Genomic DNA, 115,343 nt, shown 5'->3' on the forward strand with positions numbered 1-115,343 from the left:
TCGTGGGCGAGTACGGGGCCCCGTACGGCGGAGACGGCCAACGGGCCGGTGACGGTGCGCAGCCGGCGCGGCTGTGCGACGCCGGTGCCGGTGCCGGGGTCGCCGGGGTCTGGGTGCTGCATGGTGCGAGGGCCTTCCTGTGTCGTGCGTGTTCGCGGCGGCGAGTCCGCGGAGTTGCCCACCTATCCCTTGATCGGCGTGAACAGATCCAGCCAGTAGAGGATGTTCAGCAGCACGCCGCCGACGATGACCGCGGCGGGCGCCGCCGCCATCCGCACCACGGGGCGGCCCATCGACTCGTTCAGCAGATACAGCCCGCCGACGATGAGGATGCCGAGGCCCCCTCCCATGACGTTGGCCGCCATCAGCGAACCGAACAGGATCGCGAGCCCCAGCGCGTCGCCGATCGCGCTGCGCAGGTGCTCGGAGGAGTCACGCACGCTCGGCAGCTTCCCGAGGACCCGGCCGATGGCCGAGAGTGCCAGTACCTCGACGGCGAAGACCGCCGCGCCGACGACGGCGGCGAGGAACGGGTTCGGCATCAGGTAGCCGATGGGGTAGACGAAGGTGAAGCCCGCGATGCCGTACGCGCCGGAGGCGAGCGCGGTCGTCGCGATGAGCGGTACGAAGCCGAACGCCCGGTAGAAGTCCACCTGGGCGGCTTCCGAGTAGTCGCCCTTGGCGATCAGGAAGCTCGTCGCCTCGCCGCCGCCGAACACATGCGCCTGGGCCAGTACACAGACGCCGGCCCCGAGCAGCATGAACAGCGGCAGATAGCGGCGCAGCCGCAGCGCGCTCGCGCTGAAGAGGGAGGCCATCGGATCGTCCGCGTCGTTCGCGCCGTCCGCCGCCCCGTTCTTCCCCGACGCCTTCGCCGCCTTCTCATCTGAGAGCAACTCGCTGGCCGCCACCGCCTCCGCCGCGACAGCCTTCGCGGCCTCCGCCCGCTCCAACTTCCGCTGCGTCAGGTCCTTCTTGACCGCGAAGCCGATGAGCGTCAGGACGCCGACGGCCATCGCGATGGAGCCGGGGAAGACATCCGGCCAGACTTTCATCGTCATCACGACGAGCGCCAGCTCCACGACCGCGGCCACCCCGCCCCGTAGCCGCCCGAACTGCTTGGTGATGGCGAGCACCGGAAAGAGCGTGAAGAGGAACAGGATCGGCGTCGACATCTGCTGGAGCGCGGTGAGGAAGTCGACGGGCAGGTCGTGCGCGAGGCTGTTGGCCCCGTTGAGGCCGAACACGACCACGGCGCCCCACGCCCCGCCGAGCAGCGGCGCGATCCACTTCTTGGGCGACAGGATGCCCAGGATGTCGGTGGGTAGGAAGACCAGCCACGGGTTGAGCACACCGGTGGACAGTGCCATCGGGGCGCCGAGACCGAAGATGAAGCCGGCGGAGAGACCGAAGGACACGGCGGTGGTGGCGTTCCGCGTGGACCGCCCCTGTATGAAGTCGAGCATGAAGGGCCGCACGCCGTCGTTGAAGACGGCCAGTGCCATATGGGAGATGAACGCGGTCAGCGCACACAGCGCTATCACCGTCAGTTGCTGTGCCAGCGAGAAGTCGAGGTCTGTCGAGCTCGCTGCGAGGACGCTGTTCACGGGATTTCACTCCTCAGTGCCCGGCGGGGGCCTGGCCCGGCGCGGGGTCTTACGAGGTCTGTCGAGCCCTTGCGGGTTCGTACGGGGCCGTCAGCCGCGCGCGGCGATGGCGCGGGCCATGAGTGGGGCGATCACGTCGATCTGGTCGATGGCGAAGCCGAAGACCTTCTTGCCTTCCGCCAGCAGGGCGTTCACCTCGTCCTCCGTGGGAACGGAGCGGCCGAAGGTGTGGCAGGCGGGCTTGCCGAGCAGTCCGACCAGTACGCCGAGGGAGGCGCCGGCGCCGGTGTGACAGGTGCCGAGGTAGTAGTCGGCCTGGCCGCCGCGGAGCTTCATCGCGGCGTCCATGTCGTTGGAGGCCACGATCTCGATGCCGTCGAGGCCGAGCTTCTTGACGGTGTCCGTGACCTCGGCCTTGCCGACGCCACCGGTGAGGATCTTCGTCATGGCTGGTTCCTTCTCATGTCTCGTGCCGTGGGGGCGAGTTCCGGTCGAGCAGGGCGAGATGCAGTCCGAGGAAGTTGATCTCGGAGTCGGGAAGAGGCGCGCCGAGTTCCGAGGCCGCGCGTGCGGAGACGGCGCGCGCCCGTGCCACCGCGTCCGGGTGTCCCGCGAGCTCTGCGGCGATCTCGGAGTCGGTGGGGAATGCCTCGATCGACTCGCCGTTGAGCAGCCTGGTAAGAGCCATCATGAGATGGCTGGTGAGCGTGCCGGCTGTCTCTTCGGTCACAGTGCGGCCCTCGGCGGCCAGGGCGTCCAGCTCGGCCGTCACGAACGCGGCGGCTTCGGGCCGGACTTGGCCGCCCTCGCGGAACAGTTGGATGCGCAGAGCGAGCTGGTCGTCCATGGTGGTCCCTTCTCCTTCGATACGACAGTAACCAGGATTTTGGATTTTGAGCAGAGGCTCGACTTCCTCTTTTTCTCCCGATGTGGCGCCTGGCACGCCCCGACGGGGCGGGGGCGGGCGGGGTTGGTCAGTACGACGGGGCGCGCTCACCCCGCAGCACCTCGGCCTGGTAGTCGGTGATGAGTGACAGGTCGAGGGAGTCGCGAACGGCCCCGAGTGCCTTCGCCCCCTCGGTCCTCCCGATGATCGCGGCGCTCGAGTTGCGCAGTGACAGGTCGCGGGTCACCTCGTCGCCCAGCGGCAGTACGTGCACGCCGGCGCCGAGTCGGTCCTGCACCTCGTCGAGATTCCACAGCGTCGCGTCGACGTGGTCGTGCGCGAACAGATCGCGCAGTTGCATGTACGACGCCTCGACCCACCGGATGTCGGAGCGTCCGGCGAACACGCGCTCCGCGAGCATCCGCTGGTCCTCGGAGGCGTGGTCGACGGCGACGCGCAGCCCGTCGGTCTCCAGGGTCGCGCCCTGCCGCAGCAGCAGCCCGTGGGCCCCGACGTACGTCGCGGGTCCGAGGTCCGCGACGAGCTCGACGGGGCGCTCCTCGATCAGCCGGTCCGCGGCGAAGCGCGAGAGGACCACCAGGTCGACCTTGCCCTCGACCAGGGCGGTGGTGCGGGCTCCGGCGCCGCGCATGAAAGTGATCGCGAAGGGCGCCCCGGCCTGCTCGAACGCGGCGCGCAGTCCGGTGGCCAGACCCTCGTAACGGTGCGAGTACGGCAGCGGCATCGCCGCCAGGAGCGTGCCGAGCCCCGAGAGTCGCCAGAGGACCGAACGGTCGGAGTCGACGAGGAACGTACCGAGGTGACCGCGCGCCGTCGTACGGATCGCGCCCGCCGTCTCCAGGAGCTGGAGCGCGGCCTGAACGGTGCCGTTCCCGACGCCCAGCTCTTCGGCGAAGTCACGCACACGGGGCAGGCGGGTGTCCGGCTCGTGGTTGAGCAGCAGGGCGGCGAGCTGCTGGGCGGCGAGGCCGTTGCGGGTCAGGAAGCGTTCGTCGAAGCCGGTCACAGAAGGGACAGTAACCAGGATTCTGGATACTGACAAGAGTGTTCTGGCCGGTGTCTCCCGTGGCTATCGCTCAGCAGATCGCCACCGACCTCGGTACGGAGGCCGCCTCGCCGGACTGCTCACAGAACTACCGGCGCCGCCGCGGTGTTCGGCGGCGGCGTCGCGCGTCGTACTCAAGCCTGTCGTGCGATCAGCGCGCGGTACGCGTCAGGGCGTGCGCGCGATCAGGTAACGGAACACGTTCGGCATCCATACGGTGCCGTCGCGACGTACATGCGGGTGGAGCGCCTCCGTTATCTCCTTCTCCACCTGAGACTGATCCGTCGCCCGCACCGCCTCGTCGAACGCGCCGGTCGACAGCAGCCCGCGCAGCGCGCTCTCCATCCCCGCGTAGCCGAACGGGCAGGACACGCGCCCCGAACCGTCGGGCTTCAGTCCGGCCCGCGCCGCCACATCCTCCAGGTCGTCCCTGAGCGGCGGACGGTAGCCGCCCCCTTTGCGCAGCCGCTCCGTCAGGCGCCCGGCGACCCGCAGGACGCCGGACGTCGCGCAGCGCTCCGGCGGGCCCCAGCCGGCGACGACCACGGGAGTGCCACGGCCCGCCATGGGCACCGCCTCCGCGAGTGCGGGTCCGAGCCCGTCCGAATCGTCGCCGACGACGCCGATGGGCTGGAACGCCGTGATCACGTCGTAGATGGGGCGCTCAGCCTCCAGGACGGCGGTCGCGCCGCCCGTCAGTACGCGCGCCTGGCTCCGGCCGCCGTACGCCCTCGACGGGCCGGCCACGGATCTTCCCGGCGCTGCGGAGCCTCCGAGCGCCGCGGACGGGTTCGCGTGCGCCGCCACGGGGCGCTCGTCGGGGACGAGCCGCTCACGGGCCAGCGCGACGCGCTCCTGGTCGGCGTCCACGCCGGTGACTTCGGCGCCCCGGGCGGTGGCGATCAGCAGCGCCAGCCCCGAGCCGCAGCCGAGGCCCAGCAGCCGTGTGCCGGGGCCGACCTCCAAACGCTCGTACACCGCCTCGTAAAGAGGCACCAGCATGCGTTCCTGGATCTCGGCCCAGTCGCGGGCGCGACCGCCCGCCTCCTTGGAAGGGTCTGACGAGGCGGCATTCACCTGCTGCTGGCCGTGCTCGACGAGCGTACGAGTCATGGATAGCGCCCCAATCCGGCGAGAGGTCCTGGTGCCCTGATTGACAGCCCCCGTGTACGTGCGCGCCTTCATCCCCCGTATGCCAGGGAACTCCGCATCTGTGCCCGCGTCCAGTGGTTCGCGGGCAATGCTTGTGCACTCCGGTGGTGCGCCCCGGCGCACAGATAATCGCTCTCACCGGACGTCGTCTTCCTACGGTGCGAGCCTGCTCCGAATCGCCCCCGGTCGCGCCCCGTGGGGGTGTCGGCGCGGGGTCTTCCTGAGGCGCGCGGAGCCCGTACGGGCAAGGCGGAACAGGCGTATGAGGACCGTGGGCGGGCATCCGTCGAGCTTGAGCCGAAAGGGTGAGGGCGCGGGGTCGGGATCGGCCAACTCCCCACCACCCGTGCCGGTATCGGACGAATCCGCTCGACCTGCCCCGACCGGGGCCGATGCCGCGGATCGCTGGGGCGCCCGTTACTGTCGTTCTTGTGGGCCCCGCGCGGTTGCGCAGGCCGGAGCGACGAGCCCATCGGCGTGGCAGCCGGGGAGCGATCGCGAACCGTGTCTCGATCGGGTGTACGTATTTCTCGTACACGTACAGACGTAGGCGCTACTACGTACCGCCTTGGGGCGAGAAGCGAGCCTTCTCCGCAGATCTACGCACCCGCCCTCGTCAGGACGCATCAATGGCAACTGACGGGTACGTGCAAAATATTTGGGATGCCCCGGAATGGAACCCGGGAGGGCCCCGGCTCGTTGTTCACGACGTGAGCACGACACCACCTGTTCTCGCCGCAGAGCTGGCGCAGGCGTGGGCCGAGATTCAGCGGCACCACACCGAGCTGCCGGATCTTGCCGCGCCCGAGTCCCTGATCGGAGAATCGTCGTCCGCCTGCGGCGCCGAGCTCTCCTTCGAGCGACTGCTTCACGAGGCAGTCCATGGCATCGCCGCCGCCCGAGGTGTCCGCGACACCTCCCGAGCGGGCCGCTACCACAACCGCCGATTCCTCGCGATCGCCGAGGAGTTGGGCCTGGACCATTCCGAGGAGCCGCATCCCAGCAGCGGTTTCTCCCTGGTATCGCTCAACCCCGAGGCGAGACGGCGCTATCGGCCGACGATCGAACGGCTCCAGCGCGCCCTCGCGGCGCACACGGTCGCGACGACGTCCGACACCGAGCGCAGCTTCCGCGGTCCCGCCGCGCGGCACGGCTCGTCGGGCGGCGGGGTGCGAGTGAAGGCTGTCTGCGACTGCGGGCGCAACGTGCGCGTGGTCCCGTCGGTCCTGGCCCAGGCCCCGATCGTCTGCGGCGGCTGTGGCAAGCCGTTCCGTATTCCGGAAGCGGTCGCCGCTGCCGGCTGAGCACCTACGTCGCCCGCCCGCCCGGCCGCGGCGGCCGAGTCCTCGGCCGCCCGCACGCACCGGAGCCGCCCCGTTCAGGAGCGGGCAGCTCCGGTCGGGCGGGGCGCGGCGCGCCCGAGGCGTGTGGCACAATGACCAGCTGTACTCGACAGTCGCACAGGACCCCTCTCTCCTCCGGCTGACGCGTCCATCGGGCACACGAGTACCGCAACCCCACGCGGCATGCCGATGTGCCCAACCACGTCAAGATCCAGGAGAGACCACTTCCGTGGCAGTCAAGATCAAGCTGAAGCGTCTGGGCAAGATCCGTTCGCCTCACTACCGCATCATCGTCGCCGACTCCCGCACCCGCCGTGACGGCCGGGCCATCGAGGAGATCGGCCTGTACCACCCGGTGCAGAACCCGTCGCGCATCGAGGTCGACTCGGATCGCGCGCGTTACTGGCTGTCCGTCGGCGCCCAGCCGACCGAGCCGGTCCTCGCGATCCTCAAGCTCACGGGCGACTGGCAGGCGCACAAGGGCCTGCCCGCGCCGGCGCCGCTGCTCCAGCCGGAGCCGAAGGCCGACAAGCGTGCCCTCTTCGAGTCCCTCGCCAAGGACGGCGACGAGCCCAAGGGTGACGCCATCACCCCCAAGGCGAAGAAGGCCGACAAGAAGGCGGACGACGACGCCGCTGCTTCGGCGCCCGCCGCTGAGCCGACCGAGGCCTGAGCATGCTCGAGGAGGCTCTCGAGCACCTCGTGAAGGGCATCGTCGACAACCCGGACGATGTGCAGGTCGCCTCACGCACCCTGCGCCGTGGCCGTGTGCTCGAGGTACGGGTCCATCCCGACGACCTCGGCAAGGTGATCGGCCGCAACGGCCGCACCGCACGCGCCCTGCGCACCGTCGTGGGCGCGATCGGCGGCCGTGGCATCCGAGTCGATCTCGTCGACGTGGATCAGGTCCGCTGACAGAGTTGTGAACCGGCACGGGCCGGGGAGGGCCATGGCCCTCCCCGGTCTTTGTCGTCTTCGCGGTGCGGACGCGGCACGCCGCGGCGTCGCGGCGCCGGGGCTCGCTCCGTCGCCGTGCCGCGGAAACCACGGCAGCAGTCGTAGAAGACAGAAGTTGGAGAACAGGGGCGTGTGCAAGTGCAGTTGGTAGTCGCGCGGATCGGCCGTGCCCACGGCATCAAGGGCGAGGTCACCGTCGAGGTACGTACGGACGAGCCCGAGCTGCGGCTCGGCCCCGGAGCCGTACTGGCCACCGAACCGGCCTCCGCGGGCCCCCTGACGATCGAGACCGGCCGGGTGCACAGCGGCAGGCTGCTGCTGCGCTTCGCCGGGGTGAGCGACCGTACGGGCGCGGAGGCCCTGCGCAACACCCTGCTCATCGCCGAGGTGGACCCGCGGGACATGCCGGAGGACCCGGACGAGTACTACGACCACCAGCTCATGGACCTGGACGTCGTCCTGGCGGACGGGACCGAGGTCGGGCGGATCACCGAGATCACACACCTTCCGTCGCAGGACCTGTTCATCGTGGAGCGGCCCGACGGCACGGAAGTCATGATCCCCTTCGTCGAGGAGATCGTGACCGAGATCGATCTCGCCGAGCAGAAGGCCGTGATCGACCCGCCGCCCGGCCTCATCGACAACAACGCTGTCGTCGCCGGTAACACCGACGGTGATGCCGACGTCGGCGCAGACGGTGGGGGCGACGACGGCGCGGGCAAGGGCGATCCGTCATGACTTACGCCCCCACCCTGCGGGCGGACGTGATCACGATCTTCCCGGAGTACCTCGAACCGCTGAACGTCTCCCTCGTCGGCAAGGCACGCGCGCGTGGCCGCCTCGACGTCCATGTCCACGATCTGCGCGCCTGGACGTACGACCGGCACAACACGGTCGACGACACCCCGTACGGGGGCGGCCCGGGGATGGTCATGAAGACCGACCCCTGGGGCGACGCCCTCGATCAGACGATCGCGGACGGCTACGAGGCGGGTGCGCACCGCCCCGTCCTGGTCGTTCCCACGCCCAGCGGCCGCCCCTTCACCCAGGAACTCGCCGTCGAGCTTTCCGAGCGGCCGTGGCTGCTCTTCGCCCCGGCCAGGTACGAGGGCATCGACCGCCGCGTCGTCGACGAGTACACGACGCGGATGCCGGTGTACGAGGTGTCCATCGGCGACTACGTCCTGGCGGGCGGCGAGGCGGCGGTACTGGTCGTCATGGAGGCCGTGGCGCGGCTGCTGCCCGGCGTCCTGGGCAACGCGGAGTCCCATCGCGACGACTCGTTCGCCCCCGGCGCGATGGCCGACCTGCTGGAAGGACCGGTGTTCACGAAGCCCCCGGAGTGGCGCGGGCGAGCTGTTCCGGACATTCTCCTCAGCGGTCATCACAGCAAGGTCGCGAGGTGGCGGCGGGACGAGGCTCTGCGTCGTACGGCCCTCAACAGGCCCGACATGATCGAGCGTTGTGACGCGGCGGCCTTCGACAAGAAGGACCGCGAGATGCTGTCCATCATGGGCTGGGCGCCGGAGCCCGGTGGCCGATTTTGGCGCAGGCCCGAGGCCGTGGAAGAATGAGCCGCTGCCGTACGTCCGGTGCGCGCCCCTGCCACAGGGGGAACGACGCCCACCCGACGCGAACGGCGCTCCGAACTTTCCTTTCGACATTCCGTTGATGACCTGTGGCATCAGCGAGGAAGCAGACCATCATGGCTCACCTGCTCGACACCGTCGACGCGGCGTCGCTCCGCAGCGACCTCCCCGCTTTCCGTCCCGGCGACACCGTGAACGTCCACGTACGTGTCATCGAGGGCAACCGCTCCCGTATCCAGCAGTTCAAGGGTGTCGTCATCCGCCGGCAGGGCTCGGGTGTCCGTGAGACCTTCACGGTCCGCAAGGTCTCCTTCTCCGTCGGCGTCGAGCGCACCTTCCCGGTGCACAGCCCGATCTTCGAGAAGATCGAGCTCGTGAGCCGTGGTGACGTACGTCGCGCCAAGCTCTACTACCTCCGTGAGCTGCGCGGCAAGGCTGCGAAGATCAAGGAGAAGCGCGACAACTGAGCCGAGGCTCGAACTCGCGCACGGTTCCACAGGACGGCCGGATAAGCTCTGGGCCCGATGGACACCGAACCACAGCACATGGAGCGCGGCCCTTCTTCCACACCCGCCACAGGGGAGGAAGAGGGGTCGCGCTCCGTGCGTACGCGGGGTCTCCCGGGATTTCTGCGTGCCCTGTCGTGGCGCCGGGCCGCGGTGCTCGGCGTACTGGGCACGGCTTCTCTCCTGCTGTTCAGCGCCTTCGTCGTGCAGCCCTTCCTGATCCCCAGCGGCTCCATGGAGCCGGGCCTCCAGGTCGGGGACAGGGTGCTTGTCAACAAGTTGGCGTACCGTTTCGGTACCGAGCCGCGGCGCGGTGATGTGGTCGTCTTCGACGGCACCGGGTCGTTCGTCCAGGAGCCGGCGCGGGAGAACCCCGTCACGGGGCTGGCGCACGGGGCGGCCTCGGCCCTCGGTCTCGCCGAGCCCGCCGAGACCGATTTCGTGAAGCGCGTGATCGGCGTGGGGGGCGACCGGGTGGTCTGCTGCGACGAGGGGGGCAAGGTCGAGGTGAACGGCCGGGCGATCGACGAGCGGTACCTCTACTTCGGCGACGCGCCGTCGAGCGTGCCCTTCGACATCGTCGTACCCTCTGGCACCCTCTGGGTGATGGGCGACCACCGAAGCAACTCCCGCGACTCACGTGACCACTTGGGCGAGCCCGGGGGTGGCACGGTGCCCGTCGACAAGGTCATCGGGCGCGTGGACTGGATCGGCTGGCCGGCGGGCCGGTGGGACTCGCTGGAGGGCACCGACGCCTTCAGGGACGTACGAGGCCCGGACGGCGCCCATGGGTAACCGAGGACGGCCCGGGGGCCACCGGTCCGACACCCGGCTGCCGACAGGCACCAGACCCACCACAGGACGCGCCCTGCCGGGGCGCGCGGAGCGGCGCAGGCTCGCCCGCAGGGTGAAACGGCGCCGTCGCCGCTCCGCGATGACGGAGATCCCGCTCCTGATCACCGTGGCGCTGCTGATCGCCCTCGTGCTCAAGACCTTCCTCGTCCAGGCCTTCGTGATCCCCTCCGGCTCGATGGAGCAGACGATCCGGATCGACGACCGGGTGCTGGTGGACAAGCTGACGCCCTGGTTCGGCTCCCGCCCCCAGCGCGGCGACGTCGTCGTGTTCAAGGACCCTGGCGGGTGGCTCCAGGAGGAGACCACGCCGCCCCCGGACGACCCTGTCGTCATCAAGCAGGTCAAGCAGGCCCTCACCTTCATCGGACTGCTGCCGTCCGCCGACGAGCAGGACCTGATCAAGCGTGTCGTCGCCGTGGGCGGCGACACCGTGAAGTGCTGCGACCAGGACGGGCGCGTCGTCGTCAACGGCGTACCGCTGACGGAGCCGTATCTGAATCCCGGCAACCCCCCGTCGAAGCTCGACTTCGAGGTGAAGGTGCCGAAGGGGCGGATCTTCGTGATGGGCGACCACCGGTCGAACTCGGCCGACTCGCGCTTCCACCTCGACGAGGAGTTCCGGGGCACCGTCTCGGAGGAAGGGGTCGTGGGACGGGCCGTCGTCATTGCCTGGCCGCTGGGCCACTGGCGGCGGCTGGAGGAGCCGGACACGTACGCCTCCGTACCGGACCCGCGCGCCGCACCGACCACCGCGCTCGGCCCGTCGAATAGTGTGTCCTCTCAGGATCCGAACGGAATGATCCTGCTCCCGACCCCTGCGGAACTCCCGCTCGTTATGGGAGTAGTGGGCCTGCTCCGTCTCCGGAGCGGGCAGTTGTACGGAGTGAGGAGTGGACGTGGGGGATTTGGCCGTCGGCGCACGATCCGGACACGGTGAGCCCGAGGACAGGCCCGAGCAGCTTGCCGAGCCTCCCCTCGGTCCTGCCGGTTCCGCCGCGGAGACCCCATCCGCAGGCGCGTCCGCAGACATGCGGGACCAGATGATGGAGCAGCCGGACGGCGACCCCGGTGACGACGGGGCCACGGGCGTGAAGAAGCAGCGCTCCTTCTGGAAGGAACTGCCTCTGCTGATCGGTATCGCGCTGCTGCTCGCGCTGCTGATCAAGACCTTCCTGGTGCAGGCGTTCTCGATCCCCTCGGACTCGATGCAGGACACCCTGCAGCGTGGTGACCGTGTGCTCGTGGACAAGCTCACTCCGTGGTTCGGCGCGGAGCCCGAGCGCGGCGAGGTCGTGGTCTTCCACGACCCGGGCGGCTGGCTCGACAGCACGCAGGCCCCTGAGCCGAACGTGGCGCAGAAGTTCCTCAGCTTCATCGGTCTCATGCCGTCGTCCGAGGAGAAGGACCTCATCAAGAGGGTCATCGCGGTCGGCGGCGACACGGTGGAGTGCAAGAAGGGCGGCAGCGTCCAGGTCAACGGGAAGTCGCTCGACGAGAAGTCGTACATCTTCCCTGGGAACACGGCCTGTGACGACGAGCCCTTCGGGCCGATCACGGTGCCCGACGGCCGGATCTGGGTGATGGGCGACCACCGGCAGAATTCGCTCGACTCCCGCTACCACCAAGAGCTGCCCGGTCACGGCACCGTATCCACCGACGAGGTCGTCGGCCGCGCGATCGTCATCGCCTGGCCGCTCAACCGGCTGTCGACGCTGCCCGTGCCCGACACCTTCGACCAGTCGGGCCTCAGCGCGGCGTCCGCGGTGGCGACGGGGGCTCCGGCCGTGCTCGGTGTGGCCGGCGCCGTACCGCTGGTGTTCTGGCGCAGGCGTAGGCTGACCCGCGGCCGTACCGCCGGGTAGGGTGCCGTCCCAGATCGCCGATCCGGCGGCGGTGATTCTCCGGGACGGGGGACGGCTGGGATGAGCGGAACAGGACGTACGAACGGCGGCCACGGCGGCCTCGGCAATCTGCTGTCGGGGCTGGCCGTGGCCGTCGGCTGTGTGCTCTTCCTCGGCGGCTTCGTCTGGGGAGCGGTGGAGTACCAGCCGTACACCGTGCCGACCGACTCGATGGATCCGACGGTGCAGGCCGGTGACCGGGTCCTGGCGCAGCGGATATCCGGCGACGACGTGCGACGGGGCGATGTCGTGGTCTTCAACGACGCGCAGTGGGGCGACATGCCGATGGTGAAGCGGGTCGTCGGCGTCGGGGGCGACAAGGTCGCCTGTTGCGACGCCGAGGGGCGCCTCACTGTCAATGGGAAAGCGATCGACGAACCGTACGTACAGAAGATGCCGGGCGGACTCGCGTCGACCACCGGCTTCGGGGCGACTGTCCCGAAGGGACAGCTGTTCCTTCTCGGCGACGAACGCAGCGGGTCGCTGGACTCACGGGTGCACCTTCAGGACCAGGGGCAGGGGTCGGTGCCGAGGTCGACGGTGACGGCGCGGATCGACGCCGTGGCGTGGCCGCTGGGCAGCCTGATCGAGCGCCCGGACGGCTTCGCGGCGCTGCCCGGCGGGGTCTCGAAGCCGGGGCCGGTGATGCTGGTGGTGGGCTCGGCGCTCCTCGGGGCGCTGCTGATCCTGGGCGGCGCGGCCTACGGGCCTGTCGTACGGAGGCTGGGCAGGCCGTGGCGTACGGGGCCGACGGGGCGGACCGATGGAGGAGTGTCGACCGGTGTCCGGTGACGGCTTCCGAAAGGTCTCACGGGTCGTGCTGCTGGACCCGGACGACCGGATCCTGCTGATGCGCGGGTACGAGCCGGGCGACCCGGCGAACGACTGGTGGTTCACTCCCGGCGGCGGCCTGGAGGGCGATGAGACGCGGCAGGAGGCCGCGCTGCGCGAGCTGGCCGAGGAGACGGGCATCACAGAGGTCGAGCTCGGGCCGGTTCTCTGGCGGCGTACCTGCTCCTTTCCGTTCGACGGGCGGCGCTGGGATCAGGACGAGTGGTACTTCCTGGCACGTACGGCGCAGACCGAGACCAGCGTCGAAGGGCTGACGGAGCTGGAGCGGCGCAGTGTCGCGGAGCTGAGGTGGTGGACCTCCGCCGAACTGTCGACGGCCCGTGAGACGGTGTATCCGACCAGGCTCGCCGGGCTGCTGCGCACGCTGCTCGACGAGGGTCCTCCGGGTGCGCCGGTGGTTCTCGCCTCTGAAACCGTCTAGGGGCGCGTGGGGCCGGAGCACAATAGGGGGACGTACGGCTGAAGGGGAACATGCCATGAGCGCCGAGGACCTCGAGAAGTACGAGACCGAGATGGAGCTGAAGCTCTACCGGGAGTACCGCGATGTCGTCGGTCTTTTCAAATACGTGATCGAGACCGAACGACGCTTCTATCTCACCAACGACTACGAGATGCAGGTGCACTCCGTGCAGGGCGAGGTCTTCTTCGAGGTCTCGATGGCGGACGCGTGGGTCTGGGACATGTACCGGCCGGCGAGGTTCGTCAAGCAGGTGAGAGTGCTTACGTTCAAGGACGTGAACATCGAGGAGCTGAACAAGAGCGACCTGGAGCTGCCGAGCGGCTGAAGGGGTTGACGGGCTGATGGGGAGGCGGGGGTGTCCGGGTGGCTGATGCGGGTGGTGTGGGCGGTTCCGGTGCTGGCGGTGTGGCCGGTCGGGTGAGGGCTTGGGGTGCTTGCGGTTTCTGTGACTCCCGGGGCGTGTGTGATTCCTGGTGCGCTGGTGGGTGACGGAGTTATCCACAATTGGTGAGTTGTCCACCAAGATCCACTTAGTACGGATTTTCGGCTCAGAGTCGGTGCCGGAGGTGGTGCCGACATGAACGCGACGGGGGCACTCGGGCGGTACGGCGAAGGACTGGCCGCTCGGCGGCTGGCGGCGGCCGGGATGACCGTGCTGGACCGAAACTGGCGGTGCGGCAGGACGGGCGAGATCGACATCGTGGCCCGCGACGGGGATGTGCTGGTCTTCTGTGAGGTGAAGACCCGTCGCGGAGGCTCGTTCGAGCACCCGATGGCGGCGGTGACGCCTGTGAAGGTGGACAGGCTCAGGCGCCTCGCGGCCTGCTGGCTCGATGCGTTCGGTGGACCGCCCCCTGGCGGCGTTCGTATCGATCTGATCGGGGTGGTGCTGCCCAGGCGCGGCGCTCCCGTGATCGAGCACGCCCGGGGGGTGGCCTGATGGGGTTCGCGCGTGCGTGTTCGGTGGCGCTGGTCGGCGTCGAGGGCGTGGTGGTGGAGGTCCAGGCGGATCTCGAACCGGGCGTGGCCGCCTTCACCCTGGTCGGTCTGCCGGACAAGAGCCTGTCGGAGAGCCGGGACAGGGTCAGGGCCGCCGTCGTGAATTCCGGCGCGGAATGGCCGCAGAAGAAGCTCACGGTGGGGCTCAGTCCCGCTTCCGTACCCAAGAGCGGATCCGGTTTCGATCTTGCTGTCGCGGTGTCCGTGCTGGGCGCGGCCGAGCGTATCGAGCCACGTGCCATCGCCGATCTGGTCCTGATCGGGGAGTTGGGGCTCGACGGCAGGGTCCGTCCGGTACGGGGCATCCTCCCGGCCGTCCTCGCGGCTGCCGAGGCGGGCTATCACCAGGTGGTCGTGCCGGAGCAGACAGCGGGCGAGGCGTCATTGGTGCCGGGAGTCTCGGTCCTCGGCGTACGGAGTCTGCGCCAGCTCATCGCCGTCCTGACCGGCGAACCGGTGCCAGACGAGCCGACGGTCACTGAGGAGGGCCGTCCGGATCCCATGCTCGCGGGTCTCATGGTGCCCGGCGCCGGGGTGGGGACGGGCCTGGCTCCCGGCTTCGCGCGGGACGCGCACTGCCCGGACCTCGCCGACGTGGCGGGACAGCAGGCGGCGCGTACGGCTCTGGAGGTCGCTGCGGCGGGCGGGCACCACCTGCTCCTGCAGGGCCCGCCAGGAGCGGGCAAGACGATGCTGGCTGAGCGGCTGCCGGCACTGCTGCCACCTCTGACGAGACAGGAGTCCGTCGAGGTCACGGCGGTGCACTCGGTCGCCGGGATTCTGCCGCCCGGCGAACCACTCGTACGTACGGCGCCGTACTGCGCCCCGCACCATTCGGCGACCATGCAGTCCCTTGTCGGCGGCGGCAACGGGCTGGCGAGGCCGGGAGCGGTGTCCTTGGCGCACAAGGGCGTGCTCTTTCTGGACGAGGCGCCGGAATTCTCCGGCAAGGCTCTCGACGCGCTGCGCCAGCCCCTCGAATCGGGGCAGGTGGTCATCGCGCGCAGCGCCGGAGTCGTACGGCTGCCCGCCCGTTTTTTGATGGTCCTCGCTGCCAACCCGTGTCCCTGCGGGCGGCACACCCTGCACGGTGCCGGGTGCGAGTGCCCGCCTTCGGCGATCCGCCGTTACCAGTCGCGTCTGTCCGGTCCACTGCTCGACCGGGTCGACCTACGGGTGGAGGTCCAGCCGGTGCACCGCGCCGATCTGATGGGCCAGGGCGGCCGGGGTGAGACCACGGCGGTTGTCGCCGGGCGGATCAAGGAGGCCCGGCTGCGCTCGGCGGAGCGGCTGGCGGGGACGCCGTGGACGGTCAACAGCGAAGTGCCCGGTCACGAACTGCGTACGCGATGGGTCACCGCGCCCGGAGCGCTCGACGCCGCCGAGCGCGACCTGGAACGGGGCCTGCTCACCGCGCGCGGCCTGGACCGGGTGCTGCGGGTCGCATGGACAGTCGCGGACCTCGCCGGACGGGACCGTCCCGACGGCCGGGACGTGGGCCTGGCGCTGGAGCTGCGCACCGGCATCGGACGGGGCGCCGGGGCCACGGTCGGAGGGATCTCATGACCGCCGGGACCGAAGCCGTAACCGTGGCCGGAGCGGGAGCAGATGCCGGCGAGCGACTGGCGCGGGCCGCTCTCACGCGCGTGATCGAGCCGGGCGACGAGAACGGCGGCCGGTGGCTGCGCAAGTACGGCGCCCGGGGGCTGATGGACCTTCTCACCTCGCCCGGCGGGACCGACTGCGAGGCCTTGGGTGAAGTCGGTCCACGTCGTATCAGCGGCCTTCGGGCACGCGCGGCGGCGGCCGCTCCCGAGCGGGATCTGTCCGTCGTCGCGGGGATGGGCGGCCGGTTCGTCTGCCCCGGCGACCAGGAATGGCCGACCCAGCTCGACGACCTGGGAATGTCGCGCCCCATCGGCCTGTGGGTGCGCGGCAAGCCCGATCTGAGGTTCTGGGCACTGCGTTCCGTCGCCGTCGTGGGAGCCAGGGCCTGCACGCCGTACGGGGCGCACATGGCGGCGAGCATCGCATCGGGTCTGGCCGAGCGGGGCTGGGTGGTGACATCGGGTGCCGCGTACGGAGTCGACGGAGCCGCCCACCGTGGTGCACTCGCCGTGGACGGCGCGACTGTCGCCGTCCTCGCCTGCGGTGTCGACGTGGTCTATCCGCCGGGCCACGCCGAGCTCGTACGCCGCATCGCGGCGCAGGGCCTGGTCGTGGGAGAGCTGGCACCCGGTGATCATCCGACGCGCAGCAGGTTCGTCCTCCGCAACCGTGTGATCGCCGCGCTCACCCGCGGGACGGTCGTGGTGGAGGCCGAGTACCGCAGCGGTTCGCTGGTCACCGCCCGCAGCGCGCAGCGGCTCGGGCGGTTCACCATGGGGGTGCCAGGCCCGGCGACGAGCGGGCTCTCCGCCGGGGTGCACGAACTGCTGCGCGGCGAAGGCGTGCTGGTCACCGACGCCGCCGAAGTGGCCGAACTGGTGGGGGACATGGGCGACCTCGCACCAGCCCGGCGCGGCCCCGTCCTGGCCAGGGACCTGCTCGATCCCCTCGGCAGGCGGATTCTCGACGCGCTGCCCGCGCGTGGATCCGTCGGCGGGCGGGACATCGCGCGGGAGGCCGCGACGACGGCCGACGAGGCTCTCGGCAAGCTGTACGAACTTCACTCCCTCGGGTTCGTCGAACGGCACGGCGACCTCTGGCAGTTGACGCCACCGACCACACGTGGCGGCGGTGCGCGGCGAGCCGGTCCTTGACCTGGGGCATTCGGGTGAAAAGGTGAGGCAGATGACCTTCGCAGTTCTCCCGGCGGCGCGACAGGCGCCGATACGCGCGGTGTCGGCGCCCGATCGCGAAGGCCCGGCGGCGTCGGACAGGGCCTGTCCGGACAGGTATCAGCCCCGCCTCCTCGCGCACCGCGACCGCACTGTCACGCTACGCTCACCAGGAATCCGGCCCAGACATACCTCACCTCACTTCACGGCAGAACGGCTCAAGGCAACGAATGCCCCAGCACACCTCCGGGTCCGACCGTGCGGCGGCGTCCCCCGTGGGGCCCCCAGCGGCCCGCGGCGAAGTGCGACCCTCCGCCCCCTCGGCCCTCGACACCCTGTGGCGGTCGTACAAGACCACGGGTAACGAGCGGCTGCGTGAGCAGTTGATCCTGCACTACTCGCCGCTGGTGAAGTACGTCGCCGGCCGGGTGAGTGTGGGACTGCCGTCCAACGTCGAGCAGGCGGACTTCGTCTCCTCCGGGGTCTTCGGGCTCATCGACGCGATCGAGAAGTTCGACATCGAGCGGTCGATCAAGTTCGAGACCTACGCGATCACACGCATCCGGGGCGCGATGATCGACGAACTGCGCGCGCTGGACTGGATCCCGCGCTCCGTACGGCAGAAGGCCAGGGCCGTCGAGCGGGCCTACGCGACCCTGGAGGCGCAACTGCGACGGACCCCGTCGGAGGCGGAGGTGGCCGCCGAGATGGGCATCGCGGTGGAGGAACTGCACGCCGTCTTCAGCCAGTTGTCGCTCGCAAACGTCGTCGCTCTGGAGGAACTGCTGCATGTGGGTGGGGAAGGCGGCGACCGGCTCAGTCTGATGGACACGCTGGAGGACACGGCGGCCGACAACCCCGTCGAGGTCGCCGAGGACCGCGAACTGCGACGCCTGCTGGCCCGCGCCATCAACACCCTTCCCGAGCGCGAGAAGACCGTCGTCACCCTCTACTACTACGAGGGGCTCACGCTGGCGGAGATCGGCAACGTCCTCGGCGTCACCGAGAGCCGCGTCAGTCAGATCCACACCAAGTCCGTGCTCCAGCTCCGCGCCAAACTGGCCGACGCGGGGCGCTGAATCGTCCCTGCCCCACCTGTGCGAGCGGCCTCCGCCGTAGAGTGGGTCCGTGCCCAGGATTCGAGCGGCCTCCGTGGCCGAGCACCGGACCATGCAGCGCGGCGCCCTGCTGGACGCCGCACGCTCCCTCTTGTCCGAAGGCGGTACGGAGGCGTTGACTTTCCCCGCCCTCGCCGAACGCACGGGTCTCGCCAGGTCATCGGTCTACGAGTACTTCCGTTCGCGCGCGGCCGTCGTCGAAGAGCTCTGCGCCGTCGACTTCCCTGTCTGGGCCGCCGAGATCGAGTTCGCCATGGCGGACGCGCCGACCCCCGAGACCAAGATCGAAGCGTATGTGCGCAGGCAGTTGAGCCTCGTCGGCGACCGCCGTCATCGCGCGGTAGTCGCCATCTCCGCGAGCGAACTCGACGCTGGTGCTCGGGAGAAGATCCGGGCCGCGCACGGTGGCCTCATCGCGATGATCGTCGATGCCCTCTCGGAGCTGGGCCACGAGCAGCCGAGGCTGGCCGCGATGCTGCTCCAGGGCGTTGTGGACGCCGCCGTGCGGCGGATCGAGTTGAGCGCGGCCGAGGACCCCGGGGTGATCGCCGAGGCGGCGGTGTCCATGGTGCTCCAAGGCGTACGCGGTACCTGACTCCCGTACGGCTGCGATGCCGTACCCACACGGCCGCCGCGAGCAGGGCCGCGGCGTGCAGGGCGTCGGCCGCGGCGGCGGCGGTTTCCTCGGCCATGATCGCCTCGTCGTCCGGCAGATCGGGTGGCGGTGATCCGGCCGGTGTCTGCGATCCGGCCGGCGTCTGAGCGGCGGCCGGTTCAGGGACGCCGAAGACCGGCAGCAGTCGCGCCGGACCTCCGTCGAGCAGGTCGTCGGGAAGCAGGGACAGCGGATCGAGATAGGTCTCGCCGCGCAGCAGACCCCAGTGCAGGCAACCGCCCTCGCAGTGGAACGGTCCCGGTCCCACCACTGCCACGACCTGGCCCGCCTTCACCTCGTCGCCTTCGGCGACAACCGCGGTGACCGGTTCGTAGGTGGTCCGCAGCGGAGGCTGTCCGGTGCTGGGCAGCGTGATCGAGAGGACGCCGCGCCCCGCCACTCTGCCGGTGAAGGAGACCCGGCCGGGAGCTGCGGCTCGGACGAGAGTGCCGGGGGCGGCGGCGAGGTCCACGCCCCGGTGGCCGGGGCCGTACGGCGTCGCGGGCGGTTCCCACCCCCGTAGAACGGCCGGTCGCGGCCCCACAGGCCAGGCCCGGTCGCCGCTGACGCCGACGGCGCCGTCAGCGGGGGCACCGGTACTGCCGTCGGGAGGGGGCGGAGGCGGCTCGGCGCCGGCATCGGCGCCCGTGTTCGCCTCCTGGTCGTCCGCGGCCAGAGCGTCGGGCGAAGGGCCGAACAGGACGGTCGCCACCACCCCGGCCAGGGCGGCGACGCCGAGGGAGAGGCACCGGGAGACGATCCCGCGCCGACCACGACGGCAGGTCGGGGCGGAGGCGTGAATGAGTAGCTCGTGAACAGTGATCATGTGCTTCACGCTGCCGCATCCGGCGGATCCAAGTGGATCATGATCGAGTTCTGTGGATAACCGGCGCGTTGTGTATATCTCCGTCACCCTTGCGGGCGCCCTCGCACTCCGTCGCGGGGCACTGTGCGGGTCCCGTACACTTCCTGTGGCGATCCGGGTCACCGGATCGACTTCGCACGCCCCGCCGCCGGCCTTCGCCGGTGTCCGCGCTTCTCGGTCCCTCGTGGCAAAGCGTTCCGGGGCGTCAGGCGCGACCGCCGTCCGGCGGACGCGACAACCGAGTACCTCAAGGAGTACGGCCATGGCCGTCGTCACGATGCGGGAGCTGCTGGAAAGCGGCGTCCACTTCGGTCACCAGACCCGTCGCTGGAACCCGAAGATGAAGCGCTTCATCTTCACGGAGCGCAACGGCATCTACATCATCGACCTGCTCCAGTCGCTGTCGTACATCGACCGCGCCTACGAGTTCGTCAAGGAGACCGTCGCCCACGGCGGTTCCATCATGTTCGTGGGTACGAAGAAGCAGGCCCAGGAGGCCATCGCCGAACAGGCGACGCGCGTTGGCATGCCGTACGTCAACCAGCGCTGGCTGGGCGGCATGCTCACCAACTTCTCCACCGTCTACAAGCGCCTTCAGCGTCTGAAGGAGCTTGAGCAGATCGACTTCGAGGATGTGGCCGCCTCCGGTCTCACCAAGAAGGAGCTGCTGGTCCTCTCCCGCGAGAAGGCCAAGCTGGAGAAGACCCTCGGTGGTATCCGCGAGATGCAGAAGGTGCCCAGCGCCGTCTGGATCGTCGACACCAAGAAGGAGCACATCGCCGTCGGTGAGGCGCGCAAGCTCCACATCCCGGTCGTCGCGATCCTCGACACCAACTGCGACCCCGACGAGGTCGACTACAAGATCCCGGGCAACGACGACGCGATCCGCTCCGTCACCCTGCTCACCCGCGTGATCGCCGACGCCGTCGCCGAGGGCCTCATCGCCCGCTCCGGCGCCGCCACCGGCGACTCCAAGCCGGGTGAGAAGGCCGCCGGCGAGCCCCTCGCCGAGTGGGAGCGGGACCTCCTCGAAGGCGACAAGAAGGCCGACGCCGAGAAGTCCGCGGACGCCGCCGAGACGCCTGCCGACGTCCAGACCTCCGCCGAGACGGCGAAGGTCGCCGACGCCGAGCAGGCCGAAGAGGCCGCCGCTCCGGCCGAGGCCCCCGCCGCCGAGGCTCCGGCCGCGGACGGCGACAAGGCCTGACCTAAGGGTTCGGTTGCTGACGGCGGGGGCCACGGTCCCCGCCGTCCACCCGTAGATCTTCGACTTCCGAGAGAGATTCACAGACATGGCGAACTACACCGCCGCTGACGTCAAGAAGCTCCGCGAGCTCACCGGCGCCGGCATGATGGACTGCAAGAAGGCTTTGGTCGAGGCCGACGGCGATGTCGACAAGGCCGTCGAGGTACTTCGCGTCAAGGGCCAGAAGGGCGTCGCCAAGCGCGAGAGCCGCAGCGCGGAGAACGGCGCTGTCGTCTCCCTCGTCTCCGACGACAACACCTCCGGCGTCCTGCTGGAGCTGAAGTGCGAGACGGACTTCGTCGCCAAGGGTGACAAGTTCCAGGCCGCGGCCGGCGCGCTCGCCGCGCACGTGGCCGCGACGAGCCCCGCCGACATCGACGCGCTGCGCGCCTCCGAGATCGAGCCCGGCAAGACCGTCCAGGCGTTCGTCGACGAGGCCAACGCCAACCTCGGTGAGAAGATTGTCCTTGACCGCTTCGCGCAGTTCCAGGGCGAGGGCAGCTACGTCGGCACGTACATGCACCGCACGATGCCCGACCTCCCGCCGCAGGTCGGCGTTCTGGTCGAGCTGGAGAAGGGCAGCGTCGACGACGCGGCGGTCGCCGCCGTCGCCAAGGACGTCGCCCAGCACATCGCGGCGTTCGCGCCGAAGTACCTCACCCGTGAGGAGGTTCCGGCCGACGTCGTCGAGAACGAGCGCCGCGTCGCCGAGGCCACCTCCCGCGAGGAGGGCAAGCCGGAGGCCGCGCTGCCCAAGATCGTCGAGGGTCGTGTCAACGGCTTCTTCAAGGAGGTCACCCTCCTTGACCAGCCGTTCGCCAAGGACAACAAGAAGTCCGTCAGGAAGGTCCTGGACGAGGCCGGTGTCACGCTGAAGCGCTTCGCGCGCATCCGCGTCGGCGCCTGACGTTCCGGACACCGCCCCGGGACCGAGCACCCGGGACAGCGCAGTCGTACGCGATCGACGGTGGACCCGGCTAGGGTCTACTGCAGCCGCCGGCCGAACACGCGCCGGACGGCCGCAGATCTGACGAGGAGGCCATTGCCGCTAGGGACACAGACCCATCGGCAATGGCCTTCTTCGTATGTGCACGAGGAGATCCCCATGAACAAGCGCGCGGACGCCACCCAGTCCACCGACGACAACAGCGACCCCGGCAAGAAGTCCGGGCGCTTCATGCTGAAACTGTCCGGTGAGGCGTTCGCCGGCGGGGGCGGGCTCGGCGTCGACCCCGACGTCGTACACGCCATCGCCCGCGAGATCGGCGCCGTCGTACGGGACGGGGCGCAGATCGCCGTCGTCATCGGTGGAGGCAACTTCTTCCGCGGCGCCGAACTCCAGCAGCGCGGCATGGACCGGGCCCGCTCCGACTACATGGGCATGCTCGGTACGGTCATGAACTGCCTTGCCCTGCAGGACTTCCTGGAGAAGGAAGGCATCGACTCCCGTGTCCAGACCGCCATCACCATGGGGCAGGTCGCCGAGCCGTACATCCCGCTGCGCGCCGTACGTCACTTGGAGAAGGGCCGCGTCGTCATCTTCGGCGCCGGCATGGGGATGCCGTACTTCTCCACCGACACCACCGCCGCCCAGCGTGCCCTGGAGATCGACGCCGAAGCACTGCTGATGGGCAAGAACGGCGTGGACGGGGTGTACGACTCCGACCCCAAGACCAATCCCGACGCGGTGAAGTTCGACGCGCTGGAGTACGGCGAGGTGATCACCCGCAACCTCAAGGTCGCCGATGCCACGGCCGTCACTCTCTGCCGCGACAACGCGCTGCCGATCCTTGTCTTCGAACTCCTCACGGAGGGCAATATCGCGCGCGCCGTCAAGGGTGAGAAGATCGGCACGCTGGTGAGCGATCAGGGCACCCGGGCCTGAACTCCGGCTGCCCCGCACGGGGATGGACAAAGCCCTGCCGGTCGGACACCGTGCAGGAAGAAGACGCGACGCAGGTGCCGCCGGCCCTGTAAGCACACCGGGCCCACTCAAGACACGCAGGAGCAAGTGGTGATCGAAGAGACCCTCCTCGAAGCAGAGGAGAAGATGGAGAAGGCCGTCCTGGTCGCCAAGGAGGACTTCGCCGCGATCCGCACCGGTCGTGCGCACCCGGCGATGTTCAACAAGATCGTGGCGGACTACTACGGTGCCCTGACCCCGATCAACCAGCTGGCCTCGTTCTCGGTGCCCGAGCCGCGCATGGCCGTGGTGACCCCGTTCGACAAGAGCGCGCTGCGCAACATCGAGCAGGCCATCCGCGACTCCGACCTTGGAGTGAACCCCAGCAACGACGGAAACATCATCCGCGTGGTGTTCCCCGAGCTCACGCAGGACCGCCGCAAGGAGTACATCAAGGTCGCCAAGACCAAGGCGGAGGACTCGAAGATCTCGATCCGCTCCGTACGCCGCAAGGCCAAGGAGACGATCGACAAGCTGATCAAGGACGGCGAGGTCGGCGAGGACGAAGGCCGCCGCGCGGAGAAAGAGCTCGACGACATCACGGCGAAGTACGTCGCCCAGGTTGACGAGCTGCTCAAGCACAAGGAAGCCGAGCTGCTCGAGGTCTGATGAACGACTCTTCCTGGGGGGCCCCGCCGACTGCCGGTTACTGGGGACCGCCTGACCAGGGGGCTGCCCCGGCGGGTCCCGCATACGATGAGCTTGACGCACAGCAGACTCGGCCCATGCCCATCGTGCCCGACGTACCCGCGAGCGGCGGGTTCCAGGATGACGACCGGGGGGCTGCTCGGCCGGGCGGCCCCTTGTTCCGTGACGAAACGCCGCAGGAGCCCATGTCCGCCCCTCCGCCACCCCCGCCGAAGAAGCGGGCAGGCCGCGACCTCCGGGCGGCCATAGGTGTCGGTGTGGGACTTGGCGCGGTGATCGTGGCGTCCCTCTTCATCGTGAAGGCCGTCTTCATCGGCGTCATAGTGGTCGCCGTCGTCGTCGGGCTCTGGGAGTTGACCTCCCGGCTCGACGAGAAGAAGGGCATCAAGGCACCCCTTGTCCCGCTCGCGGTCGGTGGTGCGGCGATGGTGGTCGCCGGCTACGTACGGGGCGCGGAAGGCGCCTGGGTCGCCACGGCGCTCACGGCGCTCGCCGTGCTCGCCTGGCGTATGACGGAGCCGCCCGAGGGCTATCTCAAGGACGTGACGGCGGGTGTTTTCGCGGCGTTCTACGTGCCCTTCCTGGCGACGTTCGTCGCGATGATGCTCAAGGCGGACGACGGCGCGCAGCGTGTGCTCACGTTCCTGGTTCTGACCATCGTCAGTGACACCGGTGCCTACGCGATCGGCTGGCGCTTCGGCAGCCACAAACTGGCGCCGCGCATCAGCCCCGGCAAGACCCGTGAAGGCCTCCTGGGCGCCGTGGGGTTCGCCTTGGCGGCCGGCGCGCTGTGCATGCAGTTCCTCATCGAGGACGGCACCTGGTGGCAAGGGCTGCTGCTCGGTCTCGCCGTGGCGGCCAGTGCCACGCTCGGGGACCTGGGTGAGTCGATGATCAAGCGGGACCTCGGGATCAAGGACATGGGCACGCTGCTGCCCGGTCACGGCGGCATCATGGACCGCCTCGACTCGCTTCTGCCTACGGCCCCGGTGGTGTGGCTGCTGCTGGTGGTCTTCGTCGGCTCGGGCTGAGCCCTGTCCGTACCGGTTACCCTGGTAAGGCCCGCCGTCCTGGACGGCGGGCCTTACTGCGCTCCGCGGTCGCGGAGCCCGTCACATGAGGTCTCCTGGCACCGGCAGTGTGCCCATGTCCCTCCCGCAGCCGGCGGGGAACACCGGCCTCGTCGTACCGAGGAGAAAACAGCTCATGGCACCGCCCAACCCCGGAGAGCTCACGTTCGTCGCGCCCCGTGGCGCCAAGAAGCCGCCGAGGCATCTCGCCGACCTCACGCCGGAAGAGCGCCGTGAGGCCGTCGCGTCGCTAGGCGAGAAAGCGTTCCGTGCCAAGCAGCTGTCGCAGCACTACTTCGCGCGGTTCGCGCACGACCCCGCCGAGTGGACGGACATCCCGGCCGCCGCGCGCGCGAGGCTGGCCACGGAGCTGCTGCCAGACCTGATGTCCGTGGTCCGGCACATCTCCTGCGACGACGACACCACCCGTAAAACGCTGTGGCGACTGCACGACGGCACGCTCGTCGAGTCCGTCCTGATGCGTTACCCGGACCGGGTCACCATGTGCATCTCCTCGCAGGCGGGGTGCGGCATGAACTGCCCGTTCTGCGCCACGGGGCAGGCGGGCCTCGACCGCAACCTGTCCACGGCGGAGATCGTGCACCAGATCGTGGACGGCATGCGCGCGCTGCGCGACGGCGAAGTCCCCGGCGGGCCCGCCCGGCTGTCCAACATCGTCTTCATGGGCATGGGCGAACCACTCGCCAACTACCGCCGCGTCGTCGGGGCGATCCGCCGGCTGACCGACCCCGAGCCGGACGGTCTCGGTCTCTCGCAACGGGGCATCACCGTCTCGACGGTGGGCCTGGTGCCCGCGATGCTGCGGTTCGCCGACGAGGGCTTCAAGTGTCGTCTCGCCGTCTCTCTGCACGCGCCCGACGACGAACTGCGCGACACCCTCGTGCCGGTCAACACCCGTTGGAAGGTGCGGGAGGTGCTGGACGCCGCTTGGGAGTACACGGAGAAGTCGGGCCGCCGCATCTCCATCGAGTACGCCATGATCCGCGACATCAACGACCAGGCGTGGCGGGGTGATCTGCTGGGACGGCTGCTCAAGGGGAAGCGGGTGCACGTCAATCTGATTCCGCTCAACCCGACGCCCGGCTCGAAGTGGACCGCCTCGCGCCCCGAGGACGAGAAGGCCTTCGTCGAGGCCATCGCCTCCCACGGGGTGCCCGTAACGGTGCGCGACACCCGCGGTCAGGAGATCGACGGGGCCTGCGGTCAGCTGGCGGCGACGGAGCGCTGAGCGCGGCCTAGGGGCCCCGTTGGGGTCCATGTACCCTGGGCTTCGAACGAATTACATATTCCGACAGGGGAGCGCCACAGCGCTGAGAGTGCGGCAGAGGCTCGGGAAGAGCCTCACGGTCGCAGACCCTCTGAACCTTGCCCAGGTCATTCTGGGTAGGAAGTTCGGTCATCACTCATGCTGTTGCGCCCTGCCCCGCTCCGGTCCGCCGGTGCGGGGCAGGGCCGCGTCTTCTCCTGGACATCCCAGGAGGAATTCAGTTGCGTACCACGAAGAAGATGGCGGTGGGCGCCGTCGCCGCGGCGCTGGGAGTCTCCACGCTCGCCGCGTGCGGCGGCGGGTCAGAGGACTCCACATCCTCGGACGGCACGAAGGCCAAGACCGTGACACTTGTCGCCCATGACTCGTTCGCCGCCTCGGACTCCGTACTGAAGGAGTTCACCGAGAAGACGGGCTACACCCTCAAGGTGCTGAAGAGCGGCGAGGCCGGCGAGGCGCTCAACAAGGAGATCCTCACCAAGGGTTCGCCGCAGGGCGACGTCTTCTTCGGCGTCGACAACACCCTCCTCTCGCGCGCTCTCGACAACGGCCTGTTCACGCCGCACCAGGCGAAGGGCCTCGACCAGGTCCGCGCCGACGTACGGCTCGACGACGCCGAGCACCGTGTCACGCCCGTCGACACCGGCGATATCTGCGTCAACTATGACAAGGCGTACTTCGCGGACAAGAAGCTGACGCCGCCGGAGTCCTTCGCCGACCTGACGAAGCCCGCCTACAAGGACCTCCTTGTGGTCGAGAACGCTGAGCAGTCCTCGCCGGGCCTCGGCTTCCTCCTCGGCACTGTCGCCGCGTACGGGGACGACGGCTGGCAGGGCTACTGGAAGAAGCTCAAGGCCAACGGCGTCCAGGTCGTCGACAGCTGGGAACAGGCCTACAACGAGGACTTCTCGGGCTCCGCAGGCGGCAAGAAGGCGAAGGCGGAGCGCCCGCTCGTCGTCTCGTACGCGTCGAGCCCGCCCGTCGAGGTCCTGTACGCCGAACCCCAGCCGAAGGATGCGCCGACCGGCGTCGCCACGGGGACCTGCTTCCGCCAGATCGAGTTCGCCGGTCTGCTCCAGGGGGCGAAGAACGAGGCGGGAGGTAAGGCCCTCCTGGACTTCCTGGTGAGCAAGACCTTCCAGGAGGACATGCCGCTCAACATGTTCGTGAATCCGGTCGTCGACGGTGCGAAGCTTCCCGCGCTCTTCACCGACCACGGCGCCGTCGTCGACAAGCCGCAGACCGTGGCTCCGGAGAAGATAGCCAAGAACCGTGACGAGTGGATCCAGTCGTGGTCCTCACTCGTCGTCAAGTAGGCGCGGACGCCGCGCGGAAGGGCGGGCCGGGCCGCATACGGGGCGGGGACGCCGAGGGCGCGGTGCGTGCGGCGCGGCGCCGGGGGAGTGCCGGACGGCTGTGCCTCATGGCCGTGCCCGTCGCGTTCTTCGGCGTCTTTTTCGCCTACCCCGTCGCCGCGATCGTCGGCCGCGGGCTGAAGGCCGACGGCTCCTGGCACTGGGGCAGATTCGGCGACGTACTGAGCCGGCCCGACATCGGGCAGGTGCTCTGGTTCACGACATGGCAGGCCGCCGTCTCCACCGCCCTCACCCTGCTGATCGCGCTCCCCGGTGCCTACGTCTTCGCGCGCTTCGAGTTCCCCGGCAAACAGCTCCTGCGCGCCGTCGTGACGGTGCCGTTCGTCCTGCCGACCGTCGTCGTCGGCACGGCGTTCCTCGCGCTGCTGGGGCGCGGCGGGCTGCTCGACGAACTGTGGGGCATACGGGCGGACACAACGGTGTGGGCGATCCTCGCCGCGCATGTTTTCTTCAACTACGCGGTGGTCGTCCGCACCGTGGGTGGCCTCTGGGCGCAACTGGACCCACGTCAGGAGGAGGCCGCACGGGTACTCGGTGCCGGGCGGCTCGCGGCGTGGTGGCGGGTCACGCTGCCCGCGTTGGGCCCCGCCGTGGCGGCCGCTGCGCTGATGGTCTTCCTCTTCACCTTCACCTCCTTCGGTATCGTCCAGATCCTGGGCGGTCCCGCGTACTCCACCTTGGAGGTGGAGATCTACCGGCAGACCGCGCGACTGCTCGATCTGCCCACGGCCGCCGTTCTGACGATGGTCCAGTTCGCCGCCGTCGGCGCGATCCTGGCGCTGCACGCCTGGACCGTACGGAGGCGGGAGACCGCCCTGAAACTGGTCGATCCCGCGCAGACGGTGCGCAGACCGCGCGGAGTCGGCCAGTGGGCGCTGCTCGCCGGCGTGCTCGGCACCGTCCTCCTGCTGATCCTGCTGCCTCTCGGCGTGCTGATCGAGCGGTCGCTCGACGGCCCGGCCGGGTACGGCTTCGACTACTACCGGGCGCTGCGATCGGTGGAGGCGAGCGGCGGCACGTTTCTCGTCCCGCCGCTGGAAGCGGTCTGGAACTCCCTGCGTTACGCCCTCGTCGCCACCGTCATCGCCCTGGTCGTGGGCGGGCTCGCCGCGGCAGCGCTCAGGCGGGCGGGGCGCCTCGTACGGGGCTTCGACGCGCTGCTGATGCTCCCGCTGGGCGTCTCGGCGGTCACTGTCGGCTTCGGGTTCCTGATCACGCTCGACAAGCCGCCGCTGGACCTGCGGGCGTCGTGGATCCTGGTGCCGCTGGCCCAGGCGTTGGTGGGGGTCCCCTTCGTCGTACGGACCATGCTTCCGGTCCTGCGTGCCGTGGACGGGCGGTTGCGCGAGGCCGCAGCGGTTCTTGGGGCGTCGCCGCTGCGCGTGTGGCGGGAGGTCGATCTGCCGGTGGTGCGGCGAGCGGTGCTGGTGGCCGCCGGATTCGCCTTCGCGGTCTCGCTCGGTGAGTTCGGTGCCACGGTCTTCATCGCGCGACCGGACCGGCCGACGCTGCCAGTGGCGGTCGCGCGGTTGCTGGGGCGGCCCGGTGATCTCAACTACGGGCAGGCGATGGCGCTGAGCACGGTGCTGATGGTGGTGTGCGCGGTGTCGTTGCTGGTGCTCGAACGTATCCGTACCGACCGTTCCGGAGAGTTCTGATGGCCCTGCTCACTCTTGAGGACGTGACGGTGCGATTCGGGCACCGTACGGCGCTCGACTCGGTGGATCTGGAGATCGCGGCGCACGAGATCGTCTGTGTCCTCGGGCCGAGTGGCAGCGGCAAGTCCACCTTGTTGCGCGTCGTCGCCGGCCTTCAACCGCCGGACACGGGGCGGGTGTTGCTGGAGGGCGCAGATCAGGCGGGGGTGCCGGTGCACCGGCGGGGTGTCGGGCTGATGTTCCAGGACCACCAGCTCTTCCCGCAGCGTGACGTCGGCGGCAACGTCGCCTTCGGGCTGCGCATGCGTGGCGAGCCACGCGGTCAACAGCAGCGACATGTCGCCGAGTTGCTCGACCTCGTCGGCCTGCCTGGCGCCCAGCGGCGCGCCGTAGCAGCGCTGTCCGGTGGCGAGCAGCAGCGTGTGGCGCTGGCGCGGGCGCTCGCCCCGCGCCCCCGGCTGCTCATGCTTGACGAACCGCTCGGCCAGCTCGACCGGAGTCTGCGCGAACGCCTGGTCGTGGAACTGCGCGGCGTGTTCGCCCAGTTGGGTACGACGGTGCTCGCCGTCACACACGACCAGGGCGAGGCATTCGCGCTCGCCGACCGGGTCGTGGTGATGCGCGACGGACGCGTCGCCCAGAGCGGCACACCCGTCGAGGTCTGGCAGCGTCCGGCCTCCGCGTTCGTCGCGCGCTTCCTGGGGTTCGACAACGTCGTGGCCGCCACGGTGCACGGCGATGTCGCCGACACACCCTGGGGCAAGATCCCCGTGCCCGTCGGCTCACCCCAGGGGCCCCGTGCGCTCCTGGTACGACCCGCCGGGGTACGGATCGGCCTTCCCGAGGACGGACTGCGCTGCACGGTCGGGGCGCGCACCTTCCGCGGCAGCCACGTCGCCGTCCTGCTCCGCCCCACCGACGGGCCGGAGATGGAGGCGGAGTGCACCCTTCGAGATGTGCCCGACGAGGGGGCTACGGTCGGGGTCTCCTTCGCGGCTGAGGACGTGGTGGTCCTGGACGACGCCGAACCGGACCCGGCAGACGCCGAAGAGGGCGCGGCTCCAACAGGCGGCAACGGGGCGGACTGACGAACGTCGTCCGCCCCGAGCTCCGCGGGTCAAGCCAAGAGTCGGGCCAGGGCGTCGGGCACCTCGGCCACCGAGTCGACGAGCGCGATGCGGGATTCCATCGAGCGCTCCCGCGCCAGCGACGTGAGCAGCGGCCAGGCGGGCAGCTTCTCCGTCCAGTGCCTGCGGTCCACCAGGACCATGGGCGTCGGTTCGCCGCGTGACTCGTAGTAGTTCGGCGTCGCGTTGTCGAAGACTTCCTGGACGGTGCCTGCGGCGCCGGGCAGGAAGACGACGCCGGCGTTGCAACGGGCGAGCAGACCGTCCTCACGGGTCGCGTTGGCGAAGTACTTCGCGATGTGGCCGGCGAAGGCGTTCGGCGGCTCGTGGCCGTAGAACCAGGTGGGGATTCCCACCGACCCGGCGCCCCCGGGCCAGCGGCCCCGTACCTCGAAGGCGGCTCGCGCCCAGTCGGAGATCGACGGGCTGAACGAAGGTGTCTTGGCGAGGATTTCGAGGGCCTCGTCCAGCATCTCGTCGGGATGCGGGGCGGCGTACGCCCCGAGGTTGGCGGCCTCCATGGCGCCGGGGCCGCCGCCGGTCGCGACAGTCAGCCCCGTACGGGCGAGGTCGCGGCCGAGGCGCGCAGCCCCCGTGTAAGCGTCGGTGCCCCGTGCCATGGCGTGGCCGCCCATCACGCCGACGACCCGCGCGCCGACCAGGAGTTCGTCCAGCGCGTCCGAGATCGCGTCGTCGTGGACCGACCTCAGCATCGAGCTGAGTATGTCGCCGTCGGCCTTGGTCCGCTGGAACCAGTCGTAGGCGAGCGCGTCCGGCGTGACCTCGTACCCGCCGTCGTCCAGCCCTTCGAAGAGATGCTCGGGCGTGTAGAGCAGGCCCCGGTACGGGTCGAAGGGGAGGTGCGGGACGGGTGGGAAGACCAGCGCCCCGTCAGCCCGTATCTTCGCCGCGGCGTCCGGTGCCATTGGGCAGCCCAGGAAGACGGTTTGGGAGGTGTCGGTGGACAGCAGGGCGAGCGTACGGCCTGTCAGGTCGACCGACTGGATCCGGTAGCCGCTGAGGGTCCCGCCCAGGACCACGCGGTCGAACTCGTCGAGGGTCTCGATCTCGCGGTCCAGGCCGTCGGCCCGGTGCTCCCAGAGCCCCTGCGGCCCCGCGCCGCCGCCTGTTGTGCGTCATGTCCGTCGTGTCCCTCGCCGTAAGCCATGCGGGACACGATAGGGCGCCCCTCGCAAGGGCGGGGGCGCAGTAGGGGAAGGCAGCCGGTTCAGCCGGTGAGTGGTACGGCGGCGAGCGCGGCGATCAACCACGTCAGCGGGCCGAAAACGGCGAGCAGCGCGCCCGCCCGCAGCGCGGCGGCGGCACGCAGCAGCACCGTGGGGGCGCCCACCCGTACCAACGCCGCCGTCGTCTCCGTACGGGCGTTCCTGGCCTCCAGGACCGCCGTCAGCAGCGTCGCGACGGTGCAGCCCACGATGAGCGTGGCGCCGAGGCCGGTGAGCGGTCCGAACGGACGTGGGTCGCCGGGGCCGTACAGGGCCGCGGCGGCGAATCCCCCGGAGACCACGGCGCAGACAACGCCCAGCGGGCGGCCGATCCGCACCGCCTCGTCCATCAGCACACGCCCCGCGAGCAGCCGGGTCGCGCCGGGGCGCAGCATCTGCAGGAGGCGGCCGCAGAGGTAGGCGATACCGGGGCCCGCCAGAGCCAGGCCCAGCGCAGTCAGGGACCAGCCGGCCAGGACGCCGGCGGGGCTGCCCTCGAAACGTCCCGGCAGCGGCAGCGGCGCCCCCGAGCCGCCCCGGCTCGCGTAGGTCTCGACGGCGAGCCCGGCAGCGGTGAGCGCCACGCCCCAAGGGAGCCCCGACGGGGCGGGTTTGGGCTTCGCCGGCCGCTCGGGCTCGGCGCCGTCGACCGGCCGCGACCTGCGTGGGCGCAGGGCGAATCCGGTCGCCAGGGAAGCGAGGACGGGCACGACGGCGAGCAGCGTGAGGGCGGCGGCGAGCGGCAACGGCTGCCCCGCGCCGAGCAGATCGGATGCCGCGCCGTCGAAGGGAAGCCCCGTGAGGTCACCGCGCAGGTGGAGGAAGAACAACAGCGCCACCACGCTGCCGAGCGTGCAGGACAGGGTCGTCGACGCGGCGGCCAGGGCGGCGAAGTGCGCCGGGCCGAGGCCCACGGCCGAAAGCCCCGGACGCGGCCGGGTGCTCGGGTCCGTACGGGCGACGGCGACGGCGAACTGAACCGTGGCGGCGAGCGGGAGCACGCACCACAGCAGGCGCAGCATCGATCCGGCAGGGTGGTTCATGGCCCAGCCCAGCGTGCACAGCAGAAGGAAGCCGACCCCCGCCGACGCCGCGGCGACGAGCAGACGGCGCAACAGGACGAGGGGGTGGCTGCCGCGGGCTAGACGGAGAGCGAGCACGCTGCCTGGCCTTCCGCCTCGGCCGGTCGCAGCGCGTCCACGCGGCGGCCGTCGACCAGGACGACGGTGCGGTCGGCGAGCGTCGCGACCTCCTCGTCAAGGGTGGCGAGCACGACGGTGATGCGGTGGGAGCGCGCCGCGGTCGTCAGCGTGCGCAGGACATGGGCGCGGTCGGCGGCGTGCAGCGGCGCCGTCGGTTCGTCGGCGAAGAGTACGGAGGGCGTGCTCACCAGGGCGCGGGCGATGGCCACGCGCTGGCGCTGCGACTGGAGCAGGGCGTGCGGGCGCTTGCGGGCGCACATACCGATGTCGACCCGCTCCAGCCACTCCATGGCCGCTGCCTTCGCGGCACGGCGGGAGGATCCGCGCAGCAGCATCGGGAGCGCGGCGTTCTCCCACGCGGTGAGTTCCGGGACCAGGACGGGATCGGAGTCGATCCAGCCGAAACGGTCGCGCCGGAGCCGTTCCCGCAGCACCGGAGGCATCGTGTGGACGGCGGTGCTGTTGAAATAGACCTCGCCCTCCCTGGGAACGAGCTGGCCCGAGAGGCACCGCAGCAGGGTCGTCTTGCCGCTGCCGCGCGCGCCGCCGACGGCGAGGATCTCGCCCTCGCGCACACCGAGCGAGACGCCGCTGAGCGCGGGCGAGCCGTTGTGCGAATGGTGCAGGGAACGCGCCCAGAGCACGTCGTTGTCCGGCGGGGCAACCATGGCGTACACCTCGGTTCGGATCAGGCTCGGATCAGAGCTGACGTACCGCGCCCCGTCCGGGGGGAACGAAGGCGAAGCCGATCGGTCACTGCACCGTAAAGATCCATAACGAGATGGGCGGACAGCACACGGCCCAGGTGGCCCCCATTGCACTCGAACGGGGGCACCTGGGCCGTCGTGCGGCTGAAGCGCGGCGCGGGGCAACACGGCGGAGCTACGGGGCTGGTACGGGGCGGGGTCACGGGGCGATAAAAACCGCCCCGTACCCGCCCTTCGCCGCCCCGTACGTCGCGGTGATCAGAGCTTCGTCCAGGCTTCCGTCAGGACGGTGCGCAGGATCTGCTCGATCTCGTCGAACGTCGACTGGTCGGAGATCAGCGGCGGCGCCAGCTGTACAACCGGGTCACCGCGGTCGTCGGCGCGGCAGTACAGCCCGTTGTCGTACAGAGCCTTGGAGAGGAAGCCGTACAGGACGCGCTCCGTCTCCTCGTCCGTGAACGACTCCTTGGTGACTTTGTCCTTGACCAGTTCGATGCCGTAGAAGAAGCCGTCGCCCCGTACGTCGCCGACTATCGGCAGGTCGTGGAGCTTGCGCAGCGTCGAGAAGAACGCCTCCTCGTTGTCCAGCACGTGCTGGTTGAGGCCCTCGCGCTCGAAGATGTCGAGGTTGGCGAGACCGACGGCCGCGGAGACCGGGTGGCCGCCGAAGGTGTAGCCGTGCAGGAAGGTGTTGTCACCTTCGTAGAAGGGCGCGGCGAGACGGTCGGAGATGATGCAGGCACCGATCGGCGAATAGCCCGACGTCATGCCCTTGGCGCAGGTGATCATGTCCGGCACGTAGCCGAACTTGTCGCAGCCGAACATCGTCCCCAGCCGGCCGAAGGCGCAGATGACCTCGTCTGAGACGAGCAGTACGTCGTACTGGTCGCAGATCTCGCGAACCCGCTGGAAGTAGCCCGGCGGGGGCGGGAAACAACCGCCCGCGTTCTGCACCGGCTCCAGGAAGACGGCGGCGACCGTGTCCGCGCCTTCGAAGAGGATCTGCTGCTCGATCTGGTCGGCGGCCCAGCGGCCGAAGGCCTCCGGGGCGTCGCCGTGGATCGGCGCGCGGTAGATGTTGGTGTTCGGCACCTTGTGGGCGCCCGGCACCAGCGGTTCGAACGGGGCCTTGAGGGCGGGCAGTCCGGTGATGGACAGCGCTCCCTGCGGCGTGCCGTGGTAGGCCACGGCGCGCGAGATGACTTTGTGCTTGGTGGGCTTGCCCGTCAGCTTGAAGTACTGCTTGGCGAGCTTCCAGGCGGTCTCGACGGCCTCGCCGCCACCGGTGGTGAAGAAGACCTTGTTGAGGTCCCCGGGCGCGTAGTGGGCCAGCCGCTCGGCCAGCTCGACCGCCTTCGGGTGGGCGTAGGACCACACGGGGAAGAAGGCGAGTTCCTGGGCCTGCTTGTAGGCGGTCTCCGCCAACTCGTGGCGCCCGTGGCCCGCGTTGACCACGAACAGGCCGGAGAGACCGTCCAGGTAGCGCTTGCCGTCGACGTCGTAGATGTAGGTGCCCTCACCACGCACGATGGTGGGCACGGGTGCGTTCTCGTACGACGACATGCGGGTGAAATGCATCCACAGGTGGTCGTAAGCGGTTTTGGAGAGGTCCTTGCTCACGGCTATCGGGTTCCCCACATGTAGGTCTGCTTCTTCAACTTGAGGTAGACGAAGCTCTCGGTGGAACGCACGCCGGGGAGCGCGCGGATCCGTTTGTTGATGACGTCGAGCAGGTGGTCGTCGTCCTCGCAGACGATCTCCACCATCAGGTCGAAGGAGCCCGCGGTCATCACCACGTACTCGCACTCGTCCATGTCTGTCAGCGCGTCGGCCACCGGGTCGAGGTCGCCCTCGACGTTGATGCCGACCATCGCCTGGCGCCGGAAGCCGACGGTCAGCGGGTCGGTCACCGCCACGATCTGCATGACCCCCTGGTCGAGCAGCTTCTGGACGCGCTGCCGTACGGCTGCCTCGGAGAGGCCGACCGCCTTGCCGATCGCGGCGTAGGGGCGCCGTCCGTCCTCCTGAAGCTGTTCGATGATCGCGAGGGACACGGCGTCGATCGCCGGCGGCGATCCGTTTCCGTGCCCGTTCCTGGGGTCTGCGCTGCGACTGGCCACCGGCTCACTGTGCACCGCGACTCGCCCGTCTCGCAACCCCGAAGCGATGAAATTCGTTGTGTGAGGGTTCGAATAAGACTGAATCCGAAGCCGGGAGGGATCGGGCCTGTCGAAAGCGTCGGCAGAACGCTTAGGGTGGGTATCTCACCCATCGGACATCCGGGCATGACATCTGTAAGGAGGGGTGGCAGTGACCACCGAGCTGCGCCGTCTGCGTAACTACATCAACGGGGAGTTCCGGGACGCCGCCGACGGGCGGACCATCGAGGTGGTCAACCCGGTCACGGGCGAGGCCTACGCGACGTCCCCGCTTTCCGGCCAGGCCGACGTCGACGCCGCCATGGCGGCCGCCGCCGCGGCGTTCCCCGCCTGGCGCGACACCACCCCGGCCGAGCGCCAGAAGGTGATGCTCAAGATCGCGGACGCGTTCGAGGAGCGCGCCGAGGACCTGATCGCCGCGGAGTCGGAGAACACCGGCAAGCCCCTCGAACTGACCCGCACCGAAGAGATCCCGCCGATGGTGGACCAGATCCGCTTCTTCGCGGGGGCGGCGCGGATGCTCGAAGGACGGTCGGCCGGCGAGTACATGGACGGTTTCACCTCCATCGTGCGCCGTGAGCCGGTGGGCGTCTGCGCACAGGTCGCGCCGTGGAACTACCCGATGATGATGGCCGTGTGGAAGTTCGCCCCGGCGCTCGCGGCGGGCAACACCGTCGTACTGAAGCCGTCGGACACCACCCCCGCCTCCACGCTTCTGATCGCGGAGATCATCGGCGCGATCGCGCCCAAGGGCGTCTTCAACGTCATCTGCGGCGACCGCGACAGCGGGCGCGCCATGGTCGAGCACACGACTCCGGCGATGGTCTCGATCACCGGCTCCGTACGGGCCGGGATGCAGGTCGCCGAGTCGGCCTCCAGGGACGTCAAGCGGGTCCATCTGGAGCTGGGCGGCAAGGCGCCCGTCGTGGTCTTCGAGGACCTCGACAGCGAGGCGATCGCCAAGGCCGTCGAGGACATCTCCGTGGCCGGCTTCTTCAACGCCGGGCAGGACTGTACGGCGGCGTGCCGTGTCCTCGTGCACGAGGCGATCCACGACGAGTTCGTGGCCGCGCTGGCGAAGGCAGCCGCGGAGACGAAGACCGGGGCGCCGGACGACGAGGACGTGCTGTACGGGCCGCTGAACAACGCGAACCAGCTGAAGCACGTCTCGGGCTTCATCGAGCGCCTGCCGGCCCACGCCAAGGTCGAGGCGGGCGGGCACCGGGTCGGCGACAAGGGGTACTTCTACGCGCCGACGGTCGTCTCGGGTCTCAAGCAGGACGACGAGATCATCCAGAACGAGGTGTTCGGGCCGGTCATCACGGTCCAGTCGTTCAGGGACGAGGCGCAGGCGCTGGAGTACGCGAACGGGGTGGAGTTCGCCCTCGCCTCCTCGGTGTGGACGAAGGACCACGGGCGCGCGATGCGGATGTCCAGGAGCCTGGACTTCGGGTGCGTGTGGATCAACACGCACATCCCGCTGGTCGCGGAGATGCCGCACGGTGGCTTCAAGAGGTCGGGCTACGGCAAGGACCTGTCGGCGTACGGCTTCGACGACTACACCCGTATCAAGCACGTGATGACGTCGCTCGACGCGTGAGGGGCGCGTGAGTCGCCGAACTGGCCGGGGTGCCGTCGTCGGCGTGCGACTCCGCGGGGCAACTCGCGGGGACGTCGCCTGAGTTGAAGTCGCCTCGGGGCGGGGTACCGACACGCTCGTCGTCCGTACCCCGCGCCGGCTGTACGAGGGCCGGCTCTGCGGCTACGGGCGGGCGCCACGGCCACCGCTGTCGGGCGCCGGGCGTCCGAAACCGCTCAACTCGGGCCCCGTTCTCGGTGGTTGGGCGGGTCGGGGCCGGCCCGGCCCGCCCGGCCCCGCGTTCCTTACGCCTTCGGCCTGCTCAGCCGGTCGCTACGGAGCAGGTTCGCCAGCGTGTCGATGCGATTCGTGGTGATGGAGTCGACTCCCGCCCCGACCAGGCGTCGCATGCTCCGCCCCGTGTCTGCTGTCCAGGCCGAGACCAGAAACCCGTCGCGGTGGACCCGCTCCGTCAGCTCCCGGCTCACCAGACCGAAGCGGTAGTTGAGCCAGCGGGGCCGCACCGCTTCCAGCAGTGCGGGGCGCGGCGGTGCCAACGACTGCCACGTCATCGCGATTTCGGCTCCCGGGTCCGCGGCCCGTACGGCGAGCATCGCCTCGGCGCCCGCGCAGTAGTACGCCCGATCTCCGGCACCGCATTCGCGCACCGTCTCGACCACCGCGTCCACCGTCTCCTTCCTGGAGTCCGGCAGATCCACCATCAGGCGCGCCTCCGACACCGGCCCCGGCGCTCGCAGCACCTCCTGGAGCGTCGGCACGCCGCCCCGTGTCAGGTCGTTCAGATCGGTGTGAGTGATGTCGGCGACCGCCCGGTCATGTCCCCAGAGCCGTTTCAACGAGGAGTCGTGCAGCAGCACGGGCACCCCGTCGCGCGTGACACGTACGTCGATCTCCACGGCGTCCGCGCCCCGTTCCAGGGCGGAGCGGACCGACGGCAGGGTGTTCTCACGAACGCGGTACGGGTCGCCCCGGTGCCCCACGGCCACGACGGGGCGCGACCGCACCGCACCGCCGTCCCCGCCCCGTACGGCGCCCCGTGCGGCCGTCACTTGGCGAGCCACTGCGCGGTGTACGTGTCGATCTCGGCGTTCAGCCGGTCCTTGCCCGCCCGGTCGAGGAACGACGCCTCGACGGCGTTCCTCGCGAGCACCGCCACCCCCCGCTCGTCCAGCTCAAGCAGCCGCGCCGCGACCGCGTACTCGTTGTTGAGGTCAGTGCCGAACATGGGCGGGTCGTCGCTGTTGACCGTCACCGGAACGCCCGCGGACACCAGTGTTCTGATCGGGTGCAGTTCGATGTCGGTTACCGCCCGCGTCGCGATGTTGGAGGTGGGGCAGACCTCCAGAGGGATGTGGTTCTCGGCGAGGTACGCCATCAACTGCACGTCCTGGGCGGAGCTGATGCCGTGACCGATCCGTTCGGCGCTCAGTTCCTTGATGGCGTCCCACACGGTGCCAGGCCCCGTCGTCTCTCCGGCGTGCGGCACGGAGTGCAGCCCTTCGGCGATCGCCCGGTCGAAGTGGGGCTTGAACTGAGGCCGCGGTACGCCGATCTCCGGACCGCCGAGACCGAAGGACACCAGCCCCTCGGGGCGGAGGTCGACGGCGAGCCGCAAGGTCTCGTCCGCGGCCTCCATGCCGGCCTCGCCCGGAATGTCGAAGCACCACCGCAGTACGACTCCGAACTCGGCCTCGGCCGACTTGCGCGCGTCCTCGATCGCCTCCATGAAGGCTTTCTCGGGGATGCCACGCCGGGTCGAGCTGAACGGGGTGATCGTCAGCTCGGCGTAGCGGATGTTCTGCCGGGCCATGTCACGGGCGATCTCGAACGTCAGCAGCCGGACGTCCTCCGGCGTGCGCAGCAGGTCGACGACCGAGAGGTAGACGTCGATGAAGTGCGCGAAGTCGGTGAAGACGAAGTAGTCGGCCAGCGCCTCCGGGCTGGTCGGCACCTTGGAATTCGGGTGCCTGGCGGCCAGTTCCGAGACGATACGGGGCGAGGCCGAGCCGACGTGATGGACATGCAGCTCGGCCTTGGGCAGCCCTGCGATGAAGGGAAGAAGGTCGGTCATCGGGTCCTCCGCGTGCTGAGCGGCGGCGGAAAGGGTGTCGCCGTCCGCCGGGCAGGACGTCCCCCTGCCCAGGGCTGTACTGGACACGGATCATCGTAGGCGGGGCGGGTGGCGCGCCCGGCAGAGGCCTTAGCATGACGGAATCACGATGGGGGAGGACCATGTCAGACAGCAGCGGGCAGCCGCCGGGGGGCAACGCGCCGAGCGACCCCTGGGCGCCGCCGGAGCACAACGTGCCGTTGGGCAAGCCGGAACAGGTGCCCGGCCACCTTCAGGACGAACCTCCGGTGCGGCCTGTCTACGACCAGCCGACTGTCACCGCGATGCCCGGCGCGGGGGCCGAGCCCGGCGCTCCCGCCGCTCCCGTCGGGGCGGCCTTCGGAGCCGTACCGCCGCCGCCGATAGCACCCGGGGGGCCGGCGCCGACCGCTTCCGGTCCGTACGGCTACCCGAGCACGCCCAGCGGCCCTCCGTACCCCGGCTACCAGGCGTACCCCGGCTATCCGGGATACGGCCAGGGCTCCTGGTCCGCGCCCGCGAACGGCATGGGCATCGCCGCGATGACGCTGGGCATTCTGTCGATCTGTCTCTTCTGCCTCTACGGCGTCGTCGGGATCATCCTGGGCATCCTCGCTGTGATCTTCGGGGTCGTCGGCAAGAAGCGCGCCGAGCGGGGTGAGGCCACCAACAGGGGGCAGGCGCTCTCCGGGATCATCATGGGCACCATCGGGATCGTCATCGGCGTGGTCGTCATCGGTCTCATCATCTGGGGCATCACCGACGCGATCAACGAAGACAACAACGACAACAACGACGACTTCGACAGCGGCACCGGCGGTTACTCCGCGATGCTTCTCGTAGACGCCGGCCGCTGATCCGACCGCGCCGGGCCCGCCGGGAAGCTCTCCGCCCGCACGTCCCTCCGGCGGTCTTCGCGACGGTCAGACCCCAGCCGCCTCCCCCCGGAGCCGTTCGCGCGCCTCCATCAGAGCGAAGCCCAGCAGATTGAGCCCGCGCCAGCGAGCCGGATCCTGCGCGCGCTCGTCGTCGGCGGCCAGTCCGATGCCCCAGATCCGGTCCATCGGACTGGCCTCGACGAGCACCCGGTCACCGGTGGCCAGCAGGAAGCCGCGCAGCCGGTCGTCCTGCCGGAACTTGTGCACGTTCCCCTCCACGACGATGCCGGACCGCTCGCGCTCCCACACGGCCTCGTCGAACCCGCGCACCAGCCGCCCCGCCTTCTTCGCCACCGCCGGACCGGACGCGGCCAGTGCGGCCCGCTCCGCCTCCGCGTCGTCGAAGAGCCGGGCCTTGGCGGCCATCATCCAGTGCTCCGCCGTCGCGTACTCGACCCCGTCGACCGTGAACGGCGACCGCCACCACTGGCTCAGGCAGCTCGCTCCGATCACGCCGTCCGGCCGCGGGGCGTGCCCCCAGAAGTGCAGATACTTCACCTTCACGCCGCGACCGGAACGGTCGATCAGCTCTGTAACCGTGATCATCCCCATGCACGTGAGTGTGGCAGCCACCACTGACAGTCCGTCTGCCGATCAAGGCGGTGGAGCGACACATGGTCAACCGATTCCGTCGCGTAACCAAAAGGCAACAACGGAATCACTTGTTGGTCGCCTCATGCTCTGTCAGTATCGGCACTCAATTCAAGCCAGAACAACACTCGCGGCTTCGGATCAACTGAGGCGACAGCGGCGACGGCCGGAAGACAGCCTCAATACGGAGGGCGCCATGGGCAACCGCTTCCCCGCGCGGGACCGCTTCGCGGACGGTGCGCAGTTCATCGACGGCCGGCTGCGGCCCGGCACTTCGGGCCGTACGCACGCCGTGGTCGACCCCGCGACGGGCCGAGAACTGTTCACGTACGAACTGGCGGGGCCCGCCGACGTCGACGCGGCGGTCGCCGCCGCGCTCGCCGCGTACCCGGGCTGGGCCGACGCGACCCCGGGGGAGCGCTCCGACGCACTCCACCGTTTCGCCGCCGTACTCGCCGAACGGGCCACGGAATTCGCGGAGGCCGAGTCGCTCCAGTGCGGAAAGCCGATCAAGCTGTCTGCGGAATTCGACGTACCGGGGACCGTGGACAACGCAGCCTTCTTCGCGGGCGCCGCTCGTCATCTGGAGGGCGCGTCCGCGGGTGAGTACAGCGGCGACCACACCTCCTACGTACGCCGCGAACCGATCGGCGTTGTCGGCTCCATCGCCCCCTGGAACTACCCGCTCCAGATGGCCGCCTGGAAGATCCTCCCGGCTGTCGCGGCGGGCAACACGATCGTGCTGAAGCCGTCCGAACTGACGCCGTTCACCTCGCTGATGTTCGCCCAGGCGGCGCAGGAGGCCGGCATCCCCGACGGTGTGATCAACATCGTCAACGGGGCGGGCCCCGACGCGGGCGAGCGCCTCGTGGGCCACCCCGATGTCGTCATGACGTCCTTCACCGGATCCACCGCCGTCGGCAAGCGCGTCGCCGAGATCGCCACGGCCACCGTCAAACGCCTGCATCTGGAACTCGGCGGCAAGGCCCCGTTCCTGGTCTTCGACGACGCCGACCTGGAGGCCGCCGTACACGGCGCCGTCGCAGGCGCGCTCATCAACACGGGGCAGGACTGCACGGCCGCCACTCGCGCCTACGTCCAGCGTCCGCTCTACGACACGTTCGTGAGCGCCGTCGCGGCGCTGATGGAGACGGTGCGCCTCGGCGACCCGTTCGCCCCGTCGACCGACATGGGGCCGCTGATCTCGCACGCGCACCGCGACCGCGTCGCCGGCATCGTCGACCGCGCCCGCGGCTACGCCCGCGTCGTCACCGGCGGCTCCGCCCCGGACGGTGCCGATCTCGCCGACGGCGCGTACTACCGTCCCACTCTCGTCGTGGGCGCCGCCCAGGACAGCGAGATCGTCCAGTCGGAGATCTTCGGCCCCGTCCTGGTCGTTCTGCCCTTCGACTCAGACGACGAGGGCATCCGGCTCGCCAACGACACCCCGTACGGCCTCGCCGCATCCGTCTGGAGCCGCGACGTATACCGCACGGGGCGCGCCACCCGCGAGATCAAGGCCGGCTGTGTCTGGGTGAACGACCACATCCCGATCATCAGTGAGATGCCCCACGGCGGCTACAAGGCCAGTGGTTACGGAAAAGATATGTCGGCGTACTCGTTCGATGAGTACACGCAGGTCAAACATGTGATGTACGACAACACCGCGGTCGCCAGGAAGGATTGGCACCGCACAATCTTCGGGGACCGTCTCTAACTCTTCGCACCCTCTCCTCATCCGAAAGGGCACCGCCCATGGAGCAGTACGAGCCCGGCCGTCTCTCCGCGGCACAGATAGCCGCGACGCGTCGCAGCCTGAGCAACGGACGGGGCGCGCTCAGCCGTCGTTCGCTGCTGCGTGCCACCGGCGCCGGGGCGCTCACGATCGGCGGCGTGGCAGGCCTCGGCGCCTGCGGGATTCCGCCCGCGAAGAGCGAGGGCGGCGGCCCCGCCTCCACCGACCACTCGGCGAAGGAGAAGCGCGTCGTCTTCTCCAACTGGACCGAATACATGGATGTCGGCGAGGACGAGAAGAGCTTCCCCACCCTGGAGGCGTTCACGAAACGCACCGGGATCCAGGTGAAGTACACGGCGGACATCAACGACAACGTCGAGTTCTTCGGCAAGATACAGCCGCAGCTCGCGGCCGGCCAGGACACGGGGCGCGATCTCATCTGCGTCACCGACTGGCTCGCCGCCCGCATCATCCGGCTCGGCTGGGCGCAGAAGCTCGATCCCGCCAACTTGCCCCACGCGTTCGCGAATCTGTCCCCGCAGTTCCGCTCGCCCGACTGGGATCCGGGGCGTGCCTACACCTATCCGTGGACCGGTATCCCCTCCGTCATCGCCTACAACAAGAAGGCGACGGGGGGCCGCAAGATCGAGTCCATCTCGCAGTTGCTCGACGATCCGGACCTGAAGGGGCGGGTGTCCTTCCTCTCCGAGATGCGCGACTCCATCGGGCTGACGCTGCTCGACATGGGCAAGGACCCGGCGTCGTTCTCCGACGACGACTTCGACGGCGCCGTCGCCCGTATACAGAAGGCCGTCGACAAGAAGCAGATCCGGCGCTTCACCGGCAACGACTACACGGCGGACCTCAGCAAGGGCGACATCGCGGCGTGCGTCGCCTGGGCCGGCGACATCGTGCAGCTCCAGGCGGACAACCCGGACATCCAGTTCGCCATCCCCGAGTCCGGCTACATGATCTCCAGCGACAACCTGCTGGTCCCGGCGAAGGCCCGGCACAAGACCAACGCCGAGAAGCTCATCGACCACTACTACGAGCTTCCGATCGCCGCGCAGCTCGCGGCGTACATCAACTACGTCTGCCCCGTCGAAGGCGTCCGTACGGAGCTCGCGAAGATCGACGAGTCGATGGCGTCCAACCCGCTGATCCTCCCCGACGCGGCGATGGCCTCGCAGTCCCACGCCTTCCGCTCGCTGAGCGGTGAGGAAGAGACGGCGTACGAGGAGAAGTTCGCCAAGCTCATCGGCGCCTAGGCCGTTCGCCGCCGGGCTACGGGGCCCCACGAGGCCCCTCAGGCCGCCGGCTCGCACCGCAAGGCCGCGGGGGTCCCCAGAGGCCCTCTCCGCTCCGTTCCGCCCCTCCCAAGCCCCCGGGATCGATACCCATGACTGAGACCGCATCCACCGACCGGGGCGGCGACGACGTCCGCCTCACCGGGATAAGCAAGTCGTACGGCTCCTTCCACGCCGTCAAACCCCTCGACCTCACCGTCCCCCAGGGCTCCTTCTTCGCCCTACTCGGCGCCTCGGGCTGCGGCAAGACCACCACGCTGCGGATGATCGCCGGCCTGGAGGACCCGACCACCGGATCGGTCTTTCTCGGCGAGAAGGACGTCACCGGTCTGCCGCCGCACAAGCGCCCCGTCAACACGGTCTTCCAGAGTTACGCGCTCTTCCCGCACCTCGACATCTACGAGAACGTCGCCTTCGGCCTGCGCCGTCGCGGCATCAAGTCTGTGAAGAAACAGGTCGGGGACATGCTCGACCTCGTGCAGCTCGGCGACTTCGCGAAGAGGAAGCCGCACCAGCTCTCCGGCGGCCAGCAGCAGCGTGTCGCCGTGGCCCGCGCACTCATCAACCATCCGAAAGTGCTGCTGCTCGACGAGCCCCTCGGTGCGCTCGACCTAAAGCTGCGCCGCCAGATGCAGCTGGAGCTCAAGCGCATTCAGACGGAGGTCGGCATCACGTTCGTGCATGTCACGCACGACCAGGAGGAGGCCATGACGATGGCCGACACGGTCGCGGTGATGAACGCGGGGCGGGTCGAGCAACTGGGCGCGCCGGCGGAGTTGTACGAGAACCCGCAGACCACCTTCGTCGCCAACTTCCTCGGCACCTCCAACCTCATCGAGGCCGACGTCGCGGAGAAGACCGGCGACGAGGTGGTGGTGACGTCGGCCGGCGTGAAGCTGAGGCTGCCCGCCGACCGCTGTACGACGCAGGTCCTGGACGGCGGCAGGCTGCTCGTCGGCGTACGCCCCGAGAAGATCTCCCTCGCGCACGTCGACGACGAGGGGTCCATCCCCGCAGGCCGTAACCGGATCACCGGGCGCATCGTCGACTCCAGCTTCATCGGAGTCTCGACGCAGTACGTCATCGACAGCCCCGTCTGTGGGGAGTTGGAGGTGTACGCGCAGAACATCGAGCGCGACGGCCGGCTCGTTCCGGGGGCCGAGGTGGTCCTGCACTGGAACCCCGCGCACAGCTTCGGGCTCGACGCCGCCCAGGACATCGACGCGGGCGTCAAGACGGTGGACGAGGAGGGGGCGTGACCGCCACGGCAGCGCCACCCGCGCCACCCACACCACCGGTCACCGACGCGGCGGTACGTAAGACTCCGCGCCGTAAGCGCCTCGTCCCGTACTGGCTGCTGCTGCCCGGCATCCTGTGGCTGCTGGTCTTCTTCGCGCTGCCGATGGTTTACCAGGCGTCGACCTCCGTACAGACGGGCTCGCTCGAAGAGGGCTTCAAGGTCACCTGGCACTTCCAGACCTACTGGGACGCGCTCCAGGAGTACTACCCGCACTTCGTGCGCTCGCTGCTGTACGCGGGCACCGCCACCGTGCTGTGCCTGCTGCTCGGCTACCCGCTGGCGTACCTCATCGCCTTCAAGGCCGGCCGCTGGCGCAACCTGCTGCTGGTCCTGGTCATCGCCCCGTTCTTCACGAGCTTCCTGATCCGCACGCTCGCCTGGAAGACGATCCTTGCGGACGACGGCGCCGTGGTCGGGGCGTTGGACGCCCTGCGGGTGCTCGACGTGACCAGCTGGCTCGGCTGGACGGCCGACGACCGCGTCCTGGCCACGCCCATGGCTGTCGTCTGCGGCCTCACGTACAACTTCCTGCCGTTCATGATCCTGCCGCTCTACACCTCGCTGGAGCGCATCGACGGGCGGCTGCACGAGGCGGCCGGAGACCTCTACGCGAAGCCGGCGACGACCTTCCGAAAGGTCACCGTCCCGCTGTCCATGCCGGGCATCGTCTCCGGCACGCTGCTGACCTTCATTCCGGCGAGCGGCGACTACGTCAACGCGGAACTGCTCGGCTCCACCGACACCAAGATGGTGGGCAGCGTGATCCAGAGCCAGTTCCTGCGCGTGCTCGACTATCCGACGGCGGCCGCGCTCTCGTTCATCCTCATGGCGGTCGTGCTGGTCGTGGTCACCGTCTACATCCGCCGTTCAGGGACGGAGGACCTGGTCTGATGCGCTGGATCCGACGCAATGTGGTCGTGGTCGCGGGGCTGCTCACGCTCGCGTACATGATCCTGCCGAACCTCGTCGTGATGGTGTTCTCCTTCAACAAGCCGAAGGGGCGCTTCAACTACGAGTGGCAGACGTTCTCGCTCGATGCCTGGAAGGACCCGTGCGGCGTCGCGGACCTCTGCGGGTCGCTGACGCTCTCGTTCCAGATCGCCGTCTGGGCGACGATCGGGGCCACCGTCCTCGGCACCATGATCGCCTTCGCGCTGGTGCGCTACCGCTTCCGGGCGCGCGGTGCGATCAACTCGCTGATCTTCCTGCCGATGGCCATGCCCGAAGTCGTGATGGCGGCCTCGCTGCTGACCCTGTTCCTGAACATGGGGGCGGAGTTGGGGTTCTGGACCGTTCTCATCGCGCACATCATGTTCTGCCTCAGCTTTGTGGTGACGGCCGTCAAGGCGCGAGTCATGTCGATGGATCCGAAGCTGGAGGAGGCGGCCCGCGACCTGTACGCGGGGCCGGTGCAGACCTTCGTACGGGTCACCCTGCCGATCGCCGCACCGGGGATCGCGGCGGGGGCGCTGCTCGCCTTCGCCCTCTCGTTCGACGACTTCATCATCACCAATTTCAACGCCGGTTCGTCCGTCACCTTCCCCATGTTCGTGTGGGGATCGGCGCAGCGCGGCACGCCGGTGCAGATCAACGTCATCGGGACGGCGATGTTCGTCGTTGCGGTACTGATGGTGATCGGCGGCCAGCTGGTCAGCGACCGGCGGAAGAAGGCCGCGACACCCTGAGCAGGACCCGAAGGAGTTGGAAGACATGGCCCCTGGAGCCATGCGTACAGCAGCCGCCTCACTCGCCGACGCGCAGCCCGTCGCCTACTGGCTCGACGACCCCGGCAGGCCGGGCGCCGTGCCGGCCCTGGCGGGCGACGAACGGTGCGACCTGCTCGTCGTCGGCGGCGGCTACAGCGGCCTGTGGACGGCGCTCCTCGCCAAGGAGCGCGACCCGCGCCGCGACGTCGTCCTGATCGAGGGCCGTGAGGTGGGCTGGGCCGCCTCCGGCCGTAACGGCGGCTTCTGCTCGGCCTCCCTCACCCACGGCCTCGCCAACGGACTCAGCCGCTGGCCCGGCGAGCTCCGGGCGCTGGAGGATCTCGGTGAGGGCAATCTCGACGGCATCGAGTCGGCCGTCGAGCGCTACGCCATCGACTGCGACTTCGAGCGCACCGGCGACATCACCGTGGCCACGGAGCCCCACCAGCTCGAAGATCTCCGCCAGTTGTGCGAGGAGGCGACTGCGGCCGGCTTCACGGGTCTGCACCTCCTGGATAGCGCAGAGGCGCGCGCGGAGGTCGACTCGCCGACGTTCCTCGGCGGCCTGTGGGACCGGCGGGGCGTCGCCATGCTCAACCCGGCGCGGCTCGCCTGGGGGCTGAAGCGGGCCTGTCAGGACCTCGGCGTACGCATCTACGAGAACACGCCCGGTCTCGAACTCGCCCGCTCCGGCCCCGGCATGGCCGTCCGCACGCCGTACGGCCGAGTGCTGGCCCGCCACGTCGCCCTCGGCACGAACGTCTTCCCGTCCCTCGTACGGCGCGTGCGGCTCTACACGGTGCCCGTCTACGACTACGCCCTGACGACCGAACCCCTCACCGAGGACCAGCTCGGTGCCATCGGGTGGAAGAGGAGGCAGGGACTCAGCGAGGGCGCCAACCAGTTCCACTACTTCCGGATCACCGCCGACAACCGCATCCTGTGGGGCGGGTACGACGCGATCTATCCGTACGGAGGACGCCTCGACGCCGCCCTCGACAGCCGCCCCGAGACCTATCTCAAGCTCGCCTCGCACTTCTTCGCGTGCTTCCCTCAGTTGGAGGGTGTGCGGTTCAGCCACGCGTGGGGCGGTGCCATCGACACCTGCTCGCGGTTCTCCCCCTTCTTCGGCACGGCGTACGGCGGGCGGGTCGCGTACGCAGCCGGCTACACCGGGCTCGGTGTCGGCGCGACCCGCTTCGGCGCCGACGTGATGCTCGATCTGCTCGCCGGGGAGCGAACGGAGCGTACGGAGCTGGAGATGGTCAGAACGAAGCCGGTGCCCTTCCCGCCGGAGCCGGCCGCCTGGGCCGGGATCGGGCTCACGAAATGGTCCCTGGCCCGCGCGGACGTCAGGGGCGGACGGCGCAATCTGTGGCTGAAGGCCATGGACCGGGTCGGGCTGGGTTTCGACAGCTGACCTCCGTACGGATGGGGCCTCGGCCGGACAACTTGTCGGTCGGGCGTGGCCCCGTCGCGGCCTGGTCCTGGGCCGCTCACGGCCCCGTGCCGGCTCTTGGCCGCGTCGCGGCCTCTTCGCCGGTGGTGATGTGACGCCGGTGGTGGTGTGATCCACATCACCAGCGACTGCCGCCCTGAACTCGCGTAATGATCCGGCGCGATCTCCCTCTCCCCTCTGTGGACGCACTGTCCAACAACGTGGAGCGGAGGCCGCATGATGACTGACTCGAGGGCCCACTCGGGGTCGAGTACGGCGCTGGAGTGGCTGGCGTCGGTAGCGCCCGATCCTGACGCGTGCCGGCGGGAATGGGAGCGGAACCTGCACGGGGTCGCCCTCCTTCCCGCCGGGAAGCGCTGGGACGTCCTGATCCTCCCCGGTGAGCTGGGGTATCCGACGCTCGGGGTGCTGACCCGGCTCGTCGACCGGCCTGGCCCCGTCCTGGCCGACTTCGGCGACGCGCGCCTCGGGTTCTTCGTGCCGCCGGGCACCGTCGCCCGCTGGATCGGTACGGGGGTACGGGGCGCGGGCGGCGGCACCTGGATCGTCGTGCCGTATCCGGGGCGCACCGGCGGCGGGGTTCGCTGGGTGCTCCCGCCCGACGGCTCCGGCACGCTCATCGACCCGACGTTGCTGGAACTTGCGATGCACGAGGCGGCGGCCGAGATCGCCGGGGGCGACGGCGGCGGGGGAGGCGGAGGTGAGCGAGGCGAGGGTGGACACGGCCGGAGCGATGGAGGCGGGAGCGATGACCAGGCGAGCTGAGTGCTGATCGGCGAGCGCCGGGGGCGTGTGTGGCGCGGGCTTCGTGCGTCGCGCGTGGCCCCGTCGGGGCGCACCGGCGGTCGATGACAGCGTGCCGTAGCGGTTGGGCAGTCGGAGCCGTAGAGCGCCAGAGGTCTTGACAACCTGATTGGTCTGGACCATGTTGTGCCCGGCTCGGTCACTCAATTCCGCCATGCCCGGAGGCAGTTGTGGAACGCAACAGACGACCTTCTCGGTACCCCAGACTTGTGGCCGCTTTCGCGGCGGCCGTACTGACCGCCGGCGGTCTCGTCGTCTCCGCTGAGACGGCGCGTGCGGCCGACGCGGACGTCGCCACCAACGGCGGCTTCGAATCCGGCCTCACCGGCTGGAGTTGTACGGGCGGCAGCGGCGTGGCCGTCAGCAGCCCCGTGCACGGTGGCACCTCCGCGCTGAAGGCCACCCCGGCGGGCAGCGACAACGCGAAATGCAGCCAGACGGTCACGGTCCGACCCGACTCGGCGTACACGCTGAGCGCCTGGGTCCAGGGAAGCTACGTCTACCTCGGAGCCTCCGGAACCGGCACCACCGACGTCTCAACTTGGACGCCGTCCGCGCCGAGTTGGCAGAAACTCACCACCTCCTTCCGCACCGGCCCCGCCACCACGTCGGTGACTCTCTACACCAACGGCTGGTACGGAACCCCCGCCTATCACGTCGACGACCTCAGCCTCGTCGGGCCGGGCGGCGAGACCGGGCAGCCCCCGGCCACTGCCCCCGCGGGCCTCAGATCCTCGGCCGTCACCGCGTCCTCGGTCGGCCTCGCGTGGTCGCCTGTGGCGGGCGCGACGGGCTACACGGTGCACCGCGACGGCGCCCCGAACCTGAACGTCAGCGGCACGTCGACCACCGTCACGGGGCTCAGCCCCGCGACCGCCTACCGCTTCCAGGTCTCGGCCACCAACGCCGCGGGCCGCTCTCCGCTCTCCTCCGTCGTCACCGCGACAACCCAGCCCGCGGACGGCGGCGGCAACGAGGCGGAACTCCCCGCCCACGCCTTGGTCGGCTACCTCCACTCCAGCTTCGCCAACGGCTCCGGCTACACGCGCATGGCCGACGTGCCCGCCTCGTGGGACGTCATCAACCTCGCCTTCGGCGAGCCGACATCGGTCACCTCGGGCGACATCCGCTTCAGCCTGTGCCCCGTCGCCGAATGCCCGAACGTCGAATCCCCCGCCGAGTTCAAGGCCGCCATCAAGGCCAAACAGGCCGCCGGCAAGAAGGTCCTGATCTCCATCGGCGGTCAGAACGGTCAGGTCCAACTCGCCTCGACCGCCGCGCGCGACGCCTTCGTGAGCTCCGTATCCAAGATCATCGATGAGTACGGCCTCGACGGCCTCGACATCGACTTCGAGGGCCACTCGCTCTCTCTCAACAACGGCGACACCGACTTCCGCAACCCGACGAGCCCAGTCATCGTCAACCTGATCTCCGCCGTGAAGAGCCTCAAGGCCAAGTACGGGGCGGACTTCGTGCTCACGATGGCCCCGGAGACGTTCTTCGTGCAGCTCGGCTACCAGTTCTACGGATCCGGCCCCTTCGGCGGCCAGGACCCGCGCGCCGGGGCGTACCTCCCCGTCATCCACGCCCTGCGCGACGACCTCACCCTGCTTCACGTCCAGGACTACAACTCGGGGCCGATCATGGGGCTCGACAACCAGTACCACACCATGGGCGGCGCCGATTTCCACATCGCGATGACCGACATGCTGCTCACCGGCTTCCCGGTGGCGGGCGACACCACCAAGGTCTTCCCGGCGCTCGACCCGGGCCAGGTGGCGATCGGACTCCCGGCGTCGCAGCAGGCGGGCAACGGCCACACCGCCCCGTCCGAGGTGAACAAGGCCCTGGACTGTCTGACGAAGAAGACCAACTGCGGGGCGTACCAGACGCACGGCACGTGGCCCGCCCTGCGCGGGCTGATGACCTGGTCGATCAACTGGGACCGTTTCAACCAGTGGGAGTTCTCACGGAACTTCGACGGGTACTTCGGAAGCTGAGCCGGGCCGGCCAGACCCGTCTCGCGCTACGGGGCGCCCGCCTCCGAGCCGACGGCCCTGCGGTTGTCGATCCACCGCAGGGCCGTCACCAACAGGGCCAGCACCATGCCGCAGAGCAGCCAGCTGCCGAGCACGTCGAGCGGCCAGTGATAGCCCCGCAGCACCAGTCCGATGCCCGTCGCCGCACTGAGACCCACGGCGACGGGCATCGCCCATCCGCGCCCCGTACGGGGCCGCAGCAGCAGTGCGGCGCCGCAGTAGGCGACCATCGCCGTCGCCGTGTGGCCCGAGGGGTAGTAGCCGGACTCCGCCGTGAGCGGCCCCGTCCGGTCGATCCACAGCTTGAGCGGCACCACGAGCACCGGAACGGCGGCCATGGCCAGTACGACCGCCGTCGCCCGCGCACGGTGCCCCCGCCACGCCGCGTACCCCACCGCGACGGCCAGAACGGGCAGGGCGATCGCCATGCCGCCGAGATCGGCCAGGAACTCCGTCAGTCCGGTGGGGCCGCGTCCGAAGGCGTCGTGCCCTAGGCGTTCATCCGTGTCACGGAGCGGGCCACCGGCGACGACCTGCCAGGTGACGAGAGTGAAGAGAACGCCGCAGAGAGCGAATACCCCGAGGGGAGTGAAGGGGCCGAGAGGGCCTGCTGACCCGAAGCGCCCGGAAAGAAATGCCGGCCGCCCCGGAACAGGGGGGGTAGTTCCGAGACGGCCGCCGGGATCGGGTCGCCGCGCGCCCCGGGGGGTTTGGGGCGGGCGGCCGTCCGATCGGTGAGGAATTCCGGAGCTGGATGCTCCAGTGCGTCCGAAGACGCGACCAGGACGGAGCCGGGGAAGCGCCGCCGTGGGGTCGCCCACAGTCTCCTGCGGGCGGGGTGTTTCTTTCATCTGCCGAAACCGTACGGCAGGGCCGTGAGGTGCGACAGCGGGAAGCTGAACCCGCCATCGGCCCCGCACACCTTCTTCACAGGCCCGCCCCGGGGCCCGACACCGTACGGAGCGGTGGAGCCCTTCGTACGGAGACGGAGCCTGACCGGCGCCCCGCAGGCGCGCACCCACCAGTCAGAGTCCGGCGAGCGCCTGCTCCAGGATGTCCAGGCCCTCCGTAAGGAGGTCCTCACCGATCACCAGCGGCGGCAGGAACCGGAGCACGTTGCTGTACGTGCCGGTGGTGAGGACCAACAGCCCCTCCACGTGGCACGCCTTGGCGAGCGCCGCGGTCGCCTCCGGGTTCGGTTCCTTGGTATCCCGGTCCTTGACCAGTTCGAGCGCGAGCATCGCGCCACGGCCCCGTACGTCGCCGATGACGTCGAACTTCTCGGCCATCTCCTTGAGGCGAGGCTTCATGATCTCCTCGATACGCCTGGCCTTCGATACGAGGTCCAGCTCGCGCATCGTCTCGATGGCACCGAGCGCGGCGGCGCAGGCCACCGGGTTACCGCCGTACGTACCGCCGAGGCCGCCCGAGTGCGGCGCGTCCATGATCTCCGCGCGCCCCGTGACGGCGGCGAGCGGCAGGCCGCCCGCGATGCCCTTCGCCGTGGTGATCAGGTCGGGTACGACGCCCTCGTCCTCGCAGGCGAACCACTGCCCCGTCCGGCAGAAACCGGACTGGATCTCGTCGGCCACGAAGACGATGCCGTTGTCCTTGGCGAACTTCGCGAGGGCGGGCAGGAAGCCCTTCGCCGGCTCGATGAAGCCGCCCTCGCCGAGCAGCGGCTCGATGACGATCGCCGCGACGTTCTCCGCGCCGATCTGCTTGTTGATCTGGTCGATGGCCTGTGCGGAGGCCTCGGCGCCGGCGTTCTCCGGGCCGGTCGGCCAGCGGTAGCCGTACGCCACGGGGACGCGGTAGATCTCGGGTGCGAACGGGCCGAAGCCGTGCTTGTACGGCATGTTCTTCGAGGTCAGCGCCATCGTGAGGTTCGTACGGCCGTGATAGCCGTGGTCGAAGACCACGACCGCCTGGCGCCTGGTGTACGAGCGGGCGATCTTCACCGCGTTCTCGACGGCCTCGGCGCCCGAGTTGAACAGCGCGGACTTCTTGGCGTGGTCGCCCGGGGTCAGCTCGGCGAGCTGCTCACAGACCTCCACGTAGCCCTCGTACGGCGTGACCATGAAACAGGTGTGGGTGAAGTCGGCGAGCTGCGCCGTGGCGCGGCGTACGACGGCCTCCGCGGAGGAACCGACGGACGTCACCGCGATGCCGGACCCGAAGTCGATGAAGCTGTTGCCGTCGACGTCCTCGACGACGCCGCCGCTCGCGCGGGCGGCGAAGACGGGCATCACGGATCCCACGCCGGCGGCGACCGCAGCGGTACGGCGGTTCTGCAGCTCCAGCGACTTGGGACCGGGGACGGCGGTGACGATGCGCCGCTCCTGCGGGATTGCGGTCATGAGGGGCTCCTGGGGGTGGTTCCGGACGCTACGTGTCTCGCGTACTCGCATCTGCCTTCACTTCGCAGGCTAGGGGCCGAGTCGGGCGGCGGGCATGCGCCGTTCGGGAGCATCCGGGGCGTGTCGTTGTCCGCCACGGACATAGGACCCGGCGCGCCGTTTCACGCGCCTCGGGGGGCCCGCGATCAACACTCCGTATGGCCGCAACGGTGAACTCCCCGTGCACGGGCACTAGATTGAGGCCTGTACTGAGCGGACCTGGCTGGTCAGGGGACAGGGGTTCATGAACAACGACGGCACGCACGACTCACGCGGCACACGAGCCAATCCCGTGCCCCGTCCGGCGGGCCCACCGCCCCAGCCTTCTACGCCGCCGTCTGCGCCGCCACCCTCCGCCCCGAAGGGGCACGCCGCGCCGCCCGCGTCTCCGGCCCTGCCCCCCTCGCCGGCACACGCCCCGGCGCCGGGCATCGGTGCGTCCGTGGCCGACTGGCTGCGGATCCCCCGCCCCGAGGCCGAACCAGGCGTCTGGCGCCTCGGCCACCGTCCGCGCCCTCCGGAGGAGCCCGAGCAGGTACCGGCCCGTCAGCTGTTCAGCGGTGCGCTCGTCGCCTACCTCTGCGGCTGGCTCGTCTGGTCACTGCTCTGGAACGGTTACCTGGGCGGCTGGTGGATCTTCGGCGACAACTGGTGGCTCCTGCCGATCCAGTGGCTGACCCCCGAGGACTGGCGGTCGCCGAACAGTCCCCACGTGGAGCTGTACGTCGCGGCGAGCTACTTCTACTACGCGCTCGTCATCAGCCTGCTCGCCATCGGCTTCGGCCGCATCGGCAACTGGAACGAGGTCTGGCGGCGCTACGGAGTGCCCCTGTGGCCGCTCTTCGTACTACTGCCGGGTTTCTGGCGCGAGATGCCGCGCACCGTCACCTGGCTCACCTGGGTGTCGAACGTCTACTACGTGCTCCTCGGCCTCGCCGTGCTGGCCGTCGTCGCGCGCGCCGGCACCTGGCCCTCCGTACGAAGGCGACTCGGGATGGTCACCCCGGACGAACTGCCCCCGCCGCCGCCTCCCGCCGAGGCCGATCCCGCGGACTGGCCCGAACTCCGCGCCGCAGGACTTACCGAAGCCGCCGCCCAGCTTGCCGGCGCTATACACCGCGGCACCCTCAGCGACGTCGACTACGCGCGGATCCGCCGCGCCTGGCAGGGCGTCCGCACCCGCCCCGAACGGCTGCCCGCGTTCACCGACACCGTCCGCGCCCACGGGGCGGGCGCCTGCGGGCATCCTTCGGGTGTACGTGACCTGCCGCTGCGTACCGCCCACCACGACCTCGTCACGGGGCAGGTCAGGATCGGCACCGCGGCGGACCACCCCCGTAACCCGTACGCGCGGCGCACCACGGGCGTTGCCCTGGAGCCGGGGCTGCTCGGCACGTCGCTGCTCGCTGTCGGTCCCGCTGGTGCTGGCAAGACGGTCCGGCTGGTCCGCCCCGTGGTCGAGTCGCTCTGCCTCCAGGCGCTGGCCAACCGCGCGGCCGTCGTCGCCGTCACCGCCGACGGGGCGGCGCTCGCCCCCGACGACTCCTTCGACCTGGTCATCGCTGTCGGCCGCCCCGACGCCACGCACGACCTCGACCTCTACGGAAGCGCCGACGACCCGGACGAGGCCGCCAGGACGCTCTCGGAGGCCCTCGTGGGTGATCTGGCAGCCGGTCTCCCCGGCGGGGACAGGCGCAGGGCCGCCACCGCCCTCGCCCAGCTCATCGGCCCGTACCGCAGCGTCCACGGGCGCTTCCCCGCCGTACCTGAGCTACGCGAGCTGATCGGCGGTTCCCCCACGGCGCTCGAGTCCCTGCGCACCGCTCTGGAGACGTCGGGCGACCCCGGCGCCGCCGCCCAACTGCGCGAGCTCGACGCACGCGAGCGGCAGTCGACGCGCGGCGACGACATCGGTGTCCTCCTGGCCGAACGCCTCGCCTTCCTCGACCGGCCCGCCTTCGCCGACTTCTTCCGTACGGACGGCAGCAGCCGGGCCTTCTCGCTGCGCGCCATCGAGCATCCGCTGAGGGTCAGGATCGACCTGCCCGAACGAGGCCACGCCGAGGCGTCACGGATCATCGCCCGACTGCTCCTCGCCCAGTTCACCGACGCCGCGCTCGCCCGCACGGACCGGTCGCTCTTCGCCTGCCTGGTCCTGGACGACGCGACGTACACGGTGACGGGCGACTCCGTCCGCGCCATCCAGCGCCTGCGCTCGGCGAACGCCGGTGTGGTCCTCGCGCTGCGCACGCTGGAAGACGTCCCGGACCCGCTGCGCGGACCGCTCCTGGGCGCCGTGGGGTGCCGCATGGCCTTCTCCGGGCTCGGGCCCTGGGACGGCGGGCGCTTCGCGGAGAGCTGGGGCACGGAGTGGGTCCAGACCCGCGACGTCACCAACCGGCAGATCATCTCGGACGAGCCGCTCACGAAGGCGGTGCACTTCATGCGGCGGCTGGTGACCGGCAAGGCCGCCACCGCCGAGGCGGTCACAGTCCGGGAGGTCGAGCGTGAGCGCTGGTCGGCCTCCGAACTGGCCCACTCCGTCCCGGCGGGCCATGCCGTGCTCTCGCTGACCACGGTCGGTGGGGAGCACGTACCGCCGATGCTGGTGGACCTCCGTACCTGAGCGCTCCCCGGGCGATCAGCACGCGAATCTATGTACGGAGGCAGGGTCGGTGGCGTCGGCCGCGGGCGTCCTGCCGCCTGTCGTCGGCATCGCCCGAGCCCGTACCCGCTTCTCGTACACCCTGGCAGAATTGAGGTACGCCGTTTCTACGGGACGGCGAAAATGCCAGCGCGTCCCCTTCGTGAAGGTCCTACGGTTCGCCATGCCGCCCACCCTCGCTTCCCTCGTCCAGCACTCGGCGCTCAAGCTCACCGTGCGCGCGGGGGAGGACCGGCTCGATACGCCGGTGCGCTGGGCCCATGTCAGTGAACTCGAAGACCCGGTGCCGTACATGGACGGCGGCGAGCTGCTGCTCGTCACGGCCGTCACCCTGCACGCCGAAGACCCCGAGGCCATGCGGCGCTACGTACGGCGCCTCGTCGGCGCCGGCGTCGTCGGGCTCGGCTTCGCGGTCGGCGTCAATTACGAGGACATTCCGGACGCTCTGGTCGACGCCGCCCGCGCGGAGGGGCTGCCGCTGCTCGCCGTACCGCGCCCTACCCCTTTCCTTGCCATCAGCAAGGCCGTCTCGGCGGCCATCGCGGCGGATCAGTACCGGGCGGTCACGGCGGGTTTCGAGGCGCAGCGGGAGCTGACCCGCGCGGCGCTGTCCGAAGGCCCCGCCGCCCTGCTCACCCGTCTCGCCGCGCACATCGACGGCTGGGCCGCGCTCTACGACGCGACGGGCGCGGTGATAGCCGCCGCGCCCGACTGGGCCGCACGCCGCGCCGCCCGCCTCACGCCGGAGGTGGAACGGCTGCGGAAGCGTCCCGCGCCCGCCAGCACCGTGGTCGGCGATCCGGACGACCGGGTCGAGCTCCAGTCGCTGGGGACCGGCCGACGCGTACGGGGCGCGCTCGCCGTCGGCACGGGGGCGGCGTTGGGGACGGCGGAGCGGTACGCGGTGCACTCGGCGGTCGCCCTCTTGACCCTCACCACGGAGCGGTCGCGCGCGCTTCAGGAGGCCGAGCAGCGGCTGGGCTCCGCCGTGTTGCGGATGCTGCTCTCCGGACAGCCGGACCACGCTCGGGCGGTGGCGGGAGATCTGTACGGGGGGCTGCTGGACGCCCCGTTCCGCCTGCTCGTCGCCGAACCGGCCGAGGCCGCGTCCGATGCACGTGACCCCGCCACCGGTGACCTGCTCCAGTCGCTGACCGACTCACTGGAAGCGTCGGCGGCGCACGGTGGGGAAGCGGTGCTCGCCGTGCCCGACGGCGGGGAACGGCTCGTCGTGCTCGCCGCTGACTCCGGCGCGGTCGTCGCCGCCTGTGAGACGTACAAGGACCAGGAGACGGACGAGGCCGGGCTCGTCATCGGCCTCTCCGCGCCGACGGGGCCGATCGCGGCGGCGGGCGCGTACAAACAGGCCGAACAGTCGCTGTCCGTCGCCCGCCGACGGGGCCGCGCGCTGGTGGAGCACGAGGAACTGGCAGCCGGCTCGCTTCTGCCGCTCCTCGCGGACGACGCGGTGCGTGCGTTCGCCGACGGCATGCTCCGCGCGCTGTACGAACACGACGCCAAGGGGCGCGGTGACCTGGTGGACTCCCTCAGGGCCTGGCTCTCGCGCCACGGCCAGTGGGACGCCGCGGCGGCGGATCTGGGCGTCCACCGGCATACGCTGCGCTATCGCATGCGCCGTGTGGAGGAGATCCTGGGCCGCACGCTGGACGACCCGGACGTGCGGATGGAGCTGTGGCTGGCTCTCAAGACCACATCGGCGACGCCGCCGGGAACCTAGCGCATGGCCGGGCCGAGTTCTCGGCCGCTGTCCGCCCCAACTGCCGCGACATGTTCGTCAGTTACCACGTAAGCCCGCCTCGGGCCGACCGGTGGGCGATCCACGCTGGCCCACGGGTCACCCACCGGCGACAGCGTGCCGACAGTCGGGTACGCCAAAGCGTCACAGGGCGCACCCACCATCACTCCACCCCGGACAAATCACGTCCGTGGCCCGCGCCCCTACGGTGGAGGAGACAACACCACCACTTCGGAAGGGCCGGGACTCGCAATGCCGAACGAAACTGTGGCAGCCACCCACGCCTTCTGGCTCGCCGGGCGCCAGGCCACCGGTGAGGAGACCTTGGACGTCACGTCCCCGTGGGACGGCCGGCTCGTCGGCAAGGTCGCCGTTCCGACCGAGGCCCAGGTCGAAGAGGCCGTCGCCGCCGCGTACGCCGTGCGAGACGAGTTCGCCGCGACGCCCGCCCATGTCAGGGCCGCCGCGCTCGATCATGTGTCGCGGCGTCTCGTCGAGCGCACCGAGGAGATCGCCCGTCTGATCTCCGCCGAGAACGGCAAGCCCATGAAGTGGGCGCGCGGCGAGGTCGGCCGCGCCGTCTCGGTCTTCCGGTTCGCGGCCGAGGAGTCCCGCCGCTTCAACGGCGGCGAGGCCCAGCGACTCGACACCGACGCCGGCGGCACGGGCCGCCTCGCGCTGACCCGCCGCTTCCCGCGCGGCGTCGTCCTCGGGATCGCGCCGTTCAACTTCCCGCTGAACCTCTGCGCGCACAAGATCGCCCCGGCCATCGCCGTCGGCGCCCCGATCATCCTCAAGCCGGCCCCCGCGACGCCGCTCTCCGGCCTGCTCATCGGCGAGCTGCTTGCCGAGACCGAGCTGCCCGCCGGCGCCTGGTCGGTGCTGCCCGTCTCCAACGACCGGATGCCCACCCTCGTACAGGACGAGCGGCTGCCGGTGATCTCCTTCACCGGCTCCGACAAGGTCGGCTTCGCCATCATGGACTCGGTGCCGCGCAAGCACTGCACCCTCGAACTCGGCGGCAACGGTGCGGCAGTTGTCCTCGCCGACTACGCCAGCGAGAAGGATCTCGACTGGGCGGCGACCCGGATCGGCACCTTCGCCAACTACCAGGGCGGCCAGTCCTGCATCTCGGTGCAGCGCGTCGTCGCGGACGCGTCCCTGTACGAGCGCCTCGTACCGAAGATCGTCGCCGCCGTCGAGGCGCAGGTCACCGGCGACCCCTCCGACGACGCCACGGACGTCGGCCCTCTCGTCAGCGAGGACGCCGCCAAGCGCGTCGAGGCGTGGGTGGACGAGGCCGTACGCGCCGGCGCCCGGCTCCTGGCCGGCGGAAAGCGCGACGGGGCGGCGTACGCGCCCACCGTCCTCGCCGACGTTCCGCCCGACGTCACGATCTCCTGCGAGGAGGTCTTCGGCCCCGTCGTCACTCTCAGCCGCGTCGACGGCGAGGAGGCGGCGTTCGAGACGGTGAACGACTCCAAGTACGGCCTCCAGGCGGGCGTGTTCACCCACGACGTGCAGGCGGCGTTCCGCGCGCACCGGGCGCTCGAGGTCGGCGGCGTGATCGTCGGCGACATCCCGTCGTACCGCGCCGACCAGATGCCGTACGGCGGCGTCAAGCAGTCCGGCGTCGGTCGCGAGGGCGTGAAGTACGCGATGGACGACTACACGTACGAGCGCGTGATGGTCTTCACCGGCCTGGCCCTGTAGGGCGCGGCCCACGGCGGACGACGGGGCCGGACGAGGGGGCGTAACCCCCCGTCCGGCCCCGTCCACGCCCCCGCCGTATTCGTACCGAGGAGGACACCGCCGGGAGCGCCGTGGTGCGGTCCCGGCCACCTCGGGGTAGGCGCAGGACCCTCGCCCCGTCGCGCCGACGGTGCGCGGCAGGACTGGCTACACGCTCGGTAATCGGGTAGATACGGACGAGTAGTACCGGCCGGTACCTTTCCCATCAGGGCGCCACGAGAACGCCTTGGCCGGTCGGGCCCATCGACCCGACGTTCGCGGCGAGGTGAGTTCCCGATGTCCGCTCCATCCGATTCATTCGACACGGCCCAGGTCCCGGAGCCCCCCAAGGTCTCCGAGCGGGAAGCGCGCCGGGTGGCCGAGGCCGCCCGTGAGCAGAGCTGGCGCAAGCCGAGCTTCGCCAAGGAGCTGTTCCTCGGTCGTTTCCAGCTCGATCTCATCCATCCCCACCCCGCACCCCCGGCGGAGGACGTACGGCGCGGAGAAGCCTTCCTGGCCACGCTGCGCGAGTTCTGCGAGACGCGCATCGACGGCGCCAGGATCGAGCGCGAGGCGCGCATCCCCGACGAGGTGATCAACGGCCTCAAGGAACTCGGCGCTTTCGGCATGAAGATCGACCGCAAATACGGTGGCCTCGGCCTCACCCAGGTGTACTACAACAAGGCCCTCGCCCTGGTCGGCATGGCGAACGCCTCGATCGGCGCGCTGCTCTCCGCGCATCAGTCCATCGGCGTACCGCAGCCGCTGAAAATGTTCGGCACCCAGGAGCAGAAGGACATGTTCCTGCCGCGCCTGGCCCGTACCGACATCTCCGCCTTCCTGCTGACCGAGCCCGATGTCGGCTCCGACCCCGCGCGCCTTGCCACCACGGCGGTGCGCGACGGCGACGACTACGTCCTGGACGGAGTGAAGCTCTGGACCACCAACGGCGTCGTCGCCGACCTCCTCGTCGTGATGGCCCGCGTACCGAAGTCGGAGGGCCACAAGGGCGGCATCACCGCTTTCGTCGTCGAGGCGGACTCGCCGGGCATCACGGTCGAGAACCGCAACGCCTTCATGGGCCTGCGCGGTCTCGAGAACGGGGTCACCCGCTTCCATCAGGTGCGGGTCCCGGCGGCGAACCGTATCGGCCCCGAGGGCGCCGGCCTCAAGATCGCCCTGACCACGCTCAACACCGGCCGTCTGTCGCTGCCCGCGATGTGCGTCGGCGTCGGCAAGTGGTGTCTGAAGATCGCCCGAGAGTGGACGGCGGCGCGCGAGCAGTGGGGCAAGCCGGTCGCCCACCACGAGGCGGTGGGGGAGAAGATCTCGTTCATCGCGGCGACGACGTTCGCGCTGGAGGCCGTGGTCGACCTGGCGTCCCAGATGGCCGACGAGGACCGCAACGACATCCGTATCGAGGCGGCGTTGGCCAAGCTGTACGGCTCCGAGATGGGCTGGCTGATGGCGGACGAACTCGTCCAGATCCGCGGCGGACGGGGCTTCGAGACGGCTGAGTCGCTGGCGGCCCGCGGTGAACGTGCCGTGCCCGCCGAACAGATCCTTCGCGACATGCGGATCAACCGGATCTTCGAGGGCTCCACCGAGATCATGCATCTGCTGATCGCCCGCGAGGCGGTCGACGCGCACCTGGCGGTGGCCGGCGACATCATCGACCCCGACAAGACGCTGTCCGACAAGGCCAGGGCCGGGGCGCAGGCAGGCGTCTTCTACGCGCGCTGGCTGCCGAAGCTGGTCGCCGGACCGGGGCAACTGCCCACCTCCTACGCGGAGTTTCACCCCAAGGGCCATCTGGATCTCTCCGCGCACCTGCGCTACGTCGAGCGGACGTCGCGCAAGCTCGCCCGCTCGACCTTCTACGCCATGTCGCGGTGGCAGGGCGCCATGGAGACCAAACAGGGCTTCCTCGGCCGCATCGTGGACATCGGGGCCGAGCTGTTCGCGATGAGCGCGGCGTGCGTACGGGCCGAGATGCTGCGTACGGGGGGAGAGCACGGCCGCGAGGCGTACCAGCTCGCCGACGTCTTCTGCCGGCAGGCCCGGCTCCGCGTCGAGGAACTGTTCACGCGACTGTGGTCCAACACGGACGACATCGACCGCAAGGTCGTGAACGGCGTGCTGTCCGGGACCTACACCTGGCTGGAGGAAGGCATCATCGACCCGAGCGGTGACGGCCCCTGGATCGCGGACGCCACGCCCGGCGCGTCCCAGCGGAAAAACGTTCACCGGCCCATCCGCTGAGCGACCGGGGGGAGCTGGAGCGACCCGGACCGACCGCGAACTGGGCCCTTCCGGGATTCCGACGGGGCAGGGGAAACCACCGGGCCGCGTCCTCCTTACGGAAGACGCGGCCCGGGGTGTTCGGGGGGCGCTGCCCTAGTTGAACGGGTCGAGCGTGAGGTACGCCTGCCGCGGGTCGCCGTCGTGTACCAGCGACTCGTGGGCGCCGACGTCGTCGAAGGCGAACGCGTACGCCTTGCCGTCGGCCATCTGCTCGTGGATCTTCCGCGCGTAGTGGTTGGTGACGCTGTCCTTGTAGAAGTTCGCCGAGTTGGCGTCAGGCTGGTTGGGGTTGGTCAAGAGCGTCGAGCGGTTGAACCCGGCGCACATGGTGCGTGAAATCGGGCCCCGTACCTGGTCGTTGGGCGCGTCGAGCAGTTTGTAGCAGCCGAAGATGCTGTCGGCGTCGGGCTTCTGGAACGAAGTGACCACCGCGCCGGAGGTGTTGGTGAAGTTCATGACGTTGCCGGAGACCCTGCCGACGTATTTGACCGCCGGCTGATTCGCGAACGGGGTCACCGTGAGCGGGGAGTTGGCGTACTTCGCCCACACCCGGTTGATGTAGTCGTTCAGCACACCGGTCGGCAGGGCGCCGGACGCGATGCCGTGGCCCGGTGCGAGAGCCCGAAGCACGGTGCCGTCCGACCGGGTCTGGATCAGACCGCCCCAGCCGCCCGACTGGCTCCTGAGGGAGTTGTAGAAGCCGTTGTAGCCCCCCGGCTTCAGATGGCCCGTGTTCTTCACGGTGCCGTTGGGGCCCTTGACGCCGACCGCGTACGGCGCCGAGAACATGTCGACCTGGGTGCTGTTGATCCACAGGCCCGAGTCGTTGAGTGTGTACTCGGACCAGTTGAACAGGATGTTCCGGTTCGGGTCGCTCGGATTCTGCACGGCCGGCTGCACCAGCCCGCCGGTGGCCAGCTTGAAGACGAGCTTCTGCCCGTACGAGAAGTAGACCCGCCCCGAGAACTTCGGCAGCTGGATCGTCTTGCTCTGACCCGGGGGCGGTCCCGCGATCGACGCGTCGGGCGCCGGGGTCGGCGGATTGCCGCCGCCGGGCCAGGCGTGGAAGGTGCCGTTGGCGTCGGCCCAGCCCTGTCGGCCGGAGGAGAGCTCCGTACCGAGGTTGTAGATGTAGAGCTGTTCGCCGCGGCCGGAGTCGTTCTTGATGGTGAACGGAATGGTGTTGGGCACCGCGGCCTCGGCCGGGGCGGCGCTGGTCAAGGCCGTGAATCCGGTGGTGAAGACCACCGCGGCGGCCAGAGAGGCCAGCAGCTTGCGTATCGCAGGCACTCGCTCTTCCTCCTCGTCAGGTAAATCCCGGTGAGATCAGTGGGGGCGGAATCTGACGTACGGACGCCGCCGGTGAGGCGGGTGAGACCTGAAGTGCCGGGGACCGGAACGCCGGCCGGGAGCGGGGAAACCGGAACCTAATGACTCTTCAGGTACAGACCTTTCTGAGAGCGCTCTCAGAATTGCGCCCGCGCGTGAGGCGTGTCAATGCGGATGCCGCAACTCGCCGAAGATGTCTCGACTCAGCCGTCGGCGCCCCGGCCCGCCGTTGTGACCACGGGGCACGCATGCAGCACAATCGAGCCGCGATGCGACCACACGGGGCGCGAGCCGCGCGATTCGGCCAAGGACGCCGCCGACGGCGCGGCACCGAGGACGCCGTCAACTGACGATTGGGGCAGGGATGTTCGGGGCGGGAAGCAAGGGACGGTCCAGCGGCCGACGCGCACGCCTGCGCCAGGTGGCGGCGCTCGCGCTTGTCGGCGCCGTACTGACCGGTGCGGCAGCCTGCGGCGGCGGGGGCGACGAGGCGAGCGAGGGTGACAAGGGAGGCAAGGAAACCGGAGCGGACGGCAAGGCGTCCGCGTCCGCCCCCGCCGACGACGCGGACGGCAGCGACGCCCGCGACCCGGCCGGCTCAGGCGGCACCGGGGCGCTCAGTCAGCGTGACCTCAGCGCCCTCGCCTTCGCCGACGGCGAGAAGATCGGCAAGTACACCGCCGGGGAGTTCACCCTCGGCGCGCCCCTCGGCGAGGACTACACCGCCGACCCCGCCGTCTGCCAGCCACTCGTCAGCCTCGCCAAGGGCGCCACCGCCGTCGACCCGGTGTCCGAGGTCCACCGCAACGTCGACGTCGCCGAGGAGATGCTGGGCACGACCGTCGCCGTACAGCTCCGTTCCTACAACGGCGACGGCGCGGCCTCCGTAATGAAGGCTCTCGGCGCGGCGGGCAAGGCGTGCGCGGGCGGCTTCGTCGAGAACCGGGCCGTCGCCAAGGGGCAGTACCTGAAGGCCGAGCCGGTCAAGGCGCCCGACCACGGCGACGAGGCGCAGGCGTACCGATTCACGATCCTCGACGTGAAGGGCACCCTGAAGCTGTACGAGTACCTCACCGTCGTACGCTCCGGCACCACCACCCTCTCCTTCCGGGCCGACATCACGGATACCAAGGACATCGGCAAGGTGCCGGAAGAGGTCATCACGGCGCAGTGGAAGAAGTTCGAGGCGGGCTCCAAGCCCTGACGGGCCCCACCCCGCCCCCCGTTTTCGCCCCGCGCTGTCCGCGCCGTGGCCGGATGCGGCAAGAATGGGGCCATGAGCGACAGTCCAGCCCCCCTCGCCGACCCCCATATCGCCTTCGACGCGTCCGAAGGCCGCCGGGACATCGTCGTCCTCGGCTCCACCGGGTCCATCGGCACGCAGGCGATCGACCTGGTCCTGCGCAACCCCGACCGCTTCCGTGTCACCGCGCTGTCCGCCGCAGGCGGGCGGATCGGACTGCTCGCCGAGCAGGCGCGACAGCTCCGGGTCCGCACCGTCGCCGTCGCCCGCGAGGACGCCGTGCCGGCGCTGCGCGAGGCGCTGCGCGCGGAGTACGGCTCCGAGCCGCTCCCCGAGATCCTGGCCGGGCCCGACGCCGCCACCGACATCGCGGCGTCCCCGTGCCACACGGTGCTCAACGGCATCACCGGGTCCATCGGCCTCGCGCCGACCCTCGCCGCCCTCGAAGCCGGCCGTACGCTCGCCCTCGCCAACAAGGAGTCGCTGATCGTCGGTGGCCCGCTGGTCAAGGCGCTCGCCAAGCCGGGGCAGATCATCCCGGTCGACTCCGAGCACGCCGCGCTCTTCCAGGGCCTCGCGGCCGGCACCCGGGCCGATGTGCGCAAGCTGGTCGTCACGGCTTCCGGCGGCCCCTTCAGAGGCCGTACGAGGGCGGAACTGGCCCACGTCACCCCCGACGCCGCCCTGGCCCACCCCACATGGGCCATGGGCCCCGTCATCACGATCAACTCCGCGACCCTCGTCAACAAGGGCCTGGAGGTGATCGAGGCGCATCTCCTGTACGACATCCCCTTCGAACGCATCGAGGTCGTCGTGCACCCCCAGTCGTACGTCCACTCCATGGTGGAGTTCACCGACGGTTCGACCCTCGCGCAGGCCACGCCGCCCGACATGAGCGGCCCGATCGCCGTGGGCATCGGCTGGCCGGTACGGGTGCCGGACGCCGCGCCCGCCTTCGACTGGTCCACCGCGTCGACCTGGGAGTTCTTCCCGCTCGACAACGAGGCGTTCCCGTCGGTGGGACTCGCCCGGCACGTCGGTTCACTGGGCGGTACGGCTCCGGCAGTGTTCAATGCCGCCAACGAGGAGTGCGTGGACGCGTTTCTGGCGGGGCGGCTGCCGTTCAACGGCATCATGGATACCGTCACCGATGTCGTCGCCGAGCACGGTCGGCCCGTCAAGGGAACCTCGCTCACCGTGGCGGACGTCCTCGAAGCGGAGACCTGGGCGCGTGCTCGGGCCCGCGAAATGGCAGAGAAATTCGGCGAAGAACAGCCAGCGGAGGCTCGCGCATGACGATCCTGTTGACAGTCCTCGGCATAGTGATCTTCGCTGTGGGGCTGCTCTTCTCCATCGCGTGGCACGAGCTCGGCCACCTGTCGACGGCCAAGTTCTTCGGCATTCGCGTGCCTCAGTACATGGTCGGTTTCGGCCCCACCATCTGGTCGCGCAAGAGGGGCGACACCGAGTACGGGATCAAGGCGATTCCGCTCGGCGGCTACATCCGCATGATCGGGATGTTCCCGCCGGGCGCCGACGGGCGTATCGAGGCGCGGTCCACCTCACCCTGGCGCGGGATGATAGAAGACGCCCGGTCGGCGGCCTTCGAGGAGTTGAAGGAGGGCGACGAGACCCGGCTCTTCTACACGCGCAAGCCGTGGAAGCGCATGATCGTCATGTTCGCGGGGCCGTTCATGAATCTGGTCCTCGCCGTCGTGATCTTCATGGGCGTCGCGATGAGCTTCGGCTTCCAGACCCAGACGACCGAGGTCGCCGGCGTTCAGAAGTGCGTCATCTCCCAGGACGTGGCGCGCGAGAAGTGCACGGCGAGCGACCCCGTCTCGCCGGCCCGCGCCGCCGGTCTCAAGGAGGGTGACAAGATCGTCGCCTTCAACGGAGAGCGCGTCGAGGACTGGTCCGTGCTGTCCAACCTCATCCGCGAGACGATCGGCCCCGCCACCATCACGGTCGAACGTGACGGCAAGGAGCAGGTCCTCCAGGCGACGCTCGCGAAGAACATGGTGGCGCAGAAGGACTCGGACGGGGAGGTCGTCCCCGACAAGTACGTTCCCGCCGGTTATCTGGGCTTCGCCGCCGCCACCGAGATCGTCCCGCTCTCCTTCGGCGACTCCGTCGACCGCATGGGCGACATGATCGTGACCGGTGTCGAGTCGATCGTCGCGCTGCCCTCGAAGATCCCCGATCTCTGGAGCGCCGCCTTCTCCGACGGCGACCGCAAGGACGACTCGCCCGTGGGCGTCGTCGGCGCAGCGCGGATCGGCGGCGAGGTGATGACGCTGGACGTCCCGGCGCAGAACCAGATCGCGATGATGCTCTTCCTGCTCGCCGGATTCAATCTCTCGCTGTTCCTCTTCAACATGCTGCCGTTGCTGCCGCTCGACGGCGGGCACATGGCCGGTGCGTTGTGGGAGTCCGTACGGAGCAAACTCGCCCGCCTCTTCAAGAGGCCCGACCCGGGGCCGTTCGACGTGGCGAAGCTCATGCCCGTCGCCTACGTCGTGGCGGGGATCTTCATCTGCTTCACGCTGTTGGTGCTCATCGCCGACGTGGTGAATCCGGTCAAGATCATGTAGTTGGTACGGGGCGTGGCGGGCGCCGCGCTCCGTACGCCGGGGAACAGTCCGTGCCGCCGAAGCGGCCTCAGGTTTACGGTCGGGTGTCTCTTCGCGCCCGGCCGTAGGCCTTTGGGTGGTTTGCTCGCAGCGGTGTGCTCGTACAGCGGGCCGGTGACGTAATCTCGATGGTTGGAGCCCGCCGAACTCGGGACCACAATCCACACCTTGGGGTTGCACAGCAGATGACTGCGATTTCTCTCGGAATGCCGGATGTTCCGACGAAGCTCGCCGACCGTAGGGTCAGTCGACAGATCCAGGTCGGTTCGGTGGCTGTCGGTGGTGACGCGCCGGTTTCGGTGCAGTCGATGACGACGACGCGTACGTCGGACATCGGGGCGACGCTGCAGCAGATCGCGGAGCTGACGGCGTCGGGCTGTCAGATCGTGCGGGTGGCGTGTCCGACGCAGGACGACGCGGACGCGCTGGCGACGATCGCGAAAAAGTCGCAGATCCCGGTGATCGCGGACATCCACTTCCAGCCCAAGTACGTGTTCGCGGCGATCGACGCGGGGTGCGCGGCGGTGCGGGTGAACCCGGGGAACATCAAGCAGTTCGACGACAAGGTCAAGGAGATCGCCCAGGCGGCGGGTGCGGCCGGCACACCGATCCGTATCGGTGTGAACGCGGGTTCGCTGGACGCGCGGCTTCTCAAGAAGTACGGCAAAGCCACTCCGGAAGCGCTCGTCGAGTCCGCGTTGTGGGAGGCGTCGCTCTTCGAGGAGCACGGTTTCCGGGACATCAAGATCTCGGTGAAGCACAACGACCCGGTGGTGATGGTCAACGCCTACCGGCAGTTGGCGGCCCAGAGCGACTATCCGCTGCATCTGGGTGTGACGGAGGCGGGTCCGGCGTTCCAGGGGACCATCAAGTCGGCGGTCGCGTTCGGCGCGCTGCTCAGCGAGGGCATCGGGGACACGATCCGCGTCTCGCTCTCCGCGCCTCCGGCGGAGGAGGTCAAGGTCGGCCTGCAGATCCTGGAGGCGCTGAACCTGAAGCAGCGCCGTCTGGAGATCGTCTCGTGCCCGTCCTGCGGGCGTGCCCAGGTGGATGTGTACAAGCTGGCGGACGAGGTCACCGCGGGCCTGGAGGGCATGGAGGTCCCGCTGCGGGTGGCGGTGATGGGCTGTGTCGTGAACGGCCCCGGTGAGGCCCGTGAGGCGGATCTGGGTGTGGCCTCCGGGAATGGCAAGGGCCAGATCTTCGTGAAGGGTGAGGTCATCAAGACGGTGCCCGAGTCGAAGATCGTCGAGACGCTCATCGAAGAGGCGATGAAGATCGCCGAGGAGATGGAACGGGACGGCGTCCCCTCAGGCGAGCCCGAGGTCTCCATCAGCTGAGGATCGGCCCGGGGCTCCTGTGAGGCCGTTGGCAGACCTGTCGGCCCCCGTCCCCCTCCATCCAGTCCGCGTTCCGGCTCCGTACGGGCCCCGCACCCCACGCCTCAGGGCGTCCGGAGGGAGCGGGGCCCTTCGGTGTACGCGGCGCGTCACAGAAGTGACGGGTACAGTGCGAAGAATCAGCAGACGTATGGTGAGGCCCCTCTCGTGTTGACGCAGACCACCACTCGGGTCCTCGACCCAGGCGAACTCGGCGCCGCGCTCGCCATTCTTGAGAGTGAGCCCGTCGCCAACGCGTTCGTGGCTTCGCGCGTCCAGGCGGCGGGGCTCGATCCCTGGCGGCTCGGCGGCGAGATGTGGGGCTGGTACGCGGACGGGCGGCTGCGCTCCCTCTGCTACTCCGGCGCCAACCTGGTGCCCATCTGCGCTTCCCCCGAGGCCGTCCGGGCGTTCGCGGACCGAGCCCGCCGTACGGGGCGCCGCTGTTCGTCCATCGTCGGCCCCGCCGAACCCACAGCCCTCCTGTGGCGGCTTCTGGAGCCCAACTGGGGCCCCGCGCGCGAGGTTCGGGCGAACCAGCCGCTCATGGTCACCGAGCAAGTGCCGGAAACGGTGCGGCCCGACCCCCTCGTACGCCGCATCCGCAAGGACGAGCTGGAGACGATCATGCCGGCGTGCGTCGCGATGTTCACCGAGGAGGTCGGCGTCTCGCCGCTGGCCGGTGACGGCGGGCTGCTCTACCAGGCGCGGGTGGCCGAACTCGTAGGAGCGGGGCGGTCGTTCGCCCGTATCGACGACGGCAAGGTGATCTTCAAGGCGGAGATCGGCGCGGCGACGCCGCACGCCTGTCAGATCCAGGGCGTATGGGTGGCACCCGAGTTCCGCGGCCGGGGCCTCTCCGAGAACGGCATGGCGGCCGTCGTACGGTACGCGCTCGCCGACGTCGCCCCCGTCGTCAGTCTGTACGTGAACGACTACAACACCCCCGCGAGGGCCTCCTACCGACGGGTGGGCTTCCGCGAGGTGGGCGCCTTCATGAGCGTCCTCTTCTGAAAGTAGGGTTCGGCCATGCCGAGCGTGCCGAGCTTTCCCGGGAGCGAACCCCAGATCCCCGACGTACGCGTAGGGCCGATCGATCTCGCCCCGCGCGTGGACGAGGCGCTGGCCGTTCAGAAGCTCGCCTTCGGGCTGAGCGAGGCCGAGATCGGCGTACGGCGCCAGATCGTCCTGCGCCACCTCGTGGCGCCCGGTGCGCGCGCCTACGGGGCGCTCACGGCGGAGAACCGGCTGGCCGGCTTCGTCTACGGCATGCCGAACGACCGCTCCCACTGGTGGTCCACGATCGTCGAGCCGTACTTGCGTGCCGGCGACCTCGACGGCTGGCTCGACGACTCCTTCGTCATCACCGAACTGCACGTCCACCCCGCCTTCCAAGGACACGGCATCGGGCGCGCTCTGATCACCACCATCACGGACGGCGCCCGGGAGCCCCGCTCGATCCTCTCCGCGATCGACACCGAGAGCCCCGCCCGCGGCCTCTACCGCTCCCTCGGCTACCAGGACCTGGCGCGCCAGGTCCGCTTCCCCAGCGCCGCCAAGCCGTACGCGGTGATGGGCGCCCCGCTGCCGCTGCGGCGGCGCTGAGCGCCCTGCGGGGCACCGTTACTGATTTCCGCCCGCCGGTGTGCCCCGGATAACCTCCTGGCAACACCCGAGAAGAAACGCAGGAGTGCTCCCCATGTCCCAGGTCCAGCGCATGTCCCGATTGATGGCCAAGACACTGCGCGACGACCCGGCGGACGCGGAGACCCTCAGCCACAAGCTTCTGGTCCGCGCCGGGTACGTGCGCCGCACCTCCGCCGGACTCTGGAGCTGGCTGCCCCTCGGTAAGAAGGTCCTCGACAACATCGCCCGCGTCGTACGCGAGGAGATGGACGCCATCGGGGCGCAGGAAGTACTGCTGCCCGCGCTGCTTCCCAAGGAGCCCTACGAGGCGAGCGGTCGCTGGGACGAGTACGGCGACCTCCTCTTCCGTCTCAAGGACCGCAAGGGCGGCGACTACCTGCTCGGCCCGACGCACGAGGAGATCTTCACCCTCGTCGTCAAGGACCAGTGCACGTCCTACAAGGACCTGCCGGTGATGCTCTACCAGATCCAGACGAAGTACCGCGACGAGGCGCGCCCCCGCTCCGGCGTGCTGCGCGGCCGCGAGTTCCAGATGAAGGACTCGTATTCCTTCGACACCACGGACGAGGGCCTCGCCGAGTCGTACGCGCTCCACCGAGCGGCGTACCAGAAGATCTTCGCGCGCCTGGGGCTCGACTACCGCATCGTCTCCGCCGTCTCCGGCGCCATGGGCGGCTCCGCCTCGGAGGAGTTCCTGGCCCCCGCCGCCGCCGGTGAGGACACGTTCGTCGACTGCCCCAACGGCGACTACGCCGCCAACACCGAGGCCGTCACCTTCACCACCGCCCCCGTCGACGGGTCGGCGCACGGGGCGCTGGAGGAGCTGGACACCCCCGAGACCCCCACCATCGAGACGCTGGCCGCGTTCCTGGACGTGCCGGCCTCCGCGACGCTGAAGAACCTTCTGGTGAAGGTCGACGGCGAGATCACCGCCGTCGGCGTCCCCGGCGACCGCGAGGTGGACCTCGGCAAGCTCGGCGAGCACCTGGCGCCCGCCGTGGTCGAGCTGGTGACGGCGGAGGACTTCGAGGGCCGGCCCGAGCTCGTACGCGGCTACGTCGGCCCCCAGGGGCTGAAGATCCGTTACATCGCCGACCCCCGCGTGGCGCCCGGTACCGCCTGGATCACCGGCGCGAACAAGGCCGGCACCCACGCGCGCAACGTCGTCTGCGGACGCGACTTCGAGGTCGACGACTACCTCGACGTCGTGGTCGTCGAGGAGGGCGACCCCTGCCCCGTGTGCGGCGCGGGGCTGAAGCTGGGGCGCGCCATCGAGATCGGTCACATCTTCCAGCTGGGCCGCAAGTACGCCGACACCTTCCAGCTCGACGTGCTCGGGCAGCAGGGCAAGCCGGTGCGGGTGACCATGGGGTCGTACGGCATCGGCGTCTCCCGCGCCGTCGCCGCGCTCGCCGAGCAGACCGCCGACGAGCAGGGTCTGTGCTGGCCCCGTGAGATCGCCCCGGCGGACGTGCACGTCGTCGCGGCGGGCAAGGCGCTCCAGACGGAGCTGGCGGTCGAAGTCGCCGAGCAGCTGGCGGCGGCGGGGCTGCGAGTGCTGGTCGACGAGCGTGCCGGCGTCTCGCCGGGTGTGAAGTTCACGGACGCGGAGCTGATCGGCGTTCCGCAGATCCTGGTGGCGGGGCGGCGCGCGGGCGACGGCGTGGTGGAGCTGAAGGACCGCCGCAGTGGCGAGCGCGAGGAGCTCACGGTCGCCGAGGCGGTCGCGCGTCTGACGGCCGCCGTCTGACGTCGCCGCCGCCCTTCGGTGGCGAGCAGTACGACGGCGTACGGGGCGGGCGGGCCGGTCCAGGTGACGGGCCCGACCGTCCCGTAGTCGCTCATCCCGCCCCGTGACCGGCCCTCCTGAGGAGGGAGGCACCGGTGCGGGCGCCGGGCGCTGCCACGTCCATCGAGACGGATCGCGCCCCGCTACAGCCAGCCGGCGAACTCCAGCAACAGTTCCCCGTCTTGGCGCCTTCCGGCCTCCAGCGCGCGGACGCCCGACTCCACCGCGCGGAAGAGCGTCCACCCACGCAGCCGCTCGCGGTCGATGTCCAGCGAGTCGGCCAGCTTGTTCACACGGCGCCGCGTCGCGGACGCGCCGGACGCCGCCGCGACCAGGTCCTCCACGCGGTCGCGGACCAGCCGCGCCAGGTCGTACGCGCGCTCACCCACCACGGGCACGGGGCCGACCGCGAGCCACGGCGCCCGGTCGCCCGAGAGCACCTTGCCCTGGCGGAACGCCCCGTGGAGCAGCATCAGCTCCGCCGGCCCGGCCGCGAGAAGCTCCTCACGCGCGTCGATGGCCGCCGTGACGAGCGGGACGACCTGCGGGTCGCTCGCCGCCCGCATCGCCGCCGCCTGTCGCGCCGTCCGCTCGGCGACCGTTTCGAAGCCGTGATCGGCGACGGGCTCGACCCACAACTTCCGCACCGTTCCCGCCGCTTCGAGCAGTGCCTTGGCCTCCGGCAGGGAGCGCAGCGAGGTCTCGGTGTGGAGCCGTTCAAGCAGCAGTTCGCCGTCGGAGCCCGAGATGAGCTCCACGGAGCCCCAGCCCTTCCAGTGCGTCAGCGCCGCCCGCTCCGGCCCCGGGGCCGCGAACGGCGGAGCCACCTTGAGCGCCGCTGGCGCCCCGTCGGGGCGCCGTACGAGCACCACGAGGCTGCTCCCGCCACCCGGCGCCACCACCCGCTCGACCGTCAACTCCCGCCGCTCCACCGCCTCCTGGGCGATCCCGGGCAGCCGCCCGAGCCACTCGCCGGCGACGGACTCCCCGTACGTCTCGCTCAGGGTGCGCACCAGCCGCCGCGGCGGTTCGAAAGCCATACGTGCCTAGATCCCTTTCGGAGCGAGCGGGCTCACAGCCGCTCGGCGAGCCCAGGAAAGGCTACGCCGCTGCCCCGCCAGCGCACCGCCCGGACCGCCGCCTCGCGCAGTGCCCCCGCGGCGTCCTGGCGCAGCGGCCCCTCGGCGGCCCGCACGAGGTCGGAGTAGACGCCCGCGATCCGGTCCTCCAACTCGGCGGCGAGGCTTACGGCGGCGGTCGAGTCAGGCACCTCGAAGGGCATGGCGTACGCGGCGGCGGCCGCCACCGGCTTGCCGCCGAGATCGCGCACCGTACGCGCGAGAGCGTCCCGCCGGGCCCGGTGCGCGTCGTACGCGTGAGTCGCCTCCGTGCGGCGTTCGTCGCCGACCCGGCCGCCGACGACGCCGTACCCGTACACCGCGGCGTGCTCTGCGGCGAGGGCGGCCTGGGCGGCGTCCAGCGCACCGTCACTGCTCACGAGGGGGATCCTTCCGTCAGCAGGTACGCGTGGGCGGCGCTGGCCGCGGCGAGCGAGGCCAGCAGGCGGGCGAGCTCGGGCGGGGCGTGGACCAGCGCGTCGGCGTGCGCGTCGGCGGCACGGCGCTCGGCCGCGGCCAGCGCCTTGACGGCGGTGACGGGATCGGCGGAGACGGACGGCGTGGCCCGGCCGTCTCCGGTGTCTCCGACGGCCGTCCCCGGCGACGGGGCGGATGACGGGGCGGCCGTCGGAGACACCGACACGGACCGGGTCGGTGACGGGGACGGCTTCGCCGACTCGTCCTTCTCAGGAGACCGAGGAGGCGGCGACAGCGCTGTCACATGCCGCGCCACAGCCCCCCGCAGCGGCGCCAACCGCGCCGCCTCATCAGGATGCCGCTCCATCACCGCGTCGTACTGCCGCAGGAGTTCGCGCCTCGTGCCCGCGGACTTCACGCGCAGTGCCTTGGCGGCGCGGACGGCCGCCGCGCTCGTCGTGCCGTCCGATCCGTCGCCGTCGTCACCACCCGAGCAGGCGGTCAGCAGACCCCCCGCCGCGGCCCCCGCCGCCAGGAGAGCACCCCGCCGTGTCGTCCCCGTGCGTCTCACGCGTGTCTCCCTCGGGCCTCGCAGTGATCACCGCAGGCGAGCGTACCTGCGGGTCAGCCGCAGGTGGACGGCAACACCCCCCGCGACCGGATACCCTTTGCCTGACACGCGACGATCCCACAACAGCACACACGCGGCCGAGGAGTCACCCGGATGAGCACCACCCACAGCGAGAGGCTGCGCGGACTGCTGGAACCGCTCGTCAGCGCGAAGGGCCTGGATCTCGAAGAGATCGAGCTGACCCGGGCGGGCAGGCGTCGTGTGCTGAGGATCGTGGTCGACTCCGACGACGGCGTGGATCTGGACGCGTGCGCCGAGCTGAGCCGCACCATCTCCACGACTCTCGACGAGACCGACGCGATGGGCGAGGACGAGTACCAGCTCGAAGTGACCTCCCCCGGAGCCGACCGCCCGCTGACCGAGCGCCGTCATTACGAACGCGCCGTCGGCCGTCTGGCGAAGATCCAGCTTCATGAGGGCGACGAATTCGTGGCCCGTGTCCTCGCGGTGGACGAGGCGGGACTCGACCTCGAAGTACCGGGCGTGAAGGGGCGCAAGCCGACCGCCCGCCGGGTCGAGTTCGCGTCGATCGCCAAGGCGCGCGTGGAGCTTGAGTTCAACCGCAAGGACAAGAAGGAAGAGGAGGCGTAGCCATGGACATCGACGTGAAGCTCCTGAAGGGCTTGGCACAAGAGAAGGAGATCCCTTTCGACCTGCTGGTCGAGGCGATCGAATCCGCCCTCCTCATCGCCTACCACCGCACCGAGGGAAGCCGCCGTCTCGCCCGCGTCGTCCTCAGCCGCGACAACGGTCATGTAACGGTCTGGGCCAAGGAGGACCCGTCGGAGCTGGAGGAGGGCCAGGAGCCGAAGGAGTTCGACGACACCCCGTCCGACTTCGGCCGTATCGCCGCCACGACGGCGCGGCAGGTCATCCAGCAGCGGCTGCGGGACGCCGAGAACGACGTCACGTTCGGTGAGTACGCGCGCCGTGAGGGCGATGTCGTCGCCGGCCAGGTCCAGCAGGGCAAGGACCCCCGCAACGTCCTGGTGCGGCTGGACGACAAGCTGGAGGCCATCCTCCCGGTGCAGGAGCAGGTGCCGGGCGAGGAGTACACGCACGGTCTGCGGCTGCGTACGTTCGTGGTCCGCGTCGCCAAGGGTGTACGGGGCCCCTCGGTGACCCTGTCGCGTACCCACCCCAACCTCGTGAAGAAGCTCTTCGAGCTGGAGGTCCCGGAGATCGCGGACGGCTCCGTGGAGATCTGCGCGATCGCCCGTGAGGCGGGCCACCGTACGAAGATCGCCGTACGGTCCACCCGCTCCGGTCTCAACCCCAAGGGCGCCTGCATCGGCCCCATGGGGGCGCGGGTGCGCAACGTGATGGCGGAACTGCACGGCGAGAAGATCGACATCGTCGACTGGTCGGACGACCCGGCCGAGATGGTCGCCAACGCCCTGTCGCCGGCCCGTGTCAGCAAGGTCGAGGTCGTCGACCTCGGCGCCCGCTCCGCGCGCGTGACGGTGCCGGACTACCAGTTGTCGCTGGCGATCGGCAAGGAAGGGCAGAACGCCCGCCTCGCCGCCCGCCTCACCGGCTGGCGCATCGACATCCGGCCCGACACGGAGCAGACCGACGGGGCGGACAGGGCGGGGGACAACGGCGCCGCCGCGGGCGGCCGGCCACCCCGCGGCGACCGGGGCTGACCCGGCGGCGGGACGAGGCCACCCGGGGCGTACGGGGCGGCGTACGGCGCCCCGTACGGGGCGGGAGTCCGCGACCCTCGCGACGTACGGGCGACGGAGCCCGGCGACGTACGGCACGGGGCACAGGGCGCGGAGCGCGGGGCGCAGGACAACGTGACGATCACCACGCCGACGATCACCACGGCGACAGATCGGTGGCTCGCACCGCACCGTCACCGCGCGCCAGCCGCCCCGTACCGGCCCCGTCACCGCCGGTGACCGCCCGCACCGCATCCGGCCATCGGCCGCCACCCGTCCCTACCGGCGGTGACGGCCCGCCGCCGTCGATCAGCTCCGCCCGGCGCCCGCGACCTGCGGCGACGTGCACCGGTGAACGGTGCGGAGATCAACCGAGCAATTTTGGCCAGCAAGCGTCCGACCGTCGCCCCAAAGGGGGGAGGTCGGCGCGGGGAGGTAGACTTGAGCATGTCTGGCCGGACGCACGCTCGCGCCTGCCCTGAGCGAACCTGCGTGGGATGCCGGGAGCGAGCGCCCAAGAACGATCTGCTGCGCATCGTGGAGGTCGAGGGTGCTTGCCTCCCTGATCCACGCGGTACGCTGCCCGGCCGGGGCGCGTATGTACACCCCGTCTCGTTCTGTCTCGATCAGGCGGTCCGCCGCCGGGCGTTTCCCCGGGCCTTCAGGGCCAAGGGACCGCTCGACAGCGCGGAACTGCGCCGACACATCGAGCAGGCGTAGATGCAAGAACACGTACGGCACGGAACCCCGTGCGAATCAGGTACCTCGCGAGTTGGAAGTAGGTCGAGATTGCGATGAGCACTCGATGAGTACGCGATGAGTACGCCCATGAAGTAGCGACGGTCCGGCGGTAACCCGGACCTAAAAGGAGCGAAGTGGCTAAGGTCCGGGTATACGAACTCGCCAAGGAGTTCGGCGTCGAGAGCAAGGTCGTCATGGCCAAGCTCCAAGAACTCGGTGAATTCGTCCGTTCGGCGTCCTCGACGATCGAGGCGCCGGTTGTACGTAAATTGACTGATGCTTTGCAGGGCCCCGGCGGCAACGCCGCGAAGCCCGCAGCGAAGCCCGGGGCGCCCCGTAAGGCGAGCCCCGCCAAGCCCGCCGCGCCCTCTCCGGCGCAGGCGGCACGTCCGGCTGCTCCCAAGCCCGGCGCCCCGGCCCCCAAGCCGGCCGCCGCCGAGGCCCCGCAGAGCGGCACACCTACCTCTCCGGCTCCGGCCGCGACGCCCGCCTCCGGCCCGCGTCCCGGTCCGAAGCCCCCGGCGTCGAAGCCCGCACCGTCTCCGGTGCCCGCGGCCGAGTTCTCGGCTCCGGCCCCGGCGGCGCCGCAGGCGCCCCAGGCCCCGCAGCCTCCGGCGGCCCCGCGTTCCGGTTCGGCCACCCCGGGGCCCCGCCCCACCGGTGGTCCTGCCGCCCGTCCGGCTCCGTCCGGCGGTCAGCGCGACGGCGGCCGTGACGGTGGCCGCGGCGGCGAGCGCCCCGCGCGTCCCGCGGGTCAGGGCGCCCGGCCGGGTGCCCGTCCGGCGGGTCCCCGTCCGGGCAACAACCCCTTCACCTCTGGTGGTTCCACCGGAATGGCGCGCCCGCAGGCGCCCCGTCCGGGTGGCGCCCCGCGTCCCGGCGGTGCCGGTGCGCCCGGTGGTCCGCGTCCGCAGGGCGCCGGTCAGGGCGGTCCCCGTCCGCAGGCCGGTGCCGGTGGCCAGGGCGGTCGCCCCAGCCCCGGCGGTATGCCGCGTCCGCAGTCCCCGCGTCCCGGCGGCGGCCCCGCCGGTAACCGTCCGAACCCGGGCATGATGCCGCAGCGTCCCGCCGCGGGCCCGCGTCCCGGCGGTGGCCCCGGCGGAGGCCGTGGTCCCGGTGGCGCCAACAGGCCCGCCGGTGGCGGCGGTGGCGGCGGCCGTCCCGGTGGCGGCGGCGGCTTCGCCGGCCGTCCCGGCGGTGGCGGTGGCGGCGGTGGCTTCGCCGGCCGTCCTGGTGGCGGCGGCGGTGCTCCGGGCCGTCCCGGTGGTGGCGGTTTCGGTGGCGGCGGTGGCCGTCCCGGTTTCGGCGGACGTCCGGGTGGTCCCGGCGGCCGCGGTGGCACACAGGGCGCGTTCGGCCGCCCCGGCGGACCGGCCCGTCGTGGCCGTAAGTCGAAGCGGCAGAGGCGCCAGGAGTACGAGGCCATGCAGGCCCCTTCGGTAGGCGGCGTGATGCTGCCGCGCGGCCAGGGCCAGGTTGTCCGGCTGTCGCGCGGTGCGTCTCTCACCGACTTCGCGGAGAAGATCAACGCCAACCCGGCGTCGCTCGTCGCCGTGATGATGAACCTCGGCGAGATGGTCACCGCCACGCAGTCCGTCTCCGACGACACCCTGCACGTGCTCGCCGGCGAGATGAACTACGTCGTCGAGATCGTCAGCCCGGAGGAGGAGGACCGCGAGCTTCTGGAGTCCTTCGACATCGAGTTCGGCGAGGACGAGGGCGGCGAGGAGTTCCTCGTCGCGCGTCCGCCGGTCGTGACCGTCATGGGTCACGTCGACCACGGTAAGACCCGGCTCCTCGACGCCATCCGCAAGACGAATGTCGTCGCGGGCGAGGCCGGCGGTATCACGCAGCACATCGGCGCGTACCAGGTCGCCACCGAGGTCAACGACGAAGAGCGCAGGATCACCTTCATCGACACCCCGGGTCACGAGGCGTTCACCGCCATGCGTGCCCGTGGTGCCAAGTCCACCGACATCGCGATCCTCGTGGTGGCGGCGAACGACGGTGTGATGCCCCAGACGATCGAGGCGCTGAACCACGCCAAGGCGGCCGACGTGCCGATCGTGGTCGCGGTCAACAAGATCGACGTCGAGGGCGCGGACCCGACCAAGGTGCGCGGTCAGCTGACCGAGTACGGCCTCGTGGCCGAGGAGTACGGCGGCGACACCATGTTCGTCGACATCTCCGCCAAGCAGGGTCTGCACATCGACAGCCTGCTGGAGGCCGTGGTCCTCACGGCGGACGCCTCGCTCGACCTCCGGGCCAACCCGGAACAGGACGCGCAGGGTATCGCCATCGAGGCGCACCTCGACCGCGGTCGTGGCGCCGTCGCCACCGTGCTCGTCCAGCGCGGCACGCTGCGCGTCGGTGACACGATGGTCGCCGGTGACGCGTACGGCCGTGTCCGGGCGATGCTCGACGACAACGGCAACAACGTCGAGGAAGCGGGTCCCGCGACCCCCGTCCTGGTCCTGGGACTCACCAACGTCCCTGGCGCCGGCGACAACTTCCTCGTCGTCGACGAGGACCGCACCGCGCGGCAGATCGCCGAGAAGCGGGCCGCTCGTGAGCGGAACGCGGCGTTCGCCCGCAAGGGCGTCCGGTTCTCCCTGGAGAACCTGGACGAGGCCCTCAAGGCCGGCCTGGTGCAGGAACTCAACCTCATCATCAAGGGCGACGCGTCCGGTTCGGTGGAGGCTCTCGAGTCCTCGCTGCTCCAGCTCGACGTCGGTGACGAGGTCGACATCCGGGTCCTGCACCGCGGCGTCGGTGCGGTCACGGAGTCCGACATCGACCTGGCGATGGGCTCCGACGCCATCGTCATCGGCTTCAACGTCCGCGCCGCCGGGCGTGCTTCGCAGATGGCCGACCGCGAGGGTGTCGACGTCCGCTACTACTCGGTGATCTACCAGGCCATCGAGGAGATCGAGGCGGCCCTCAAGGGCATGCTCAAGCCGGAGTACGAGGAGATCGAGCTCGGTACGGCGGAGATCCGCGAGGTCTTCCGTTCGTCCAAGCTCGGCAACATCGCGGGTGTTCTCATCCGGTCCGGCGAGGTCAAGCGCAACACCAAGGCCCGGCTCGTCCGCGACGGCAAGGTCATCGCGGAGGACCTCAACATCCAGGGTCTGCGCCGCTTCAAGGACGATGTCACCGAGATCCGCGAAGGCTTCGAGGGCGGTATCAACCTCGGAAACTTCAACGACATCAAGATCGACGACGTCATCGCGACGTACGAGATGCGCGAGAAGCCGCGCGGCTGACGTACACCGGTGGTGCCCACCACCGCGTGACCGACGTGTCGCACGGTGCCGATGCCGCCCGGGTTCTGCTCGGGCGGCATCGGCGGTCCGGGGCCGGTCGACGGTGCTTAATCCGTCGATCGGCCCCGGCCGTTCCGTGTACGGTTTATGTGCCCCTGCCAAGCGCTGGCGGGCCCGAACCCGTACCGGCGGGACATCCGGATACACATGTATGTGGGGACACTGTCCTTCGACCTGCTCCTCGGCGACGTACGGTCGTTGAAGGAGAAACGCTCGATCGTCCGGCCGATCGTCGCCGAACTCCAGAGGAAGTTCGGGGTGAGTGTGGCGGAGACCGGCGATCAGGATCTCTACCGCAGGGCCGAGATCGGTCTGGCGGTGGTGTCCGGGGACACGGGGCATCTGAGGGACGTTCTGGACCGGTGCGAGCGCATGGTCGCCGGCCGTCCGGAGGTGGAGCTGCTGTCCGTACGACGGCGGCTGCACGGAGACGACGACTGAGTCCTGCCACCCGGCGGGCGACGGTCGTTGCGGCAAGAGCAGCAGACAAGAAACCCAGAAGGAAGAGTGACGGACCGGTGACCGACAACGCGCGGGCCCGAAAGCTGGCCGACCGCATCCAGGTCGTGGTCGCGGAGACCCTGGACCGGCGTATCAAGGATCCGCGGCTGGGGTTCGTGACCATCACGGACGCCCGGGTCACCGGCGACCTGCGGGAGGCCACGGTCTTCTACACGGTCTACGGCGACGACGAGGAGCGCGCGGCGTCCGCCGCCGCCCTGGAGAGCGCCAAGGGCGTGCTGCGGTCCGAGGTGGGCCGTCAGACCGGCGTGCGATTCACGCCGACGCTGGCGTTCGTCCCCGACGCGCTGCCGGACAACGCCCGCACCATCGAGGACCTTCTCGACAAGGCGCGCGCCAAGGACGCGGAGGTGCGGGAGGTGTCGACCGGTAAGACCTACGCGGGCGACGCCGACCCTTACCGCAAGCCCGGCGACGAGGGCTACGAGGACGACGCCGAAGGCGGTTCGGAGGCCGGGGGCGGGGCGGATGCCGCGTCCGGCGCCGGTGCGGCCGGCCGCGGTGACGGCGACGACACGGACGGTGCCGCCGCTAAATGACACAGCAACTCCCCACGCCCGACGGCCTTGTCATCGTGGACAAGCCGTCGGGCTTCACTTCGCACGACGTCGTGGCCAAGATGCGCGGCATCGCCAAGACCCGCCGCGTCGGCCACGCCGGCACGCTGGACCCCATGGCGACGGGCGTCCTCGTCCTCGGCGTGGAGCGGGCCACCAAGCTGCTGGGGCATCTCGCCCTGACCGAGAAGGAGTACCTCGGCACGATCAGGCTGGGGCAGGACACCGTCACCGACGACGCGGAGGGCGAGACCACCTCGTCGACAGACGCGTCCGGGGTCACCCGCGAGGGAATCGACGCCGGGGTGGCCGCTCTCACCGGCGCGATCATGCAGGTGCCGTCCAAGGTCAGCGCGATCAAGATCGACGGGAAACGGTCGTACGCCCGCGTACGGGGCGGCGAGGACTTCGAGATCCCGGCGCGGCCGGTGACCGTCTCGTCGTTCAAGGTGTACGACGTCCGCGCCGACGTCGCGGAGGACGGTACCCCCGTGGTCGACCTGGTCGTGTCGGTCGTCTGCTCCTCCGGTACGTACATCCGCGCCCTCGCACGTGACCTCGGTGCCGGCCTCGGCGTCGGGGGGCATCTGACGGCGCTGCGCAGGACGCGGGTCGGTCCGTACGGCCTCGACGAGGCGAGGACGCTCGACCAGCATCAGGAGCGGCTGACGGTGATGCCGGTCGCGGACGCCGCCGCTTCGGCGTTTCCGCGCTGGGACGTGGACGAGAAGCGGGCGAAGCTGCTGCTCAACGGGGTGCGGCTGGACATGCCGGTGCGCCGGGACGGGGCGGCGAGGGCCGGCACCGGCTCAGGCCCCGGACCCGGCCCCGTGGCGGCGTTCGGGCCGGACGGGAGGCTCCTGGCGCTGGTGGAGGAACAGGGCGGCAAGGCGAAGAGCCTGGCGGTCTTCGGCTGAGGCGGGGCGGTCTTCCCCCAGGAGTGCCGTCGAGGCGGGGGCGTACGTACGGATCGTCGCCCACGGGTGGCGTCAGGCGCCGTGCCGGGTGGGTGCCGTTCGGGCGACCTGCACGGCGACCGAACGCTTCCATCTCCTGAATACGGTGCCGGAGTTGGCGATCGGCACGTGCGGCAGCGACGCGCTGAGGCTAGGTGTCGAAGCCTCGGGCGGGCGGGTGCTGGGCGCCGCGACGGGCACCGTACCGGGCGTCATCGGTACGGCGCCGCACACGGAACACCGCGCGGTCGGCCCCGCTCTCCTGCTGAGGGCGGGCGCACCGGCGCCTGGTCGGTCTTGCCCGTGAGAGGCGCCGGATTTGCCGCGCTCCTCGCGGCGTGGCCGGCCGATGACCCGTGGCAGTGGGCGGCGGTGATCGGGCGGAGGGGCCGCAAGTCCCCTGTGCCGATCGGTACCACGATGCCGATGCGGGTCAAAAGCCACGGGCATGGCAGTCTTAGACCTGCGTAAGAGGCATTCACGTACACGGGTTCGGGCGAGGAGAGCGGTCACAGTGCAGCGCTGGCGCGGCTTGGAGGACATCCCCGAGGACTGGGGACGCAGCGTCGTCACCATCGGCTCCTACGACGGCGTGCACCGCGGACACCAGCTGATCATCGGGCGCACCGTCGAGCGGGCGCGGGAGCTGGGGGTGCCCTCGGTGGTCGTGACGTTCGACCCGCACCCGAGCGAGGTCGTCAGGCCCGGCACCCATCCGCCGTTGCTCGCGCCGCACGACCGGCGCGGGGAGCTGATGGCCGAGCTGGGTGTGGACGCGGTGCTCGTGCTGCCGTTCACCACCGAATTCTCGAAGCTGACGCCCGCCGATTTCATCGTCAAGGTGCTGGTCGACAAGTTGCACGCGAGCGCCGTCATCGAGGGGCCGAACTTCCGCTTCGGCCACCGGGCCGCCGGCAACGTCGCCTTCCTGGCCGAGCTGGGTGCGACGTACGACTACGAGGTCGAGGTCATCGACCTGTACGTGAGCGGGGCGGCGGGTGGCGGCGAGCCCTTCTCGTCGACCCTGACCCGGCGGCTGGTCGCCGAGGGCGACGTCGCCGGAGCGGCCGAGATCCTGGGCAGGCCGCACCGCGTTGAAGGCGTGGTGGTGCGGGGCGCGCAACGTGGGCGCGACCTCGGCTACCCGACGGCCAACGTGGAGACGCTCCCGCACACCGCGATCCCGGCGGACGGCGTGTACGCGGGCTGGCTGACCGCCGACGGCGAGCGGATGCCGGCGGCGATCTCGGTCGGTACGAACCCGCAGTTCAACGGCACGGAGCGGACCGTGGAGGCGTACGCCATCGACCGGGTGGGGCTTGAGCTGTACGGGCTCCACGTCGCGGTGGACTTCCTGTCGTACGTACGGCCCCAGCGGACGTTCGACTCCATCGAGTCACTCCTCGATGCCATCGCCGACGACGTGAAGCGTTCGCGCGACCTCGTCGCCGCGTACGACGCTCGCTGACGAGACCTTCCCGCAGGCGCACCGCGCGGCCCCAACTCGGGCACCGTATTTCTGAGTTGGGGAGCCGCAGCGGGTCGCTCAGAGCACCTTTTCGCCCTCCGGGGCAGCAGTGGCTGCGGCGGCCCAGTGACAGGCGACCTGGGTCGCGGCGCCGCCCGTCAGTATCGGCAGTGTCTCCGTGCGGCACTTGGTGGCGACACCTGAGCGCTCCGCCTCGCCGGAGGCGAGGATCTGGCACCGTGCGTGGAATCGGCAGCCGCCCAGGATACGCGACGGGTCCGGCGGCTCGCCCGCCAGGACGACCGGTTGGACCCCGGACTCCGGCAGTACCGACAACAACGCCTGCGTGTACGGATGCCGGGGAGCCGTCAGCACCTGCTCGACCGGCCCCGTCTCGACGATCCGGCCCAGGTACATCACGGCGACCCGGTCGGCGATGTTCCAGGCGAGCCCGAGGTCGTGGGTCACGACCAGGGCGGACAGCCCGAGTTCGTCGCGGAGCGACAGCAGCAGCGCCAGGATCTCGCCCCGTACGGAGGCGTCGAGCGACGCCACGGGCTCGTCGGCGACGATCAGTTCGGGCTTCAGCACGAGCGCGCCGGCGATGACGACTCGCTGACGCTGGCCGCCCGACAGCTCGTGCGGATACCGCAGGAAGAACCGCTCCGGCGGGCGGAGCCCGGCACGGGACAGTGCCTCGGCGACGGCCTCGCGTTCGTTGCCCCGGTACCGGTGGATGCGCAGGCCCTCGGCCACCGCGTCGTACACGGTGTGCCGCGGGTTCAGCGAGCCGCTCGGATCCTGGAGCACCAGTTGGACGCGCTTGCGATACGCCTTGAGGGCGGCGGACTGGTAGCCGAGAGGTACGCCGCCGAAAGTGATGGAGCCCGTCGTCGGCGGCACCAGGCCGAGCAGCGTCCGCGCGAGCGTGGTCTTGCCACAGCCCGATTCGCCGACCAGGGCGACGATCTCGCCGCCGCCGATGTCGAGATCGACACCGTCGACGGCGTGCGCCGCCGGGGCGCCGCGCCCCCCGGGGAACGTGACATGCAGCCCCGTGGCCGAGAGCAGAGGCGTGGGCGTGGTGGTCATGACTGGCTCCTGAGGCGTGGCCGTCCTGCGGCCGTACGAGCGAGACGGTGCGGGCCCGATGCGCCGTACGGTGCCGCCGACGTGGGCGCGGACGCGCGTGGCTCCGGTGACGGGGCGCCTGGCGTCGGCCACGCCCCGGGCGGGCGTTACGTGGCCGTCCACGGCGTCGTAACGCGGCGCCGTACGGGGGAACTGCCCGGCGGGCGCCTCGTCGGGGCGTACGGACGTCATGGGCGCGGCTCCGTGGACGTCACCGACACCTGTGCCGGTACGGCGGCGCCCACGTGTACGCAGGCCGCGTGGCGACCCGGTCCCGCCTCCCGCAGCGACTGGTCCTCCCGCGCGCACTCGTCCAGGGCGACGGGGCAGCGCGGGTGGAACGTACAGCCCGACGGCAGAGCCGAAGGATCCGGCGGATCACCCGGCAGACCGCGCGGCGCGCGCCGCGAGGCGGGATCCCCGATCCGGGGGAACGCCGCGGAGAGCGCGCGGCTGTACGGGTGCTCGGCGGCGTCGTACACCGACTTCGCCGGCCCTTCCTCGACGATCCGGCCCGCGTACATCACGGCGAGCCGGTCACAGGTGTCGGAGAGCACCGCGAGGTCGTGACTGATCATCAGCAGGCTGATGTCCTGCTCGGCGACCAACTGCTCGATAAGTCGCAGGATTTGGGCCTGGATCATCACGTCGAGCGCGGTCGTCGGCTCGTCCGCGACGATGAGCCGGGGGTCGCAGGCCAGCGCCATCGCGATCATCACGCGCTGCCGCTGTCCGCCGGACAGCTCGTGCGGATAGGCGTCGGCGCGGGCGGCGGGCAGACCGACCTGCTCCAGCAGTTCCCCGGTGCGCCTGCGGGCGGCGGTGGGCGTCGCGCCGCGGTGCAGCAGCACCGGTTCGGCGATCTGGTCGCCGACCCGGTGGACGGCGTTGAGCGAGTGCATGGCGCCCTGGAAGACGATCGAGGCCCCGGCCCAGCGCACCGCGCGCAGCTGGCCCCACTTCATGGTGAGCACGTCCTCGCCGTCGAGCAGCACGTGCCCCGTCAGTTTCGCGGTGGCGGGCAGCAGCCGGAGCAGGGCCAGCGCCAGGGTGGACTTGCCGCAGCCGGACTCGCCCGCGATGCCGAGCTTGCGGCCCGATTCGAGGACAAGATCGACGCCCCGTACGGCGGGGACGGCGGAGGGCCCCGTACCGTACGTCACCCGCAGATCCTTGATCTCAAGGAGGCTCGACGCCGCCTTCGGAGGCTCCGCGTTCGGTGTTTCGGTCAACGTGACACCCCAAGCTTCGGGTTGAGCACGGCCTCGATCGCACGGCCGCAGAGCGTGAAGGCGAGCGCGACGACCGCGATCGCGATGCCGGGAGGCGCCAGATACCACCAGTGCCCCGACGAGACAGCGCCCGCCTCCCGGGCGTCCTGGAGCATGCCGCCCCAGGAGACGACCGACGGATCGCCGAGTCCGAGGAAAGCGAGCGTGGCCTCCGTCAGGATCGCGGTGGAGATTCCGAGCGTGGTCTGGGCGAGGACCAGCGGCATGACGTTGGGCAGTACGTGGCGCGTCATGACGTGGCCGTGCCCGCCGCCCAGAGCCCGCGCCCTTTCGATGTACGCGCGCGACTCGATGGCGATGGTCTGCGCCCGCACCAGGCGCGCCGTCGTCGGCCACGAGGTCACCCCGATCGCCAGGATCACCGTCCAGATGCTGCGCGACATCACCGTCGCCAGCACGATCGCCAGCACCAGCGCGGGCATCACCAGGAACCAGTCGGTGATCCGCATGACCACCGTCGCGAACCAGCCGCCGAAGTGCCCGGCGACGATGCCGACGAGGGTGCCGATCGCCACCGACAGCGCGGCGGCGAGCAGCCCGACGATCAGGGAGATACGCGCGCCCCAGATCAGCAGGCCGAGGAGCGACCGGCCGAACTGGTCCGTACCGAGCGGGAATTCACCGCTCGGGCTCTCCAGCGCTGTCCCCGGCGCGTCGGTGACGCTCTGTACGTCGCCGATGAACAGCGGCGACGTCAGCGCGATCAGGGCGATGACCGCGAGGCCAGCGAGACCGATGAGGCCGGCGCGGTGCGTACGGTACTGGCGCCAGAAGCGCGACACGGAGGCGCGGCGCCGCGCCCACGCGAGCGACGAGGCGGACGGGGCCTCGGCCTTCCTCGCCGCCTCCTCGGGCGTGCCCGACGTCCGTGGCCGCCCCGTCTCCGCCGACGACTCCGAAAGACCCGAGGGCTCCGCCGAGTCCTCGGATTCCGGCGGATTCGGCGGCGTCTTGTCGATGGTCATCGGCCCACCCGGGGATCGAGCAGCGGATAAAGCAGGTCGGCCAGGAGGTTCATCAGGATCATCGCTCCCGCGAAGACCACGAACAGCCCCTGTACGAGGGGCAGATCAGGCACGCTCAGCGCCTGGTAGAAGAGCCCGCCGAGGCCCGGCCACGAGAAAACCGTCTCGACGAGGATCGAACCGGCGGCTACGTGGCCCAAGTTGATGAAAACCATCGTGACCGTCGGCAGCATCGCGTTCGGCACGGCATGCCTGCGCCGTACGAGATCGTCCCGCAGCCCCTTCGCCCGCGCCGTCGTCAGATAGTCGCTGCCCATCTCGTCCAGCAGCGACGAGCGCATCACCAGCAGCGTCTGCGCGTAGCCGACCGCCACCAGTGTCACCACCGGCAGCACCATGTGGTGCGCCACGTCGAGGACATGCGCGAATCCGGTCTCGTTGCCCGACTCCATCCCCCCGCTGGGGAACATCCCGGGAATCGGTCCGATGCCCACTGAGAACACGATGATCAGCAGCAGCCCCAGCCAGAACGCAGGCACGGACCACAGCGTCAGCGCGACACCGGTGTTGATCCGGTCACCGAGGCCGCCGTGGCGCCACGCGGAGCGCGTACCGAGCCACAGCCCGAGCGTCGAGTAGATCAGCACCGCGACGCCCGTCAGCAGCAGCGTCGCGGGCAGCTTCTCGGCGATCAGCTCGCCGACGGGGGCGTGGAACTGGTACGACGTCCCCAGATCCCCCGTCAGCGCCTTCGCGCAGTACTCCGTGAACTGCTGCCACACCGGCAGATCGAGTCCGAACTGCCTGCGCAGCGTGGCCATCTGCTCCACCGACGTCGGCTTGCCATGGGTCATGGCCTTGACCGGGTCGCCGGGGATGATCCGGAACAGGAAGAAACTGGTGACGAGGATGGCGAACAGCGAGACGGCCGCGCCGCCCAACTTGCCCGCCACGTACAGCAGATAGCCGGTCCTGTAGCCCGTGGCGCGGGCGCGGGAGCCGTCGGACGGCCCGGTCTTCACCGGGTCGTCGACGGCGTCCCGCACCACACCGGGAGTGCTTGCGGTGCTCATACGGTGTCTTTCCGGGGAAGCCTCCCGGACCCCCTGATCGCGGTCGTGTACGCGGTCGTGCGCGCGCTTCTGGTCGCGCTTGTGGTCACATTCCCGGCCCCGTGCCCGGCTGTTGACCGGGCACGGGAAGGGACGCCGGCCGTTCTATTCACGGTCCTCGGCGGTGGAGCGGCGCCGGATCGCGAAGAAGAGCCCGAGCGCCACCACGACCACCACGGCCGCGCCGATCCCGACCATCGTGCCCGTCGACGAGCCGCTCTCCGAGCTCGCCTCGCCGCTCCCGTCGGCCGGTACGGCGGACCACCAGCTCCAGTAACCGTCCTGGCCCCAGAGATTGCCCGCGGCCTCGGGCATGGTCGTGATGGACTTGATCTGGTCCGTACGGTACGCCTCGACGGCGTTCGGATAGGCCATGACGTTCATGTACCCGGTGTCGTAGAGCCGGGACTGCATCTGCTTCACGAGGTCGGTGCGCTTGGCCGCGTCGTACTCGACCGCCTGCTTCGCGTACAGCTCGTCGAACTGCTTGTCACAGATGAAGTTGTCCGTCGCACCGGTGTCCTCCGCCGTGGCGGGCAGGGCGGCGCAGGTGTGGATGGAGAGGACGAAGTCCGGGTCCGGGTTCACCGACCAACCGTCGAACGCGAGGTCGTAGTTGCCCGCGAGCCACGGGTCGGAGACGTTGTCCAGACACTCGACCTTGAGGCCGATCCCGAGCTCCCCCCACCACTCCTGGAGGTACTTGCCGATTGCCTTGTCGTTCGGGTCGGTCGCGTGGCAGAGGATGCGGAAGTTCAGCGGCTTGCCGTCCTTGCCGACGCGCTTGCCGCCGCTGTTCTTCTTGTAGCCCGCCTTGTCGAGGAGTGCCGCGGCCTTCGCCGGGTCGTAGTCGATCGTCTGGCTGCCCGAGGGCTGCCAGAAGTACGAGTCGAAGCGCGGCGGGATGTAGCCCTGCCCCTCCACCGCGTTGCCCTGGAAGACCTTGTCGACGATCGTCTTGCGGTCGACGGCGTGGAACAGCGCCTTACGGACGTTCTGGTCGAGAAGTGCCTTGTGGCCGTTGCCGAAGCTCTTGCCGTCCTTGGCCTTCGCGCCCGGGTTGGTGGCGAGGGCGAAGAAGCGCCGCCCGGGGGCGTTGTTGACCTTGATGTTGTCGGCGCTGCCCAGCGCGGCGGCCTGGGCCGGCGTGAGACCGGAGACGAACGAGACCTCACCTTTCTGGAGGGCGGCGACTGCGGCGTCCTTGTCCTTGTAGTACCTGAAGACCAGCTCGTCGAACTTCGGAGCACCGCGCCAGAAGTCCTTGTTCGGCTTCAGCCGGATGTACTGGTCGACCTTGAAGTCCTCAATGACGTAGGGGCCGTTGCCCACGATCGGGAACTTCTTGTCGTTGTTGAACTTGGCGAAGTCGTCGACCTTTTCCCAGATGTGCTTGGGCACGATCGGCACGTCGAGCGCCGTCATGGTGGCCTGAGGCTTCTTGAGCTCGATGACGAGCTGTGTGGCGTCGGGTGCGGTGACCTTCTTGAAGTTCGAGGTGAAGTTGCCGTTCGCCGTGGCGGCGTCCGGGTCCGTCATCATCTTGTTGAAGGTCCAGGCCGCGTCCTTGGCGGTGGCCGGCTTGCCGTCGGACCACTTGGAGTCGGAACGGATGGTGAACGTCCACGTCAACTTGTCCGCCGACGATGCCCACTTGGTGGCGAAGCCCGGGATGGGGTGGGCGTCCTTGGGGTCGTAGTTGGTCAGGAACTCGTTCGTCAGCCGGAAGATGCTCGTCGCCACGAGCGTCTGCGCCAGGAACGGGCTCAGCGAGTCGATGCTCTGGTCCACGGCGACCGTGAGGACCTTCTTGCCGTCCGCCGCCGCCGGGGCAGCCTGGGGCGCGGTTACCGGCGCCGCCTGGGCCTGCGGCGTCGCGGGCAGCAGCGGACTGAGCGGGATCACAGAACCGGCCACCATCGCAGTGGCAGCGGCACCAGAGGCCAGGAAGTGACGGAATCGGGAGCGTTGCCGGGTGGGCTGCCGCGTCGTACGCGGTGGAATCCTTGTGACCATGGGTCGTGACCTCGCGTCATCACTCGCACGGAGAAACAGAGAAGCAGGGAAGCGGACCAACAGAGAAGCCGAAAAACAGACCACGCGGCGAAGCAGGAAACGGGCCGGAAGAAGGCGGAAGAGCGGAAGAACGGGGAAAGCGGGCCGGTTGAGCGGATGGTGGGATACGTCTCCGGGGCGAGCGGGCGCTCGAAGCGGTGGCGTGAATTGGTTGCTTGCTCGTGTCGTCTGGCGCTGGCAGTCGGGTTGACCCCAGCTCACCAACTGGTGAAGCGAAGGTTTATCAGCGCTGATCGGGCCACGTCAACGGCCGTTGAAACCCCGTGTGGGCTGCGGGAATGCGATGAGGGTCCGTACCGTGAAGACGGTGCGGACCCTCATTGGTCTAAACCTCTGCCGCCCTACTGTTGAGGCGCTGACGGAGCCTGCGGAGGCTCCTGCTGCGGCCAGCCGGCGGGTGGTACCGGACCCTGCAATTCCGGCTGCCCGGCCTGCCCCGGCTGCCCGGCCTGCCCCGGCTGCCCGGCCTGCCCCGGCTGCGCCGACTGGCCCGGGTGTGCCGGTTGGTGCGGCTGACCCGGCTGACCCGGCTGCTGGCCGGGGTACTGGCCCGGCGGCAGCCCGGCCGGGCTGCCGGACGACTGCGCCTGGGACGGCAGCGACTGCTGCCAGCCCTGCTGCTGTGGATAGGGCTGCTGCGGATGGTACTGCTGGCCGGGGCCGGTGCCGTGGGGCTGCTGGCCCGGAGCCGGCGGCTGCCCCGGGGCACCGCCCGGCGCCTGTCCGGGAGCATGGCCGTGCCCGTACTGCCCCGGCATCTGCGGCTGTCCGTACGGCGGTTGGCCGTACGGGGGCTGTCCCGGCACCTGCTGGCCGGGCTGTCCCGGCTGGCCCGGATGCTGCCCCTGCGGCTGTCCGTGCTGCGGCTGCCCCTGGTGCCCCGGCATCGGCGGCGCGAGATGCGGCGGCGGGTTGCCGTCCGCCGTCCACAGCCCTTGCTGTTGCTGGGCGCGTACGAAGTCCTCGGCGATCAGCGCGGACAGGTTGAAGTACGCGTCGCGGGTCTTCGGCCGCATCATGTCGAGGTCGACCTCGGCGCCCGCCGACAGGTGCTCGTCGAACGGCACCACGACCACACCGCGGCAACGCGTCTGGAAATGCTGCACGATGTCATCGACCTTGATCATCTTGCCTGTCTCGCGCACGCCGGAGATGACGGTGATCGAGCGCTGCACCAACTCCGCGTACCCGTGGGCCGACAGCCAGTCCAGCGTGGTCGACGCGCTGCTCGCACCGTCGACCGACGGGGTCGAGATGATGATCAACTGGTCCGCCAGGTCCAGCACTCCACGCATCGCGCTGTAGAGGAGGCCGGTGCCCGAGTCGGTGAGGATGATCGGGTACTGCTTGCCGAGCACCTCGATCGCGCGCCGGTAGTCCTCGTCGTTGAACGTCGTGGAGACCGCCGGATCCACGTCGTTGGCGATGATCTCCAGCCCCGACGGCGCCTGCGAGGTGAACCGGCGGATGTCCATGTACGAGTTGAGATACGGGATCGCCTGCACCAGGTCCCGGATGGTCGCCCCGGTCTCACGGCGCACGCGGCGGCCGAGCGTGCCGGCGTCGGGGTTGGCGTCGATCGCCAGGATCTTGTCCTGCCGCTCCGTCGCCAGCGTCGCGCCGAGTGCGGTGGTGGTGGTCGTCTTGCCGACGCCGCCCTTGAGGCTGATGACCGCGATGCGGTAGCAGGAGAGGACTGGCGTACGGATCAGTTCGAGCTTGCGCTGCCGCTCCGCCTCTTCCTTCTTCGCCCCGATCCTGAAGCGTGAGGCGGCGGAGGGGGTGCGGCTGCTCTTGGCCTTCTGCTTGTTGTTGCGCAGGAGGCGGTCCGAGGACAGCTCGACGGCGGCGGTGTAGCCGAGCGGCGCACCCGGCATGGAACGTTCGCGCTGGTCGTGCGCCATCGCCGTCGGCCAGCCCGCGCCGGAGCGCGGGTCCATGGGCGGCGCACCGGGCGCGGCACCGGGTACGGGGCCGTGCGCGCCTTCGGGCACGGCGCCCTGCGGGTGTTGCGGTTGCTGGTACGGCTGTTGCTGCTGGGCGGGCAGATTGGGCGTCTGCGACGCCGGAGCCGGCAGGTTCGGCGTCTGGGGCTGCTGCGGTTGCGCGGGCGGCGTCTGCGGAGTGTGGGGCGCCTGCGGCGACTGCTGTACGGGTACGTACGGGGCGGGTTGGGCGGCCTGCGCGGGCTGCTGCCCCGGCTGGCCGGCCGGTCCGGGCTGGGGGAATCCGTAGCCCTGCTGCGGGCCTTGGTGCCCCGGCTGGCCCTGCTGGCCGGTCTGCGGGAAGCCGTAACCGCTCTGCCCGTACGGGGCGTTGGGACCCGCGTTGGCGGGTGCCCCGGCCGGGTGGCCCTGCTGCCCCGGCTGCGGGAAACCGTAGCCACTCTGCTGCGCCGTTGCGGCGGGCGTCGCCGTTGCGGCGGGCGTGGCCGGGGCGGCGGGCGTGGCCGGTGCGGCCGGCCTGGCCCAGGGGGATTCGGCCGGAGGGCCGGACTGGGACGGGGCGGCCGGGGGCAACTGATGCTGCGACGGCTGGGACTGCGACACCGACTGCGACTGCGAGGCCGAAGGCCGCTCGGCGGGCCACTGCGGCGCGGGCGCCGGGGCGGCAGGCTGGAAGGCGGGCGGCAACGGGGGCAGCCCGGAGTCGGAAGCGGCGGGCGACGGGGTCCACGGAAGTGCGGGCGCGGGCGGAGCGGCGGGAGTGTCCAGCGGGGGAACCGCGTCGGACGGCTCAGCCGTGGGCACGGAGTCCGCCGGCTCGTCGACCGCGTCGGTCGGCTCGACGGTGCGGTCCTGGACGTCGTCGGAGATGTCCGCGCCGCCCACGGCGTCGCTGACATCAGCAGGTTCCTCGGACTCGGACTCGGACTTGGATTCGGAGACTGAGTCGGAGGTGGAGCGGGGGTCCGAGTCGGCATTCGCAGCGGCGTGGGAGTCCCTGTGCGCGTCCGCGTCGGTCGATGAGTCCGAGCTCCCGAAGGGCTCGTCGACACCGGAGTTCACGGAGGGGGAGAGGAGGTAGCTCCCGTCCTTGTCTTCGTCATCCGCGTCGTCGGCGCGGTCTTCGCCGCGGCGGGTCTTGTCCTCGGCGGCCTCACCGAGATCGAGGTCCAGGTCGGGACCCGCGCCGGTGCCGGTGCCCGCCCCGTCATCCGTATCGTCGGCCTCGCCGGAAACCCTGCCGCCATCGCCATCGCCATCGGTATCGGTATCGGTGCCGGTGCCGGTGTCGGCATCCGCATGGGCGGCGGCCTCGCCGTCGGCCGTCTTCGCCGCCTCCTTGGCGGCGTCGATCTCCGCCATCTCGCGCTTCAGCGCGGCGGGGGAGAAGCGCATGGTCGCCCCGCTCTCCAGATCGCCCGCGCCGAAAGGCTGCGCGAACGGCTCCGGCGCCCCGGCGTCGGCAGCGGGAGAGGCGGAGAGGGGCGGCGTCACAGGAGACGCGCCAGGCAGTACCGGATCGACGGACGGTGACAGGGGCGCGCTCTGCGCGGGGATCGGCGGCGGAGGCTGCCGGTGCGGCCAGTTCGGCTCGTACCCACTCCCCGCGGGCAGCCCTGGCACGGCCACCGGAGCCCCGCTCGGAGGCGGCGGCCCCGGCGTGGAACTCGACTGGCCCGCCCCGTCGCCCGACGTGTCCCCGGGAGCGTTCTGCGTGTACCAGGCCGGCGGGGTGTAGTCGATGGTGAACTCACCCGTCATCTCGGCGGGCTCCGCGTCGGACTGATCATCGACGGGATTGTTCCAGTCCCCACGGATCTCGTCCCGATCGCCGTTCACTTTGCCTCCTGGTGTGGTCGAGCACCCTTGTGCCTTTGCGGGTGGGGGCGACCGCTGTCACTCGATCAGCCCGGCTCTACCCCTTGGGACGCTCACGACATGCCTGCGGGTTCTCGGGCGCCCCGACCCACCCTAAACGCCCACAAGCCCGCTCCGGCAGGCCCGCCCATCCGTCATCGGCCGCCCCGTACGCCGCCCCTTGCCGCCGGGTGATTCGGCTACGGCAGACGGTCAGGAAGTGGGTGGGGTGAACCATGACAACAGCGCATGAATGCCTGCCCGTTCGCCCGGTCCGGTGCCGCGACCCAACAATCCGGTATCGACGCCCGGAACGTGGCCCGGTCCGGGCGGCTGTGTCCTGGAGCACCCGGACCGGAGAGGTTCCGCCGCTTCGGCCGTTCCCTTCGGGGTCTCCTCCTAAGGAGGCTGCACAAGTCGCCACTGCGGGCCCGCCCCGAGGGGGGCCACGGGCGCAACGACCTCCTTAAAGAGGACGCCTCCGGGAGAAGACCTCTATCGGATGTCGAATTCCCCGTCACGCGCGCCCAGTACGAACGCCCGCCATTCCGCCTCCGTGTACCGCAGCACCGTGTCGGGGTCCACGGACGACCGCATCGCCACCGCTCCGCCGGGCAGATGCGCGATCTCGACCCGCTCCTCGTCCTCGCTCGTGCCGGGGGCGCTGAGCCACTCGACGCCAGAGATGTCGAGGGCGTACAGCTCGTCCTTCTCCTCTTTGGTCCCCATCGGTCAGGCCTTCCCTTCGACAACGGCTGAGTTGAACGCTCTGCACGCACGAGCGGTGACATACAGACCCACCGGCGCGTGCTTCTGAGGATCCTAGATCCGCCCGGCACACCGGGTCCGCCGATTCCGGTCCCCTCACCCTTGCCGGGCCCCGCCCCGTACAACGGCCCTGGGGCCCAGGTCGTACGTGATCGGGGTGGCTCAGTCCATCCTGCGAGCCGTGCCCAGCAGCCCCGTCTCGGCATCAGTGGGGCTCGTCATCACCCAGTGCCGCTCGCGCCCGGCACACCACAGGGTGACGCCGTCAGCCAGCGTCGGCAGCGCGTCACTCTCCGCGGACGACAGACCGAGAATCCGCCCGATCTGTTCGGCCTCCCGCGGCGACACCCGCTGGATGCCCACCAGCGTGGAGTTCCGCATCAACCGGGGCGCCACGGGGCTCAGATACGGCAGCAACGTCAGCACCGACTGCCACGGCGCCGACACCACCCGGCCACGGGGCGGCCGCATGCCCGCGTCCCGTACGACCACCACGGGGCTGCCCACCGTCGCTCCCTGCGGCGGCACCCGCCCCACGTCGTGCAGGGTGATGCACTCCTCCAGGCCCGCGCCGGCAGCCTGCGCCAGCATCGTCCACGCCCGGGCGCGGCCCGTCTCGACCACCACACGGGCACCGGTGCCCGCCGCGCGCAGGGCCATCACCTGCGCCGTCCACAGGCCACCGATCAACAGCACGTCGTACGGCGCGGAGCGATGGAACCCCACCATCTGGGGGTGCCCCTCCGCGTCGTCACCGATCACCACACCGTCGTCCCCGACCGGCAGGGAGAGCGCGCCGAGTTCGTCGGCGGGCATCGTGTGCCCCGCATGGCGCGGGCCGAGCAGCGTACGCAGCCGGCTCATCGGGCGCCTCCCAACGGAAGTGTGGCCAGGGCCCCGGGCAGTTGCTCCCGGTCGAGGCGTACGAGGCCCACCTTCGCCGAACGCGCGGCCTGCTCCAACAGCCTCCGCACGCCGACCAGCTCGGTGTCACTGCCGCCGGTGATCCGTACGTGACCCTGCACCGTCATGGCTCCCAGACGGGTGCCGCGCCGGAGGGTGAGGCTGAAGGTCGTCGCGTACGCCGGGGTGGCGGTCAGCAGCGACACCAGCTTGGGCAGCGGTGCGGCCCCGCGCCCCAACTCGGGCCAGCGGCCCACCGCGTACGTCGTGTGCCACCGGTCGTCGCACCGCCAGACGCGCGCCGTCTCCGCCGTACGCCGCGTCGGCGCGGCGTCGGGGCGGCCGGCGAGGGCGGCCTGTACGGCGCTGGCACAGGCCGACGTCGCGACGGTGGAGTTCAGCTCCTCCTGGTCCAGCACGACGGCCCGGAACCCCGCTCCGGTGATCCGGCTCGCCACGTGGTCCGCCACTCGTACGAGGCAACGCTGGGCGCCCTCGACGCCGCCCCCGCGCGCGTCCACCGCCTCGCGGCACAGCTCGGGGTCGAGCTTCACCGCCACCCATGTCAGCCGCAGGGCCGGGGCGCCGGTCTTCTCCTGAAGAGGGACGTAAGAGAGCCGCGCCACCGACTGCTGCGGCAGATGCGGCGCGGGCGCCGAACGCACCTGCTGCACCAACTGCACCGACTCCAGCCTGATGTCGTCGACCTCCAGGGCGCCGCCCAGGAGCGACAGGGGCAGCGCCCGCGCCCCGAAGGCGGGTCGCAGCGCGGACCCGCTCGCCTCCACCCGTACGACCGCCGTGAGGAAGCTCCCGTCACCGACCATCCCGACGGTGCGGCGGTTCCGGTCGACGTACGTGTACGGGCGCAGCGCCGGGACGCTCTCCGCGACCGGGGCCAGCGACGGATCGACGTCCACCGCGGCGGGCCCCGCGGTACGTCGGCGCGCACGGAGGGAGAGGACGGTGCCGAGCCAGTCCTGGACGGCGTGGCCGCGGCGCCGTGCGGCGGCGAAGAGCAGCAGCACGCAGCCGACGGTGATGGTGGGGACGAGCCAGAGCCCGCCGAGCACGACGCCCACGGCGGCCAGCGCGAGAGCGACCTCCACGAGTACCAACTGCCGTAGCTGGAAGGGGCCGACGTGGCTGGTGCGGGAGAGCGGACGCAGTGTGGTCGTCGCGGGGACTTGGCGCGGTGCCGGGGCGGCCGAGGAGGGCAACGGGGCACCGACGCCGGGGCCGTTGCGGCGTTGCCGCCGGGAAGACGGCGACGTGCCAGGGGTTTGTCCGGAAGTCCGCCCGTTGCGCTCGCGCGTCGCCGTACGCATCCCCGCGTTGCTCCCTCTGTCCGTAATGGCCATTTACCCGTGGGCGGTTGACCGGGCGATCACCCTACCTGAGCAGTGAGGGGTGATCGTCAGCGTGCATAGTGGGGAGCCGGAACGACGGCATGCACCTCTGCGAACAGGGGGAGCCGGCCGCGCAGTGGGGGAGAGGGACAGCGGACAGATGGCATCACGACGGGACGAACTCAACGCCTACACCTTCGCGAAGCGAAGGCTGATCGCGCAGTTCGTGCAGCCGAACTCGACCGGCTCCGAGGAGGGTGCGCCCCGCCCCCTGCGCGGAGTGGTTCCCGGAATGATCGTCGCTGCGGTGATCCTGGCGGTCTTCGGTGCCTGGGGGATGTTCAAGCCGGTGGCCCCCAAGCAGTGGGACACGCCGGGCGAGAACGTCATCATCGCCAGCAAGTCCACCACCCGTTACGTGGTGTTGAAGACCGACGGCAAGGTCCAGCTTCACCCGGTACTCAACATGTCGTCGGCCAAGCTCCTCCTGGATCCGGACAAGGGCAAGGTCATCAACGTCGACGAGTCCGTGCTGGACAACGGCAAGATCCCGCACGGCGCCACCCTCGGCATCCCCTACGCCCCCGACCGGCTGCCCGACGGCAAGGAGGCGGGGGCGGCGAAGCGCTGGGCCGTCTGCGAGCGCCCCGGGGAGGGCGGCAGGGCGATAGAGAAAGCGGCGTTCGTCTTCGCGGAGCGCGAGCAGAAGAAGACCGAGGGCGCGAACAGGCTGACCGGCGGTGAGCTGATGTTCGTGGAGGCCCCCGACGAGACCCGCTACATCGTGGACCGGACCGGCAAGGCGTACGAGACCGCCGAGGACGAACTGCTGCTCCGTCAGCTGGTCGGCGACGACCGGGAGCCGCAGCGCGTCTCCGCCGGGTGGCTGGACACGCTGCACAAGGGCGACTCCATCGACTTCCCCGAGATCGACGGAGTGCCAGGCGTCGACGCGGGAGTCGGGGGCGATCTGGACCCCGAGCTCGACAAGATCGGCACCATCCTCACCGCGACGGACGGCACCAAGAACCAGAAATACGTCGTCCTGGCGGAACGGGTCGCCCCGATCTCCGACTTCACCGCGAAGCTCCTGCTCAGCAGCCGTGACCTGATCGAGGTCGGCCAGGACGGCGAGGCCACATCGGTGAGCGCCGCGACCTTCAGCCCCGGCGCCCCGTTCGGGCGGGACAAGGACTGGCCGGAGAGCAGCCCCGACGCCGTCAACTCCGCGAGTACGTCGGAGGGAAGCCGTAACACCGTGTGCAACGTGCTGCTCGAGGTGGACGCGGACAGCGGCGAGACCACGCTCAGTACCTGGGCGGGCAGTGGCTTCCCCGCGACCCTGGCGACCGGGTCCACGAGCGCGTACGTCACGCCCGGATCCGGCCAGCTCTTCCGTCAGTTCACGGGGGACACGACCAAGTCCGGCTTCCTCTTCCTGGTGACGGACACCGGCCTGCGGTACGCGATGCAGTCCAACGGCGACAACGCGACGGACGACTCGGGGATCGGCGAATCCGGCTCGGAGAAGGAGAAGCAGGCCGGCCGGGACGAGGTGCGGAAGGCCCAGAACAGGCTCGGTTACCAGAACGTGGACGCGGCCCCGGTGCCCGCCGCGTGGTCCTCGTTGCTGCCGACGGGGCCGAGGCTGTCGACCGGGGCCGCGGGTCAGCCCCAGGGTTCGTGAGGGCGGAGCAGCCATGACGTACACCCCCACCCACGCCCGAACTCATGCTCCCGCTCATGCCCGGAGCCGAACGCCCAACTCCCCACCCACGTACCGCCGGTTGGCCGCCGCGACGACGGTCCTGGCCACCGCCGCACTCTCCCACGTGACGCTGCCGGCGCCCGTCGCGACCGCGGACACGGGGCAGTGCTCCTTCCCCGGCGAGAAGTACGAGGGCCGGCCGTGGGCACTGCAGCGTGTCCTGCTGGACGAACTGTGGAAGCAGTCCACCGGCAAGGACGTGAGGGTCGCCGTCATCGACACCGGCGTCGACACCAAGAACCCGCAACTCGCCAAGGCGGTGGACACCGGGAGCGGCAACAACCTGATCCCCGCCGACGCCGAGGACGACAACGGCAACAAGCTCGAACGGGGCGCGTCGAACGGCACCACCGACGTGGTGGGCCACGGCACGAAGGTCGCCGGCATCATCGCCGCGCGGCCGGGCAAGGGGACCGGTTTCGTCGGCCTCGCGCCCGACGCCACGATCATCCCGATCCAGCAGAACGACGCGTTCGGCAACGGCACCGCCGAGTCCCTCGCCCTCGCCATCGACTACGCGGTCCAGCAAGAGGCCGACGTCATCAACATCTCCCAGGACACGGCTGACGCCGTCGAACCGACAGACGTGTTGAAGCAGGCTGTGGAGGACGCCCTCGCTGCGGAGGTCGTGGTCGTCGCGTCGGCGGGCAACGACGGCCTGGACGGCAAGGTCAAGGAGACGTACCCCGCCTCGTACGACGGTGTGCTGGCCGTGGCCGCGTCCGACAGGAACAACGAACGCGCGTCGTTCTCCCAGTCGGGCGAGTTCGTCGGCATCGCGGCGCCGGGGGTGGACATGGTCACGACCGTCCCCGGCGGCGGCCACTGCGCCGACAACGGCACCAGCTTCTCCGCCCCGTACGTCGCCGGAATCGCCGCTCTGATCAAGAGCAAGCACGACACGTGGACCCAGGAGCAGATCGTCGCCCAGATCCAGCAGACGGCGGAGCGCTCGATCCCGGGCCGCGACCGCCTCGTCGGCTGGGGAGTGGTGGACCCGGTCCGCGCGCTCACCGAGGATGACAAGCCCGTCGAGAAGCCGGTGGCACACGAAGGAGTGACCCGGGCCGAAGCGCCGACCCCCGCAGAGGTGCACCTCGGTGAGACGGCCGACGAACGCAACTCGCGCCTCGCGACGTACGTCGTGGTCGGCGGCGCCGTCCTCGTGGCGGCGATCACAGGCGGTTCGGTGGCCCTGCGCGACTCGCGCCGTCGGGCACGGCGGGTCGGCGAGCGCGGATGAGAACGTGGCGCGCGGCGCGTGCCACGGCGGCCAAGTCGGGCGACGTATTTCGCACTTAGAGTCCTACGGCTGAGTAGCTAGGGTGTTGCTGGCGATCATCAAGTGAACGCAGAAGAACTGGTCCGCGGTGGTCGCGCGTTGGACAGCTGAGGCAAACGGGGAGGAACGGGCATCGTGCCTGAGTCGGTGGGTGGCGTGAGCGGGGGCTCCGATGACGAGTGATCTCGAGCGCGGCGTCGGGGCGCTGAAGAAGTTCCAGGGGCAGATCAACACCCTGCTGTCGGAGTTCGAGACCGGGGCGGGTGGCACGGGGGAGATCGCGGCACAGGGGGTGCCCCGTTCGTCGTTCAGCGGCCCTGGCAAGTTCGACGAGGCGGAAGGCTTCTCGGCGCAGTACAACCGGGTGCACACGTCGCTCATTTCCCTGTCCAAGTCCCTCGGGGACCAGATAGAGCTGCTCAGCATCGGAGTTCACGCCGCCGATGTCGGCTACGACAACGTCGAGGACGACCTGCGGTACCGCTTCCACACGATCCAGACGCGACTGGACGAGCAGCGCGAGGCGTACGAGAGGCAGCAGAGGCGCGAGAAGGGCGAGGGACCTGAGGCGCCGCGCCAGGACGCCACCGGCGGTACGAAGGACTTGGGGTGACGAGACATGAGTGACGACAAGAGCCCGCCGCTCTCTCCCCAGGAGCGGCAACAGAACGAAGACGCCGCGCAGATCGAGTCACAGTTCGGCGCGACCGACGCCATGGAGCGTTTCGCGACGGTCATGGACCGGATCGGCTTCGGCAGCGCCGGAGGGATCTTCTCCAGGACGAGCTTCGAAGAGCGCGGGCTCAACGACATGCTCGACCTGCTGGACGGCGCGAAGCCCGCCGACCTGGTGAGGGCCGGCGAGAACCTCGAAAGGGCCAAGACGAGCCTCAACGAGGCCGCGCAGGAGCTCAGCGACTTTGTCAAGGCCACGGACTGGCACGGCGCGGCGGCCACCGAGTTCCAGCGCTACGGCGGCGAACTGGCGCGGTACGCCTGGGACCTGGGTTCCTTCGCGAACGTCATCGGCACCCAGATGACGGTGGCGGGCGGCGGCCTGACATCGGTCCGCAGCGCCAGACCGCCCCGCGACAACAGGGCGGACCCCAGGCGCCCGAAGGACTTCCCGGTCTCGGAACAGCGGGACGACAACCCGGAGTACAAGCGGGCGGTGCAGGTGGAGGAGAACCGCCAGGAGGCCATCAACCAGATGAACCGCCTGGCGTCGTTCTACGCGGTGTCGGAGCAGTCGCTGGCGGGGGCGAAGGAGCCGGAGCTGCCGAAGATGCTGAAGGCGGAGGTGCCGCGGCCTCGGGGAGGCGAGCAGTTCGCAACGCGGGAGCCCGCGGCGTCGGACAGTGGTCGTCTCGGTGACCCTGGTGGGCAGTCAGCTCTACGGCAGGGGTCGGTCAGCTCCCCAGAGAGTGCGCCCCGCACCGGAGCCAATGACTTGGTGTCGGAAATCCCCACGCCGAGCACATCGATGAAGATCGACAGCGTCACGACGCTGCCGCCAACTCCACCGGGTCCCGGTCCTGCCCAGCCTTTGCCGGTGAATGGTGGACCTCCTGCCGGAGACGGGAGTGTCCCCCCGCTTGGGCCCAACTCCGGTCCGAAGAAGTCGGGTGGACCGCCCCGCCAGGGCCCTTCGACGATGCCGAGGGGAGGAAATCCCGGGAAGGGCACCAACGAGAGAACGGGTACGGGGGGAAACAGGTCCCCGGTCGGCAGGCCCACAGGCATGGCTCCCGGCGTGGGACGCACCGGTGGTCCGGGTGGCACGCGGAGTCCCATGGTCGGTCGGCCGAGCTCGGGAGGCCCCATGCCGGGACGTTCCGGTTCGGGCACGTCCGGCGGGCCACGTGCGGGCCGTGGCAGCGGCATCGTCGGAGGGACGCCGCAGCAGCGAGCCTCCGGCGGCGGTACCGGCACGTCCGGGGCGCGGATTCCCCGGGGGAACGTCATCGGCGGCCAGGGCGGAGCGCCGGGCCGTTCGTCGTCAGCCGCGCGGCTGACGGGGCGGGGCATTCCCAGCTCCAACGGCGTGGTCGGGACGCCAAGGAGTGGTGATACCCCTCCCAGGCCGGGCACCGGCGGGTTCACGACCGGCGGCTCGGGGCTGTCGGGTGAGCGACATGACCGGCAGCCCCGGGACGAGGAGCGGGAGAGTCCCGTACAGCCACGTCCGGAGAACCGGACGGGCGACTAGGCACAGCGGAAGGTTCGGAAGTCGGGATGACGGCAGGAATGAGCCAGGTCCGGAGGCGATTCGGGTCGTACGGCTTTCGTCGTGGCCCGCTATGCGCGGTAGCCATGATCGGAGCGTCTGTGATCGGCATGGTAGGTGCCGCTCCATCGGCGGTCGCCGCGGACACGCAGTCGAAGCAGTGGTACCTGGATGCCATGCATATCGAGGACGTATGGAAGTCCACCACCGGTGAGGGCATCAAGATCGCCGTCATCGACACGGGGGTCAACTCGTCCACTCCCTCATTGAAGGGTCAGGTCCTGAAAGGCCTCGACGCAACGGGGTCGGGTGGAGACGAGACAGACGACTACACCGGTCATGGAACAACCATGGCCGAATTGATCGCGGGGACGGGGCAAGGCGACGGCCTGCGCGGGTTGGCGCCCGGAGCAAAGATCATTCCCATGCGCATCGCGACCGAGAACTTCAAGGGGAAGGGAGTGAACGAGTCGGATGAGTCTGTCGCTATCAGGGCGGCAGCCGACAGTGATGCGCAGATCATCAGCATGTCGATCAGCAATCAGTTTGTGAGTGCCAAGGAAAAAGAAGCGGTTGAGTACGCGTACGCGAAGGGGAAGTTGTTCTTTTCCGCGGTAGGCAACAGCGCGCAGAAGAGCAACAAGCCTGAGTATCCGGCCAACTATCCCGAGGTCGTCGGTGTCGCGGCTTCAGACCCGGAGGGCCAGGTTGCCGAGTACTCCCAGCACGGCGACTTCGTGGACATCGCCGCTCCCGGCAGTGATATGCCGACCTGGTGCGACGAGACCTTCACCAAGTACTGCGACGGCGACGGCGGAACCAGCGCCGCCACCGCCCTCGCGTCCGCCTCCGCCGCCCTCATTTGGTCCGCCAACCCCGACTGGACCGCGAACCAGGTCCTTCGGGTCATGTTCGAGTCGGCAGGTCGTGGTGACGACTGGAAGCCCGGCACCGTCAGCAACTACCTCGGCCACGGGATCGTCCGCCCGAACGCCGCCATCAACCGGGGGATCGGTAAGCCCGGCGACGCGGACGTCAGCCCCCTGACCAACGAGAAGACGACGGCCGACGGGCCCTCCGGCGAATCGTCGTCGGACGATGCGGCGTCCTCCGCGCCCAAACCCGGCGCGGAGGGCACGGACTCGAACAAGGACACAGATGCGGCGAATGCCTCCGAAGACACCAGCGGCGACGGCCAGTTGGGGCTGATCCTCGGCGGCGCGGCGGTGGTCGCGGTACTCGCCGGGGGCGCCTTCGTCGTCGTACGCAAACGTCGCAGTGCGTGACCACCCGCCCGGCTGCTCAGACCATTCACCGAAACACCCACGCAGTGACGAGCACAGCACAGACGAAAGGAAGACTTACATATGGCAGTCCAGAAGGTCGGCGATCAGAGTCTCAAGGACTTCCAGGACGAGATCACGATCAAGTTCGAGGACGTCAAAGGGCAGTTGAAGAACCTCCAGGGCGTCATCGACAGCCTGGAAGGTGCCTGGAAGGGCATCGGCGCCAGCGCGTTCGACGCCAAGCAGGCCGAGATCAATGCCGGCATGGTTCGGATCGCGAAGATGCTGCTCAACTTCCAGGAAGCGATCCAGGTCACGCGTACCACCGCCGGCAACACCGAGGACGAGGTCTACGCGGCCCTGAACGGTGTCGACGTGACTGCCGGCTTCTCCGGCGACTCCGCCGCGACGGCGAAGGCGACGTCGAACATCAGCGGCTACTGACGGCCCGTCAGCCAGAAGCCGGCCAAGCACATACCGCACCGCACCTACAGGAAACAGGAGGACCCGTGGCTCAGCAGAACGACGGCACCATGGTCGTGACTTACGGCTCGCTGGAGCAGGCCGCCTCGGTCATCGAGAAGCAGGCCAACCGCCTCGATGAGAGCCTTGAGGCCATCCAGACGAAGATCCGCGGCGTCTCCGCGACCTTCGAGGGCGAGGCCAAGACGGCGGCGGACGCGGCCCACAAGAAGTGGGACAACGAGACGCGCCAGATCCACAACGCGCTCAAGGACATCGCCCGCAAGGTACGTGAGGCCGGCCCCACGTACCAGGCAGGCGACAAGAAGTCCGCCGGCTACTTCTGAGCCACGCTCAGAAGCAACCGGCAGTTACGGCTAAAGGGGGGGCACGCGCGGGAGGTGCCCCCCCTTCGTCGTGCAAGTCAACGCGAAGCGGATTCAAGGGATCTCAGAGGGCGAGTTCACACTCGCCCGCCGCAGGCGCGGCATCCGTATACGCCTCGATCACCTTCAGTACGGAAGCGGCGTCCGCCGAGTCGTCGCCCCCGACCCGCACCGTCGCGTAGAGGTCGCCATCGACATCCTTGTCGATCTGGGACGAGTCCTCGCACCGGATCAGCCCGGCTCCGCCCTTGCCCGAGTAGCTGTACCGCTTGTCGGTGCTGACCTTGTCCTCGGGGCCCGCGCCGACCGTTTTCGAGGCGATCTCCGCGATCGGGGTATCGGCCTCGTACCACTCTATGGACGTCGACAGCGCGACCTTGCCGTCCACCGACACGTAGCAGCGCTTGACGCCGCTCGCCGTCTTCTCTCTTTCCGAGACCTTCTCTCCCTCGGGCAGCAAGGGATCCAGTATTTCCGCAGGCACTTCCACGCCGCAGACCGCTTGAGGTGTCTCGTATTCCTTCGCCGACTCCGAACATGAGGCGATCAGGAGCGCGCACGAAAGCGCGACCAGGCTCACGATGAGCCGACGACATGTGGCGTGGGGGGTGACAAGGGCACACACGAGAGACGCCTTCCTTGCCGTGTTTTAGGGGGTTGAAGGTTGATGTGGCGGCATCACCGGCGCGCAGGTCGGCCAGGAGCGAAGGCCGTGGCCGTGGCCGGATCGCCGGCCTACTCAGGGAGTTTGGAGGGGAGATTGCACTCCGTCTCCTTGTGCGCGAAGCGTGCCATCTCGACCGCGAGATCCTTCAGGCCTTGACGCGCCTTGTCCGACGCCTCGCCCGACTTCAGATCAACGACGACTCTGAGGCTGTATTCGCCGCCCGGTATGGTTCCCGCTTTGGCGCAAGGTACCTGAATGGCGACCGTGTTGTTCGTTGTGATGAAACCTCCGGACCCCGCTGCGAAGCTCTCACGGGCCTCGTCGCCGTCTTCCAGCGAGTAGTTGGCCCAACTGTCGGCGGTCTGGGTCTCCATCACCAGTGTTCCGGCGCTCAGGAGCGCCTTCTCCTCGCCGTAGACCGCACAGTCGCTCCTGAACGCATCGCTCTGCTGCGTCACGTGCTCGCCGGTCACCCTGCCCCTGAAGGAGTATTCGGGTTCCTTCGGGAGCACGGTCTTGAGTATTGAGGCCGCTTTCGAGGAGTCGCCGAGCGACTCGCAGACCTTGCTCGCTTCTATCTCTCCGTGTTTCTCGAACGGAGGTACTCCCAGCACATAAAATGTGCCCGCAGCCAGGCCGACCACTGCCAGTGCGGCAAGGGGGATCAGAATCTTCTTCGACATGGACATCATGTGCTCACTTTTTTGGCTCTAGTTGGCGGGGAGTTCCTTCGCCGTCGATAAAGTCCGCGAGGTTCGTGCGGGCGTTGTTGAAGCCCTGCTCCGCCGCACCCGCGGCAGCGGCGACGATGGCCGGCGACGGATTCTTCGCGCTCTCGCCCGCCTTTTCGGCAGCCGCCTCGACAAGGGTGTAGGTGGACTGTCGTGTCGCGTCGATTTCCTGACCGTTGCGGTAGATGACTTCGCCCGAGCTGTCCTTCAACGAGCCTTCCGTGAGCCCGCCGAGAATCTCATCCACCGCGGTGCCCGCCAGTCCGCCCGCCACGATGCCACCAGGGCCGACGAACGGAGCGGTCGCCAGACCGACCCCGATGCCGACCCCTGAGCCGACCCAGGTGCTGGTGGTCTGGATGGCGTCGTTGAAGTCCTGATCCTTTACGCCCGTGTCCACTTCGCTCGCGTACGCACGGCCCGCCCCGATCGTTCCCTGGACTTCGCCGCTCACCTTCGCCACACCCTCGATGCTCTGCTTGAGGTTGTCGCTGTCGCTGAAGTTGGGGTCATTGACGAAGGCATCCGGGTTCGCGAAGTGATACTCCATCAGGGACGTCGTATAGCTTGCCTGTCCCGCGTTGACCGCAGCGTATCCCTCGGGATTCTGTCCCACCGTGTAGAGGAACCTGGTGATGTCGACCTCGGGGATCTTCGCCGCCGCACCCACCACCGGAAAGAGATCGTTCGCGGATTCTTTCCCCGGGTACATACCTCGATTGATGTCGGGCATGTACTCGGCGGCGATCTGCCCCACACTGTCGGACATGTAGCTCTGCTCGGTAAGTCTTTCCGGGTTCTCCGAGATGGACACCATCAAGTTCTTCGCCAGCTCGGCCTGCCCGGTGTTGTGTGCCGGGGTGTCCAGAGTCGGCAGCTCGCCCGCCGGGTGACCCGTCGTGGCCGCTTCCAGAGCCATCGCCAGGTTGTTCCGGCCGGAGATGCTGTCCTCGCCGTCCCTGTCCCGCTCCGGCGGCCAGTCGCGCTCCTCGAAGAGATAGTCGAAGTTGGAGAGTGTGTCCTTGACTTCCTTTCCGTCTTCGTTCTTAGTCTTGAAGTCGTGATCCTCGTCCTTCGACAGGAACGGGTCGTTGAAGAAATCGGTCGCGGCATCCGGGCTGTTGGAGAGCGCCTTCAGATAACCGATCATGGGGTCCGAACCGGAGTCCTCGCCCGTGCGGTTGAGATTCGGGTCCATGCCCATGTGGGTCCAGACCGCCGCCCCGTGGCGGCCGTTACTGGTGGCAGCCTTCTCGGTCTCCATCAGTTCCGTGCCGTAGCTCTTCAGGAACTGATCGTCGAAGTTGCCCCAGCGCATGAGGTTGCTCATCACCTGGAAGCCCTGGGTGGTGCTGTTCTTGTTCAACGGCTGGCCGCCGAGTTCCGTCATCTCGTACGTCCACCGGCGGATTTCCGGCGTGTCCGCCTGCGTCGCGGTGGCGAGCGTGAGACTAAGGTTCTTCTGCAGATCGCCGAGCTGTTCATGGCGGTCCATGTACAGACGGCTGTTGCTGTGCGGATCCGTGATACCCGCCCAGAACTCCAGCGTCCCCTTGGGGCCCAACTGCTCGGCGAAACGCTCGCTGAAGAGTTCGTCGCCCGAGTACTTCCTCAGGCCCGCGTTGAGCGCGTCGAACTCTTTGACCGTCAGGTCTTCCGGGTTCTTCTTCGCGAGACGGGCCAGATTCTCGGCTTCCTTGATCGCGCCGGCCGCCGAATCGCGGTCGGCGTACTTCTGCCCGGAGAAACCGTAGTCGGTGAGATCGACGAGTGCCTTGAGCGATGTGGACGCCGTGTTGTCCATCTCCGTCGCCGTGTCGAGAATTCCCTGGAGTTCGTCCCGTAGCGCGTCGACGTCCTTCTGGCCGTTCGCGGGCTTCGGGTCGGGATTCGGAGTGACGGTGAAGCCGCTGCCCGCCGACTTGACGGACATGTGGTTGCCCCGCCCCCGCTCGACGGCTTCCTTGAGTAGTCGCTGCTGGGTCTTCAACTCACCCTGGGTGTCGCGGATGATGTTGCGTATCGACTCGGCCTGGGTGTACGCGTCGTTGAATTCCTCGGCGGTCTTGCCGATGAACTCACGCGACACCGTGGCGTTGTAGCCGGCCCAGTTAGCCTTGTTCGCCTTGCCGTGGAGCCCGTCCTTGGCGTCGGTCTTGAGGTCGGTGAGGTTGGTGAGCATCTTCGTCCAGTCGCTGACCGTTGTGTCGAGCGACGTGAAATTGGCAGAGTGAAGGGCTTCGAAATCCATGAGTCTGTTCCCTCGGTCCTTCCGTCCTTCAGTCCTTCAGTCCTTCGATTCTTTCTTGCCCTCGCCGTAGACCTCGTTCTTCTTGCCCGGCTGGGACCACTGCTCGTCGAAGCCCGCATCCAGTGTGGAGATGCTGCTCACATGACGCTCGATAAAGATCTCGTCGCTGTCATGCGCTTTCTTGGTGAAGTCCATGTGGTTCGAAATGAGCGCGCACGCGTCCATGAGGGACCCCAACTGCCGGTCCCAGCGCAGCGACACATGACTCAGAGCGCCTCCGAGCGCGAACCCCTGCCCCTTCAGATCGCTGCCGGCCGTGTCGGTGCTGGTGACCCGCGCCTCTTCCCACAGCCGGTTGTACAGCTTGAACGCCTCGTCGCCGATCGCCGCCAAATCCTTCTGATCGACCGCGAGATCACCGGTCGGACTGCCCGCGTTGGGCCGATCCTCTTCCGGTATTCCGTTCAGTCGCATCTGCGTCGGCCCATTAGCCGCCGCCGACGCCTTCAACTGCTCCCACTCGTCCCATGCCATCCGGAACTCCTTCCCCCGTACTCGCTGATCGACTGCACCATTCCGGGATCAGCCTGGATGCCCGCGCCGCCCGCGCCCGCGCCCGCTGCCTGCTCCCCGCTCCCCGCCCACGTCACCGCTCGTCCGGCGAAGGCATCAGACCCGTCTGCACCAGGGGGTTGCCACGCTGGCGCGAGACGAAGACGCCGCGGCCCGCCGGCATCGGACGCGCCCGTACGCCGCCGAGGATGTCGCCCTCCTGAGGGTCGCCCGAGAGCAGCACACCCTGCGCGCCGAGCTCCATCATCCGCTGCATGAACGGCTCGTACGAGGCCCTGCTGGCCCCCGCCGCGCTGCGGGCGATGATGAAGCGCACACCCACATCACGCGCGAACGGCAGCTGCTCCGTGAGCTTGTTGAGCGGGTTGCCGCTGGAGGTGGACACCAGGTCGTAGTCGTCGACGACCACGAACACCGTCGGCCCGCGCCACCAACTGCGCTCGCGCAACTGCCGCGCCGTGACGTCCGCCGCCGGCGTACGTCGCCGCATCAGGTCCGACAGCGCGTCCACGTGGTGGTCCATGTTGTTGGACATCGGCACGTACTCCGCCAGGTGCGACGCCGGCGTCACGTCCAGCAGCGCGCGCCGGTTGTCGATGACGAAGAACTTGGCCGAGTTCCCGTCGTACCGCTCCGACAGGCGCTTGATCAGCAGCCGCAGCAGGTTCGACTTGCCCGACTCGCTCTCGCCGAACACCAGGAAGAACGGATCGCGGTCGAAGTTGACGAAGACCGGCTCCAGCAGGTTCTCGTCGATCCCGAAGGCAACGCCGCGCTTCGGCTGTTCGGCGCCCGCCGGCAGCGTCGCCGCGTCCAGCTCGCGCGGCAGCAGCCGTACGACCGGGGCGCCGGGCTCCGTCCAGTGCCGGCCGACCTCCTGCGTCATCGCCGCCGTCGCCTCCGACAGGTCGCTGTCGGAGTTGATGGAGTCGATCCGTGGCACCGCCGCCATGAAGTGCAGCTTCTCCGGCGTCAGACCCCGGCCGGGCACCCCCGTGGGCACGTTGACCGCGGCCTTGCGGTCCAGGTCGGAGTCCATCGTGTCGCCGAGGCGCAGCTCAAGCCGGTTCATCAGGTGGTCCTTGAGGTTGGCGCGCACCTCCATCGAGCGCGACGCCGTCAGCACCACGTGGATGCCGTAACCGAGCCCGCGCGCCGCGATGTCGAGCACGGCGGGCTCCAACCCCTCATAGTCGGTGCGGAAGTTGCCCCAGCCGTCGATGACCAGGAAGACATCGCCCCACGGCTGGTCCGCCGCCGAGATCTCACCCCGTTCCCGCATCCTGCGGAAGGTGTTGATGGAGTCGATCCCCGCCGTACGGAAGTACTCCTCGCGCCGCGTCAGGATGCCGTACACCTCGGCCGTCGTCCGCCGCACCTTCTCCGGGTCGAGCCGCGACGCGATCCCGCCGACGTGCGGCAGCCCGGCGATCGACGACATGCCGCCACCGCCGAAGTCCAGGCCGTAGAACTGCACTTCCCGCGGCGTGTGCGTCAGCGCGAACCCGGCGATGAGCGTGCGCAGCAGCGTCGACTTGCCGGACTGCGGGCCGCCCACGATCTGCATATGGCCCGCGGCCCCGGAGAAGTCCCGGTACAGGGTGTCGCGTCGCTGCTCGTACGGCTTGTCGACCACACCCAGTGGTACGACGAGGCGCCCCGCCCCCTCGAAGCCCGGCTGGGTGAGCCCGCGCCCCTCCACGTCCGACAGCCCCGGCAGCAGCTCGTCCAGCGACGGCGGATTGTCCAGCGGCGGCAGCCACACCTGGTGTGCCTCGGCACCGCGCCCTTCGAGACGGCGCACGATCACGTCGAGCACCGAGTCCGCCAGCGCGTCGTCCTCGGGCGAGGTGCGCGCGTCCGGTACGGCGGGCCGCGCGGCCGGCTGGACGTAGTGCACCGGCACCGGCGCCGCCGTGAACGGCACGGGCCTGCGGTCGACCGGCAGCGGCCCCCCGGTGCCGGCGACGGCCTGCGCGTTCGCCCGGTACACCCCGGAGACGTACGCGGCCTTGAACCGCACCATCTCGTCGGTGCCGTACTTCAGATACCCCGAGCCGGGCACGTTGGGCAGCTGGTACGCGTCCGGCACCCCCAGCGCCGCACGCGACTCCGCGGCCGAGAAGGTACGCAGACCCACGCGGTACGAGAGGTACGTCTCCAGCCCGCGCAGCCGGCCCTCCTCCAACCGCTGGGACGCCAGCAGGAGATGGACGCCCAGCGAACGTCCGATGCGCCCGATCTGGACGAACATCTCGATGAAGTCCGGCATCGCTGTCAGGAGTTCACTGAACTCGTCGATGACAAGGACCAGCGACGGGATCGGCTGCAACGGCGAGCCAGCCGCACGCGCCTTCTCGTAGTCGTGGATGTTGGCGTAGTTGCCCGCGTCGCGCAGCATCTCCTGCCGCCGGTTGAGCTCACCGCGGATCGAGTCACCCATGCGGTCGACCAGGGTGAGGTCGTCGGCGAGGTTGGTGATCACCGCCGCGACGTGCGGCATCTGCGACATGCCCGCGAACGTGGCGCCGCCCTTGAAGTCCGCGAGGACGAAGTTCAGCGTCTCCGAGGAGTGCGTGACGGCGAGGCCCAGGACGAGTGTGCGCAGGAGCTCAGACTTGCCTGAGCCCGTAGCCCCGACGCACAGGCCGTGCGGCCCCATCCCCTCCTGCGCCGCCTCCTTCAGGTCCAGCATGACGGGCGCACCGTCCTCGCCGACACCGATGGGCACACGCAGCCGCTCCGCCCGCGAACGGGGCCGCCACGTACGGGTGACATCGACGGACGCCGCGTCCCCGAGGTTCAGCAGATCGGTGAAGTCGAGGTTGGCGAGCAGCGGTTCGTCGTCGTCACCCCCCGTCGCGACCCGCAGCGGCGCGAGCTGACGGGCCAGTGCCTCGGCGGCCTCCAGGCTCAGCCGGTCGGGCTCCCCGTCGTACACCATGCCGTGCCCCGACTCCAGCCGCAGCGAGTCGGGCCGCACGACGACGGCGAGGCCGCCCCGTGCGGCGGTGACCTCGCCCGGTACGACCTCGATGACCGTCACACCCTGAAGCCCCTCGGCCGACGCGAGCGCCGACACGGGGGGCAGCGACATGCCGTCCAGAACCACGACGAGATGCGGCTGGTCCAGCAGCGGCTGGCCGCCGGGCTGGAAGCGCGGACGCCCCTCCAGCCGCCCCGCCAGCATCTCCTCCAGCTCCCGTACGTCGGACGTGATGAGCCGGCGGCTGCCCGCCCCGTCACCGGGGCCCTGCGCCTGGACGTGCGGCAACCACTTCGCCCACTCCCACCGCGACACCGCGCCCCGTCCGGCGACGACGGCGATCACCAGGTCCTCGGGGGAGTGCAGCGAGGCGAGCGAACCGACCATCGCGCGCGCCGTCGAGCGCACCGACTCCGCCTCACCGGTGATCGTCAGGTGGTAGAAGGCGCGCAGCGACACGGCCATCGGCAGACCGTCCAGCACGCTGTGCGCGTTGAGGAACTGCCGCATCGCCCCGGCGGTGAGCGGCTCCAGCTCATCCACCGGCGCCGTCTCCGGCTCGATGAGCGCCGTCGCGAGCTGCTGACTGCCCAGGCCGATACGTACCTGCCCGAAGTCCTCGTCGGCGACGCGGCGTTCCCACACCCGGCTGCCCTCGGCGACCAGCGCCCACAATTGCTCGGGGGAGGGGTGGAGGTAGTACTGCGCGTCCCGTTGCAGATGCGCAGTCCTCAGCACGGTACGCCGCGTCTGCGTCAGGTACTTGAGATAGTCGCGCCGCATGTCGGCGAGTTCGCCCTGCGTTCCGCGCCGGTGCCGCACCAGCATCGCGATGGCCATGGCGATCGTCGAGGCGATCATCACCATGCCCATGATGCGCATGATCGGATTCGGCGTCATGAAGAAGAAGACGACCGAACCGCCCATACCCAGCATGGGCAGCAGCTGCATGAGCGCGCCCTCCTGCTGCCCTCTGGGCAACGGCGGAGGGGGTTGAACCTGCACCTGTTCGTCCGGCACGTCGGCGGGCAGTGCCCGCGGCGGGCGCTTGACGACGATCTGACTCACTGCTCACCAATTCCCTTGCCGGACAGAAGAGTTCCCTCTGGCGCCCCCGTGGCGACGGGCCTCCATCCGCGGGCAAGGATCCTACGTGCGCGGCTGCCCAACGCCCGGCGGTAGGGTGACCGGACTCGTTTGCGCATGAATGAACTTCCGCAAAAACAGGGGCATTCGGAGCGCAACGCGGGCATCGGGCGCACGGGAACCACGAGGGGATAAGGCACGTGAGTATGACGGCCCAAGCGGCGGCCACCGGAGCGCGTCAGCCGGGTGCTCCGGCCCCGTCCGGCGGCGGAACCGGCTTCTGCCGGATCACTGTCGTCGCCCCGGACGGCCGCATCGACGTGGCGCTGCCGGAGGACATCCCCGTCGCCGACCTCCACCCGGAGATCCTGCGGCTGTCCGGCCAGAGTCCCGAGGCGGGCGCCCCCGTCGGATATCACCTGGTACGCCGCGACGGCACCGTCCTCGACAGTGCCCGCTCCCTGGCCGCCCAGCGCATCCTCGACGGCGAACTGCTGTCCCTGCGCCCCTTCGCCGAATCCCTGCCCCCCGCGGTCTTCGACGACGTCTCCGACGCCGTCGCCTCCGCGGTCGCCCGCGACCGCACCCTGTGGACCGACAGCGCCATGCGCGGCGCCGGGCTCTTCGGCGGCTCCGTCCTGCTGACACTGCTCGCCTTCGTGCTGTGGTCCGCCGACCCCCGGCACGACACACACGGTCTGCCGGGCGTCCTGGCCGGCGTCACCGCCGTCATGCTGCTCGCCCTCGCCGGCGTACGGGCCCGGGTGTACGACGACCGGGTCTCCGCCGTCGCGCTCGGTCTGGGCTCCATGGCCAACGCGGCCGTCGCCGGCTCCGGACTGCTGCCCTTCGCGGACGGACAGGGCATCGGCCGGCTCCAGTTCCTGCTCGCCTGCGCCGCCGTACTGATCGCCTCGGTGATCCTCGTGATCGTCGCCCCCGGCGGCGACGGCCCCTTCGTCGCGTTCGTCTTCGCCTCCACCGTCGGCCTCCTGGTGACGTTCATCGCCATCACCACCGACATGGCGCCCGCCGAGACCGCCGCCGTCTGCGCCGCGCTCTCCGTAGGAACACTCGCCTTCCTGCCCGGCCTCTCCACCCGCTTCGCCCGCCTCCCCATCGGCTTCGAGCCGCCCCGTACCGCCGCAGGCTCCTACGGAAGCGACCCGCTACCCCCCGCCCCCGTCGACCCCGAGCGCATCGCCGCCCAGGCCCGGCGCGGCCACGAACTGCTCGTCGGCCTCGTCGGCGGCTGCGCGCTGGTGGCCCTCGGCGCCGCCGGCGTACTCGGCTTCTCCGACGGCGTCTGGGGCCAGCTCCTCGCCCTCGCCACCGGCGTCGCCATGCTGATGCGCGCCCACCTCTTCAGCTACACGGCGCAGGTCGGCTGCGCGCTGGCCGCCGGCCTCGGCGCCCTCGTCCTGCTGGGACTCGGCCTCTGCCTCAACCCTCCGGAGGGGATGATCCGCGAGGCGCTGCGCGGTGACAGCACGGGCCTCGACATCCGTACGGTCTGGCTGACCGCCGCCGTCGCCGGGATCGCCGCGCTGATCATCGCCATAGGGCTGATCGTGCCGCGGAAAGGCGTCACCCCTTTCTGGGGCCGCTTCCTGGAGATCGCCGAGTCCTTCGTACTACTGACGGTCGTCCCGCTCTGCCTGGCGGTGTTCGACGTCTACCACTCCATCCGTGCGATGACGTCTTGACTGGCTGGTACGCTGTGTGACGGCCGTTTGTGTACGCGTTCCGGTCTGTCCGGACCCAGCGACCGAACAACACCGGCCGATCACCCCGCCACCCGAGTAACCGAAGATCCCCAGCGAATTCGACCTGGGGCACTCGATGGCAACGAAGACCTACAAGGAGTACGCGTGCCGCTTGCCGCCGCTACGAAGAAGCAGATCATGTCGGAGTTCGCCACCAAGGAAGGCGACACCGGCTCCCCCGAGGTCCAGGTCGCGATGCTCTCGCGCCGTATCTCGGACCTGACCGAGCACCTCAAGACGCACAAGCACGACCACCACTCGCGTCGCGGTCTGCTCATCCTGGTCGGCCAGCGCCGCCGCCTGCTGCAGTACCTGGCGAAGAAGGACATCCAGCGCTTCCGCGCGCTGGTCGACCGCCTGGGCATCCGCCGCGGTGCGGCCGGCGGCGCCAAGTAGTACGCCGTGAAAGGGAGCGGTTCCCACACACCGGGAACCGCTCCCTTCGCCGTATGCGCACGAAGCTCAGTAACCTGTTCGCAGGAGCACAGCTCCCGGACACCACTGAGAAGCACCACCCGACACGGGTAAGACCAGCACCACCCACTGACGAGGGGAAGCGCCCCACCGCCGCCGCCGGTCCTCGGTAGTGGCCCCCGGAACGGCGCGGCGAACGCCGCCCGCGGCCCACGCCGCCGCCCCGGGAGCTTCGATCGAAGACCGGCCCGCACCAAGGAGCGCTTCTCCGACTGTCCCCCGCCACACGGGCGCGGGACGAAAGACGACAACGACGAGTATGGAGAACCACTGGTGGAGAACGAGACCCACTACGCCGAGGCCGTTATCGACAACGGCACGTTCGGCACCCGCACCATCCGCTTCGAGACGGGCCGCCTGGCCAAGCAGGCCGCCGGCTCCGCCGTGGCGTATCTGGACGACGACACCATGGTGCTGTCGGCCACCACCGCTTCCAAGAAGCCCAAGGACAACCTCGACTTCTTCCCCCTCACGGTGGACGTCGAGGAGCGGCAGTACGCGGCCGGCAAGATCCCCGGCTCCTTCTTCCGCCGCGAGGGCCGGCCCTCCGAGGACGCGATCCTCACCTGCCGCCTCATCGACCGCCCGCTGCGCCCCTCTTTCAAGAAGGGCCTGCGCAACGAGATCCAGATCGTCGAGACGATCATGGCGCTCAACCCCGACCACCTGTACGACGTGGTCGCGATCAACGCCGCCTCCTGCTCCACGCAGCTGGCCGGCCTGCCCTTCTCCGGCCCGATCGGCGGCACCCGTGTCGCCCTGATCAAGGGCCAGTGGGTCGCGTTCCCGACGCACACCGAGCTCGAGGACGCTGTCTTCGACATGGTGGTCGCCGGCCGCGTCCTGGAGGACGGCGACGTCGCGATCATGATGGTCGAGGCCGAGGCCACCACGA

General features: G+C 69.8%; 99 protein-coding genes, 1 pseudogene and 1 riboswitch (2 of these 101 running past the window's edge). Of the genes and pseudogenes, 65 read left to right on the forward strand and 35 right to left on the reverse strand.

Annotation, left to right across the window (positions count from 1 at the left end; all coding sequences use genetic code 11):
* From ACFWV8_RS07975 to ACFWV8_RS08000, 6 genes are all read right to left on the reverse strand, one after another.
* Positions 1-122: the 5' end (the start) of a phosphotriesterase gene (locus ACFWV8_RS07975; RefSeq protein ID WP_384198899.1), read on the reverse strand. Its footprint begins 874 nt before the window's first position; 122 of the gene's 996 nt are visible here — the first part of the coding sequence; it begins with the start codon at positions 120-122; the stop codon falls past the left edge of the window.
* 60 nt (positions 123-182) lie between these two features.
* Positions 183-1,607, reverse strand: coding sequence for a YhfT family protein (locus ACFWV8_RS07980; RefSeq protein ID WP_384198900.1), 1,425 nt, complete (start codon positions 1,605-1,607; stop codon positions 183-185).
* Between the two features lie 90 nt (positions 1,608-1,697).
* Positions 1,698-2,054, reverse strand: a complete 357-nt coding sequence (locus tag ACFWV8_RS07985; RefSeq protein WP_384198901.1) for a DUF2620 domain-containing protein — start codon at positions 2,052-2,054, stop codon at positions 1,698-1,700.
* A 13-nt stretch (positions 2,055-2,067) separates the two neighbouring features.
* The gene (locus ACFWV8_RS07990; protein WP_329380954.1) at positions 2,068-2,454 is read right to left on the reverse strand and encodes a transcriptional antiterminator; all 387 of its coding nucleotides are present in this window, start codon (positions 2,452-2,454) and stop codon (positions 2,068-2,070) included.
* Between the two features lie 127 nt (positions 2,455-2,581).
* Positions 2,582-3,520, reverse strand: a complete 939-nt coding sequence (yhfZ, locus tag ACFWV8_RS07995) for a GntR family transcriptional regulator YhfZ (protein ID WP_384198902.1) — start codon at positions 3,518-3,520, stop codon at positions 2,582-2,584.
* A gap of 207 nt (positions 3,521-3,727) precedes the next feature.
* On the reverse strand, positions 3,728-4,672 hold the full coding sequence (locus tag ACFWV8_RS08000) for a methyltransferase domain-containing protein (RefSeq protein WP_384198903.1): 945 nt from the start codon (positions 4,670-4,672) through the stop codon (positions 3,728-3,730).
* Positions 4,673-5,421: 749 nt separating this feature from the next.
* On the opposite strand from ACFWV8_RS08000, the gene ACFWV8_RS08005 reads away from it, so the two are divergent.
* From ACFWV8_RS08005 to ACFWV8_RS08085, 17 genes are all read left to right on the forward strand, one after another.
* A complete protein-coding gene (locus ACFWV8_RS08005; RefSeq protein ID WP_384198904.1) occupies positions 5,422-6,015 on the forward strand; it encodes a hypothetical protein in 594 nt (197 codons plus the stop codon).
* Positions 6,016-6,283: 268 nt separating this feature from the next.
* On the forward strand, positions 6,284-6,727 hold the full coding sequence (gene rpsP, locus ACFWV8_RS08010; RefSeq protein WP_329380946.1) for a 30S ribosomal protein S16: 444 nt from the start codon (positions 6,284-6,286) through the stop codon (positions 6,725-6,727).
* Positions 6,728-6,729: 2 nt separating this feature from the next.
* Positions 6,730-6,969: an RNA-binding protein gene (locus tag ACFWV8_RS08015; protein ID WP_003980229.1), complete on the forward strand. Its 240-nt coding sequence runs from the start codon at positions 6,730-6,732 to the stop codon at positions 6,967-6,969.
* A gap of 180 nt (positions 6,970-7,149) precedes the next feature.
* Positions 7,150-7,749, forward strand: a complete 600-nt coding sequence (gene rimM, locus ACFWV8_RS08020) for a ribosome maturation factor RimM (protein WP_384198905.1) — start codon at positions 7,150-7,152, stop codon at positions 7,747-7,749.
* A 14-nt stretch (positions 7,750-7,763) separates the two neighbouring features.
* Positions 7,764-8,585, forward strand: a complete 822-nt coding sequence (gene trmD, locus ACFWV8_RS08025) for a tRNA (guanosine(37)-N1)-methyltransferase TrmD (RefSeq protein WP_384198976.1) — start codon at positions 7,764-7,766, stop codon at positions 8,583-8,585.
* Positions 8,586-8,716: 131 nt separating this feature from the next.
* The gene (rplS, locus tag ACFWV8_RS08030) at positions 8,717-9,067 is read left to right on the forward strand and encodes a 50S ribosomal protein L19 (protein ID WP_023538359.1); all 351 of its coding nucleotides are present in this window, start codon (positions 8,717-8,719) and stop codon (positions 9,065-9,067) included.
* 57 nt (positions 9,068-9,124) lie between these two features.
* Complete coding sequence (gene lepB / locus ACFWV8_RS08035) at positions 9,125-9,901, forward strand: signal peptidase I (protein ID WP_384198906.1); 777 nt, start codon at positions 9,125-9,127, stop codon at positions 9,899-9,901.
* The gene (lepB, locus tag ACFWV8_RS08040; RefSeq protein ID WP_384198907.1) at positions 9,894-10,898 is read left to right on the forward strand and encodes a signal peptidase I; all 1,005 of its coding nucleotides are present in this window, start codon (positions 9,894-9,896) and stop codon (positions 10,896-10,898) included. Before lepB (ACFWV8_RS08035) ends, lepB (ACFWV8_RS08040) begins: the two co-directional genes overlap by 8 nt.
* Entirely contained in the window at positions 10,867-11,823 is a 957-nt protein-coding gene (gene lepB / locus ACFWV8_RS08045; protein ID WP_384198977.1) for a signal peptidase I, read from the forward strand. The genes lepB (ACFWV8_RS08040) and lepB (ACFWV8_RS08045) overlap by 32 nt, the downstream gene beginning before the upstream one ends.
* Before the next feature lie 60 nt (positions 11,824-11,883).
* On the forward strand, positions 11,884-12,654 hold the full coding sequence (lepB, locus tag ACFWV8_RS08050) for a signal peptidase I (protein ID WP_384198908.1): 771 nt from the start codon (positions 11,884-11,886) through the stop codon (positions 12,652-12,654).
* A complete protein-coding gene (locus tag ACFWV8_RS08055; protein WP_384198909.1) occupies positions 12,626-13,135 on the forward strand; it encodes an NUDIX hydrolase in 510 nt (169 codons plus the stop codon). The genes lepB (ACFWV8_RS08050) and ACFWV8_RS08055 overlap by 29 nt, the downstream gene beginning before the upstream one ends.
* 55 nt (positions 13,136-13,190) lie before the next feature.
* Positions 13,191-13,499: a DUF2469 domain-containing protein gene (locus ACFWV8_RS08060; protein ID WP_003993268.1), complete on the forward strand. Its 309-nt coding sequence runs from the start codon at positions 13,191-13,193 to the stop codon at positions 13,497-13,499.
* A gap of 252 nt (positions 13,500-13,751) precedes the next feature.
* Positions 13,752-14,114, forward strand: coding sequence for a YraN family protein (locus tag ACFWV8_RS08065; RefSeq protein WP_329380935.1), 363 nt, complete (start codon positions 13,752-13,754; stop codon positions 14,112-14,114).
* The gene (locus ACFWV8_RS08070; protein WP_384198910.1) at positions 14,114-15,739 is read left to right on the forward strand and encodes a YifB family Mg chelatase-like AAA ATPase; all 1,626 of its coding nucleotides are present in this window, start codon (positions 14,114-14,116) and stop codon (positions 15,737-15,739) included. The genes ACFWV8_RS08065 and ACFWV8_RS08070 overlap by 1 nt, the downstream gene beginning before the upstream one ends.
* The gene (gene dprA, locus ACFWV8_RS08075) at positions 15,736-16,935 is read left to right on the forward strand and encodes a DNA-processing protein DprA (RefSeq protein WP_384198911.1); all 1,200 of its coding nucleotides are present in this window, start codon (positions 15,736-15,738) and stop codon (positions 16,933-16,935) included. Before ACFWV8_RS08070 ends, dprA begins: the two co-directional genes overlap by 4 nt.
* 248 nt (positions 16,936-17,183) lie before the next feature.
* Positions 17,184-18,032, forward strand: coding sequence for an RNA polymerase sigma factor WhiG (gene whiG / locus ACFWV8_RS08080; RefSeq protein WP_329380928.1), 849 nt, complete (start codon positions 17,184-17,186; stop codon positions 18,030-18,032).
* A gap of 73 nt (positions 18,033-18,105) precedes the next feature.
* Positions 18,106-18,666: a TetR/AcrR family transcriptional regulator gene (locus tag ACFWV8_RS08085; RefSeq protein WP_384198978.1), complete on the forward strand. Its 561-nt coding sequence runs from the start codon at positions 18,106-18,108 to the stop codon at positions 18,664-18,666.
* 310 nt (positions 18,667-18,976) lie between these two features.
* Here ACFWV8_RS08085 and ACFWV8_RS08090 read toward each other — a convergent pair.
* Positions 18,977-19,855, reverse strand: a pseudogene (locus ACFWV8_RS08090) (murein hydrolase activator EnvC family protein); the annotation flags it as partial.
* Between ACFWV8_RS08090 and rpsB the strand changes: the two are divergent.
* From rpsB to ACFWV8_RS08135, 9 genes are all read left to right on the forward strand, one after another.
* A complete protein-coding gene (rpsB, locus tag ACFWV8_RS08095) occupies positions 19,854-20,798 on the forward strand; it encodes a 30S ribosomal protein S2 (RefSeq protein ID WP_384198912.1) in 945 nt (314 codons plus the stop codon). The pseudogene ACFWV8_RS08090 and the gene rpsB overlap by 2 nt on opposite strands.
* Before the next feature lie 85 nt (positions 20,799-20,883).
* Positions 20,884-21,744, forward strand: a complete 861-nt coding sequence (gene tsf / locus ACFWV8_RS08100) for a translation elongation factor Ts (RefSeq protein WP_329380924.1) — start codon at positions 20,884-20,886, stop codon at positions 21,742-21,744.
* Positions 21,745-21,942: 198 nt separating this feature from the next.
* Positions 21,943-22,722, forward strand: a complete 780-nt coding sequence (gene pyrH, locus ACFWV8_RS08105; RefSeq protein WP_384198913.1) for a UMP kinase — start codon at positions 21,943-21,945, stop codon at positions 22,720-22,722.
* Positions 22,723-22,851: 129 nt separating this feature from the next.
* Entirely contained in the window at positions 22,852-23,409 is a 558-nt protein-coding gene (gene frr / locus ACFWV8_RS08110) for a ribosome recycling factor (protein ID WP_384198914.1), read from the forward strand.
* Positions 23,409-24,479, forward strand: a complete 1,071-nt coding sequence (locus ACFWV8_RS08115; RefSeq protein ID WP_384198915.1) for a phosphatidate cytidylyltransferase — start codon at positions 23,409-23,411, stop codon at positions 24,477-24,479. Before frr ends, ACFWV8_RS08115 begins: the two co-directional genes overlap by 1 nt.
* Before the next feature lie 175 nt (positions 24,480-24,654).
* The gene (gene rlmN / locus ACFWV8_RS08120) at positions 24,655-25,767 is read left to right on the forward strand and encodes a 23S rRNA (adenine(2503)-C(2))-methyltransferase RlmN (protein WP_384198916.1); all 1,113 of its coding nucleotides are present in this window, start codon (positions 24,655-24,657) and stop codon (positions 25,765-25,767) included.
* A gap of 55 nt (positions 25,768-25,822) precedes the next feature.
* Positions 25,823-25,947, forward strand: a riboswitch (TPP riboswitch).
* A gap of 80 nt (positions 25,948-26,027) precedes the next feature.
* Complete coding sequence (locus ACFWV8_RS08125) at positions 26,028-27,122, forward strand: thiamine ABC transporter substrate binding subunit (RefSeq protein WP_384198917.1); 1,095 nt, start codon at positions 26,028-26,030, stop codon at positions 27,120-27,122.
* A 107-nt stretch (positions 27,123-27,229) separates the two neighbouring features.
* The gene (locus ACFWV8_RS08130; RefSeq protein ID WP_384198979.1) at positions 27,230-28,840 is read left to right on the forward strand and encodes an ABC transporter permease; all 1,611 of its coding nucleotides are present in this window, start codon (positions 27,230-27,232) and stop codon (positions 28,838-28,840) included.
* Positions 28,840-29,928 (forward strand): ABC transporter ATP-binding protein, encoded by a 1,089-nt coding sequence (locus ACFWV8_RS08135; protein WP_384198918.1) that lies wholly within the window; start codon positions 28,840-28,842, stop codon positions 29,926-29,928. The genes ACFWV8_RS08130 and ACFWV8_RS08135 overlap by 1 nt, the downstream gene beginning before the upstream one ends.
* Before the next feature lie 29 nt (positions 29,929-29,957).
* Here ACFWV8_RS08135 and ACFWV8_RS08140 read toward each other — a convergent pair whose 3' ends face one another.
* The 5 genes from ACFWV8_RS08140 to ACFWV8_RS08160 form a co-directional block, all read right to left on the reverse strand.
* Complete coding sequence (locus tag ACFWV8_RS08140; RefSeq protein ID WP_384198919.1) at positions 29,958-31,007, reverse strand: LOG family protein; 1,050 nt, start codon at positions 31,005-31,007, stop codon at positions 29,958-29,960.
* A gap of 188 nt (positions 31,008-31,195) precedes the next feature.
* Positions 31,196-32,353 carry a hypothetical protein gene (locus ACFWV8_RS08145; protein WP_384198920.1) on the reverse strand — a complete coding sequence of 386 codons (1,158 nt, stop codon included), beginning with the start codon at positions 32,351-32,353 and terminating at the stop codon, positions 31,196-31,198.
* The gene (locus ACFWV8_RS08150; RefSeq protein ID WP_384198921.1) at positions 32,335-33,063 is read right to left on the reverse strand and encodes an ABC transporter ATP-binding protein; all 729 of its coding nucleotides are present in this window, start codon (positions 33,061-33,063) and stop codon (positions 32,335-32,337) included. Before ACFWV8_RS08150 ends, ACFWV8_RS08145 begins: the two co-directional genes overlap by 19 nt.
* A 297-nt stretch (positions 33,064-33,360) precedes the next feature.
* A complete protein-coding gene (locus tag ACFWV8_RS08155) occupies positions 33,361-34,740 on the reverse strand; it encodes an aspartate aminotransferase family protein (RefSeq protein ID WP_384198922.1) in 1,380 nt (459 codons plus the stop codon).
* The gene (locus ACFWV8_RS08160) at positions 34,725-35,237 is read right to left on the reverse strand and encodes an Lrp/AsnC family transcriptional regulator (protein WP_329380906.1); all 513 of its coding nucleotides are present in this window, start codon (positions 35,235-35,237) and stop codon (positions 34,725-34,727) included. Before ACFWV8_RS08160 ends, ACFWV8_RS08155 begins: the two co-directional genes overlap by 16 nt.
* A gap of 175 nt (positions 35,238-35,412) precedes the next feature.
* Between ACFWV8_RS08160 and ACFWV8_RS08165 the strand changes: the two genes are divergently transcribed.
* Complete coding sequence (locus ACFWV8_RS08165; RefSeq protein WP_384198923.1) at positions 35,413-36,861, forward strand: gamma-aminobutyraldehyde dehydrogenase; 1,449 nt, start codon at positions 35,413-35,415, stop codon at positions 36,859-36,861.
* 284 nt (positions 36,862-37,145) lie between these two features.
* On the opposite strand, the gene ACFWV8_RS08170 is transcribed toward ACFWV8_RS08165, so the two are convergent.
* Together ACFWV8_RS08170 and ACFWV8_RS08175 are read right to left on the reverse strand one after the other, a co-directional pair.
* On the reverse strand, positions 37,146-37,910 hold the full coding sequence (locus ACFWV8_RS08170) for a glycerophosphodiester phosphodiesterase (RefSeq protein WP_384198924.1): 765 nt from the start codon (positions 37,908-37,910) through the stop codon (positions 37,146-37,148).
* On the reverse strand, positions 37,907-38,932 hold the full coding sequence (locus tag ACFWV8_RS08175) for an adenosine deaminase (protein ID WP_384198980.1): 1,026 nt from the start codon (positions 38,930-38,932) through the stop codon (positions 37,907-37,909). Before ACFWV8_RS08175 ends, ACFWV8_RS08170 begins: the two co-directional genes overlap by 4 nt.
* A 161-nt stretch (positions 38,933-39,093) precedes the next feature.
* Between ACFWV8_RS08175 and ACFWV8_RS08180 the strand changes: the two genes are divergently transcribed.
* Positions 39,094-39,807 (forward strand): DUF4190 domain-containing protein, encoded by a 714-nt coding sequence (locus ACFWV8_RS08180; protein WP_384198925.1) that lies wholly within the window; start codon positions 39,094-39,096, stop codon positions 39,805-39,807.
* A 66-nt stretch (positions 39,808-39,873) separates the two neighbouring features.
* Here the strand turns inward: ACFWV8_RS08180 and ACFWV8_RS08185 are convergent, their stop codons facing one another.
* Positions 39,874-40,434, reverse strand: coding sequence for an NADAR family protein (locus ACFWV8_RS08185; protein ID WP_384198981.1), 561 nt, complete (start codon positions 40,432-40,434; stop codon positions 39,874-39,876).
* A 241-nt stretch (positions 40,435-40,675) separates the two neighbouring features.
* Here ACFWV8_RS08185 and ACFWV8_RS08190 point away from each other — a divergent pair, with 241 nt between their 5' ends.
* The 8 genes from ACFWV8_RS08190 to ACFWV8_RS08225 all read left to right on the forward strand — a co-directional run bounded on the left by ACFWV8_RS08190 (position 40,676) and on the right by ACFWV8_RS08225 (position 50,790).
* On the forward strand, positions 40,676-42,196 hold the full coding sequence (locus ACFWV8_RS08190; RefSeq protein ID WP_384198926.1) for a gamma-aminobutyraldehyde dehydrogenase: 1,521 nt from the start codon (positions 40,676-40,678) through the stop codon (positions 42,194-42,196).
* 38 nt (positions 42,197-42,234) lie between these two features.
* Complete coding sequence (locus ACFWV8_RS08195; protein WP_384198927.1) at positions 42,235-43,482, forward strand: PotD/PotF family extracellular solute-binding protein; 1,248 nt, start codon at positions 42,235-42,237, stop codon at positions 43,480-43,482.
* Between the two features lie 131 nt (positions 43,483-43,613).
* Positions 43,614-44,780, forward strand: a complete 1,167-nt coding sequence (locus tag ACFWV8_RS08200; protein WP_384198928.1) for an ABC transporter ATP-binding protein — start codon at positions 43,614-43,616, stop codon at positions 44,778-44,780.
* Positions 44,777-45,712, forward strand: a complete 936-nt coding sequence (locus ACFWV8_RS08205) for an ABC transporter permease (protein WP_384198929.1) — start codon at positions 44,777-44,779, stop codon at positions 45,710-45,712. The genes ACFWV8_RS08200 and ACFWV8_RS08205 overlap by 4 nt, the downstream gene beginning before the upstream one ends.
* Complete coding sequence (locus ACFWV8_RS08210; protein WP_329380890.1) at positions 45,712-46,506, forward strand: ABC transporter permease; 795 nt, start codon at positions 45,712-45,714, stop codon at positions 46,504-46,506. The genes ACFWV8_RS08205 and ACFWV8_RS08210 overlap by 1 nt, the downstream gene beginning before the upstream one ends.
* Positions 46,507-46,531: 25 nt before the next feature.
* A complete protein-coding gene (locus tag ACFWV8_RS08215; RefSeq protein WP_384198930.1) occupies positions 46,532-47,947 on the forward strand; it encodes an NAD(P)/FAD-dependent oxidoreductase in 1,416 nt (471 codons plus the stop codon).
* Positions 47,948-48,205: 258 nt separating this feature from the next.
* Positions 48,206-48,751: a hypothetical protein gene (locus ACFWV8_RS08220; RefSeq protein WP_384198931.1), complete on the forward strand. Its 546-nt coding sequence runs from the start codon at positions 48,206-48,208 to the stop codon at positions 48,749-48,751.
* Positions 48,752-48,960: 209 nt separating this feature from the next.
* Complete coding sequence (locus ACFWV8_RS08225) at positions 48,961-50,790, forward strand: chitinase (protein ID WP_384198932.1); 1,830 nt, start codon at positions 48,961-48,963, stop codon at positions 50,788-50,790.
* 26 nt (positions 50,791-50,816) lie between these two features.
* Here ACFWV8_RS08225 and ACFWV8_RS08230 read toward each other — a convergent pair whose 3' ends face one another.
* Positions 50,817-51,257, reverse strand: a complete 441-nt coding sequence (locus ACFWV8_RS08230) for a phosphatase PAP2 family protein (RefSeq protein ID WP_384198933.1) — start codon at positions 51,255-51,257, stop codon at positions 50,817-50,819.
* A 597-nt stretch (positions 51,258-51,854) separates the two neighbouring features.
* Positions 51,855-53,189 (reverse strand): 4-aminobutyrate--2-oxoglutarate transaminase, encoded by a 1,335-nt coding sequence (gabT, locus tag ACFWV8_RS08235; protein ID WP_384198934.1) that lies wholly within the window; start codon positions 53,187-53,189, stop codon positions 51,855-51,857.
* Positions 53,190-53,472: 283 nt separating this feature from the next.
* On the opposite strand from gabT, the gene ACFWV8_RS08240 reads away from it, so the two are divergent.
* The 4 genes from ACFWV8_RS08240 to ACFWV8_RS08255 all read left to right on the forward strand — a co-directional run bounded on the left by ACFWV8_RS08240 (position 53,473) and on the right by ACFWV8_RS08255 (position 61,642).
* Entirely contained in the window at positions 53,473-55,854 is a 2,382-nt protein-coding gene (locus tag ACFWV8_RS08240; protein ID WP_384198935.1) for an ATP/GTP-binding protein, read from the forward strand.
* Positions 55,855-56,056: 202 nt separating this feature from the next.
* A complete protein-coding gene (locus tag ACFWV8_RS08245) occupies positions 56,057-57,631 on the forward strand; it encodes a PucR family transcriptional regulator (RefSeq protein ID WP_384198936.1) in 1,575 nt (524 codons plus the stop codon).
* Between the two features lie 285 nt (positions 57,632-57,916).
* Entirely contained in the window at positions 57,917-59,362 is a 1,446-nt protein-coding gene (locus ACFWV8_RS08250) for an aldehyde dehydrogenase family protein (protein WP_384198982.1), read from the forward strand.
* A 315-nt stretch (positions 59,363-59,677) separates the two neighbouring features.
* Positions 59,678-61,642 (forward strand): acyl-CoA dehydrogenase family protein, encoded by a 1,965-nt coding sequence (locus ACFWV8_RS08255; RefSeq protein ID WP_384198937.1) that lies wholly within the window; start codon positions 59,678-59,680, stop codon positions 61,640-61,642.
* Positions 61,643-61,777: 135 nt separating this feature from the next.
* On the opposite strand, the gene ACFWV8_RS08260 is transcribed toward ACFWV8_RS08255, so the two are convergent.
* Positions 61,778-62,974 carry a glycoside hydrolase family 64 protein gene (locus ACFWV8_RS08260; protein WP_384198938.1) on the reverse strand — a complete coding sequence of 399 codons (1,197 nt, stop codon included), beginning with the start codon at positions 62,972-62,974 and terminating at the stop codon, positions 61,778-61,780.
* 403 nt (positions 62,975-63,377) lie between these two features.
* Between ACFWV8_RS08260 and ACFWV8_RS08265 the strand changes: the two genes are divergently transcribed.
* The 7 genes from ACFWV8_RS08265 (at position 63,378) to ACFWV8_RS08295 (ending at position 71,665) form a co-directional block, all read left to right on the forward strand.
* Entirely contained in the window at positions 63,378-64,217 is an 840-nt protein-coding gene (locus ACFWV8_RS08265) for a hypothetical protein (RefSeq protein ID WP_384198939.1), read from the forward strand.
* Positions 64,218-64,289: 72 nt separating this feature from the next.
* The gene (gene dxr, locus ACFWV8_RS08270; RefSeq protein ID WP_384198940.1) at positions 64,290-65,552 is read left to right on the forward strand and encodes a 1-deoxy-D-xylulose-5-phosphate reductoisomerase; all 1,263 of its coding nucleotides are present in this window, start codon (positions 64,290-64,292) and stop codon (positions 65,550-65,552) included.
* A complete protein-coding gene (locus ACFWV8_RS08275) occupies positions 65,549-66,850 on the forward strand; it encodes a site-2 protease family protein (protein ID WP_329380867.1) in 1,302 nt (433 codons plus the stop codon). Before dxr ends, ACFWV8_RS08275 begins: the two co-directional genes overlap by 4 nt.
* Positions 66,851-67,074: 224 nt before the next feature.
* Entirely contained in the window at positions 67,075-68,229 is a 1,155-nt protein-coding gene (ispG, locus tag ACFWV8_RS08280; protein WP_329380865.1) for a flavodoxin-dependent (E)-4-hydroxy-3-methylbut-2-enyl-diphosphate synthase, read from the forward strand.
* A gap of 210 nt (positions 68,230-68,439) precedes the next feature.
* Positions 68,440-69,282 (forward strand): GNAT family N-acetyltransferase, encoded by an 843-nt coding sequence (locus tag ACFWV8_RS08285; protein ID WP_329392228.1) that lies wholly within the window; start codon positions 68,440-68,442, stop codon positions 69,280-69,282.
* Positions 69,283-69,297: 15 nt separating this feature from the next.
* Complete coding sequence (locus tag ACFWV8_RS08290) at positions 69,298-69,873, forward strand: GNAT family N-acetyltransferase (RefSeq protein ID WP_384198941.1); 576 nt, start codon at positions 69,298-69,300, stop codon at positions 69,871-69,873.
* 94 nt (positions 69,874-69,967) lie between these two features.
* Positions 69,968-71,665: a proline--tRNA ligase gene (locus ACFWV8_RS08295; protein ID WP_384198942.1), complete on the forward strand. Its 1,698-nt coding sequence runs from the start codon at positions 69,968-69,970 to the stop codon at positions 71,663-71,665.
* Between the two features lie 182 nt (positions 71,666-71,847).
* Here ACFWV8_RS08295 and ACFWV8_RS08300 read toward each other — a convergent pair whose 3' ends face one another.
* The 3 genes from ACFWV8_RS08300 to ACFWV8_RS08310 are packed head-to-tail and all read right to left on the reverse strand — an operon-like array spanning position 71,848 to position 73,810.
* On the reverse strand, positions 71,848-72,744 hold the full coding sequence (locus ACFWV8_RS08300) for an aminoglycoside phosphotransferase family protein (RefSeq protein ID WP_384198943.1): 897 nt from the start codon (positions 72,742-72,744) through the stop codon (positions 71,848-71,850).
* A 32-nt stretch (positions 72,745-72,776) separates the two neighbouring features.
* The gene (locus ACFWV8_RS08305) at positions 72,777-73,202 is read right to left on the reverse strand and encodes a ferritin-like domain-containing protein (RefSeq protein WP_384198944.1); all 426 of its coding nucleotides are present in this window, start codon (positions 73,200-73,202) and stop codon (positions 72,777-72,779) included.
* On the reverse strand, positions 73,199-73,810 hold the full coding sequence (locus ACFWV8_RS08310; protein ID WP_384198945.1) for a hypothetical protein: 612 nt from the start codon (positions 73,808-73,810) through the stop codon (positions 73,199-73,201). Before ACFWV8_RS08310 ends, ACFWV8_RS08305 begins: the two co-directional genes overlap by 4 nt.
* Before the next feature lie 153 nt (positions 73,811-73,963).
* Here ACFWV8_RS08310 and rimP point away from each other — a divergent pair, with 153 nt between their 5' ends.
* The 8 genes from rimP to ACFWV8_RS08350 all read left to right on the forward strand — a co-directional run bounded on the left by rimP (position 73,964) and on the right by ACFWV8_RS08350 (position 83,104).
* On the forward strand, positions 73,964-74,461 hold the full coding sequence (gene rimP / locus ACFWV8_RS08315) for a ribosome maturation factor RimP (protein WP_384198946.1): 498 nt from the start codon (positions 73,964-73,966) through the stop codon (positions 74,459-74,461).
* Positions 74,462-74,463: 2 nt separating this feature from the next.
* Positions 74,464-75,516: a transcription termination factor NusA gene (nusA, locus tag ACFWV8_RS08320; RefSeq protein WP_384198947.1), complete on the forward strand. Its 1,053-nt coding sequence runs from the start codon at positions 74,464-74,466 to the stop codon at positions 75,514-75,516.
* Positions 75,517-75,981: 465 nt separating this feature from the next.
* On the forward strand, positions 75,982-76,254 hold the full coding sequence (locus tag ACFWV8_RS08325; protein ID WP_329392227.1) for a YlxR family protein: 273 nt from the start codon (positions 75,982-75,984) through the stop codon (positions 76,252-76,254).
* A gap of 155 nt (positions 76,255-76,409) precedes the next feature.
* A complete protein-coding gene (infB, locus tag ACFWV8_RS08330) occupies positions 76,410-79,541 on the forward strand; it encodes a translation initiation factor IF-2 (protein WP_329380850.1) in 3,132 nt (1,043 codons plus the stop codon).
* Between the two features lie 207 nt (positions 79,542-79,748).
* On the forward strand, positions 79,749-80,042 hold the full coding sequence (locus ACFWV8_RS08335; RefSeq protein WP_329380848.1) for a DUF503 domain-containing protein: 294 nt from the start codon (positions 79,749-79,751) through the stop codon (positions 80,040-80,042).
* A gap of 77 nt (positions 80,043-80,119) precedes the next feature.
* Positions 80,120-80,662, forward strand: a complete 543-nt coding sequence (rbfA, locus tag ACFWV8_RS08340; protein ID WP_384198948.1) for a 30S ribosome-binding factor RbfA — start codon at positions 80,120-80,122, stop codon at positions 80,660-80,662.
* Positions 80,659-81,597 carry a tRNA pseudouridine(55) synthase TruB gene (truB, locus tag ACFWV8_RS08345; protein ID WP_329380844.1) on the forward strand — a complete coding sequence of 313 codons (939 nt, stop codon included), beginning with the start codon at positions 80,659-80,661 and terminating at the stop codon, positions 81,595-81,597. Before rbfA ends, truB begins: the two co-directional genes overlap by 4 nt.
* Before the next feature lie 553 nt (positions 81,598-82,150).
* Complete coding sequence (locus ACFWV8_RS08350; RefSeq protein ID WP_384198949.1) at positions 82,151-83,104, forward strand: bifunctional riboflavin kinase/FAD synthetase; 954 nt, start codon at positions 82,151-82,153, stop codon at positions 83,102-83,104.
* A 78-nt stretch (positions 83,105-83,182) separates the two neighbouring features.
* On the opposite strand, the gene ACFWV8_RS08355 is transcribed toward ACFWV8_RS08350, so the two are convergent.
* The 9 genes from ACFWV8_RS08355 to eccE form a co-directional block, all read right to left on the reverse strand.
* Positions 83,183-84,196 (reverse strand): ABC transporter ATP-binding protein, encoded by a 1,014-nt coding sequence (locus ACFWV8_RS08355; protein WP_384198983.1) that lies wholly within the window; start codon positions 84,194-84,196, stop codon positions 83,183-83,185.
* A 227-nt stretch (positions 84,197-84,423) separates the two neighbouring features.
* Positions 84,424-85,467: an ABC transporter ATP-binding protein gene (locus ACFWV8_RS08360; RefSeq protein ID WP_384198950.1), complete on the reverse strand. Its 1,044-nt coding sequence runs from the start codon at positions 85,465-85,467 to the stop codon at positions 84,424-84,426.
* Positions 85,464-86,492 (reverse strand): ABC transporter permease, encoded by a 1,029-nt coding sequence (locus ACFWV8_RS08365; protein WP_384198951.1) that lies wholly within the window; start codon positions 86,490-86,492, stop codon positions 85,464-85,466. Before ACFWV8_RS08365 ends, ACFWV8_RS08360 begins: the two co-directional genes overlap by 4 nt.
* The gene (locus tag ACFWV8_RS08370) at positions 86,489-87,565 is read right to left on the reverse strand and encodes an ABC transporter permease (RefSeq protein WP_384198952.1); all 1,077 of its coding nucleotides are present in this window, start codon (positions 87,563-87,565) and stop codon (positions 86,489-86,491) included. Before ACFWV8_RS08370 ends, ACFWV8_RS08365 begins: the two co-directional genes overlap by 4 nt.
* A 144-nt stretch (positions 87,566-87,709) precedes the next feature.
* The gene (locus ACFWV8_RS08375; RefSeq protein WP_384198953.1) at positions 87,710-89,620 is read right to left on the reverse strand and encodes an ABC transporter substrate-binding protein; all 1,911 of its coding nucleotides are present in this window, start codon (positions 89,618-89,620) and stop codon (positions 87,710-87,712) included.
* Positions 89,621-90,021: 401 nt separating this feature from the next.
* Positions 90,022-93,465, reverse strand: coding sequence for an SCO5717 family growth-regulating ATPase (locus ACFWV8_RS08380; protein ID WP_384198954.1), 3,444 nt, complete (start codon positions 93,463-93,465; stop codon positions 90,022-90,024).
* Between the two features lie 513 nt (positions 93,466-93,978).
* On the reverse strand, positions 93,979-94,212 hold the full coding sequence (locus tag ACFWV8_RS08385; protein WP_189105154.1) for a DUF397 domain-containing protein: 234 nt from the start codon (positions 94,210-94,212) through the stop codon (positions 93,979-93,981).
* Positions 94,213-94,413: 201 nt separating this feature from the next.
* Positions 94,414-95,115: a hypothetical protein gene (locus ACFWV8_RS08390; protein WP_384198955.1), complete on the reverse strand. Its 702-nt coding sequence runs from the start codon at positions 95,113-95,115 to the stop codon at positions 94,414-94,416.
* Entirely contained in the window at positions 95,112-96,482 is a 1,371-nt protein-coding gene (eccE, locus tag ACFWV8_RS08395) for a type VII secretion protein EccE (RefSeq protein ID WP_384198956.1), read from the reverse strand. Before eccE ends, ACFWV8_RS08390 begins: the two co-directional genes overlap by 4 nt.
* Positions 96,483-96,663: 181 nt before the next feature.
* On the opposite strand from eccE, the gene eccB reads away from it, so the two are divergent.
* The 7 genes from eccB to ACFWV8_RS08430 all read left to right on the forward strand — a co-directional run bounded on the left by eccB (position 96,664) and on the right by ACFWV8_RS08430 (position 103,875).
* Positions 96,664-98,190 carry a type VII secretion protein EccB gene (gene eccB, locus ACFWV8_RS08400; protein WP_384198957.1) on the forward strand — a complete coding sequence of 509 codons (1,527 nt, stop codon included), beginning with the start codon at positions 96,664-96,666 and terminating at the stop codon, positions 98,188-98,190.
* A gap of 13 nt (positions 98,191-98,203) precedes the next feature.
* Positions 98,204-99,514, forward strand: coding sequence for a type VII secretion-associated serine protease mycosin (gene mycP / locus ACFWV8_RS08405; RefSeq protein WP_384198958.1), 1,311 nt, complete (start codon positions 98,204-98,206; stop codon positions 99,512-99,514).
* Between the two features lie 211 nt (positions 99,515-99,725).
* Positions 99,726-100,166, forward strand: a complete 441-nt coding sequence (locus ACFWV8_RS08410; protein ID WP_384198959.1) for a hypothetical protein — start codon at positions 99,726-99,728, stop codon at positions 100,164-100,166.
* 6 nt (positions 100,167-100,172) lie between these two features.
* On the forward strand, positions 100,173-101,762 hold the full coding sequence (locus ACFWV8_RS08415; RefSeq protein WP_384198960.1) for a hypothetical protein: 1,590 nt from the start codon (positions 100,173-100,175) through the stop codon (positions 101,760-101,762).
* A gap of 26 nt (positions 101,763-101,788) precedes the next feature.
* A complete protein-coding gene (locus tag ACFWV8_RS08420; RefSeq protein WP_384198961.1) occupies positions 101,789-103,066 on the forward strand; it encodes a S8 family serine peptidase in 1,278 nt (425 codons plus the stop codon).
* Between the two features lie 81 nt (positions 103,067-103,147).
* On the forward strand, positions 103,148-103,510 hold the full coding sequence (locus tag ACFWV8_RS08425) for a WXG100 family type VII secretion target (RefSeq protein ID WP_384198962.1): 363 nt from the start codon (positions 103,148-103,150) through the stop codon (positions 103,508-103,510).
* A gap of 65 nt (positions 103,511-103,575) precedes the next feature.
* Complete coding sequence (locus ACFWV8_RS08430) at positions 103,576-103,875, forward strand: WXG100 family type VII secretion target (RefSeq protein WP_329380814.1); 300 nt, start codon at positions 103,576-103,578, stop codon at positions 103,873-103,875.
* A gap of 103 nt (positions 103,876-103,978) precedes the next feature.
* On the opposite strand, the gene ACFWV8_RS08435 is transcribed toward ACFWV8_RS08430, so the two are convergent.
* The 5 genes from ACFWV8_RS08435 to eccCa all read right to left on the reverse strand — a co-directional run bounded on the left by ACFWV8_RS08435 (position 103,979) and on the right by eccCa (position 112,190).
* Positions 103,979-104,374, reverse strand: a complete 396-nt coding sequence (locus ACFWV8_RS08435) for a hypothetical protein (RefSeq protein ID WP_384198963.1) — start codon at positions 104,372-104,374, stop codon at positions 103,979-103,981.
* Positions 104,375-104,649: 275 nt separating this feature from the next.
* Positions 104,650-105,264, reverse strand: coding sequence for a hypothetical protein (locus ACFWV8_RS08440; protein ID WP_384198964.1), 615 nt, complete (start codon positions 105,262-105,264; stop codon positions 104,650-104,652).
* 13 nt (positions 105,265-105,277) lie between these two features.
* Complete coding sequence (locus tag ACFWV8_RS08445) at positions 105,278-107,563, reverse strand: hypothetical protein (protein ID WP_384198965.1); 2,286 nt, start codon at positions 107,561-107,563, stop codon at positions 105,278-105,280.
* 36 nt (positions 107,564-107,599) lie between these two features.
* A complete protein-coding gene (locus tag ACFWV8_RS08450) occupies positions 107,600-108,097 on the reverse strand; it encodes a hypothetical protein (RefSeq protein WP_384198966.1) in 498 nt (165 codons plus the stop codon).
* 112 nt (positions 108,098-108,209) lie between these two features.
* Positions 108,210-112,190, reverse strand: a complete 3,981-nt coding sequence (gene eccCa, locus ACFWV8_RS08455) for a type VII secretion protein EccCa (RefSeq protein ID WP_384198967.1) — start codon at positions 112,188-112,190, stop codon at positions 108,210-108,212.
* Positions 112,191-112,414: 224 nt separating this feature from the next.
* On the opposite strand from eccCa, the gene eccD reads away from it, so the two are divergent.
* The 3 genes from eccD to ACFWV8_RS08470 form a co-directional block, all read left to right on the forward strand.
* On the forward strand, positions 112,415-113,914 hold the full coding sequence (gene eccD / locus ACFWV8_RS08460; RefSeq protein WP_384198968.1) for a type VII secretion integral membrane protein EccD: 1,500 nt from the start codon (positions 112,415-112,417) through the stop codon (positions 113,912-113,914).
* Positions 113,915-114,079: 165 nt separating this feature from the next.
* Positions 114,080-114,370 carry a 30S ribosomal protein S15 gene (rpsO, locus tag ACFWV8_RS08465; protein WP_023538273.1) on the forward strand — a complete coding sequence of 97 codons (291 nt, stop codon included), beginning with the start codon at positions 114,080-114,082 and terminating at the stop codon, positions 114,368-114,370.
* A gap of 351 nt (positions 114,371-114,721) precedes the next feature.
* Positions 114,722-115,343: the 5' portion of a polyribonucleotide nucleotidyltransferase gene (locus ACFWV8_RS08470; protein WP_384198969.1), read on the forward strand. Its footprint extends 1,619 nt past the window's final position; 622 of the gene's 2,241 nt are visible here — the first part of the coding sequence; its start codon is at positions 114,722-114,724; its stop codon lies off the right edge, out of view.

It is taken from the genome of Streptomyces sp. NPDC058665 (genome assembly GCF_042714995.1).
Classification (GTDB): Bacteria; Actinomycetota; Actinomycetes; order Streptomycetales; family Streptomycetaceae; genus Streptomyces.

Excerpts from the sequence above, each read along its gene's own strand:
- ACFWV8_RS08065 (WP_329380935.1), top strand. The coding sequence starts at position 13,752 with ATGAACGCGACGGGGGCACTCGGGCGGTACGGCGAAGGACTGGCCGCT.
- ACFWV8_RS08300 (WP_384198943.1), bottom strand. The coding sequence starts at position 72,744 with ATGGCTTTCGAACCGCCGCGGCGGCTGGTGCGCACCCTGAGCGAGACG.
- ACFWV8_RS08210 (WP_329380890.1), top strand. The coding sequence starts at position 45,712 with ATGCGCTGGATCCGACGCAATGTGGTCGTGGTCGCGGGGCTGCTCACG.
- ACFWV8_RS08060 (WP_003993268.1), top strand. The coding sequence starts at position 13,191 with ATGAGCGCCGAGGACCTCGAGAAGTACGAGACCGAGATGGAGCTGAAG.
- ACFWV8_RS08385 (WP_189105154.1), bottom strand. The coding sequence starts at position 94,212 with ATGGGGACCAAAGAGGAGAAGGACGAGCTGTACGCCCTCGACATCTCT.
- ACFWV8_RS08000 (WP_384198903.1), bottom strand. The coding sequence starts at position 4,672 with ATGACTCGTACGCTCGTCGAGCACGGCCAGCAGCAGGTGAATGCCGCC.
- ACFWV8_RS08185 (WP_384198981.1), bottom strand. The coding sequence starts at position 40,434 with ATGATCACGGTTACAGAGCTGATCGACCGTTCCGGTCGCGGCGTGAAG.
- lepB (WP_384198908.1), top strand. The coding sequence starts at position 11,884 with ATGAGCGGAACAGGACGTACGAACGGCGGCCACGGCGGCCTCGGCAAT.
- ACFWV8_RS08450 (WP_384198966.1), bottom strand. The coding sequence starts at position 108,097 with ATGGCATGGGACGAGTGGGAGCAGTTGAAGGCGTCGGCGGCGGCTAAT.
- ACFWV8_RS08335 (WP_329380848.1), top strand. The coding sequence starts at position 79,749 with ATGTATGTGGGGACACTGTCCTTCGACCTGCTCCTCGGCGACGTACGG.
- eccD (WP_384198968.1), top strand. The coding sequence starts at position 112,415 with ATGACGGCCCAAGCGGCGGCCACCGGAGCGCGTCAGCCGGGTGCTCCG.
- ACFWV8_RS07985 (WP_384198901.1), bottom strand. The coding sequence starts at position 2,054 with ATGACGAAGATCCTCACCGGTGGCGTCGGCAAGGCCGAGGTCACGGAC.
- ACFWV8_RS08180 (WP_384198925.1), top strand. The coding sequence starts at position 39,094 with ATGTCAGACAGCAGCGGGCAGCCGCCGGGGGGCAACGCGCCGAGCGAC.
- ACFWV8_RS08295 (WP_384198942.1), top strand. The coding sequence starts at position 69,968 with ATGTCCCAGGTCCAGCGCATGTCCCGATTGATGGCCAAGACACTGCGC.
- ACFWV8_RS08265 (WP_384198939.1), top strand. The coding sequence starts at position 63,378 with ATGTTCGGGGCGGGAAGCAAGGGACGGTCCAGCGGCCGACGCGCACGC.
- ACFWV8_RS08130 (WP_384198979.1), top strand. The coding sequence starts at position 27,230 with ATGGCCGTGCCCGTCGCGTTCTTCGGCGTCTTTTTCGCCTACCCCGTC.
- dxr (WP_384198940.1), top strand. The coding sequence starts at position 64,290 with ATGAGCGACAGTCCAGCCCCCCTCGCCGACCCCCATATCGCCTTCGAC.
- mycP (WP_384198958.1), top strand. The coding sequence starts at position 98,204 with ATGACGTACACCCCCACCCACGCCCGAACTCATGCTCCCGCTCATGCC.
- eccE (WP_384198956.1), bottom strand. The coding sequence starts at position 96,482 with ATGCGTACGGCGACGCGCGAGCGCAACGGGCGGACTTCCGGACAAACC.
- ACFWV8_RS08370 (WP_384198952.1), bottom strand. The coding sequence starts at position 87,565 with ATGAGCACCGCAAGCACTCCCGGTGTGGTGCGGGACGCCGTCGACGAC.
- ACFWV8_RS08135 (WP_384198918.1), top strand. The coding sequence starts at position 28,840 with ATGGCCCTGCTCACTCTTGAGGACGTGACGGTGCGATTCGGGCACCGT.
- rpsB (WP_384198912.1), top strand. The coding sequence starts at position 19,854 with ATGGCCGTCGTCACGATGCGGGAGCTGCTGGAAAGCGGCGTCCACTTC.
- ACFWV8_RS08365 (WP_384198951.1), bottom strand. The coding sequence starts at position 86,492 with ATGACCATCGACAAGACGCCGCCGAATCCGCCGGAATCCGAGGACTCG.
- ACFWV8_RS08200 (WP_384198928.1), top strand. The coding sequence starts at position 43,614 with ATGACTGAGACCGCATCCACCGACCGGGGCGGCGACGACGTCCGCCTC.
- ACFWV8_RS08190 (WP_384198926.1), top strand. The coding sequence starts at position 40,676 with ATGGGCAACCGCTTCCCCGCGCGGGACCGCTTCGCGGACGGTGCGCAG.
- lepB (WP_384198906.1), top strand. The coding sequence starts at position 9,125 with ATGGACACCGAACCACAGCACATGGAGCGCGGCCCTTCTTCCACACCC.
- ACFWV8_RS08375 (WP_384198953.1), bottom strand. The coding sequence starts at position 89,620 with ATGGTCACAAGGATTCCACCGCGTACGACGCGGCAGCCCACCCGGCAA.
- ispG (WP_329380865.1), top strand. The coding sequence starts at position 67,075 with ATGACTGCGATTTCTCTCGGAATGCCGGATGTTCCGACGAAGCTCGCC.
- ACFWV8_RS08325 (WP_329392227.1), top strand. The coding sequence starts at position 75,982 with ATGTCTGGCCGGACGCACGCTCGCGCCTGCCCTGAGCGAACCTGCGTG.
- ACFWV8_RS07990 (WP_329380954.1), bottom strand. The coding sequence starts at position 2,454 with ATGGACGACCAGCTCGCTCTGCGCATCCAACTGTTCCGCGAGGGCGGC.
- ACFWV8_RS08070 (WP_384198910.1), top strand. The coding sequence starts at position 14,114 with ATGGGGTTCGCGCGTGCGTGTTCGGTGGCGCTGGTCGGCGTCGAGGGC.
- ACFWV8_RS08420 (WP_384198961.1), top strand. The coding sequence starts at position 101,789 with ATGACGGCAGGAATGAGCCAGGTCCGGAGGCGATTCGGGTCGTACGGC.
- ACFWV8_RS08245 (WP_384198936.1), top strand. The coding sequence starts at position 56,057 with ATGCCGCCCACCCTCGCTTCCCTCGTCCAGCACTCGGCGCTCAAGCTC.
- dprA (WP_384198911.1), top strand. The coding sequence starts at position 15,736 with ATGACCGCCGGGACCGAAGCCGTAACCGTGGCCGGAGCGGGAGCAGAT.
- eccB (WP_384198957.1), top strand. The coding sequence starts at position 96,664 with ATGGCATCACGACGGGACGAACTCAACGCCTACACCTTCGCGAAGCGA.
- ACFWV8_RS08410 (WP_384198959.1), top strand. The coding sequence starts at position 99,726 with ATGACGAGTGATCTCGAGCGCGGCGTCGGGGCGCTGAAGAAGTTCCAG.
- ACFWV8_RS08440 (WP_384198964.1), bottom strand. The coding sequence starts at position 105,264 with ATGTCGAAGAAGATTCTGATCCCCCTTGCCGCACTGGCAGTGGTCGGC.
- gabT (WP_384198934.1), bottom strand. The coding sequence starts at position 53,189 with ATGACCGCAATCCCGCAGGAGCGGCGCATCGTCACCGCCGTCCCCGGT.
- truB (WP_329380844.1), top strand. The coding sequence starts at position 80,659 with ATGACACAGCAACTCCCCACGCCCGACGGCCTTGTCATCGTGGACAAG.
- ACFWV8_RS08445 (WP_384198965.1), bottom strand. The coding sequence starts at position 107,563 with ATGGATTTCGAAGCCCTTCACTCTGCCAATTTCACGTCGCTCGACACA.
- ACFWV8_RS08220 (WP_384198931.1), top strand. The coding sequence starts at position 48,206 with ATGACTGACTCGAGGGCCCACTCGGGGTCGAGTACGGCGCTGGAGTGG.
- ACFWV8_RS08195 (WP_384198927.1), top strand. The coding sequence starts at position 42,235 with ATGGAGCAGTACGAGCCCGGCCGTCTCTCCGCGGCACAGATAGCCGCG.
- ACFWV8_RS08240 (WP_384198935.1), top strand. The coding sequence starts at position 53,473 with ATGAACAACGACGGCACGCACGACTCACGCGGCACACGAGCCAATCCC.
- ACFWV8_RS08390 (WP_384198955.1), bottom strand. The coding sequence starts at position 95,115 with ATGAGCCGGCTGCGTACGCTGCTCGGCCCGCGCCATGCGGGGCACACG.
- ACFWV8_RS08425 (WP_384198962.1), top strand. The coding sequence starts at position 103,148 with ATGGCAGTCCAGAAGGTCGGCGATCAGAGTCTCAAGGACTTCCAGGAC.
- lepB (WP_384198907.1), top strand. The coding sequence starts at position 9,894 with ATGGGTAACCGAGGACGGCCCGGGGGCCACCGGTCCGACACCCGGCTG.
- ACFWV8_RS08015 (WP_003980229.1), top strand. The coding sequence starts at position 6,730 with ATGCTCGAGGAGGCTCTCGAGCACCTCGTGAAGGGCATCGTCGACAAC.
- ACFWV8_RS08290 (WP_384198941.1), top strand. The coding sequence starts at position 69,298 with ATGCCGAGCGTGCCGAGCTTTCCCGGGAGCGAACCCCAGATCCCCGAC.
- ACFWV8_RS08150 (WP_384198921.1), bottom strand. The coding sequence starts at position 33,063 with ATGGTTGCCCCGCCGGACAACGACGTGCTCTGGGCGCGTTCCCTGCAC.
- ACFWV8_RS08175 (WP_384198980.1), bottom strand. The coding sequence starts at position 38,932 with ATGACCGACCTTCTTCCCTTCATCGCAGGGCTGCCCAAGGCCGAGCTG.
- ACFWV8_RS08215 (WP_384198930.1), top strand. The coding sequence starts at position 46,532 with ATGGCCCCTGGAGCCATGCGTACAGCAGCCGCCTCACTCGCCGACGCG.
- ACFWV8_RS08255 (WP_384198937.1), top strand. The coding sequence starts at position 59,678 with ATGTCCGCTCCATCCGATTCATTCGACACGGCCCAGGTCCCGGAGCCC.
- pyrH (WP_384198913.1), top strand. The coding sequence starts at position 21,943 with ATGAACAAGCGCGCGGACGCCACCCAGTCCACCGACGACAACAGCGAC.
- rlmN (WP_384198916.1), top strand. The coding sequence starts at position 24,655 with ATGGCACCGCCCAACCCCGGAGAGCTCACGTTCGTCGCGCCCCGTGGC.
- whiG (WP_329380928.1), top strand. The coding sequence starts at position 17,184 with ATGCCCCAGCACACCTCCGGGTCCGACCGTGCGGCGGCGTCCCCCGTG.
- rplS (WP_023538359.1), top strand. The coding sequence starts at position 8,717 with ATGGCTCACCTGCTCGACACCGTCGACGCGGCGTCGCTCCGCAGCGAC.
- ACFWV8_RS08275 (WP_329380867.1), top strand. The coding sequence starts at position 65,549 with ATGACGATCCTGTTGACAGTCCTCGGCATAGTGATCTTCGCTGTGGGG.
- nusA (WP_384198947.1), top strand. The coding sequence starts at position 74,464 with ATGGACATCGACGTGAAGCTCCTGAAGGGCTTGGCACAAGAGAAGGAG.
- tsf (WP_329380924.1), top strand. The coding sequence starts at position 20,884 with ATGGCGAACTACACCGCCGCTGACGTCAAGAAGCTCCGCGAGCTCACC.
- ACFWV8_RS08230 (WP_384198933.1), bottom strand. The coding sequence starts at position 51,257 with ATGGCGATCGCCCTGCCCGTTCTGGCCGTCGCGGTGGGGTACGCGGCG.
- ACFWV8_RS08355 (WP_384198983.1), bottom strand. The coding sequence starts at position 84,196 with ATGACCACCACGCCCACGCCTCTGCTCTCGGCCACGGGGCTGCATGTC.
- rimP (WP_384198946.1), top strand. The coding sequence starts at position 73,964 with ATGAGCACCACCCACAGCGAGAGGCTGCGCGGACTGCTGGAACCGCTC.
- ACFWV8_RS08115 (WP_384198915.1), top strand. The coding sequence starts at position 23,409 with ATGAACGACTCTTCCTGGGGGGCCCCGCCGACTGCCGGTTACTGGGGA.
- ACFWV8_RS08415 (WP_384198960.1), top strand. The coding sequence starts at position 100,173 with ATGAGTGACGACAAGAGCCCGCCGCTCTCTCCCCAGGAGCGGCAACAG.
- ACFWV8_RS08055 (WP_384198909.1), top strand. The coding sequence starts at position 12,626 with ATGGAGGAGTGTCGACCGGTGTCCGGTGACGGCTTCCGAAAGGTCTCA.